The sequence below is a fragment of the Candidatus Chloroploca sp. Khr17 genome (assembly GCF_004138165.1).
Taxonomy (GTDB): Bacteria; Chloroflexota; Chloroflexia; order Chloroflexales; family Chloroflexaceae; genus Chloroploca.
This window is the reverse complement of sequence record NZ_RYFF01000009.1, coordinates 61,598-145,216: the sequence shown is the minus strand read 5'-3', so window position 1 is coordinate 145,216 and position 83,619 is coordinate 61,598. Positions and strand designations below refer to the sequence as shown.

General features: G+C 57.1%; 68 protein-coding genes, 2 tRNA genes and 1 pseudogene. 44 read left to right on the top strand and 27 right to left on the bottom strand.

The features are described 5' to 3' along the window. The first annotated feature begins 347 nt into the window (after window positions 1-347). From EKD05_RS08055 to EKD05_RS08035, 5 genes are all read left to right on the top strand, one after another. A complete protein-coding gene (locus EKD05_RS08055; RefSeq protein ID WP_129671922.1) occupies window positions 348-971 on the top strand; it encodes a TetR/AcrR family transcriptional regulator in 624 nt (207 codons plus the stop codon). 3 nt (window positions 972-974) lie between these two features. Continuing rightward, on the top strand, window positions 975-2,732 hold the full coding sequence (locus EKD05_RS08050) for an efflux RND transporter periplasmic adaptor subunit (RefSeq protein ID WP_129671921.1): 1,758 nt from the start codon (window positions 975-977) through the stop codon (window positions 2,730-2,732). Window positions 2,733-2,837: 105 nt separating this feature from the next. Next, window positions 2,838-3,632, top strand: a complete 795-nt coding sequence (locus EKD05_RS08045) for an ABC transporter ATP-binding protein (RefSeq protein WP_129671920.1) — start codon at window positions 2,838-2,840, stop codon at window positions 3,630-3,632. A gap of 168 nt (window positions 3,633-3,800) precedes the next feature. After that, the gene (locus tag EKD05_RS08040; protein ID WP_129671919.1) at window positions 3,801-5,051 is read left to right on the top strand and encodes an ABC transporter permease; all 1,251 of its coding nucleotides are present in this window, start codon (window positions 3,801-3,803) and stop codon (window positions 5,049-5,051) included. 529 nt (window positions 5,052-5,580) lie between these two features. Further along, window positions 5,581-7,734 carry a BTAD domain-containing putative transcriptional regulator gene (locus EKD05_RS08035; protein WP_129671918.1) on the top strand — a complete coding sequence of 718 codons (2,154 nt, stop codon included), beginning with the start codon at window positions 5,581-5,583 and terminating at the stop codon, window positions 7,732-7,734. A gap of 72 nt (window positions 7,735-7,806) precedes the next feature. On the opposite strand, the gene EKD05_RS08030 is transcribed toward EKD05_RS08035, so the two are convergent. The 7 genes from EKD05_RS08030 to EKD05_RS08000 form a co-directional block, all read right to left on the bottom strand. Continuing rightward, the gene (locus EKD05_RS08030; protein ID WP_129671917.1) at window positions 7,807-8,208 is read right to left on the bottom strand and encodes a VOC family protein; all 402 of its coding nucleotides are present in this window, start codon (window positions 8,206-8,208) and stop codon (window positions 7,807-7,809) included. Between the two features lie 125 nt (window positions 8,209-8,333). After that, window positions 8,334-8,903, bottom strand: coding sequence for a DJ-1/PfpI family protein (locus tag EKD05_RS08025; RefSeq protein WP_129671916.1), 570 nt, complete (start codon window positions 8,901-8,903; stop codon window positions 8,334-8,336). A gap of 159 nt (window positions 8,904-9,062) precedes the next feature. After that, the gene (locus tag EKD05_RS08020; protein WP_129671915.1) at window positions 9,063-9,911 is read right to left on the bottom strand and encodes an MBL fold metallo-hydrolase; all 849 of its coding nucleotides are present in this window, start codon (window positions 9,909-9,911) and stop codon (window positions 9,063-9,065) included. A gap of 87 nt (window positions 9,912-9,998) precedes the next feature. Next, the gene (locus tag EKD05_RS08015) at window positions 9,999-10,388 is read right to left on the bottom strand and encodes a nuclear transport factor 2 family protein (protein WP_129671914.1); all 390 of its coding nucleotides are present in this window, start codon (window positions 10,386-10,388) and stop codon (window positions 9,999-10,001) included. 155 nt (window positions 10,389-10,543) lie between these two features. Next, window positions 10,544-10,996: a nuclear transport factor 2 family protein gene (locus tag EKD05_RS08010; protein WP_165360641.1), complete on the bottom strand. Its 453-nt coding sequence runs from the start codon at window positions 10,994-10,996 to the stop codon at window positions 10,544-10,546. Between the two features lie 75 nt (window positions 10,997-11,071). Next, window positions 11,072-12,781 carry a thiamine pyrophosphate-binding protein gene (locus EKD05_RS08005; protein ID WP_129671912.1) on the bottom strand — a complete coding sequence of 570 codons (1,710 nt, stop codon included), beginning with the start codon at window positions 12,779-12,781 and terminating at the stop codon, window positions 11,072-11,074. Between the two features lie 58 nt (window positions 12,782-12,839). Beyond that, window positions 12,840-13,664, bottom strand: coding sequence for a type 1 glutamine amidotransferase domain-containing protein (locus EKD05_RS08000; protein ID WP_129671911.1), 825 nt, complete (start codon window positions 13,662-13,664; stop codon window positions 12,840-12,842). Between the two features lie 566 nt (window positions 13,665-14,230). On the opposite strand from EKD05_RS08000, the gene EKD05_RS07995 reads away from it, so the two are divergent. The 22 genes and pseudogenes from EKD05_RS07995 (at window position 14,231) to EKD05_RS07890 (ending at window position 37,882) form a co-directional block, all read left to right on the top strand. Then, entirely contained in the window at window positions 14,231-14,443 is a 213-nt protein-coding gene (locus EKD05_RS07995; RefSeq protein ID WP_129671910.1) for a hypothetical protein, read from the top strand. Between the two features lie 49 nt (window positions 14,444-14,492). Then, window positions 14,493-16,304, top strand: a complete 1,812-nt coding sequence (locus tag EKD05_RS07990; protein ID WP_240695684.1) for an AGE family epimerase/isomerase — start codon at window positions 14,493-14,495, stop codon at window positions 16,302-16,304. 141 nt (window positions 16,305-16,445) lie between these two features. Then, window positions 16,446-16,781 carry an STAS domain-containing protein gene (locus tag EKD05_RS07985; protein ID WP_129671908.1) on the top strand — a complete coding sequence of 112 codons (336 nt, stop codon included), beginning with the start codon at window positions 16,446-16,448 and terminating at the stop codon, window positions 16,779-16,781. Window positions 16,782-16,803: 22 nt separating this feature from the next. Beyond that, a complete protein-coding gene (gene glgX, locus EKD05_RS07980) occupies window positions 16,804-18,930 on the top strand; it encodes a glycogen debranching protein GlgX (protein ID WP_205703890.1) in 2,127 nt (708 codons plus the stop codon). Window positions 18,931-18,941: 11 nt separating this feature from the next. Beyond that, window positions 18,942-19,265: an STAS domain-containing protein gene (locus tag EKD05_RS07975; protein WP_097654175.1), complete on the top strand. Its 324-nt coding sequence runs from the start codon at window positions 18,942-18,944 to the stop codon at window positions 19,263-19,265. 94 nt (window positions 19,266-19,359) lie between these two features. Next, entirely contained in the window at window positions 19,360-19,782 is a 423-nt protein-coding gene (locus tag EKD05_RS07970) for an ATP-binding protein (protein WP_129671907.1), read from the top strand. A gap of 10 nt (window positions 19,783-19,792) precedes the next feature. Next, window positions 19,793-21,055, top strand: a complete 1,263-nt coding sequence (locus EKD05_RS07965; protein WP_129671906.1) for a PP2C family protein-serine/threonine phosphatase — start codon at window positions 19,793-19,795, stop codon at window positions 21,053-21,055. Window positions 21,056-21,096: 41 nt separating this feature from the next. Next, a complete protein-coding gene (locus EKD05_RS07960) occupies window positions 21,097-21,921 on the top strand; it encodes a P-loop NTPase (RefSeq protein WP_129671905.1) in 825 nt (274 codons plus the stop codon). Window positions 21,922-21,948: 27 nt separating this feature from the next. Continuing rightward, window positions 21,949-22,713: a MinD/ParA family protein gene (locus EKD05_RS07955; RefSeq protein WP_129671904.1), complete on the top strand. Its 765-nt coding sequence runs from the start codon at window positions 21,949-21,951 to the stop codon at window positions 22,711-22,713. A gap of 25 nt (window positions 22,714-22,738) precedes the next feature. After that, entirely contained in the window at window positions 22,739-23,893 is a 1,155-nt protein-coding gene (locus EKD05_RS07950) for an ECF transporter S component (RefSeq protein ID WP_129671903.1), read from the top strand. A 31-nt stretch (window positions 23,894-23,924) separates the two neighbouring features. Next, the gene (locus EKD05_RS07945) at window positions 23,925-25,271 is read left to right on the top strand and encodes an Npt1/Npt2 family nucleotide transporter (protein ID WP_129671902.1); all 1,347 of its coding nucleotides are present in this window, start codon (window positions 23,925-23,927) and stop codon (window positions 25,269-25,271) included. A 6-nt stretch (window positions 25,272-25,277) separates the two neighbouring features. Continuing rightward, the gene (locus EKD05_RS07940; protein WP_205703889.1) at window positions 25,278-26,651 is read left to right on the top strand and encodes a phenylacetate--CoA ligase family protein; all 1,374 of its coding nucleotides are present in this window, start codon (window positions 25,278-25,280) and stop codon (window positions 26,649-26,651) included. Further along, window positions 26,648-27,697 carry a glutaminase gene (locus EKD05_RS07935; RefSeq protein ID WP_205703888.1) on the top strand — a complete coding sequence of 350 codons (1,050 nt, stop codon included), beginning with the start codon at window positions 26,648-26,650 and terminating at the stop codon, window positions 27,695-27,697. Before EKD05_RS07940 ends, EKD05_RS07935 begins: the two co-directional genes overlap by 4 nt. Window positions 27,698-28,249: 552 nt before the next feature. After that, the gene (locus EKD05_RS07930; RefSeq protein WP_129671900.1) at window positions 28,250-28,486 is read left to right on the top strand and encodes a type II toxin-antitoxin system Phd/YefM family antitoxin; all 237 of its coding nucleotides are present in this window, start codon (window positions 28,250-28,252) and stop codon (window positions 28,484-28,486) included. Beyond that, window positions 28,483-28,638 (top strand): annotated as a pseudogene (locus EKD05_RS27155) (type II toxin-antitoxin system VapC family toxin); the annotation flags it as partial. The gene EKD05_RS07930 and the pseudogene EKD05_RS27155, both read left to right, overlap by 4 nt. A 687-nt stretch (window positions 28,639-29,325) precedes the next feature. Further along, window positions 29,326-30,096: a TIGR04255 family protein gene (locus EKD05_RS07920; RefSeq protein WP_129671899.1), complete on the top strand. Its 771-nt coding sequence runs from the start codon at window positions 29,326-29,328 to the stop codon at window positions 30,094-30,096. Then, window positions 30,096-30,491 carry a hypothetical protein gene (locus tag EKD05_RS07915; RefSeq protein ID WP_129671898.1) on the top strand — a complete coding sequence of 132 codons (396 nt, stop codon included), beginning with the start codon at window positions 30,096-30,098 and terminating at the stop codon, window positions 30,489-30,491. Before EKD05_RS07920 ends, EKD05_RS07915 begins: the two co-directional genes overlap by 1 nt. Then, on the top strand, window positions 30,484-31,014 hold the full coding sequence (locus tag EKD05_RS07910) for a hypothetical protein (protein WP_129671897.1): 531 nt from the start codon (window positions 30,484-30,486) through the stop codon (window positions 31,012-31,014). Before EKD05_RS07915 ends, EKD05_RS07910 begins: the two co-directional genes overlap by 8 nt. Before the next feature lie 70 nt (window positions 31,015-31,084). Further along, entirely contained in the window at window positions 31,085-31,522 is a 438-nt protein-coding gene (locus EKD05_RS07905; protein WP_129671896.1) for a hypothetical protein, read from the top strand. A gap of 529 nt (window positions 31,523-32,051) precedes the next feature. Next, window positions 32,052-33,611: a type I restriction-modification system subunit M gene (locus EKD05_RS07900; RefSeq protein WP_129671895.1), complete on the top strand. Its 1,560-nt coding sequence runs from the start codon at window positions 32,052-32,054 to the stop codon at window positions 33,609-33,611. A 1-nt stretch (window position 33,612) separates the two neighbouring features. Beyond that, on the top strand, window positions 33,613-34,842 hold the full coding sequence (locus EKD05_RS07895) for a restriction endonuclease subunit S (RefSeq protein WP_205703887.1): 1,230 nt from the start codon (window positions 33,613-33,615) through the stop codon (window positions 34,840-34,842). After that, window positions 34,829-37,882: a type I restriction endonuclease subunit R gene (locus EKD05_RS07890; RefSeq protein WP_129671894.1), complete on the top strand. Its 3,054-nt coding sequence runs from the start codon at window positions 34,829-34,831 to the stop codon at window positions 37,880-37,882. The genes EKD05_RS07895 and EKD05_RS07890 overlap by 14 nt, the downstream gene beginning before the upstream one ends. A gap of 237 nt (window positions 37,883-38,119) precedes the next feature. Here the strand turns inward: EKD05_RS07890 and EKD05_RS07880 are convergent, their stop codons facing one another. The 3 genes from EKD05_RS07880 to EKD05_RS07870 are packed head-to-tail and all read right to left on the bottom strand — an operon-like array spanning window position 38,120 to window position 40,644. After that, entirely contained in the window at window positions 38,120-38,941 is an 822-nt protein-coding gene (locus EKD05_RS07880) for a dihydroorotate dehydrogenase (protein ID WP_129671893.1), read from the bottom strand. Beyond that, window positions 38,941-39,576 (bottom strand): phosphoribosylglycinamide formyltransferase, encoded by a 636-nt coding sequence (purN, locus tag EKD05_RS07875; RefSeq protein WP_129671892.1) that lies wholly within the window; start codon window positions 39,574-39,576, stop codon window positions 38,941-38,943. The genes EKD05_RS07880 and purN overlap by 1 nt, the downstream gene beginning before the upstream one ends. A 6-nt stretch (window positions 39,577-39,582) precedes the next feature. Next, window positions 39,583-40,644: a deoxyhypusine synthase gene (locus EKD05_RS07870; RefSeq protein WP_129671891.1), complete on the bottom strand. Its 1,062-nt coding sequence runs from the start codon at window positions 40,642-40,644 to the stop codon at window positions 39,583-39,585. Window positions 40,645-40,927: 283 nt separating this feature from the next. On the opposite strand from EKD05_RS07870, the gene EKD05_RS07865 reads away from it, so the two are divergent. The 3 genes from EKD05_RS07865 (at window position 40,928) to EKD05_RS07855 (ending at window position 44,362) form a co-directional block, all read left to right on the top strand. Then, entirely contained in the window at window positions 40,928-42,316 is a 1,389-nt protein-coding gene (locus EKD05_RS07865) for a nodulation protein NfeD (protein WP_129671890.1), read from the top strand. A 22-nt stretch (window positions 42,317-42,338) separates the two neighbouring features. Beyond that, complete coding sequence (locus tag EKD05_RS07860; protein ID WP_129671889.1) at window positions 42,339-43,118, top strand: slipin family protein; 780 nt, start codon at window positions 42,339-42,341, stop codon at window positions 43,116-43,118. A gap of 356 nt (window positions 43,119-43,474) precedes the next feature. After that, window positions 43,475-44,362: a carotenoid biosynthesis protein gene (locus EKD05_RS07855; RefSeq protein ID WP_129671888.1), complete on the top strand. Its 888-nt coding sequence runs from the start codon at window positions 43,475-43,477 to the stop codon at window positions 44,360-44,362. Window positions 44,363-44,438: 76 nt separating this feature from the next. On the opposite strand, the gene EKD05_RS07850 is transcribed toward EKD05_RS07855, so the two are convergent. Genes EKD05_RS07850 through dusB form a run of 3 tightly spaced genes read right to left on the bottom strand, consistent with a single transcriptional unit; the run spans window position 44,439 to window position 46,775 of the window. Next, window positions 44,439-45,218, bottom strand: coding sequence for a lysophospholipid acyltransferase family protein (locus EKD05_RS07850; protein WP_129671887.1), 780 nt, complete (start codon window positions 45,216-45,218; stop codon window positions 44,439-44,441). Then, window positions 45,215-45,730, bottom strand: coding sequence for a hypothetical protein (locus EKD05_RS07845; RefSeq protein ID WP_129671886.1), 516 nt, complete (start codon window positions 45,728-45,730; stop codon window positions 45,215-45,217). The genes EKD05_RS07850 and EKD05_RS07845 overlap by 4 nt, the downstream gene beginning before the upstream one ends. A 4-nt stretch (window positions 45,731-45,734) precedes the next feature. Further along, window positions 45,735-46,775 carry a tRNA dihydrouridine synthase DusB gene (dusB, locus tag EKD05_RS07840; RefSeq protein WP_129671885.1) on the bottom strand — a complete coding sequence of 347 codons (1,041 nt, stop codon included), beginning with the start codon at window positions 46,773-46,775 and terminating at the stop codon, window positions 45,735-45,737. A 105-nt stretch (window positions 46,776-46,880) separates the two neighbouring features. On the opposite strand from dusB, the gene EKD05_RS07835 reads away from it, so the two are divergent. Then, window positions 46,881-47,195: a helix-turn-helix transcriptional regulator gene (locus EKD05_RS07835; RefSeq protein WP_129671884.1), complete on the top strand. Its 315-nt coding sequence runs from the start codon at window positions 46,881-46,883 to the stop codon at window positions 47,193-47,195. Here the strand turns inward: EKD05_RS07835 and EKD05_RS07830 are convergent. From EKD05_RS07830 to EKD05_RS07795, 8 genes are read right to left on the bottom strand one after another with little or no spacing between them, the layout of a single operon-like run. Continuing rightward, window positions 47,166-48,407, bottom strand: a complete 1,242-nt coding sequence (locus EKD05_RS07830) for an NAD(P)/FAD-dependent oxidoreductase (RefSeq protein WP_129671883.1) — start codon at window positions 48,405-48,407, stop codon at window positions 47,166-47,168. The two genes, EKD05_RS07835 and EKD05_RS07830, sit on opposite strands and share 30 nt — an antisense overlap. A 14-nt stretch (window positions 48,408-48,421) precedes the next feature. After that, a complete protein-coding gene (locus tag EKD05_RS07825) occupies window positions 48,422-49,168 on the bottom strand; it encodes a hypothetical protein (protein WP_129671882.1) in 747 nt (248 codons plus the stop codon). A gap of 33 nt (window positions 49,169-49,201) precedes the next feature. After that, complete coding sequence (locus EKD05_RS07820) at window positions 49,202-50,266, bottom strand: ABC transporter ATP-binding protein (RefSeq protein WP_240695681.1); 1,065 nt, start codon at window positions 50,264-50,266, stop codon at window positions 49,202-49,204. A gap of 15 nt (window positions 50,267-50,281) precedes the next feature. Continuing rightward, window positions 50,282-51,094, bottom strand: a complete 813-nt coding sequence (locus EKD05_RS07815) for a hypothetical protein (RefSeq protein WP_129671880.1) — start codon at window positions 51,092-51,094, stop codon at window positions 50,282-50,284. 4 nt (window positions 51,095-51,098) lie between these two features. Then, on the bottom strand, window positions 51,099-52,550 hold the full coding sequence (locus EKD05_RS07810; RefSeq protein WP_129671879.1) for a proton-conducting transporter membrane subunit: 1,452 nt from the start codon (window positions 52,548-52,550) through the stop codon (window positions 51,099-51,101). A 3-nt stretch (window positions 52,551-52,553) separates the two neighbouring features. Continuing rightward, a complete protein-coding gene (locus tag EKD05_RS07805) occupies window positions 52,554-53,279 on the bottom strand; it encodes a hypothetical protein (protein WP_129671878.1) in 726 nt (241 codons plus the stop codon). Then, window positions 53,276-55,015: a hypothetical protein gene (locus tag EKD05_RS07800; RefSeq protein WP_129671877.1), complete on the bottom strand. Its 1,740-nt coding sequence runs from the start codon at window positions 55,013-55,015 to the stop codon at window positions 53,276-53,278. The genes EKD05_RS07805 and EKD05_RS07800 overlap by 4 nt, the downstream gene beginning before the upstream one ends. Next, window positions 55,015-56,085, bottom strand: a complete 1,071-nt coding sequence (locus EKD05_RS07795) for a hypothetical protein (RefSeq protein WP_240695683.1) — start codon at window positions 56,083-56,085, stop codon at window positions 55,015-55,017. The genes EKD05_RS07800 and EKD05_RS07795 overlap by 1 nt, the downstream gene beginning before the upstream one ends. 132 nt (window positions 56,086-56,217) lie before the next feature. Between EKD05_RS07795 and EKD05_RS07790 the strand changes: the two genes are divergently transcribed. The 4 genes from EKD05_RS07790 to EKD05_RS07775 all read left to right on the top strand — a co-directional run bounded on the left by EKD05_RS07790 (window position 56,218) and on the right by EKD05_RS07775 (window position 60,878). Continuing rightward, complete coding sequence (locus EKD05_RS07790) at window positions 56,218-57,417, top strand: aspartate aminotransferase family protein (RefSeq protein WP_129671875.1); 1,200 nt, start codon at window positions 56,218-56,220, stop codon at window positions 57,415-57,417. A 62-nt stretch (window positions 57,418-57,479) separates the two neighbouring features. Further along, on the top strand, window positions 57,480-58,772 hold the full coding sequence (locus EKD05_RS07785) for an adenylosuccinate synthase (protein ID WP_129671874.1): 1,293 nt from the start codon (window positions 57,480-57,482) through the stop codon (window positions 58,770-58,772). Between the two features lie 539 nt (window positions 58,773-59,311). Next, window positions 59,312-60,454 carry an ADP-forming succinate--CoA ligase subunit beta gene (sucC, locus tag EKD05_RS07780; RefSeq protein WP_129671873.1) on the top strand — a complete coding sequence of 381 codons (1,143 nt, stop codon included), beginning with the start codon at window positions 59,312-59,314 and terminating at the stop codon, window positions 60,452-60,454. Window positions 60,455-60,668: 214 nt separating this feature from the next. Continuing rightward, on the top strand, window positions 60,669-60,878 hold the full coding sequence (locus EKD05_RS07775) for a hypothetical protein (protein ID WP_129671872.1): 210 nt from the start codon (window positions 60,669-60,671) through the stop codon (window positions 60,876-60,878). 46 nt (window positions 60,879-60,924) lie between these two features. Here EKD05_RS07775 and EKD05_RS07770 read toward each other — a convergent pair whose 3' ends face one another. The 4 genes from EKD05_RS07770 to EKD05_RS07755 all read right to left on the bottom strand — a co-directional run bounded on the left by EKD05_RS07770 (window position 60,925) and on the right by EKD05_RS07755 (window position 63,874). Continuing rightward, complete coding sequence (locus EKD05_RS07770; RefSeq protein ID WP_129671871.1) at window positions 60,925-61,971, bottom strand: glycosyltransferase family 2 protein; 1,047 nt, start codon at window positions 61,969-61,971, stop codon at window positions 60,925-60,927. A gap of 14 nt (window positions 61,972-61,985) precedes the next feature. After that, window positions 61,986-62,576, bottom strand: a complete 591-nt coding sequence (locus EKD05_RS07765; protein WP_129671870.1) for an SH3 domain-containing protein — start codon at window positions 62,574-62,576, stop codon at window positions 61,986-61,988. Between the two features lie 87 nt (window positions 62,577-62,663). Then, on the bottom strand, window positions 62,664-63,095 hold the full coding sequence (locus EKD05_RS07760) for a hypothetical protein (protein WP_129671869.1): 432 nt from the start codon (window positions 63,093-63,095) through the stop codon (window positions 62,664-62,666). Between the two features lie 80 nt (window positions 63,096-63,175). Then, complete coding sequence (locus EKD05_RS07755; RefSeq protein ID WP_129671868.1) at window positions 63,176-63,874, bottom strand: class I SAM-dependent methyltransferase; 699 nt, start codon at window positions 63,872-63,874, stop codon at window positions 63,176-63,178. 373 nt (window positions 63,875-64,247) lie between these two features. Here EKD05_RS07755 and EKD05_RS07750 point away from each other — a divergent pair, with 373 nt between their 5' ends. From EKD05_RS07750 to EKD05_RS07735, 4 genes are read left to right on the top strand one after another with little or no spacing between them, the layout of a single operon-like run. Further along, window positions 64,248-65,177: an ABC transporter ATP-binding protein gene (locus EKD05_RS07750; protein ID WP_205703886.1), complete on the top strand. Its 930-nt coding sequence runs from the start codon at window positions 64,248-64,250 to the stop codon at window positions 65,175-65,177. Continuing rightward, entirely contained in the window at window positions 65,174-66,385 is a 1,212-nt protein-coding gene (locus EKD05_RS07745) for an ABC transporter permease (protein ID WP_129671866.1), read from the top strand. Before EKD05_RS07750 ends, EKD05_RS07745 begins: the two co-directional genes overlap by 4 nt. A 29-nt stretch (window positions 66,386-66,414) precedes the next feature. Further along, window positions 66,415-67,623, top strand: a complete 1,209-nt coding sequence (locus EKD05_RS07740; protein WP_165360639.1) for an ABC transporter permease — start codon at window positions 66,415-66,417, stop codon at window positions 67,621-67,623. Next, window positions 67,620-69,107: a S41 family peptidase gene (locus EKD05_RS07735; RefSeq protein ID WP_129671864.1), complete on the top strand. Its 1,488-nt coding sequence runs from the start codon at window positions 67,620-67,622 to the stop codon at window positions 69,105-69,107. The genes EKD05_RS07740 and EKD05_RS07735 overlap by 4 nt, the downstream gene beginning before the upstream one ends. Window positions 69,108-69,182: 75 nt before the next feature. Here EKD05_RS07735 and EKD05_RS07730 read toward each other — a convergent pair whose 3' ends face one another. Next, entirely contained in the window at window positions 69,183-72,887 is a 3,705-nt protein-coding gene (locus EKD05_RS07730) for a helix-turn-helix domain-containing protein (RefSeq protein ID WP_129671863.1), read from the bottom strand. Window positions 72,888-73,432: 545 nt separating this feature from the next. Between EKD05_RS07730 and EKD05_RS07725 the strand changes: the two genes are divergently transcribed. The 5 genes from EKD05_RS07725 to EKD05_RS07705 all read left to right on the top strand — a co-directional run bounded on the left by EKD05_RS07725 (window position 73,433) and on the right by EKD05_RS07705 (window position 82,861). Continuing rightward, on the top strand, window positions 73,433-76,330 hold the full coding sequence (locus EKD05_RS07725; RefSeq protein WP_129671862.1) for a VWA domain-containing protein: 2,898 nt from the start codon (window positions 73,433-73,435) through the stop codon (window positions 76,328-76,330). Window positions 76,331-76,369: 39 nt separating this feature from the next. Continuing rightward, window positions 76,370-80,215: a pre-peptidase C-terminal domain-containing protein gene (locus tag EKD05_RS07720; RefSeq protein ID WP_129671861.1), complete on the top strand. Its 3,846-nt coding sequence runs from the start codon at window positions 76,370-76,372 to the stop codon at window positions 80,213-80,215. A 364-nt stretch (window positions 80,216-80,579) separates the two neighbouring features. Then, window positions 80,580-82,169, top strand: coding sequence for a right-handed parallel beta-helix repeat-containing protein (locus EKD05_RS07715; protein WP_129671860.1), 1,590 nt, complete (start codon window positions 80,580-80,582; stop codon window positions 82,167-82,169). A gap of 488 nt (window positions 82,170-82,657) precedes the next feature. After that, window positions 82,658-82,734: transfer RNA gene (locus EKD05_RS07710), tRNA-Ile, on the top strand. 51 nt (window positions 82,735-82,785) lie between these two features. Further along, a tRNA-Ala gene (locus EKD05_RS07705) sits at window positions 82,786-82,861 on the top strand. A 270-nt stretch (window positions 82,862-83,131) separates the two neighbouring features. On the opposite strand, the gene EKD05_RS25690 is transcribed toward EKD05_RS07705, so the two are convergent. Continuing rightward, on the bottom strand, window positions 83,132-83,619 hold a 488-nt coding region (locus tag EKD05_RS25690; protein WP_205703885.1), incomplete at its 5' end, for a hypothetical protein.

Genomic DNA, 83,619 nt, shown 5'->3' with positions numbered 1-83,619 from the left:
AAGAAGCTCACGCGAAGACGCGAAGACGCGAAGAAGCTCACGCGAAGACGCGAAGACGCGAAGAAGCTCACGCGAAGACGCGAAGACGCGAAGACGCGAAGACGCGAAGGGCTAAGCTCACCTACGTAAAAACCTTTGCGCCTTTGCGTCAAAAGAGCCGCCTTATTTGCAAGGTATTGGAGCTAAACCTGTGCAAAACCCGCGTAAATTACGCGGGTTTTGCTTTTTTTTGCCCCAGGGTATTGACAAAGCCTGTGCATCGCGGTATACTCTTCCTAACCGGTCGGTAAGATTTGTGAAACACACTGCTTTGAATGCTTACTTACCGGTCAGGAAGGTTTTGATCTATGCAAGACTTCGAGCCAGTGAGTAGCCCGACTGCGGTCAAGATTGTTGATGCTGCGAGCAACCTCTTCTTGCAGCGTGGCTACAAGGCTGTTTCGATCAATGACATTATCAGGGAGGCAGACGTTACCAAGCCGACGCTCTACTACTACTTTGTGGACAAAGAGGCGCTGTTTGTGCAGATGGGGTTGCGGGTGCTGGCCGAGATGGGTGAACGGTTGCGCTATGCGGCAGCACGGCCAGGGGGGTTGGCTGAGCGGCTCGTCGCGGTAGCGACTGTTTTGATGGCGAATCGGGATACCGATATGCGCCTGATGCGCCACGAAATGGCAGCGCACCTTGGGCCTGGTCACCGGGCGATCCTTGGCCGGGCCTTTTATGCGCAACTCTTTACCCCGATTGTAGAGGTGATGGAGGCTGGGCTTGCCGATGGTGAACTGGCGCGTTACAGCGCGTTGACGCTGGCCAAGATGTTTATGGGCATGGCCGAGGCGTTTCAAGAGTTTGCTTCCCGTACAGTTGAGGGTTGGGAACATCAGCCGGAAACACTTTTTGGAACATCGGATCTCGATCCGCATGCTCTCGTTGATCTTTTTATACATGGTGTTGGCATAACGAAGGAATAATACATGACCACGCTTCCTCAATCGCGTTCATCTAATCGCCGTCGTCTTTCAATTGCGGCCATTATTGCCGGTATACTTGTTGTGGCTCTGCTTGCTACGCTGGGTTTTCGTACCTTTGCGGGTGGTCAAGCTGATCCGCTCGCTTCAACGACGCTTGCGCCGGTGACCCGCAGTGATCTGCGGCTTGGCGTGAGTGCGACGGGCTCGGTCGAGCCGCGGGTGCAGGCCAATCTCGCGTTTGGCCTGGCGAGCGGGCGGGTGGTCGAGGTGCTGGTGTCAACCGGTGATCGGGTGGCCGCCGGCGATATGCTGGTGCGCCTTGATGATCGTCAGTTGACGGCGGCGCGTGATGCAAGTGCTGCTGCGCTGGCCCGTGCCGAGGCCGATCTGATTGCGGTGAAAGAGGGCGCGACCGAGGCGCAGATTGCCGAAGCGTCGGCCCAGATCCAGGCGGCCCAGGGTAGCCTTGTCCAGACTCAGGGTACGGTGACGGCTGCTGATGTTAGTGCAGCGCGTGCAGCGGTAGAGGAGGCCCGCGCACGGCTCGCGGTGATCGAGGCCGGCCCGCGCGACGATGCTCGTACTCGTGCAGCCTCGACGCTTGCCGAAGCCCAGGCCGACCTCGAGCGCCAGCGCAGTGCTCTGTCGGCTGCCAAAGAGCAGGCTGGCAAGAATGTCGAGACCCGGGCGAATGCGGTGCGTAATGCGCAGAGCGCCTATAGCACGGCCTACTGGGATCTTGAGCACGTCAAGACCTACGAGACTGATCCGCGCACCCTACGCTCTTTGACTGATGCGCAGACCCAGGATTATGTGGTTGCGCTTGAACGGGCGACGCTCGCGCTCGCCGACGCTGAAGCGGCGCTGCGTCAGGCCGATGTTGAATATCAGAATGCGATCCAGAACGAGATCAGTGGGCTTGCCAGTGCCGAAGCGCGGGTGCAGGCCGCCCAGACTGACCTTGACACCCTGTTGACCGGTGCCGAGGCCGATGTGCGAGCTTCGGCGCGTGCCCAGCTTGCGCGGGCCGAGGCTGAACTGGCCCGTTTGACGGGCGCGCAGCGCAGCGGGGCCATTGCCGCGCAGGCCGGGAATGTTGAAGCGGCCCGGGCGCGCCTTGAGCAACTGACCGCTGATCCGCAGGTGAGTGACCTGGCACGGGCCGAGGCTGGTGTGGCGCAGGCGCGTGCTCAGCTTGACCAGGCCCAGATCCAGCTTGACGATACGATCCTGCGGGCACCGTTTGATGGTGTGGTGGCCTCGCTCAATGTTGCCCCCGGCGAGACTGTCGGCAACACGGTTCCGCTGGTCTTGATTGATGTCAGCCGCTTTCTGGTCAAAGTGACCGTTGACGAAGTTGATATTGCCCGTGTCCAGCTTGGGCAGAGCGTGCAGGTGCTGCTTGACGCCCTGGGCGAGACCCTCCCAGGGACGGTAGTGAGCCTCGAGTCGCTCCCCCAGACTGGCAGCAGCGTCACCGCCTATCAGGTGACGGTCGAGATTGATCCTGACGACAGCGCGCTCAAGCCTGGGATGACGGCGAGTGCGACGATTGTGGCCGCCGAGCGGAGCGACGTGCTGACGATACCAACAAGTGCGGTGCGGAGCGAAGGCGGTCAGCAGGTGGTGCGCGTGGTGGTAACTGATGCCAATGGTGAGCGCACAATCGAAGAGCGCACCGTCGAGGTGGGCCTGCGCACGAGTGACCGGGTCGAGATTGTGGGTGGCCTGGTTGAGGGTGATGAGGTTGCCTTGCCGTAAGGTCGCGAACCTTCCGGGAAGGGGCCCCCAGTTATGGATGGTGCCGAACCTTCCCGGAAGATAGAGCAGTGCTGGAATACACAAACCTAGAAAGCATCAGGTCAAATGACTACCGATTATATAACACGACCAATTGTGCAGATCGAGCAGATGGTCAAAGACTTTCCGACGGGCGATGGCCTGTTCCGTGCCCTTGATGATGTCTCGGTTACGATCAACCAGGGCGAGATGGTGGCGATCATGGGGCCGTCAGGGAGCGGCAAGAGTACGCTAATGACCCTGATTGGGCTCCTTGACACCCCAACCTCGGGAAGCTACATCCTTGATAAGCAAGATGTAAGCAACCTGAGTCGGTTAGAGCAGGCGCGGGTGCGCAATCAGAAACTCGGGTTTGTCTTTCAGAACTTTAACCTGTTGCCGCGGTTGAGTGCGTTGCAGAACGTCGAATTGCCGATGGTCTATGGGCGGGTTGATGGGCGTGAGCGGCGTCGCAAAGCGCAGGCTGCGCTTGAGGCCGTCGGACTGGGGCACAAGGTTGACAATTTGCCCGGCACGCTCTCGGGTGGGCAGAAGCAACGGGTTGCCATTGCACGGGCACTTGTCCACAACCCGGCGATCATTCTGGCTGACGAGCCAACGGGCGCACTTGATACCCGCACCGGGGCCGAGATTATGGCGCTGTTTCGCGAACTCAACCGTGACGAAGGGCGCACGATTGTGGTTGTGACCCACGATCCTGAAATTGGGCGTCATATGGATCGCGTCATTGGCCTGCGTGATGGCCGCCTCGCCGAAAATATCCTGACCGAGTACTATGGCGTCGAGGTCTTCGAGCAGGTGGAGCGTGAGCATCACCTTGAGCCGGTGCCCGTGCCCGTGCCCGTCAAGAACAACGTGTAATACCATGTGCTGTTGAGCACCGCGTATAGTCACCCTGATTACCAAATGGCTGACGGGCCATGAGTGCCCGTCAGACCTCACAGGTCTTCAAGACCTGTGAGGTCTCAAGCAAGCCACCTCTGCCAGGTGAAAGAGCAGGGGTGGACACAGAAGAGGAAAAAAAGATCTATGCTCAAAGAGCAAATTGGTATGGCCTTTGATAGTTTGCGGGCCAATAAATTTCGTTCCTTGCTGACGATGCTCGGCATTATTATTGGCGCTGGGACATTGGTTGCCGTTTTATCACTTGGCAACGCCTTGCAGAGCAGCGTCTTCGAGCAGTTCATTGATCTTGGCACCCGGCGGGTTGCCGTGCAGCCTGGCGATCCCAATGCGAAGGGGGCGCGGAACGTTCCCGGCTATGGCTTGCTGTCGATCCAGGATTATCAGGTACTCGAAGAGATGGCGGCGCAGCGACCTGACCTCTTCCGCCTGGTCGTTCCTGAGGTCGCTGTCAGCACGAATGTCCGCGCTGGAACAACGGCGGTCCAGGCACTGCTGGTTGGCACGAACGAAGACTATAAATCAGTGCAGACGGTGCCAATGCTCGCCGGGCGTTTTTTGACGGCGGAAGACGAGGCCGCAGGGGCGCGGGTTGGCGTGGTTGGTTACGCCGTTGCCCGTGATCTCTTTGGGGCCGACGAAGAAATGTTGAAGGCTGCGCTTGGGCGTACGGTTGAGATTAACGGCCAGCCGATTACGGTGATCGGCATTGTTGATAGCAATGGTGGCCCTTTTTCGACCGATAGCCGAGTCTTTGCGCCGGTCAGCACGGTACGCCTGCGCTTGATTGGCAACCTTGACCTGCCCGGTCGGGGCCTAGAGATGAGCAGCATCCTGATTGGCATCACGAGCGAGCAGATCGTGGATGAGGCCGAGACGTTGATTGTGAGCGCCCTGCGGACATCACGTGAGGTGCCACCTGACGCGATTGATGATTTTAGCCTCAACCTGCCGACGCAGGCGCTTGGGGTGCTGGCGGGCATCAATGGCGCGATCACTGGTTTCATCGCGCTGGTTGCCGGGATCAGCCTGGTGGTGGGTGGCATTGGCATTATGAATATTATGCTCGTTGCCGTCACCGAACGCACCCGTGAGATCGGGGTACGCAAAGCGCTGGGGGCCTCGGATGGCGATGTGCTCGGGCAATTTGTGTTGGAAGCGCTGGCGCTGAGCCTGGTTGGCAGCTTGATTGGCATTGCTGGCGCGATCAGCATTGTGCTCTTGATTGGTGTGGCGACCGGCATTGCGGCAGCGATCTCGTGGACAGCCGTGGTCATCGCGCTCGTCTTCGCGGTCTTTGTTGGCCTCGGTTTTGGCTTGTATCCGGCACGCCGCGCCGCGATGCTTCAGCCGATTGAGGCGCTGCGTTACGAATAAGCGTGATTTTGCGCAGCACAAAAGCCCGCATAGCGGGCTTTTGTGCTGCGCGGAACACTAGGGCGCTTGCCTCTTGCGTTCGTGGGGCCGCTCTGCGCACGGATCACGCGCATCCGCCCCTCCCGTCGGCGTCAACGCCTCGGCTACGCTGGGCAAAGCCGGCCTGCGCCGGCTGGATCAGGCCACGCAGGTGGCCTTTGCAAACCAAAAGCCGAGCCGTTCACGGCGACGGAAGAAGATGCAATACTTTTCAAATAAGCTCACGCGAAGACGCGAAGACGCGAAGGGTTACGCTCACCTATGCAAAAACCTTTGCGCCTTTGCGCCTTTGCGTCAAAAGAGCCGCCTTATTTGCAAGGTATTGGCCCTAGATGACAATTCCTTCATGGTCGTCCCACGAGGGAATTTTGTGCTATACTGCGTTCTATCACTTGCAACTCCTGGCTTGTCCCCAATATATAGCGCATTCCCTTGCCGGGGAGTGTAGATACTCAATGGTGATCGAATCTACGCAGGAGGTCTGAGTACGATGACGGTCATGCTCAATCTTGAGTTGTTTGGGCACACTCGCATCACGTACGGCGGCAAGCGGATCACAGGTTTTGTTTCCAATAAAGCTGAAGCATTGCTCTGTTATCTGGCAATTACAGGCGAGACGCACTCGCGTGACGATCTGGCAGCACTGCTCTGGAGTGAGATGCCAGAAGCCGAGGCCAAGGCAAATTTGCGGGTCGTGCTGTGCAATTTGCGCCAACTTTTTCCCGAGCATATGCAGATCAATCGCAAGACAGTTGCGTTGCAGACTGACGAGGCTTGCTGGATTGACGCGGCGCTCTTTCAACGCTCGGTGCAACGGTACGATGCGACCCGCAGCGACGCGATTAGTCTGTTGCGCGATGCGGTCACACTTTATCATGGCGATCTGTTGCACGGGCTGCAACCGCGTGGTGCGTTGCTCTTCGAGGAGTGGCTGTTGCTGCAACGCGAGCATATGCGTCAGTTGATGATGCAGAGTTGTTATGCGTTAGCCCAATATCATATGCAGTGTGCTGAATATACCGAGGCACTGCACTATACGATGCGCTTGCTGAAGCTTGAACCCTGGCATGAAGAGGCGCACCGTTATGCGATGTTACTCTTGGCGTTGAGTGGGCAGCGTAGCGCGGCGCTTGCGCAGTATAAAACGTGTGAGCAGATTCTTGGGCGCGAACTTGGCATTGACCCGGAAGAAGAGACGAAAAGCCTCTACCACCGTATTCTTGCGGGGGAGGTTGCACCTGCACCAGCACGCAGGCCTCTCACCCTGACCGAAAGCGCCCCTCGTTTGCTGCCGCTCCCCTTTGTTGGGCGCGGCCCTGATTTTCTCTGGCTAAGAGAGCAGTACAACCTGGTGCAGCGCGGGTGTGGTCGTTTTACCTTGATCCACGGGGTGGCCGGGATTGGCAAGACTTGTCTGGTCGAGCAGTTCTTGCATTTTATCGCGGGCACCGGGGCGCTGGTGCTGCGGGCACGCTGTGAGCGTTTTCATCAGGCGGTACCTTTTCAGCCTGTGGTTGATGTGCTGCGGGTCGGCTTCCAGGCCAACCCGGAATTGTTCCAGCGCTTACCTGAGCACTGGCAGTTAGCTTTGCGTCAGTTGTTGCCCGAGATGCGTGCGTTGACGCCGGGTTTGCCTGAAGCATACGCGATGGTGCCGGTCTTTGAGCGACAACATCTCTTTGAAGCGGTATCGGTCTGTCTTGCTGAGTTCGACCGCCACTATGGTGAGGTTGTGCTCTGGTTTGATGATCTGCACTACGTTGATGGCGAAACGATTGATCTGCTCAACTACCTGACCCGTCATTGTCAGCAGGCCCGTATTTGGTATCTCGGGGCCTACCGTTCGGAGTTGCTCGATGTGGCGCATCCGCTGCAGCACCTTGCCTCGCGCCTGCGTCGTAGTGATGGTCTGGCGGTGCGCGAACTCGGCCGCCTGCACGAGGGGGCAATCAAGAAGATGGTGGAGAGCCTCCCCGGGCTTGATGCGACGGCGATGACGCTGCTGGCGGCGACGTTGGCTGAGGTGTCGGGGGGCAATCCATTTCTGCTCTCGCAGGTCGTGACCCAGCTTGTTGAGCACAAGATTCTCATACGCCACAATGAGGGTTGGTGCCTGCATCCCCAGCAACTTGCCCATGCGCAGGAGTATATTGCACCTGAGCTTCAGGCATTGTTGATGGAGCAGGTCGGTCGTTTGCCCAGTGAGGCGCAGATGCTGCTCCAGCTTGCAGCGGTCAGTGGTCAATCGTTTAGCTTGAGTTTGATGGCAAAAGCACTTGAAAGCGATCATCACGCGATTATGCGCATGATGCAACCGCTGCTTGCCTTCGATCTTGTGCGGGAAGTACCGACTGTGGCCTTGAGTCAGGAGGGGTTGACGCAAGGTGAGGTGGAGTGGATGGAATATGTGGGCAATGTGAGCTATACGTTTGCCTCGCCGCTGATCTGGCGCGCTGTTGTGCAGAGTTTGCCGCCCGGCGATCGTCGCCGCCTCGCCGAACAGGTCGCTCAGGCGCATCGCATTGCCCCTCGCTTTATACGAACACCGATCCTTGCCCATCAGCATCAAACCCTCAGAACAGCCAATCATAATCGCCGAACGATTATGGCGTTACCGAAAGATCTGAAGGTGTTTGGGGAATAAGGTTGAGAGCGGATCAACCAAAAAAGCCAGCTTTGCTGGCTTTTTTGGTGCCCTTGGATCCGCTGTTTTGGCCTAGGCGGCGTCGGTGTAGCCCTGCGAGATTTCGACGATGTTGCCTTCGGGGTCGGCGACCCAGACGGTGCGCCAGCCGGGGATGAAGGCGTCGAAGCTGAAGGGGCCAAGCGTCACCCTGGCTTCGTCGCCCATCGCGGCGAGCGTAGCATCAACATCGTCCACTTTGAAGGCAATATGGCGCCAGCCTGGGTACCCCGGGCCATCGTTGCCGGCTTTTTCCACCGGCGGCGCTTCTTTTGTTTCGAACAGTTCCAGATAGGCCTCGCCTGCGCGAAGAAAGACGATCTTGCTCTCGCCCAGGTCGATGACCCGGGCGCGCTGAAAACCGAAGTGCTTGACATAAAATGCTTCGACGGCTTCGGCATCATTGCAGGTGAGGGCCATGTGATGAAATTGCATGCAACCTCCTTGGTGCTAAGACTAGGAAATAGGAAATAGGAAATAGGAAATAGGAAATAGGAAATAGTCGGGCGCATGATGCCGTGATGGAGGCATCCGAACGGTAAAGTAACTTGAAGCCCTGGCTAACGGGCGGCGAGTTGATCAATGATCGAGCGTGCCAGCAAGTGGCAATGCCCGCCCGTGCGGGCCGTCGTCAGGTCGCCGTCAATGACGAGATCCTGATTGGTATAGAGTGCGCCCATATTTTTCGCGTCGCTGATCAGGTTGTTATGCACGGTGACTGGGCGCCCGCGTACCAGTTCCGGGGCCGGGGCAACGAGCCACATCCCGTGACAGATGATGCCCTTGATGATGCCCGGCTCGGCAAAGGCGCGTTTGAGAAACGTGGTGGCGGGCGGGATCTTCTCGGGATCCTCGGTATAACGCAGGCGATCCGAGACAATGCCCGATGGCACAATGATCGCCGCGTAACTGCGCAACTCCTCATCGCTCATACCCTCGAACGTCTCGTGGACCGTCAACGGCGCACGATACTCGTGCCCAAGGAAGCTCAACGACGGCTGCCCCCACAGACGGGTGAGGAAATGCAGTTCGATACCTTCTTCAACAAAACGATGCTTGTAATAGAAGATTTCGTCTTCGTAGAAATCGCTTTCGATCAAGACGCCGACCTTCTGACCCTGCAGCTTCATCCTTCGTCACCTTTCGCCCCGCTAACGGAGCCCACTGCTTGCTTGTTTTAAGACCCAGTACTTTGCAAAGAAGACCTCACAGGGCTGCTCGTTGGCATTGGGACACCATCATCAAGACCTGTGAGGTCGCTTCGCGTCCTTCTTTGCAAGGTATTGGTTTTAGACCTGCAGTTGCTTCCAGGTCTCGGGGATCGAGTGGTGCAGTTCGTAGTCAAGCAGGAAGAGCGTTACATCGTTGGGCAGATATTCTTTGACGGCAGCAATCATCTTCTCCTGGGTGGGGCGAGTTGCGGCCAGGGCTTCGAGGGACGTGAGTTGCTTGACGGCATCGAGGAAGGTGTGGATGTAGCCGCGCTGCCACTCAATGATCTCTTTCGACGAGGGCGTCGCGCCGTGACCGATGTACAGCAGCGCATTGTCGGGGAGTTCTTTTTCGAGCCGATCAAGGGCACGCAGCCAGTTGGGGGTATGCCCATCGCGGAAGAAGCAGTGGGTGTGATTGGCAACCGTGTCACCAACAAAGGCGTGCAAGACGCCGTCTTTCTCGAAGCTCCACATGCCGTCGCTGTCGGATTCAGCCGGGCCGAGGTCGGTGAAGGTGAAGGTGACGCCATCGAAGGTGATCGTAAAGCCGTCGCTGATGATCTGATCAGGGAAGACGCGCTCGTCGGGGAAGTCGTCGCCAAAGAGGTACTTGGCAATCGCGGCTTTGGCGACGTCTTCGCGGATGGCAAAATCGAGACAACCCTGCGAGCCGTAGCGGGGCAGGTCGGCAAATTTCGCCAGGCCAACGTAGTGATCGGGGTGGCCGTGGGTCATCAAGACCGCCTTGAGCGGCTTGCCAAGCGCCTCGGCTTTGGCCCGGAATTCACTGGCGCTCGAGAGGGCCAAGGTGGCATCAACCAGCACCACCGAGTTTTCTAACTCAACGATGTAGGCATGCACGTGATCGCGTGGGAGCTCGACAAATTTGCCGTCGAAGGTGTGAACAATGGGGTAGGTGGACATATGTGGTTACTCCTTGGTTACAGCTACGTTTTTTGCGCGGGACAAAAGCCCGCGTAGCGGGCTTTTCTCTCAATGAAGCAAACAGCCTCACCCTTCGCTGATCTGGCGGAGGAAAGGTTCAAATGGTTTCGAGTCGTGGAAGTTAGCCATGTACGCGATTTTGCCATCGCGGAATTTGAAGTAGTTCATCACTTCAGCCTCGATGGCTTCGTCGGGATATTTGGCGGCCAGGGCCGAGATATGTGAGACGGCGGCCCCTTCGTCGCCACTGACAAAGATCGTTTTGGGCACATTCTGGAATTTGGCGTAGGCCTGGCCCATGCCTGCCATCATGCCACGCAGGGTGGTGAGCCCCGAAATATGCCCGGCGAGTTGCTCGTCCATCTCTTGATCATCGGTGAAGAGATCACACCAGGCATCCCAGTTGCCTGCGTTGGCGTATTCGTAGTACTTTTCGAGAATCTCGCGATTGCTCATGCTGTCATTCTCCGTTTGAGGGCAATACTTTTCAAATAAGCTCACGCGAAGACGCGAAGACGCGAAGGGTTACGCTCACCTACGCAAAAACCTTTGCGCCTTTGCGCCTTTGCGTCAAAAGAGCCGCCTTATTTGCAAGGTATTGCGTCTAAGGGCTACAACCGGGCGAAGCCGGGTGCATACTTGAAGGGTTCGACCGTGGCGTTATAGCTTTCGATCACCATGCCAAAGGCATTCTTGTCGGAACTCCGTACCGTCCAGCGCTGCGTTGCGTCCATCGAGACGCGCTTGCTCTTGGCGGCGGGCGCTTCCCACCAGCTTGCCTGCCAGCCGACAATCACGTCGAGCACGGCGGTGTCGCCGTCGATCTGCATCTCGACCTGTTGCACGTAGTGGTTTTCGTCGAAGAAGAGGTTGGTGACACGGTCGTACCAGGTTTTGAAGCTGTTGTAGTCGCGAATGTCGCCGTCAGGGAATTGCATATTGAGACCCTCGTCGGCGAGCAGCGCATAGGCCTGTTCGATGGGCACATGAAAATCGAGGGCTTCGTACCAGGCTGCGACAAATCGCCTGATGGCGGCTTCGGTCAGGGTCGTTGAGTCACTCATTGGGATCATCTTCCTTTAGCTTGCTTCAGCCTGAGGTGGGGCACGGTTGTGCTAGACCTCACCTCACGCACAATCTTATTGGCCACACGTTGCGCCGACACGTTCGGGATGCACATCGCCTTCGAGGGCGAGATCAATCAGGAATGGCCCCGGATGCTCGAGCATCTGCTTGATCGCCCCGGCGACCTCTTCCGGTTGTTCGACCCGTACACCCGCAACCCCCATCCCTCGGGCTATGTCAACGAAGCCGAGCGGTGGGCTCGACAGGTCAAAACTGAGCGGGTAGTCACGTTTGGGCAGGCCCTGGTCTTTCCAGTATTGGTCAATATTGAGCTGGAGCAGACGGTAGGACGAGTTATTACAGACGATAAACTTGACGTCAAGGTTGTGCCGTGCGGCGCTCCAGAGCGACTGGATCGTATACATCGAGCCGCCATCGCCGCTAAAGCCAAGCACCGTTTTGGTGGGATTGGCGAGTTTGGCTCCGATGGCCCCGGGGAAACCGATGCCGAGTGAGCCACCGCGGGTCAGGAAGTATGCGCCGGTGCGTTGGGGCGGCCAGTAGCGTACAAGTGCCGGTGACGAAGTCAGCGCCTCATCGACGATGATCACATCTTCGCTGGGCAACTGGGCGACCAGTTCTTCCATAAAACGGCTCATCTTGAGCGGCGTGCTGTCGCGAACAGCCTGATCGGCCTCGAGCAGGCTGGCGCGTTTTTCGGCATTGCGCTGACCGATAGCGGCGGCGCGAGCCTGGGCGGCGGCGCGTTGTTCGCTTGAGAAGCTAGCATCAATGGCCTCGGCGAGCAGCCCAAGGGTAAGCTTGGGATCAGCGAGCACGCCGAGATCGACCGGGTGGTTTTTGGCGATCGCCCCTGGATCAAGGTCAATATGGATCACCTTCGCGCCCTCGGCGAAGATCGGGCCAAGCTCGGGAAAGACTTCGGGCAGCATATAGGTGCCGCAGACCAGATTGACATCGCCCTTCTGGGTGATGGGCTTGCTGGCAAAACCAAACATATGGCCGGTCATGCCCTGGTAGAGCGGATGATCGTAGGCCATATTGACCTCGCCCGAATCGGCCTCCCAGACTTCAGCGCCGAGCAATTCGGCGACTCGTGTCAGTTCGGCCTGCGCCCCCGAGTAGGCCACGCCGTCGCCAACAAAGATGATCGGCGTGGCAGCGGCAACCAGCATCTGGGCCATCGCGGCGATCATCTCGCCAGCTGGTGCCACCCGGGTCGAAAAGAGTGACGTAGGCATGACCGGCTCGACGGCGGGTGCATCGAGCACATCGGCGGGCACACAGACATAAACCGGCCCCATGGGAGGGGTTGCGGCGATCTTGATGGCCCGCCGAATCACGCGCAGCAAATTGGCTGGTTCGAGCACCATCGTTGACCATTTGGTGACCGGCTCGGCGAAGGCGACCAGATCGCCATACATCTGCGACTCGGTATTCATATAGCGCAGGCCCGCGTCGCCGCCGATCACCACGAGCGGCGAGTGACCGCGTTTGGCCTGATAGAGTGCGCCGATCGCATTGCCCAGCCCTGGCGAACTATGCATCTGTACCAGGGTTGGGCGCTGGGTGGCACGGGCATAGCCATCGGCGGCCATGACCGCGACTGACTCCTGGAGCGTCAGAATATACCGCATCTCGGGATAGTCCGCGACCGCATCAAGGAACCCCTGCTCAACGGTGCCGGGGTTGCCGAACATGAAGTTCATGCCATCGGCAAGAAACTGTTCAAGAATGGCTTGATTGCCAGTACGTTTGCGCATACGCTCGATCTCTCCCTGGGCTCGGGCTAGCGGGCCTGCCAACCCGAGCGTGAACTGGCTACCAACCGTAGCGGCGCAGACCATGTTCGAGCACCTGAACCATCAACTCGCCGACCAGGCGTGAATCCTGGGTCGAACGTCCACTCAGGAAGGGATAATCCAGGATGGTCGAAATCGTGCGGCCCACGCCACCGTGGAACTGCCCATCGGGGCCGGTGGCATCGCGGAGAATGAATTCGAGGGGATAGAAAGCCCACTTGAAGTTGTGGTCAATGCCCAGCACGCCGGTTCCATCGTGCCAGTCGTACTCAATCGCGTGGCCGGTGACATGCTTGCCCCAGATGATGCTCTTGCGCTCGGTGAAGTCGCGCGCAAAGGCGAGGGCGGTGACGGCATAACACTCGGCGGCAATCAGCTTGCCCTGGGCCAGGAAGCCAAGAATGACATCGTGCAGACGAATGTTGTTGCACATATCGATCATCGGGCCGCTGCCGCCCACCATCAAGAGGGCATCGTACTGCTCGAGTTCTTTCCAGCAGGCATCCCGTTTGGTGTGATACTCCTCGAGGGCATGCCCAAAGTTGGTCGAGTTGAAATAGGGCCGCTCGGGGAACCAGGCCTCAAGGTTGAGCGGATTGGCGAGACGACCCGAATCATCAACCTCGGCGGTCTTGCGGGCGTAATACTCGTCAACGACGACCTTATCGAGTGGCGGATCGAAAAAGCCTGGTTCTTTGCTGGGCGGCAGGGCATAGGGGCGCTTGCCCGTCGGCGTCAGAAAGGTCGCCTCGTAGCCATGCTCGTCAATGACATCAAGTGGGCCAATCAGTTCCTCGCCCCAATACCCGTACTCCGAAAGGACAACCAAGATCTTCCTGGTCACAATGAACCTCCTCGTAAAGTAAGCAGCGTCCCCTCATCAATCCTTGTCCCAATATCGACTGGAACGTTGACGTCAGCATTGTCGTTGGCTCAGCCGACCTTTCCGGAAAAGGTCTGTTACTCTATACTGGCGGGCTAGGGCATCTTGCCAACAGGTATCACGCCCTTCCGCGAAGACCGGCCAGAACACCCTGTAGGCGCTGGCGCACCCCTCGTGGAAACGGTTCGCAGCGACGCAATGCTCGGCCCGGCCAGGGCGCACACGAGCATTGCAGTCCATTGGGATACCAGGGCTACTATAGTTCGGTGAGCGTTAAACCAGCATTAATTGGTTGGCTATCCTTACGGCCAGATCGTTAAGAAAAAGCAAGGCTATCGCTTAACGCTTTTGGCCGATCGAGCGAGATTGTCTGAACGATCACTTAACGGCTTCGCGCCATACTAACTCTGATTGCTCGGCCAGGGCATCGTTTACGTTGCAGCAAGAACATGCAGCCTTCCTTGAGGGCTACGAGATGCGTTTGTGTCGTGTATACCGTACGTATGAACAGCCGCCAGATAGCGCCTATGGAAAAACTACCAGAGTACCGGGTCTATCTGCTCCGCTGCTGGCAAGAGCGCAGTCAGAAGGAGCCATCACAGGCAAAGTGGAACTTCACCATTGAAGATCCCAAGACCAGGCAGCGCCATGGCTTTCCTGACCTTGATAGCCTGACAGCCTTTCTCAAGACACAACTGGATTGTGGTTCTGACGGTGAAGAGAAGACCCCCGAGGTGTGAGGGGTAGCAACACCCGAGTCTAATGTGCAAGGAGCTTGATGTGGACAGTATGCGGTTTTCGTTTGCCGATACAATCTCAGGCTATGTCACGCAGTTCAACCGAAGCGAAAAGAGCTTTACGCTCAAGACGAGTGATGGACGTGAATTCAATGTCGTGCTCACTCCGGCGGCCTACGGGCGCATTATGCAGAATCTCGAAGAGTCGTACATGGATTGTACGGGTCGCTTTGGGAGCTTGATTGCCCCTGGTCAGTTTTTGCATGTCCACGGGATCTTCTATCCCAAGGGGGAGAGCTACACCTTCGAAGCCAAGTTCCTTGTCTTTCCGGGTGATAACCCCACCGCGTACCGCCAGGAAGAGCCAGACTGGTGGATCAATCAGATCCGTTCGATCGCCGATAGCTATGTGCGCTGGCAATTCAACTATCCCAACGAAGCGATTGACTACCGCAACTATCGTACCTTCTTGCACCTCGGGGGTACCAAAAAGGGTGACTTTTTGCAAGAGACCGATACCATCTCGCGGATGGTCTATGGTCTGGCTTCGGCCTATATGTTGACGGGCCAAGAGCATTTCCTTGAAGCTGCCGAGAAGGGTACCGTCTATTTGCGCGAGCATATGCGTTTCTATGATCCCGACGAGGATCTGGTCTACTGGTACCACGGCATTCAGGTGACCGGCAACCGCGAGCAGAAGTTGCTCACCTCGGAATTTGGCGACGATTATGACTCGCTGCCGATGTACGAGCAGATCTACGCGCTGGCCGGGCCTATTCAGACCTATCGCATCACAGGTGATCCGCGCATCCTCTATGATGCCGAAAAGACGATTGATCTCTTTGATAAATATTATATTGACCGCGAGCAGGGCGGATATTTCTCGCACATTGACCCGATTTCGCTTGACCCACGGGCCGAGACGCTCAACCACAACCGGGCGCGCAAGAATTGGAACTCGGTCGGCGATCACGCCCCCGCGTATCTGATCAATCTCTATCTGGCGACGGGTGAGCAGCGCTATGCTGATTTCCTCGAGAACACCTTTGATACGATTGCGCGCTACTTCCCCGACTACGAGCATAGCCCGTTTGTGCAAGAGAAGTTCTTTGAGGATTGGAGCCACGATACGACCTGGGGTTGGCAGCAGAACCGTGCGGTGGTCGGGCACAATCTGAAGATTGCCTGGAACCTGATGCGCATGCAGAGCCTCAAGCCCAAAGAGGAGTATGTCGCCCTGGCGCGCAAGATTGCCGAGTTGATGCCCGCGGCGGGCAGTGACCAGCAGCGTGGCGGGTGGTATGATGTGGTCGAGCGGATGCTTCGCCCAGGTGAAGAGCACTATCGCCATGTCTGGCACGACCGCAAAGCTTGGTGGCAGCAAGAGCAGGGCATTCTCGCGTATCTGATTCTGCACGGCATGCTGAAAGATGACGAATACCTGAAACTCGCCCGCGAGTCGGCCTCGTTCTACAATGCTTTCTTCCTCGATCACGACGATGGCGGCGTCTACTTCAATGTGCTTGCCAATGGCCTGCCGTACCTCACGGGAACCGAACGCCTCAAGGGAAGCCACTCGATGAGTGCGTACCACTCCACCGAATTGTGCTACCTCTCGGCGGTCTATACCAATCTGCTGATTACCAAACAGCCCTTGACGCTCTACTTCAAACCGCAACCGGGCGGCTTCAAAGATAATATCTTGCGTGTCCAGCCCGACATTCTGCCCCCTGGCAGCATTCGGATTGACCAGGTCTGGATTGATGATGCGCCCTACGCCAATTTTGATGCGGCTGCCCTGACAGTCACCTTGCCAGCTAGTGAGACCTCGCTGCGGGTGAAGGTGACGGTGGTACCTGTCTAAACCTCTGACCGGCTGGGGGTTTGGGGGCCTGCGGCCCTCAAGCATCTTCGGTTCACTGGTTGCCCACGCCAGCCACGCTGGCGTGGGCAACCAGTGAAGCACCGGATTGCAGGGCGTCAGCCCTCAATGTACAGGAGTCTCATGGAAATCACGATTACGACACGCAACCAGCTTACCCTTGCCACCCTTGTGGGCGAACTTGATGGCAAGACTGCGCCGACGGCTCAAGAGCACATCGTGCCGCTCTGCCAAGCTGGCAGCCGTGTGTTGCTCGATATGAGCCAGGTGACCTATATGTCGAGTGCCGGTCTGCGCCTGATGCTCTTGCTCTATCGTCAGGCCACCAGCACGGGGACGACCCTGGTTCTGGCGGGGCTTGCCGAGGATCTGCAAGATACGATGTCGGCCACCGGTTTTTTGACCTACTTTACGGTCTACGACACCGTCGAGGCGGCTGAGGCGGCGCTCGGTCAGTAACGCTTGAGGCAAAGGGACGCTTATGAGTAATGCAGATCTGCAACGCATTGATATTAATCCGACCCATAGTTACAACGGCTTCAAGTTGCGTCCCGGCAAGCCCTTGCCATTTGGCGCAACGCTGGTGCCAGGGGGCGTCAATTTTTCGATCTATTCGAGTCATGCAACGGCGTGTACTCTGGTGCTGTTTGTCAAGGGTCAGCCGCAACCCTATGCCGAGATCCCCTTTCCCGAGGAGTTTCGCATTGGCAATGTCTATGCGATGGTCGTCTTTGATCTCGATTATGAAAATATCGAGTATGGCTACCGCATGGATGGCCCGTTTGATCCGCCGGTCGGCCATCGCTTTGACCAGAGCAAGATTCTGCTCGATCCGTATGCCAAGGCGATTGGCGGGCGTGATGTCTGGGGTGTGCCTCCCGATTGGAACAATATCTACCATTATCGGGGACGGCTCACCTTTGATGATTTTGACTGGCAGGGCGACCGCCCGTTGCAGATCCCCAGCGAAGACCTGATTATCTACGAGATGCATGTGCGCGGGTTTACCCGTCACGCTTCATCGGGCGTCAAGCACCCTGGTACCTTCGCTGCCATTCGCGAGAAGATCCCCTACCTCAAAGCGCTGGGGGTCAACTGCGTCGAATTGCTGCCAATCTACGAGTTTGACGAATTCGACGGGAGTCGTCCGCATCCCTGGGAAGAGGACAAGCTCCTGATGAACTACTGGGGCTATAGCACGGTCGGCTTTTTTGCGCCCAAAGCGGCGTATGCGGCAACCGGGCGGTTGGGCATGCAAGTTGACGAGTTCAAAGCGCTTGTGCGTGAGTTGCACGCCAATGGCATTCAGGTGTTGCTTGATGTCGTCTTTAACCACACCGCCGAGGGCAACGAGATGGGGCCGATGATCTCGTTTCGGGGCATTGATAACAAAACCTACTATATGCTCACGCCCGATGGCTACTACTGGAACTTCAGTGGTACCGGCAATACCTTGAACTGCAACAACCCGCTGGTGCGCAACATGGTGCTCGACTGCCTGCGCTATTGGGCATCGGAATACCATATTGATGGGTTCCGCTTTGACCTGGCGGCCATTCTGGGGCGTGACCCGATTGGCATTCCACTTTCGAACCCGCCGTTGCTTGAGAGTCTGGCGTATGACCCGATCCTAGCCAAGTGTGAATTGATTGCTGAAGCCTGGGATGCCGGGGGTCTCTACCAAGTCGGCTCCTTCCCCGCATATGGGCGTTGGGCCGAGTGGAACGGCAAATACCGTGACGATATGCGCCGCTTTCTCAAGGGCGATATGGGGATCATCGGCGCAGTCGCCCAGCGCCTTCAGGGTTCACCTGACCTGTATGCGTGGCGTGGCCCGACGGCGTCAGTCAATTTCTTCTGCTGTCACGACGGCTTTACCCTTGCCGATCTGGTCTCGTATAACGACAAGCACAACGAGGCCAATGGGTGGGGCAATACCGATGGTGGCAACGACGACCATAGCTGGAACTGTGGGTTTGAGGGGCCAACTGATGACCCCGCGGTCAACGCCCTGCGCATGCGTCAGATGAAGAACGCCTTTGCGTTGCTGCTGGTGAGCCAAGGTGTGCCGATGTTCCTGATGGGTGACGAGGTTGGGCATAGTCAACAGGGCAACAATAACACCTATTGCCAGGACAACGAGCTAAACTGGCTTGACTGGGCGTTGGTCGAGCGCAATGCCGAACTGTTGCGCTTTGTTCAGCGGTGCATTGCCTTTCGGCATGCCCATCCGGTTCTGCGCAACCGCGAGCATCTGCGCAACTACGACTATGTTGGCAGCGGGTATGCCGACATTAGCTGGCACGGTACCCGCGCATGGCAGGCCGACTGGTCGGGGACGAGTCGCATCATCGCTTTTATGCTCTGCGGCAAACATGCGAAGAGCGGGACGGTCACGGACAGCTATCTCTATGTGGCGGCGAATATGTATTGGGATGCGTTGCCATTTGAGTTGCCCGGTCTGCCCGAGGGGATGCACTGGCATCTCTTTGCTAATACAGGGGCTGTCCCTGATGCGTATGAACCTGGCAGCGAACCACGGCTTGAGCCGCAGCATGAAGTGCTGATTGGTGGACGGAGTGTGGTCATTCTGGTTGGACACGAGTGAAAGGAAGAATCATGGCCTTTACCTGTACCCTCACGCTGAACAACGAGGTTGCGCATATCACGCTGGCGGGCGAACTGGATGCTGCGGTCGCCCCGCAATTTCGGGCGAAGATCGAAGAGGCTGCCGCTGCCAAGGTGACGCGCCTTGTGCTCTTTATGAGCGAGTTAGAATACATGGCGAGTGCGGGACTTCGTTCGCTTGCTTTTGCCAAGCAGAAAATGGGTGCGAATGTCGATATCTATATGGTTGGCGTGCAAGAGACGGTCGCCGAAACAATCACGATGACCGGCTTTCACAACAGCGTGATCATGGTCGAAAGCTACGATGAAGCGTAAGGGCGACGCAACGACGCTTGCTGCGTGAGCGATACCGAGGGGAGGCTGCGCCGGTGTGGTCACCTGGGGTAGCCTCCCCTCAAGAGAGCAACCTATGCATGTGCTCACTGTACCAGCCGATCTTGATTCACTGGATGATGTCGGCAAATATGTGGTTGAGGCAGCGTCTCAGGCCGGGCTTGACCGCAAAGCAGCCTATCGGCTGCGCCTGGCCGTTGATGAGATTATTACGAATATTATTAACTACGGTCACACCGAGGTTGGGCTTACGGGTGACGTGACCGTGCGGGCAGCGATTGAAGCTGACACATTGACGATTATCCTGGAAGATCGGGCGCGACCCTTTGACCCCCGTGAACGGCCCGACCCCGAAGATCTCGATCGCCCCCTCGAAGAACGCAACATTGGTGGTCTTGGAGTTTATCTGGCCCTCAAAGGGGTTGATTATTTCAACTACGAATATGTTGATCAGATGAACCGCAATATTTTTGTGATGTATCGACCTCTGCAAGCATAAGGGTGGAGCTATGGCGGCCCAGACGATCCTGATTATCGACGAACAAGCCGAGCGACGCAATCTGCTCCGCGACCAGCTTGAAGCCCTCGGCTATGTGGTGACGGCCCTCGACAATGGACGCGCAGCGCTTGATTTATTAAAGACCCAGCGTTTTGATCTGGCCCTGCTTGAACTTGGCTTATGGGGGGCAATCAATAGCTACCAGGTTCTGGAGCGGATGCGTGCCACTGGTGCGCTCATGATGACACCGGTGCTCATGATTGCGCCCGACGATCTTGACCCTGGCCTGGCCCGCTGTTTCGAGATGGGGGCCGTTGATTATATCCCGGCTTCGTGTTTGCCCCCGGTCGTCAAGGCGCGGGTGCAGGGCATGCTGGCGCAACGCACGTTGCTTGAACATCAACAGAATGATGATCAGCAAGAGACCTTGTTGAAGATCGAGCGTGATGTCCAGATTGCCCGCCAGATTCAACTGGGCTTTCTGCCGAGTCAGTTGCCGCAACTCCCTGGCTGGGAGATCGCCGCCCGGTTTCATCCGGCGCGTGAGGTCGCGGGCGATTTTTATGATGCGTTCATGCTGACCCAGAATCGGCGCGTTGGCTTTGTGATTGCCGATGTGTGTGACAAGGGGGTTGGGGCCGCCCTCTTTATGTCTTTGTCGCGTAGCCTGGTGCGGGCTTTTGCCCAGCAGCACTATAGCTTGAGTGACTGGACCAACGTGCTTGGCGGTTCGGGGGATGCCTTGACCCCTGTCGCGCGCCGCGAAAAGGGGCGGCAGGCTCTCCCGACGATTGGGGCGGCCTCGCTCAAGAATGCGATGGTGCTGACGAACAACTATATCACCGACAACCATCTGGATATGAATATGTTCGTCACGCTCTTTTTTGGCGTCTTTGATCCGGTGACTGGTGCGCTGATCTATGCAAATGGGGGCCATTGTCCGCCGTTGATCGTTGGTCCTGATGGTGTCCGCACAAAACTCGCGATGACTGGACCGGCGGTGGGCTTGATCCCTGGGGCCGATTTTAATATTGCCCATGCCCAGATCGATCCGGGCGAGATCCTCTTCTGTTATAGTGACGGGGTCACTGATGCGCGTAACCCCGAGCGCCAGTTCTTTGGCGAAAAGCGCCTGCTCCAACTCTTGGCCCAGCCAGCCGCGTCGGCGACCGAGGTACTCGATCGGTTCGAACGCAATCTCCAGGCCCATATTGCTAGTGCTGACCAGTTCGATGACATTACCATGCTGGCGATTCAACGGATCGCCGCCTGAGCCTTGATGATGTTCCATCTCCAAAGGGAGGCTGTGCGCTGATGGTTGAGTGTGTCGTCTTTCATTCGGCCCGTGCGGGCATCGGCAAATCGACGCTCGCCGCCAATACTGCCGCCCTGCTTGCTCGGCGTGGTCAACGGGTTGGCCTGCTTGATGCCAATGTGCAAGAGGGTGGACTGACCTCCTTTTTTGGCCTCGAGGTGACAGCAATTGGCGCCACGCTCAACGATTTCTTACTTGAGCGCTGTGAAGGTAAGGACGCCTGGTATGATGTCACCCCCAACTGGCAGCTTGCGCCTGGGTCTGTTATGATGCATCAGACTGGATCCATCTGGCTGATGCCGGCCAGTCCACGGTTGCGTGATCGTGCGGCCTTGCTGCAGAACGGCTTTCGGATCGAGCGCATTACCGATGATCTGATCGCGATGGCAGAGGCGTTGCAGCTTGATACGCTCTTGATTGATACGCATGCCGGCATTCAAGAAGAGAGCATGCTGGCGATCCATTCGCTGGCCGTCGCTCAGACGCTGGTACTGGTGCTTCAGCTCGATCAGCCTGATTATGCGGGGACAGCGGTGGCAGTTGATATTGCCGAGACGCTGCGGGTGCCGCAGATTGTGCAGGTGGCCAATCAGATCAGTACGCTTTTTGATCCGGTACGGGTCAGCCAAGAGTTAGCTCAGACCTACCGCCATCCTGTGTTGGCGTTGCTTCCTTATCATCCCGAGCTTGCTGCGCTGGGTAGTGCCGACCTCTTTGTGTTGCGCTATCCCGAGCATGCCATCACCCGTGTCTTTGCGCATGTGGCCGAGGCATTGCTGAGCCACCTTGATCCGTTCCCGGCCATCGAACAACCACCCGGTTGATCGTAGTGAAACAGAGAAGGGCAACCTATGTCAAAGATTATCTCGATCCACTCGTTTCGTGGTGGCACCGGTAAATCGAATACAACGGCGAATATCACCGCACTCTTGGCCCAGCGTGGCCTCCGGGTTGGGGTGGTCGATACTGATATTCAGTCGCCGGGCATCCATGTGCTCTTTGGTCTGGATGAAGAGCATATCAGCCGCTCGCTGAACGATTATCTCTGGGGCAAGTGCGAAATTAAAGACGCGGCGATGGATGTGACCTCGATTTTGCAACAGCTCAAGCCCGGTCTCACGGGGCAGGTCTTCTTGATCCCGTCGAGTATCAAGGCAGGTGAAATTGCCAAGATTCTCCGCGAGGGCTATGATGTGGGGTTGCTCAATGATGGGTTTCAACAATTGCTCGAAGACCTGCAGCTCGATGTGTTGATGATTGATACCCACCCTGGTCTCAATGAAGAGACGTTGCTTTCGATTGCGATTTCGGATGCGCTGGCGATCATTATGCGCCCCGATAACCAGGATTATCAGGGCACCAGTGTGACAGTCGAGGTCGCCCGCAAGCTTGAGGTACCCAATTTGCTCTTGGTGGTCAACAAGGTGCCGCCGGTCTTTGACTTTGACCATGTGCAGCAGAAGATCGAGCAGACCTATAACTGTCGTGTTGGCGCAATTCTGCCCCACTCTGACGAGATGATGGTCTTGTCGAGTTCAGGCATTTTTGTCTTGAAATATCCCGACCACCCGATGACGGCGCGGCTCGACCGGCTGGCATCGTTGCTCATCGCGTAGACAATGTTCAAGGGGACGTGACGTGATGGATCGCCCTGCAACACAACCTGGATGGGGGTTTCTGGTGCGGATGGCCCTTCTGGGGGCCGTCCTCTATGCTGCTACCTCGTGGGTGACTGTCTTTGCGACGACCAGTTCAAGTGCGATTGCAGGTAATCTGCGCCCCGGCGTGGCGATCCCGATCTTCTTCGGGTTTGCCTTTGGCCCGCTGGTTGGGTTTGTGGTGGGCTTTGGGGGCAATCTGCTGGCTGATATGCTCACCGGGTTTGTCCACTTTCCGCTTGATGCTTCCTCACCCCAGGCGCTTGCGGCGAGTTTGCAGATCAACTGGCAAGTCGCGAATGGGCTGCTGGGCCTCATCCCCGGTTTTGCCGTGCTGCGTCAGTGGTGTTATCAGACGCGGGAAGGCTTGCTGAAAGCGCTCGGGTTGACTTCGCTTGCTGTGGTGGCGGCGGGTCTCTTTGCGGCGGTGCTCGATCCATTTGTCTTTGTCTATGAGGATCAGACGACGATCTGGCAGACGGTGGCGCGTAACAATCTTCCTCTGGTGCTGATTAACTGGATCTATGCGGCGGTCATTGTGCCGATCTTGCTCTTTAACTATGCCTATCGTCACCTCTATGGGCCAGCAATGTTTCGCGCTGGTTTGATGCAGCGCGTCTTGCTGACCGTCGTGATCTCGGCGGCTGTGCCGATCATTATGCTCAGCCTCTTTCTCCTCGAGGCAAATGCGCGCCTCAATGGAGGTTGGGCAGGTGCCTTTGGGGGGGTCTTTTTTCAACTGGCCGTGACGATTTTGATGACGACGGTCTTTATTATTACCAATGCGGCGTTGATGGCGCAGAGTATGACGCGGCCGCTGATTGATTTGAGCGAGGCCGCCCGTGCGATGGAAAAGAATACGCTCACGGTGGCCCAGGCCGAGACGTTGAAAGCAGCCACAGGTGATGATGAGATCGCACAGTTAAGCCGGGTCTTTGGCACAATGGCCCAGGAAGTGATCCAGCGCGAGCAGGATCTGCGCAAGCATGTGCAGGATCTCCAGATCATGATTGATGAACATAAACGCAGCGATCAGGTCAAGGAGATTGTGGAGACTGACTTTTTTCGTGATCTGAAGCAAAAGGCACGCGAGATGCGTGAACGTGGCAAGGCGCAGCCTGCCTCGACCAACGAATAGCGCAACATGACATAACTAAAGCCAAGTGCCTATGTGGAAACGACAACTGCTCCTCCCTGGTGAATTCGGACGGGTGGGCTTGCTGGCTTTTTTGCTCTTTACGAATACGCTGGTGCTCGAGTCGAGCGAGGTGATTGCAACGAGTGGCTTTGTGAGCCAGGTGGGCGTTGATCAGATCCTGGTCGTTTGGGCAACGGTCATGCTCGTGGCGATGGTGACGTCGAGTCTCTATGCCCTCGTGGTTGATCGCATTGACCGTGTCTGGCTCGGTGTCGCCCTCTTTTGCGGGGCCAGCCTGGTCTATCTGGGGTTGTATGCGCTCTTTGTCGCTGGTGCGCCTTCGTTTTTTGCCTATGGCTTGCTGGCGATCTTTACCGAACAGCAGTGGACACTGCTGCCCTTGCTGATCTGGACGCTCGCGAATGACCTCTTTTCCGTCGCTGCTGCCAAGCGGCTCTTCCCGCTCCTCTCGGCGTCGGTGCTTATCGGTGGCGTGGTTGGCAATGCGCTTGTTGCTGCCCTTGGTCAGTGGCTTGGTGCGGCGACGCACCTGCTGTTGGTGCTCAATGGGGTGCTTCTGTTGCTCGGGGCAGTGGCGCTCGCGGTGATACGCCTCCGTGTGACGCTGAACCTACCCTCGGCTGAGGCCGGTGACCACTTGCGCGATATGGTCAAAGAGGGCTTCGAGTTTGTCCGCGAGGTGCCGGCGTATCGCTTTCTTGCGCTCATCATGATCTTGATGGGTTTTGCGCTCAATACGATCCAGTATCAATTTCTGGTTGACCTTGCGGCGCACTTTACCGGCCCAGGCCAGTTGCAGACCTTTTATGGGCTTTTCAAAATCGCCAGCGTGCCGGTTTTGCTGGTGATCCAGGCCTTCCTGACGCCCTGGTTGCTCAAGCAGCCCGGGTTCAAAGGGATTTTTGCTGTGATGCCCGGCAGTATGTTCCTGGCGTTGCTGCTGATGCTCTTCTGGCTTGCGCCTGTGGGTGGCTTGATGTTGACCGGCGCAATCATTGGCAACTATCTCATCCGTCTCGTGCTGACGGGCATTGATCAGCCGGCGCGCCAGGCCTTCCAGGGCATGATCCCTGATCAGCGCCGTGGTCGTGTCAGTACCTTTATGGAGGGCTATCTCTATCCGGCAGGTTCGATCCTGAGTTGTCTCGTGACCGGAGGGGTGGTGCTGCTGATGCAGCAGGGTTGGCTTGCGCCCCTGGTGGGGCGTAGTCTCTATCTCGCGGTTGCGACGATCAGTGCGCTGGTTGCCCTGATGCTGGCGCGCCAGCTCTATCTCAGTTATGACCAGAGTATGCTCAATTGGCGGCTCAAGCGTCGCCAGCATCGGCGGAGTGTGCTCGATCAACTGGAATTCTAAACGCCTATGCGCGCACTTTCATGGCGTGAACACCTTGCTTTGCTTGTTCAGTTTGCCCTGTTCGCTCCGAGTGTGGCACGCTTTCCTTTTCTTGATCAAGAGATAGTGAAAGCATATCAATTGAAACGACTTCAAAAATTGGTTACGCTTGCTTATGATCATACATGGTTTTATCATCAGAAGTATGCAGCCGCAGGTATGCATCCTTCGGATATCCAGAGCTTTGAGGATTTCAAGGCGTTGCCGACGGTGACCAAGGACGAGTTGATTGCCCATGGCGAGGCGATGATTGACCGGCGTATTCGGCGTGACCGGCTGATCGTCTCGCGAAGCTCGGGATCGTCGGGCAAGTTTGTGACGGTTTATCTCGATAGCCAGAATTTTATTACGCAAGCGTTGCAGGTTATGCGTATGCTCAAAGAGTTTTATCCTGCCTATCACCCAACCGATCGCGAGCTGCTTGTCTATACCTCGCCCTATCCGGTGCGCTCGCTGGCCGGCTTGTACCGGGTGCATTATATCCATAATCTGCGCCCAGCCGCCGAGATCTTCGCCGCGATGCGTCGCCTGCGCCCGGCGATCCTGGCGATCTATCCGTCGATCCTGCGCGAGCTCGTTATGCTCTATGGGGCGCAGTGTGCGACCTTGGGCCTCAAGGCCATTGTCACCAACTCGGAACATGCGACGCAAGAGGAACGCGATTATTTTGCCGCGGTCTTTGGCTGCCCGGTCTTCGATGAGTATTCGTCGGAAGAGCTCGCCAGCATTGCCCAGCAGTGTGTTCACAAACGCTATCATCTTGTCCAGGATTGTTCCTATATTGAGTTGCTGCATCCTGATTGCGATGGCCCGGTCGCCCCTGGTCACCTCGGCGAGATTGTGGGTACCTGTTTGATCAATGCGGCGATGCCGATCATTCGCTATCGTCAGGGCGATATGGCGATCGCGGCTGACCATGACGCCTGTTCGTGTGGCAAGACGGCTCCGGTGTTGGCTGAATTGTCGGGACGCAAAAATGCGGCCTTCAAGCAGGCCAATGCCCCCGATATTCCGTCGGGGCGCATTCTCGACTGGTCGTACGATCTGGTGCTCAAACTCGCGCTTGATATCCGCGAATTTCAGATTGTGCAAGAAGCGTTGCATACGGTCAGGGTGCGCCTCGTCACTGGCCCGCTCTACCAGGCTGAGCGTGACCATGCCTTGGTCGCTCAGCATTTTTGCCAGACGTTCGGCCACCATTTTCAGGTTCGCGTGGAATGTGTGCCGTCCCTTGCCCGGACCCGTTCGGGCAAACATATCCCGATACAGTCGCTGCTGGGCGCTGCCTCTGCGCCAGGCGAGGCGGCAGGATCGATGACCAGAGGAGAAACCACATCATGAGCAGCGAAACCGACTCTGATGATTTGACGGCTCTCGTTCGTGGGATGAAGACGGTCACGTCCCCGATGCGGGCGTTGCTTGCCGATCTGCACCGCTCGCTGGCCCCGTTGTCTGAAGGCCATCTTGCCGCGACGCTGCCCGAGTTGGCGCGGGCCGATCCAAACTGGTTTGCTATCTGCGTGGTTGATACCAAAGGGCGGATGTATGAAATTGGTGATAGCCAGCAGGCGTTTACCATTCAGGCGCTGGCGCATCCGTTTATGTATGCTCTGGCGTTGATGGAAGAGGGTTCCGAGCGAATTCTGGCGCATGTTGGCGTCGAACCAGTCCACGAGAGTTTTCTCTTGAGCGATAATGCCGTCTTCCCCTTGCCCAATCCATTAGTTCCCTCGGGGGCACTTGGCCTGCTGGCCCTGTTACGGGGTACCAGTGTGACCGAGCGCCTCGAGAAGAATCTCGCCTTTTTTCGCCGCCTCGCCAACCATGAGATGGTGTCTGATGCCACGATGTTTACGGCAGCCCGTGCCGCAGGCCATCGCCACCGTGCGCTGGCGCATTTGATGTGCGACCGTGGCATGCTCTCTGAGGGCATTGAACCGACGCTTGATCTCTTCTTTCAGCAGCAGGCGTTGCTGGTGAACTGCCGTGACCTGGCGATGATGGCGGCAACGCTGGCTCATCATGGGCGCAATCCGGTGAGCAATGACGAGGTGATCGAGCCGCGGTATGTGCGTGATATCCTCAGTGTGATGTATACCTGCGGGATGCGTACGATGGCCGGTATGTGGGCCTATCGGGTGGGCTTGCCCGCCGAGAGCAGTAGCACCGGGGCGATTATGCTGGTGGTACCGGGGCAACTGGGCCTGGCGGTCTTTTCGCCGCTACTGAATGACCAGGGCCACAGCCTGCGTGGGATCAGGGTCTGCGAGGCCTTCGCGGATCACTTCGGCCTCCACATGCTCGCTCCGCCCGAGCAGCGTACCAAGCTCCAGGAAGCACTCAGCATGCGTGGATCTGCCGCGTCAGCGCGTTCGTCAACGCCGTAGCCAGGCTTGACCGGTTTGGGCGATTGTATCTTCCGTAACGCCGTAGCCAGTCTTGACCGGCAGGGCGATTGCATCTTCCGTGTATGCACCCGCCAGGGCACCCGCAAGGGGTGCCCGTACACCGGGCCCGGCCCCCGCCGGGGTGCGCCGGGGCCGCGCACACCACCACGACGGCCCGGCCGACCTGTAGGGGCACCCCTTGCGGGTGCCCTGATAGCGCGTCTTGTTGTATCCGGTTTCGTATGATGCAATCGCCCTGGCTTGACCGGTTTGGGCTGGTGCAATTTACATAGCGATGTTCTATAACGAAGGTTAAGGCTTATCGTGGATAAGCGTGAATGATCCGGACGTTCTTGCGCAAGAGGAGCATAAAGATGAAGGCAGATCTACCTTCGCCGGCTGGATGAGGCCGCGCAGGCGGCCTTCGCTCCCCAGGAGCCGAGCCGTTCACGGCCACGGCAGGAAGATGCAATCGTCCTACAGTAGATGACCGACCGGCTTTACAGCACCTTGATCCTGGGCTACAATTTGTGCATATCGTTGGAGGAAGCTATGACGACAAAATCAGTTGCGATCCACGAAGCCCAGCAACACCTCGCGGAATTGGTCGCTCAGGTCGCAACGGGAACCGAAATTATCTTACTCGATGGGCAGACCCCACGTGCGCGTCTCGTACCCATCGCGTCGCAGGCTGGGCAGCGTGTCCCAGGATTACATGCGGGCAGTATGCGCATGCACCCCGATTTTGATCAACCTTTGCCCGATGATGTTTGGATCGGAACGCCGTGAAGCTGTTGCTCGATACGCATACGTTTATCTGGTGGGACAGCGATCCGGCCAAATTATCCGCCACAGCGTTGGCGTTATGCAGCGACCCCGCAAATGACCTCATCCTCGGCGTGACAAGCGTGTGGGAAATGCACATCAAGTACCAGCTTGGGAATCAGTGCCGATCCCATTTTCGCAGCCTATCCTGTTCGTACCGCTTGGTAACGCCATCAACCTGGTGGGCGCCTCGCTTCCGTTTTCAGGCAGCATGAGCGCGGCGAAGAAGCGCCTAGCCCTGGTGGTGGCAACCCTCACCGGGAACGACGTCATCCTGGGCCAGATCACGGGCCAAGCAGTGGCCGATCCCCAGGCCGGTTCGGCGGCTGCGAGCGGCTTGCCAAACGGTCACGTCATCTGGAAAAAACCGTCATACCACCAACGCCTTCCATCGAAACCCTTAACTGCGCAGGTTCGCGTTGACCCACCGTATCCTGCGCACTCAACGTAGGCAGCACGAGGGCGCGACAAGCGGCGGAACCCACGCAACGCCAGGGCAGGCGGCGCAACCACTGCGGCGCATCGTGCAGCGCAGGGCGAGACGCTATCCCATACAACGAAGCTCCCGCCAAGCCACGAAGGGTGAGCGAACCTCCGCGCAAAACCTTGCGCCTTTGCGCCTTTGCGTCAAAAAAACCGGCTTTTTGGCAAGGGATTGGAGCGAGGCAGTGTATGATTATGACAACAATCGCAACATCCGCTCTATTTCAACTCTCATTTGTAGGAAGGCGAAAGCATGGTATAGTACGCAAGTGTCAATCTACCGGAAGACAGGTGAGTAAGCAGAACAGGGAATAAAAGAGATGCGTAAGGTACTAAAAAACAAACCTCTAATAGAAGCCATTTTTGAAGCTCACTGGGCACTAAAAGAGCAAATAGGTGATTTCAAAGTAGATCCTCATTATACAATCCTTCTTGGCCGAATGTTTGATCGGGTTCAGGATAATTACCCATTTCATGAACAGTTAGCAACAGCGAATATCCCTATAGAAATTGCCGGAAGAGTCGTTCAGCAACGATTCCGGGCAAAAGAAGGAGGCTGGCCTTTAGTGCAATTCGGTCCTGGTGTATGCACTTTAAATGATACTGACAGTTATGATTGGGAAAAGAGTTTCCGTCCAGGTATTGCAGACTTGATTCAGAAGCTATTTGAAGCATACCCGCGACCCGAAGATTTACAAATCGAAAATCTAATTTTGCGCTATATAGATGCTATTATTGTCGATTTTGAGAAAGAGAACGTTTTCGATTTTCTAAGGACAAAAATGAAGGTCAATGTCGATATTCAGGAAAACGTTTTTGAAAAAACCGGAATTACGAGAAGACCAGAAGTGCTAGATCTAAGGTTTGCGTTTCATTCGCAAACACCTGCCGGATCATTGCAATTAAGGTTTGCCAAAGGCAACCGAGAAGGAAAGGACGCCTTGATTTGGGAAACGGTTTTCAGTTCATCAGGAGAAGATGCACCCAAAGACATTAAGAGTATTATCGCATGGGCTGACAATGCCCATCAGATTACAAGCAATTGCTTCTTCGAAATCATTGATGGAGAATTGTTACGGAGGTTTGAGTAATGCGTACTATACCGTGGAATAATCCAAACGAAGATATATTGCCAGCGTTTGGTTTATACAGCCCAAATGCATCTTTGGAACGTATCGATATAAGTATAATCTTACGGCGCATTATTCAACACCATTTAAAGGCTGTCTCACAGAAGCTTTCGCCCGGCACTATTATTGATCCTTTTATTGTTGACACTTCTTCTGTCTTTCCAAGGGTTGAAGTAGTTAGCACTAACAGTACTATTTCTTCAACAGCAACTGCGTTTGACGCCAGCGCATGGGATATTGAGTATGAACATTTTGCGCTCCTCCGACCAACCTATGAAGCGCAAATAACAGCTAGAATAACAGACATCGAACGAGCCCGACCTTCTCGAATTGATGAGCAGGAGTGGTATGGCTAGGGAATACCCATGGTACGAAACAGCAAATCCCGAGGAAGGCATTACTCAAGGTGAGATCATACGAAATTGTCCGGTGGTTATACCACCAGACACTATAGATCTTGCGCATAACAGTATTGACGTCAAAGTCCGTAGTTATGACGTGATCATAATGAGTCAGGCTTGTGATTTAGAAAATCAAAAGTTAGACGTAGTGGTCGTCTGCGGGCTGTGGAAGTTTAGCGATTTTGAAGGCACGAATCAATATTTCAAGAGTAAGGCTGGAAAAGAAGCCTTACGCCGTGGCAACGTTCCCGGATACAATTTATTGAACAAATGCGATCTAGAGGGCGCGGAATTTGAGTTCAGTGTAGTTGACTTTCGCAATATTTTCGGATTGCCCTTTAATTTTCTAACGCAATTTACCAAGACAAATCCGCCCCGAGTCAGACTTCTTCCCCCATATAGAGAACACCTTTCACAAGCGTTTGCTCGTTACTTTATGCGCGTGGGTTTACCTGTAGATATTCCCTCGTTTTCCTGAACTGATTTTTCAAATGGTATCATGCGGTAGAATGCTGCACCGGGAGAGAAGCGACACAGGAGCGCTTGCCATGCCATCGGTGACGATTGCCGACATTGACGAGCGCGTGCGGCACCTTCCACCCAACACGTTGATTGTCGTCGATGATGTTGTCTCGTATGTCCTGGAGCGCGATCTGGCGAAGATCCTGCTCGATGCCGATAGCGACGCACGTGCAACGATGCTGGCATCTGAAAGGGAGAGCGAGGCAGCGCGAGGCGATGCCGCAATCCCATGCCAAGAAGCTCCCGCCAAGCCACGAAGGGTGAGCGCACCGCCACGCAAAACCTTGCGCCTTTGCGCCTTTGCGTCAAAACAACCAGCTTTTTGGCAAGGTATGGGAGCGAGACGGCGGGAGCGACGTCTCCTTCATATTGGGCGGCACATCCATAAAATACGCATTGAAGCAATAAATAGCGAAGCAAAGATATATATATTAATGATCAGTTTGCAACTACACTTAATATAGGAGAGCGTATGACTGCTGGTAATATATGCCTTGCAACAGGTGTGTTGGGTAAAGACAGTATTCCTGGGAAAGAGACATTGTTTAGTGATTTTACAATATACGAACACAAGTAATTTTAAATTTCAAAATTACGGTATTCCTAAGTTTGCCGCCAAACATCGCTCTGCACACGGACACCACTGGCGCGCCCGCTAACCTGGGTACAACTGCGAGCCGCAAACTGCGCCGTTCTCGCGGCTTTCCCGCCGACTGGCGGCGGCGTCGCCTTCTACGCGATCATTCCGCCGCCCAACGGCGAATATGCGCAGTTTGCTAGGGGCGTCGCATGCAGATACTTGCCTCGCTCTCGACGCCTGCCATCGGCATCGGTGAAGACCAGCGGTGCGCGGTAGCAAGCGGCTTGCCAAGGTGAATAAATATGTGCTAGTATAAGGCGTTTCTTCTGAGAAGACGGAGCAAATTTTATAACAACCTCACCGCTCGTAGCGCGTATTGAAGAAGCAAAAGAAACGATACAGAGGATACATCCATGCTCAAAGAACAAGAACGCACCGAGTTGCACCGCGCCATTTGGCAGATCGCCAACGACTTGCGCGGGAGCGTGGACGGCTGGGACTTCAAACAGTATGTTCTGGGGATACTTTTTTACCGCTTCATCAGCGAGAATCTTACCAGTTATATCAATGAAGATGAGCGGCGCAGTGGCAATGCGGATTTTGACTATGCTGCCCTTACGGATGCCCAGGCGGAGTTTGGACGGGCTGATACCGTCAGGGAAAAGGGGTTTTATATTTTACCGAGCGAGCTTTTTGTCAATGTCCGTGCCAAAGCACGCCATGATGCTAATCTCAATGAAACGCTGGCCGCCGTCTTCCGCAATATTGAAAGTTCGGCCAAAGGGGCGGATAGCGAAGATGACCTCAAAGGCTTGTTTGATGATCTCGATGTGAATGCCAGCAAGCTCGGCAATACGGTAGAAAAACGAAACCAAAAGCTGGTGAAGCTGTTGGAGGCGATCGGCGACCTGCGGCTGGGCAACTATGCCGACAATACGATCGATGCCTTCGGCGATGCCTATGAGTTTCTGATGACCATGTATGCGGCAAATGCTGGCAAGTCTGGGGGTGAATTTTTTACCCCGCAGGAAGTCAGTGAGTTGCTTGCTGAGATTACTACCGTCGGCAAAAAAGAGGTGAACAAGGTCTATGATCCGGCCTGCGGTTCCGGCTCTTTGCTGCTCAAATTCGTCAAGGTTCTCGGAAAAGAAAATGTCCGCCAAGGGTTCTTTGGGCAGGAAATCAACCTGACTATCTATAACCTCTGTCGGATCAATATGTTTTTGCACGATATCAACTACAATCACTTTGATATTGCGCACGGCGACACGCTGACGGATCCCAAGCACTGGGATGATGAGCCCTTTGATGCGATCGTTTCCAATCCGCCCTATTCCATCAATTGGGAGGGCGACAGCAATCCGCTGCTGATCAACGACCCGCGCTTTTCACCGGCGGGCGTCCTGGCCCCCAAGAGCAAGGCCGACCTGGCCTTTACCATGCACATGCTCGCCTGGCTTTCCACCATCGGCACGGCGGCGATTGTTGAATTCCCCGGTGTGCTCTATCGCGGCGGCGCCGAGCAGAAGATCCGCAAATATCTGGTCGATAACAATTACATCGATACCGTGATCCAACTGCCGCCCGATCTATTCTTTGGCACAACCATCGCGACCTGCATTATCGTGCTAAAAAAGAGCAAGAAGGACAACAAAACCCTCTTTATCGACGCCTCTGCCGAGTTTGTGCGCGGAGGCAACAAAAACAAGTTGAGCGATGAAAACCGCACCAAAATACTGAAGGCGTTTATCAAACGCGCCGACATTGAGCATTTTGCCAGGCTGGTAGATAATAAAAGCCTTGCAGAAAACGACTACAACATCGCGGTATCCTCCTATGTGGGGCAAAAAGATACCCGCGAGGTCATTGATATTGCAACCCTGAACACCGAGATAGCGGGCATTGTTGCCCGGCAAAACGAACTGCGTGCGGCGATTGATGCCATCGTGGCTGATATTGAAGGTGGACAGTAAGATGGTTCAGAAAATGAATACGATAGAAAAACTGATCGCCGAGCTTTGCCCTGAGGGGGTGGAGTTTAAGGAGTTGGGGGAACTCGGTGCGTTTTATGGCGGGCTGTCTGGAAAAAGCAAAGAGGATTTCAATAATGGTAATGCAAAATTCGTCACCTACATAAATATTTATTCTAACATCAAGATCAATACTGATATTGATGTTTTTGTAAAAGTAAGTAAAGACGAAAAACAAAACAGAATTGAATACGGAGATGTATTGTTTACCGGCTCATCGGAAACACCAGATGAATGTGGAATGTCCTCTGTTTTAACAACGCAGATAGATGAACCATTGTATCTAAATAGTTTTTGTTTTGGTTTCCGTTTTCATAAAATTAATTTAATTATGCCGGAATTTTCAAAATATCTGTTTAGAGATGAACAGATGAGGAAACAAATTGCAAAAACTGCCAGCGGAGTAACACGATTTAATGTCTCAAAAAAGCGTTTTGCAAAAATCAAAATTCCCATCCCACCCCTCGCCATCCAACAAGAGATCGTGAAAATTCTAGATGCCTTTACTACGCTGGAGGCAGAACTGGAGGCGGAACTGGAGGCGGAACTGGAGGCGCGCAAGAAGCAGTATGCGTATTATCGGGATGAACTGCTGACCTTTGGGGAGGATGTGGCGTGGAAGACGCTGGGGGAGGTGGCTACAAATCTTGATTCAAAACGTAAGCCTGTCACAAAAAGTGATCGCCAAGAAGGTGAATACCCGTATTATGGAGCCTCTGGAATCGTTGACTATGTGAGTGATTATATCTTCGATGGTGATTATTTGCTGGTTTCTGAAGACGGTGCAAATCTTTTGGCAAGGGTAACCCCCATTGCTTTTTCGGCATCTGGGAAAATATGGGTAAATAATCATGCACATGTTTTGGAGTTTGAAACATATATAGAAAGAAAATTTATTGAGTATTACCTAAACATGATTAACTTGAGCCGTTTTATATCTACTGCGGCACAGCCAAAATTGACACAGGACAATCTTAACAAAATACCAATCCCCATCCCACCCCTCGCCGAACAAGAACGCATCGTCGCCATTCTCAACAAATTCGACGCGCTGGTGAACGATATTTCGGTCGGCTTGCCGGCGGAACTCAACGCCCGGCGCAAGCAATATGAATACTACCGGAACCAGCTGCTGACGTTTGAGCCATTGGAAAAAGACCATGCCAACCACTAGCCACTACAATCTGGTCGCCGAAAACCCGCAGAGCACGGTGGTGGCAGAATACCAAGCCGTGTACCGTACCGCCACCTCGTACCAGAGCGAGGCGGAACTGGAGCACGTCTTTCTTGAGCAGTTGGAGGCACAGGCGTATGAGGTTCTGCCGATTACGTCTGAGGCCGATCTGAAGCTCAATCTGCGTAAACAGCTTGAAAAGCTCAATGACTTCACCTTTTCCGATGCCGAATGGGAGCGGTTTTTTACCGGCGAGATTGCCAACCCCAACCAGAGCATTGCCGAAAAAACCTTGACCATTCAGGAAGACCACATCAAAAATCTCAAAAGAGATGATGGAACCGTCAAAAATGTCTATCTGCTCCGCAAAGACAAGATTCACGAAAACAGTGTGCAGGTGATCAACCAATATGCCACCGTAGCCGGCCAAAGAGCCAACCGCTACGATGTCACCGTGCTGGTCAACGGCCTGCCGCTGGTGCATATCGAGCTAAAACGGCGCGGGGTAGCGATTCAGGAAGCCTTTAATCAGATCAACCGCTACCAGCGCGAGAGTTTCTGGGCAGGCTCGGGGCTTTTTGAGTATGTGCAGATTTTTGTCATCTCCAACGGCACATACACCAAATACTACAGCAACACCACGCGCTCGCAGCATATCAAGGAATCAAGCGAAGGCGCTGTCAAAAAAGGCAAGCGCACCAGCAACAGCTTTGAGTTTACCAGTTGGTGGGCAGACGCAAAGAACAAGTCCATTACCGACCTGGTGGATTTCACCAAAACCTTTTTTGCCAAACATACGCTGCTCAATATCCTCACCCGCTACTGCGTCTTTACCACCGACCAACAGCTTTTGGTGCTGCGGCCTTATCAGATCGCAGCGACCGAGAAGATCTTACGTAAAATCGAGATCAGCACCAACTATAAAAAACTCGGCTCCCTAGAGGCGGGCGGGTACATCTGGCACACCACCGGCTCGGGGAAAACCCTGACCAGCTTCAAGACGGCCCAACTGGCGAGCAAATTACCCTCTGTTGATAAAGTGCTTTTTGTAGTTGACCGCAAAGACCTTGATTACCAGACCATGCGCGAATACGACAAGTTTGAAAAAGGCGCGGCCAACAGCAATACCAGTACGGCCATCTTAAAGCGCCAGCTTGAAGATCCCAATGCGCGCATCATTATCACCACGATTCAAAAACTCGACCGGTTCATCAGCCGTAACAAAGGGCATCCTGTTTTTGACCGCCATATTGTGCTGATCTTTGATGAATGCCACCGCTCACAGTTTGGCGAAATGCATACCGCCATTACCAAGGCGTTCAAAAAATACCATCTCTTCGGCTTTACCGGCACGCCGATCTTTGCCGTGAATGCTTCTTCCGGCGGTCGGCCCAATTTGAAGACCACCGCGCAGGCGTTTGGCGATAAGCTGCACACCTACACTATTGTGGACGCTATTGCCGATAAAAATGTCTTGCCATTTAAGGTTGATTATATCTCTACCGTGCGCGAAGCCGACATCATCGAAGACAAAAAAGTGCGCGACATTGACCGCGAGGCAGCGCTGGCCGCACCGGAACGGTTGGCGAATATCGTCCAGTATATCCGCGAGCATTTTGATCAGAAAACCAAACGAAACAGCTTTTACCAACTCAAAGACCGCAGACTGGCGGGGTTTAACTCCATCTTTGCCGTTTCTTCCATTGATGCAGCCAAAAAATACTACGCTGAATTCCAAAAACAGCTAGCAGGCGTGCCGAGCGATCAAAAACTCAAAATAGCCCTTATTTACAGCTTTGGCGTCAACGAGCAAGACCTCGACGGTGTGATGGACGAGAACTCTGAAGACACCAGCGGGCTTGATACAAGCTCACGGGATTTTCTAGAGAACGCCATCAAAGATTACAACGCCATGTTCGGGACATCCTTTGACACCTCTTCCGATAAATTTCAGAATTACTACAAAGATGTCAGCGAACGGGTCAAAAACCGTGAAGTGGATATGCTGCTCGTGGTCAATATGTTTTTAACCGGTTTTGACGCGACGACGCTCAATACCCTGTGGGTAGATAAAAACCTGCGCTTGCATGGTCTATTGCAGGCCTTTTCGCGCACCAACCGCATCTTGAACAGCGTCAAGACATTCGGCACGATTGTCTGCTTCCGCAATCTGGAAAAAGCAACCAATGAAGCCATTGCCCTCTTTGGCGACAAAGAAGCCAGCGGGCTCGTGCTGTTAAAAGCGTATAACGAGTACTACAACGGCTATAAAGACGGCGACAAGGAAGTCCGTGGCTATGCCAGCCTGATTGAAGAGCTTTTGGCAACATTCCCGCTTGGCGAGCCAATGATCGGGGAGCAACATCAAAAGGATTTCATCCGGCTCTACAGTGCGATCTTGCGCCTGAGAAATATCCTGGTCACGTTTGACGACTTCAGCGGCAACGAACTGCTAACCGAGCGAGACCTCCAAGATTATCACAGCGCCTACATTGATCTCTATAACGAGTTCCGCAAAACAGATGAAGGCGAGAAAGAAAACATCAACGATGATCTCGTGTTTGAAATGGAACTTATCAAACAGATCGAAATCAACATTGATTATATTTTAGAGCTTGTCAAAAAGTACCATGAAGGTCACATCAAAGATCGCGAACTGCTTCTCGACATTAACAAAGCCATTGACTCAAGCGTTGAACTCCGCAACAAAAGAGAGCTCATCAACCAGTTTATCACCTCGCTGGATATCCATTCGGTCGTGGAAGAAGACTGGCGAAAGTACGTGGAAAAGAAAAGAATCGAGGAACTGGAAGAGATTATCAAACTCGAAAATCTTAATCACGACGAAACCTATAAATTTGTGCGCAACGCCTTTCGTAACGGCACGATCGCAACAACAGGCACCGCTCTCTCCAACGTATTGCCTCCCGTATCACGCTTTTCGCCTGGAGGCGAGCGTTCCAAAAAACGCGAGCGTGTTTTGGACACATTGACGCACTTCTTTGAGCGCTTCTTCGATATTTCTGGTGGGGTGTTGTAGCAAAAACGGCGCACATTACTATCAGCAAGGTAATCACAAATGGCTTTCGACCATTTCGCTGAATCAGCCGCTAAGTAGACTCCTCACCATTCTATGACCTCGCCAGAACAATGATTAGCGCCTATGAGCAGGCGGGAACACCGCTTTGGATTAGCCGCCAGGTGTTACGTGAATACCTTGCAACGCTTAGTATCGTTCACTGCTCAACAAGCTGGGAGTGGGTAACGAAAATTGCCCTTACCCACAGGCCCCCCACTGCTCCGGCGCCCGTAAATCGGTAAGCAGCACGGTGTCGAGGCTGACGGCGGTGGCCCCGGCCTCGAGCAGGGCGCGTGCGGCGGCAAGGCTTGTGACGCCGCCGCCGGCAATGATGGGCACTGTTACGGCTGCGGCGAGCGCGGTGAGCTGGCGTAGGACGATGGGGTGCAGCGCTGGCCCGTAGAGCAAGCCTTCGCGATAGCCTGTGGCGCTGGCGACGGCAGCGGGCAGACCGTCAGTCAGGGCCAGGCAGTCCGCCCCGGCCGCAACGACGGCCTCGGCGACGGCAAGCATCGTTGGCATAGCGCCCGACAATCTGGCGATCAATGGCAACGGTGTTGTGGCGCGCGCTGCTTTCACCAGGTGTTGGGCTGCGTGGGGCGTGACGGCATCAGAGTCAGCGAGCGCGATTTCGATCCCACGAACCGCGTCACTTGTCTCGAGTTCGGTGAGCAGGCGTTCAAGGTCAGGCGGATGCGTGGCGGCGACACTCACGATGACGGGCAGATTCCAGTTCCGCCACACTGGGGCAAAACGCTCACGCACCGTACGGATCCCGGGGTTGGCCTGATGATCACAAACCACCAGACCCGCCGGGGTTTCGTGGATCTGCGGGCGTGTACGGATTGGGCGCAGCGTCGTGGTGCGGGTGAACAGCGCGCCGAGTCCGTGGGTCGGTGGTTGACTGGTCAACCCGAGTTGGCGGGCGACTTCAACGCCATAGCCGACGCTGCCTGCCCCCGCGACGAGCGGCGTTGCCAGGCTGAGGGTATACGGATTGTGGGGCGCAAGATCATACATCAGCGTTGAGCCAGACTTCGCACCACCTCGACAATCAGGCGGCGCTCTTCAACCTTGATCCGTTCGTGCAGCGTTGTCGGTGTATCATCAGGATGCAGGGGCACTTCGGCGCGGGCGAGCACCGGCCCATCGTCCACCCGGGGCGTCACCCGATGAATCGTACAGCCACTGACCGGCAACCCACGTTGCACCGCCTCATCAACCACGTGGGCGCCACGCAGGGCGGGTATGACCAAGCCCGTGCTTGTGGTCACGGTATCGCTGCCATCATCAGGCAAGAGCGCAGGATGCTGATTGATCACCCGCTGGGGGAACCAGTTCAAAAAAGCGGGCGAAAGAATCCGCATAAAACCCGCGAGCACCACCAAGTCGGGGGTAAAGGCCGCCGTCACCGCAGCGAGGCGTTGTTCCCACGCGGCGCGCACCAGCGCCCGTTGCGGGCCACGCGGCGCAGCGGGCAACGGCACGTGGGCCGTTGCCACCCCGCGCTGCAGCGCACGTTGCAGCCCATATGCGGTAGCCTGGTCACTTACGACCAGGCTCACCTGCGCCCCCAGTTGCCCGGCATCCTCGGCCTCGAAGAGTGCCTGAAGATTCGAGCCTGTGCCACTCAGCAAGACCGCAACCTGATACATAAAGAATTACTTCTGAGCGTGTGCCGCCGCAGCATAGTCCAGCAGCTGCCCGCTAGCGAGTGCCCGTGCCCATGAACGAGGCTGGCGCTCGCGCCAATTGCCCTTGTGGTACACATACCCGGCGAGCAACGGGAAGGTCACCGTCGCCTCACCAAAGACCATCTGCTCTTGCGCAAGGCTCACCTTGCCCCACGAGTTGGCCTCTTTGAGGGTTGACCCCGAGAGCGCCCCATCACGTTCATCGGCCACGGTCAATTGTACCGCATACTGGTGCATTGCGGCCTCATAGCCAAGGAACTCGGCGGACACGACAATATCCTGGACAAAATTCTTGGGCACACCGCCGCCGATCATCAGCAACCCGGTGGTCCCAGCCCAGACCTTGATCGCCGTGAGTTCGCGGAAATCCTTGACACTATCAATGCTGACATGGCGGTCGGGATGGGCAACCTGGTGGGCAACGAGCCCGAAGCCAGCCGAGCAATCCGAGAACGCCGGTACAAAGATCGGCACGTCGCGGCGATACGCTTCGAGCACAATGCTCTCGGCGTCGGGATGGTGCTCGGCGAGGTACGCGCCCATGGCCTGAATGAACTCGCGGCTCGAATAGGCACGCGGTTCCAGCGTTTCCGCGATCACACGGATCGTCTCATCGCAAACACGCAGTTCTTCTTCATCAATATAGGTATCGTAGATGCGGTCAATCATCTGCTCGCGCAGCGCATTATCATCGGCGAAGGGGTTGCCCTGGTAATGCCGGAAGCCGAGCGCCTCGAAGAAATCTTGGTCAACAATATTTGCGCCGGTCGAAACAATTGCATCAACCGCATTGCAGCGCAACAGATCGAGGATCACACCCTTTTGCCCGGCTGAAATCAGGCTCCCGGCGAGGGTCAAGATCACGGTCGCCTGCGGATCGGCAACCATTGCATCGGCAATCTGCGCCGCACGCGCCAGATTGCGCGCCTGAAATGCCGTTTGCCCCATCATCTCGATCAGCGGAACCACATTCACCCGCTTGATATCAAGATGCTCGACCATCGTATGCAGCAGTTCTTCTTTTGCCATCACAACCCTCCTTCTGGTATCTCAAGGCGATAAAAAAAGCCCCGGCTAAGGAATCTACGGTACGCCTGCGCGCCCGCCATCAATTCCCAACGTGGCTGATATACATATTATATCACATTCGTACGCGCAAAGCACCGCTCTTGCCGCACCCTCTAGGGCTGATGCAACGTCATGCTGATCGTCCGCAGATTACGCAGATTACGCAGATTTGATATTTTTTGTCCAAAAACGTATTATACTGAAGTTGGTCTGTACATTTGAGGCAACAGCATCAATGATTCGTATGAAACGTATTCTTCGTCAAGGGAGGCTTGGGCGTCTTGGGCGCCTCTGTTTTTTTGGTCTCCTCCTCCTCCATTTTGTTAGTACCCTTGTACAGCCTGTCGCCGCACAGGCTCGTGGGCCACTCTTTACGGTCGAGTTGAGTGGTGTCGTCAGTACCCACACGGTTGATTATCTCCGGCGCACGTTGCGTGAAGCCGAAGCGAATGACGCTGAGCTCTTGCTTATTGAGTTGGGTGTGACGGGTGCGGTGTTACGTGATGTACGTCTGGTTGCCGCCGATCTTGCGAATGCCAGTGTGCCCGTCGTGGTTTTTGTTCCGCCCGGGATCGCGAGCGGCGCCGCAGGTTCGTGGTTGTTAGCGGCCTCGCATGTTGCTGCCATGGCCCCGAATACCTCCTTTGGGGTTCCGGTGCCTCTGATCGAAGCCAATGCCAACCTCGGCGAGCAGGCGCGTGAGTTGTTGCTCAACGAGGCGATCCTCCAGCTTGGCTCCTGGAGCCGCGACCGGGGACGGAACGATGGCTGGGTTGAACCGGCTGTCCGTGAGGGCATTGTGCTTAGCAATGCTCAGGCCATTGAACTTACGCCACCGGCAATCAATTTGGTTGCACGCGACCGCGAAGAGTTGTTGACCCTGCTGGAAGGGCAGGTTGTTGTGCTTGCTGATGGCGAGACCCGTACGTTGCGTACGCTTGGGCAACCTACAAAGCCCCTTGAGCCGACGCTGTGGGAAATGCTCTTGATGCTGCTCGCCAATCCTACCGTGGCCTTTCTGTTGCTGATCATGGCAGGCTTTGCCGCCTATGCCGAACTCGTGACACCGACGCTCGGTGTGCTGGCCGGGTTGGCCTTGATCTTGCTCATGATGGCTCTGGTTGGCCTTTTTGCCTTGCCCGTACGCTGGTTGGCCGTGATGGGCCTCTTTCTTGCGTTCGGGCTCGTTGCCGCTGATCTCTTTTTGCCTTCCCAGGGCACTGTTACGGTGCTTGGCTTGGTCTTACTGGTGGTGAGCGCCATGATGATGTTTGACAATGCGCAGGCTCCGGGTGTGGCGGTAGCGTTCTGGGCGATTGTGCTGGTGGCGGTCTTGATTGCCGCGTTTGCGACGGTGGGTGTGTTGCTGGCCGTGCGGGCACGCAATGCACCGGTGACAACTGGCCAGGAGGGCCTGGTCGGACGCCTGGCTGAAGTCCGTAAACGCCTCGAACCCGAGGGAATGGTGTTTGTTGAGGGGGCGCTTTGGCGTGCGCTCAGCGAAGATGGTGAGATTGAAATTGGTGAGTGGGTGAGGGTTACCGGGGTTTATGACCTGCGCTTGATGGTGAAACGTCTTGCGCCGACGGCGACCACGGGTGAGCGCCCGCACGAACCAAACCCAACCAAGTAGTTTAGTCTGAAGGAGTGCGATAATGACTGGTGGAAGTGGTCTTTTTTTGCTTGCCTGTCTGGGCGTCCTAGGCTTTGTGGCCCTGATGGTCTTGCTTTCGTCGATCAAGATTGTGCCTGAATATGAGCGCGGGGTGATCTTTCGCCTTGGACGCCTGGTTGGTGCCCGTGGTCCAGGCCTCTTTTTTGTGGTTCCGGTCTTCGAGCGTATGGTGCGCGTGGATACCCGTGTCATTACGATGGACGTGCCAGCGCAAGAAGTTATTACCCTGGATAACGTCACCATCAAGGTCAATGCGGTGCTCTATTTTCAGGTGATCAATCCCAACTGGGCGGTCACCAAAGTGATGGACTATATTCGTGCGACGATGCAGATTGCCCAGACAACCCTGCGCTCGGTTGTTGGTCAGGGTGAGCTTGACGAGTTGCTGGCCAAGCGTGAAGTGATCAATCAGAAGCTCCAGCAGATCATTGATGAACAGACTGAACCCTGGGGCATCAAAGTGACGATCGTTGAGGTCAAGGATGTCGAGTTGCCTCAGAATATGCAACGGGCGATGGCCAAGCAGGCTGAGGCTGAGCGTGAGAAGCGCGCCAAGCTGATCCACGCCGAGGGTGAATTGCAGGCGAGTCGGGCTCTCGCCGATGCTGCCGCCATCATTGCCAGTGAGCCGGTTACCCTCCAGTTGCGTTATCTCCAGACGCTCACTGAGATCGCCGTCGAGAAGAATAGTACGATTATCTTCCCGTTGCCGATCGAGACGATCAAGCAGTTTATGCCTACCGAGGAAAAGCTGCGGTAGCAACGGGCGATCTCTGGTCGCCCGTCGCTAGCGCAAGGTGGGTACGTCAGTAAGTTCGCTTGGGCTAGCGGAAACGACCAGCACAGCTGGTCGTTTCCGCTATAGCAGTCCTAACAGGTTTGTGTCTACGGAGTGCCGGCTTTAGCCGGCTAAAGCCGGCACTCCTGTTTACAATCCAAACAGGACTGCTATAGCCCAAGGATGGGCTTTAGGGGGTTAACTCTAAACGTAGTAAAGACTCAATAAAATCACAAAACAGGAATAGAATTATGGGGCTTTGACAAGCAAAAAACACGAATTTATAATAATTCAGGTGCTTGCGATGTTTTCATTCTGTCGATAGGAAGTTATCACGTATGTTACACCAGACCACGCGCCTCCGTAAGGGAGTAGCCGCGCTTTTCGCCTCGTACCTTTTTATCTATCCCTGGTCGATTGCCCTTATCGCGCTTGATCGGGTGCCTGTCTGGGGCACATGGATGGGTGGGGTGCTGCTCTTGCTGCAGGGTTCGTTGGTGGGGCTCTGGCTCATTGTCAATTTTGGGCGGTGGGGTGCGTTCGCTTCGCTCTGGATCCTCTTTCTTTCGTGGCTGGTTGAACATACCGGGGCTACAACGGGCTTTCCCTTTGGGGCATTTTCGTATACCGAGGTGCTGCAGCCCCAGATTTTCGGCGTGGTGCCGCTCGCGATTCCCTTTGCGTGGTTGCTGGTGGTGACGACCGCAATGGGTGTCGGTGAATTGATCCTGGGTCGTGAAAATCGCCCGATGGCCGAGGATCAGCAGGTGAGCAGTACCAAGGTCTTGATGGCGGCGGTCTTTGCCCTTTTGCTCGATGTGACGATCGAGCCGTTTGCGGTGAATATCAATGGGTACTGGGTCTGGAGTGGGACGCCAGATGACATCTATTATGGCATTCCGCTTTCGAATTTTGTGGCCTGGTTTGTGACTAGTCTGCTGCTGAGTTGGGTCTTGTTGCGCTATCGTGCCCAGGCCGCCCGCCAACGTGAGGCGGCCTATGCGCTCGCTGATGTGCAACGCGATGCGGCGCAGTTCTTCTGGCCCTGGTTGCCGGTGACCCTCTATTTGACCAATTTGACGATGTTTGTGCTCGTTAATCTGTCGCGTGGGCAAGAGGTCGCGGCGTTGATCGGTGGCTTGATCATGCTGGCACTTGCTTTTCATTGGGGCTTGCCACGGTTGGCCCGCCGTATGCGTGATGCCGAGCAGGAGTCGGGGGCGTAAAGCCCCCGGCTGGGGCTTGGGGGCCTTATAAGACCTCACAGGTCTTCAAGACCTGTGAGATCTGCGCGCCGATCCCTCACCCTCGGGTGCGTCGGAAGAGGCGGAGAAACCTGTCGAATTGCTGGTCAATGCCGCGTTGCCCACGCAAGATGACGGCAAAGCGGTCGCGCTGCTCACCCACAACGTCGTCGCGCAAGGCGTCACACGCCTGCGTTAGGCGCTTGTTGAGGTCGCGCATCGTTGCGCGGGCCGAGTCTGGCTCAGTGACGCGATGCACTGGCCCGATGCGGATAAAGGCGTGTGGGCGCTGTTCGCCTAAAAATTCATAGCGCAAGGCGACCGGGCACAGGTTCACGTCACCGTTGAGTTGCGTAATGATGCGCGCAATCCCCGGATATGTCACGAGGGGGCGCTGATCCTGCGGTACGATCCGCCCCTGCGGGAAGATAAAGACTGATCGCGCTTGCGATCCCTTGCGTTCGCGCAATAGCTTGACCGTGTAGGCCAGCGCACGCTCGGTCGCTTCGGGGTTGCTTCGGTCAAGCCCGAAGGCTCCTGACCAGGTGAAAAAGCGGTATGCACGCAGTTGCTTCTCTTCCATCAACAGGTGCGCGTCGAAACGTCCCCGCAAGACGACGCGGTGGATGGCATACATCAGATAGCCATCCCACCAGGCACTGTGGTTGAGATAGAGGATAAGCGGCCCGTCGTCAGGGTCGGGAAGAGGGCCGTGACTCTGCAGCCAGACCCGGTCAAAACTGCTCCAGAGCGACCAGCGCGCAAAGAACCAGTAGAGCAGTTCGTCGCCGAGCCAGTTTTTGGCGGCTGGAAACCTGGGGCGGGGCGCATCGCTCACGTCAGAGCCTCGGGGTGCAAGGCGTGCGCACGTCCATAGACCATGTGCGCCAGGCTGATGAGCTCAGGGGCTAGCTCGTCGAGGTCGGCCTCGGCGGGCGCATAGAGCTCGCTGAGCACCTCGATTGCCGCCGCATCCAAGGCATGGCGCAGCGGCCACAGCCCTTCTGTCGTGCCGTCGGTGAAAGCGATGATCACTGCAAAACGCCGTCGCTGGACCGGGGCGGCATGCTCGATCAGCCGCACGAGCGAATGTAGGCGTGCTGGCAATTTTCCTCCCGGCAAGGGCGTTGTAATGAGCAAGACATCGGCGTCGGCGATGTCGTTGACCACCGGCGTAGTCAGCGGGTCGTCGAGCGAAGGCAGGTCAGTGCTGATCAGGACTTCACCGAAATAGGCCGCCCGTTTGACGGGGGCAAGGGCCGCAAGCATCAGATCGAGGCTGGCGGGGGCCGGGCCACTTGCCATTGTGCTGCCACAGATGCCGAGGGTAAAGATGTAGCCGTCGTGCATGCCCTTACCTTATGCTTACCTGGTCAACCCAGTGCTCTGGGGTGGTTACGTGCTGAAAGAAAGTCTGGATATGGTTGCGCGCTTCGTCGAGGGTGCTTGCGTGATGCACGGCGACGCGCAGGTGGCTGCTGTTGGGCATGCCCAGGGCAAACTGGCCGATCAATTGCTTGATTTTGTTGAGCGCCAGGCGGTCGGGCATCTCTTCTTCACACATCCCCATATAGCGCAACAGAAAATCGAGTTTATCGTTCGGCCCTGGCTCGAAGACCGCTTCGCCCCGGCGCAACTGCCCGATTTGCACAAAGATCCAGGGGTTTTCCATGGCACCGCGCCCGATCATCACCCCGTCTGCGCCACTCTCATAGAGACGAACCAGCGCGTCTTCAGCGGTTTTTACGTCGCCACTGCCAATGACCGGAATGGTCACGACCTGCTTGACGGCGGCGATCCGACTCCAATCGGCACTCCCTTTGTAGCCTTGCTCGCGGGTCCGTGGGTGCAAAGCGAGTGCGGCAATGCCCGCAGCCTCGGCAAGCCGGGCTGTCTCAAGAAAATTGAGATTGTGCTCGTCCCACCCGGCGCGAAATTTGAGCGTCACCGGGATCGTGACGGCTGCCGTCACCGCCCGCAAGACCCGTTCCATCTTGGGCAGGTCGCGCAGCAACGAGGCCCCGTGACCGCCACCGGTGACCTTGGGCGAGGGACAGCCGCAGTTGATATCGAGAATATCGGCCCCCAACCCTGCGACGGTACGGGCCGCTTCGGCAATCAAATCAGGATCATTGCCCGAAATCTGCATCGTCAGTGGGCGCTCTTCGGGGTAAAAATCGAGCAGTTTATGGCGTTTCAAGGCCTTGGGCGTGACACTAGCTGCATTGGTCATCTCGGTGCTGACCAGGCCGCACCCACCGAGGCGCAGGATCATCCGGCGAAAGATGCTATCAGTCACCCCTGCCATTGGGGCAAGGGTGATATTTGGGGCAATCTTGATGTCGCGAATAGCGTAACTCGAGGGCAGTGCCTCGATGATGGTTGACGTGAGCATAGCTAGATTATAGCGCAGCCTGAACGGAATTGTAAAGAATCGTCTTGACAGCGTGCGTTGCACGGCGTAGCATTACACCATGCAACCTCAGCGAGGAGGTAGGGTATGGGGAACAGTAATGGCTCCGATCCGTTGCACGGCCCGGATCTGCGGCTCTCACAGACGTGCAAGGCCATTGGCAATCCGGTTCGTCTGGCGATCTTGCGGTATGTGTTGCGGCATCCCGATTGCATTGGGAACGAGATCCTGCTTCATCTCCCCGATGGTGGCCCTCACGCACAGTCAACGTTGTCACAGCATCTGCGGGTCTTGCGTGATGCCGAGTTGCTCGAAGCCTATTCAGATGGCCCCGCCGTCTGCTACCGGGTCAATGCAAGCCAGATCGCCTGGCTACGCGATCAGTTCGGTGCCATGGTTTGATAAGATCGCCTGCGCTGCCTGATGTCCACTCTCGATGGCCCCATGCACGGTTGCCAGATGGCCGTTCGTCGCGCACGCCTCGCCCGCAAAGTAGAGCACCTCGCCAACCGGTGCGGCGAGCATGGCGCGGGCCGAACCCATGCCAACCGGACTGTAACTATAGGCCCCGTTGCTCCACGGATCGTGGGACCATGCGCTCATCCGGCCTCCTCGCCATGCCTGGCGTACTTCGGAGCCAAAAAGGATCGTCAGTTCATTCAGGGCTAGGGTGAGGGCTTGATCTTCACTCATATGCGCGAGCGCGAGCGCCGCCGCCCCACCCTGATAGCCCATGAGCGCTGGCGTGGTGGTGCTCACCACCGGCCACCAGGTGACGATGTTGCCATCGGTGCTCATGATGGTGAAGGGGTCCCAGTACTGCCGGTCGAACCAGAGCACAAGCTTGGTCACGTGGCCCATGGCGATGCGCTCGAGGGCGGCCTGTTTGGTGGCGGGCAGCTCAGGGCTAAAGGTGATTGCTCCCGCCTGAAGCACCCCCAATGGCACGGTGATGAGCACGTGGGGGGCGGTGTGCTGAGTGCCATCCATCAGGGTCACGACGGCTTCGCCGGGTTGCCAGGCGATCTTGGTGACCGGAGCGCCGGTCTTGATGGTCAACCCAGCGGCCATAGCTGCTACCAGGGTCGCGTAGCCATCGAGCAGGTGGAAATTGCCCTGCCCGTTGGTGCTGGTGCGCCGTTCGTGGGCCAGGGCGGTCGCGCTCAAGCGTGCAGGGTCAGCCCCTTCGAGGTTTGCCAGCCAGCGCAGGGTCATCTGGGCCGCTGGCTCGTCAGGGTCAGCGAGGTTGGCAATCACGTCGGCCACACTTCGCTCGGGGCCAGCATAGGTGGTGATGGCCTCGTAGAATTGATACGTCAGGGCGATGCACGGATCGTCGGTGGCAAGCAGGGTTCCCCGGCGGGCAAAACGGCGATCACTTCCCCAGGCTTGGGTCCGTAGCCCGGCAGCCTGCACATACTGCCAGGTTGCCGCCTGCGCACCATGAATAAACTCGGCCCCGAGTTCAACCGGCCCATAGCGGTGATCCGTCCAGATCCTGCCCCCGATGCGTTCACGTGCTTCGAGCAGCACCACCTTCCAACCGGCCTGGTGGAGGCGCTGACCTGCGGCGAGCCCAGCGGCTCCTGCGCCAATAATGATCACCTCGTTCATGGTCGCACCTACGCTTATTGGGTACTAAAGATCAGATCACGTCGGGCAAACGCATAGATCGCAAGCCCGAGCAGTGAAACGAGGAGTGACGTTTGGGCGAAGAGATTCGCCAGGGCTGTGGCGGAACTATAATCGCGGGTGACCGCGAGTTGAAAGCCATAAAATGCGGGCACCAGGGGGCCCCCGAGCAGCGCCTGCAGGGCGCGGAGCAGCGACCGCATTGCTTCGGGAAGCGCATTGAGCAGTTGCCCCCCGATGAAATTCCCTGAAAAAGCGAGTGCGATCAGGCTCAAAATAAAGAGTCGCCAGCCGGTTGGCAAGACCAGCGGTGAAAGCAAAAGCATCAAGGCGGCGAGCAGGCCAATATTAAGGAGCAACGGCAGGGTGCCGAGCAGCCAGTTGAGCAGATCAAGCTCGGCGGGAGGATTGAGCAAGGCGACGATGAGTGAGACAAGCCCATATGTCCCAAAAACAAGCGTCCACGCCGTAAAAAAGAGCCCGAGGAGAAACGTGGCTCGTCCGATGCCCCGTGAGACGACGACATAACCCTGGGGGCGATCGCCGAGGCTGATCACGATTGCCATCGTATAGAGCGTCAGCAGCGGCGTAAAGATGCCGACGACATTGAAAAAGTAGGTCGCGTCCATTGGGCGACGCAAAAAGATCGCATAGATCAGCAGGGCGGCAATGATCTCGATGGCAACCCTTCCCGAGCGTAGATATTCGAGTAGTGAAAAGCCGATAAATCGTAGCAGCCGCATAGCTCTGTTCGTCTCCTGTGGCTCAACGGTGCCTTATTTGTCTTCGGTCTTTCCGGTTTGCAACAGTTCATGCAAAAGAGGATCGCGCTCACCCTGGCGCTCGGGTGACGCCACCTGCTCGTGAGGCGTGCGGGTGAGGATGGGGCGCTGTGAGTCATTGAATATGCCCAAGGACGTGTGCAGGCCGCTCGGTAGCTTGGTGGCTTGAATGGTTTCAAGGTAGAGGCGTTCAATGGGGTTTTCCAGCGGCTCGAGCATCAGGATGACCACATTCGCATCTAGCAGGGTTCGCAAAACCGCCGCTTGCAAGCGTGGTGAATTCTGGCTGATGCGCACACTCTGCCCTTCGCAATGGATGCCTGGCCCAAGGGCGTGCAGTGCTTCATGGACATGTGCGGTCATCCCTTGCACCTTGATCCGTACGCTACTCACGATGCCCTGCAGGTCAGCGACCTTTCGTTCGACCGCAATGCGCCCGTTCGCCATAATCCCGACGCGATCACAGAGTTGATCAATCTCGTGCATATAATGCGTACACAGAAAGAGCGTGTGGTTGCGCTGGCGCACCTCGTTGAGCAGGTCGATCACCTCACGCTGTCCCGCAGGATCGAGGCCACTGGTAGGCTCATCAATCACCAAGAGATCGGGATCCATCAGCAACGCCTGGGCAATGCCAAGGCGTTGCAGCATGCCCTTCGAGAAGGTTGCCAGGCGGCGGTCGGCTACCTCGGTGAGGCCCACCAGGGCTAATTCACGGTCAACCCGCTCGTGCATAACTGCCCCGGTCAACCCGCTGAAACTTCCGAGAAAGCGCAGGTACTCACGGGCACTGTAGGCCATATGGTAACGCTGCCGTTCGGGCAGATAACCCACCCGTAGCCGGATCTGCTCAAGCCTGGTGGTGCCGAGCAGTGCGATCCGCCCTCGGTCAGGTCGCAAAAAGCCCAGCATCAGATGGATCAACGTCGATTTGCCTGCCCCGTTGGGTCCCAGCAAGCCGAAGGACTCGCCTGTTCCGACCCGCAGATTGAGCCCTTGCAACACTGACACATCGCCATAGGCCTTGTACAGATTAGCGATTTCAATAACGGCTGTCACTGAAGCTCCAAGCATTTAGCGTACCACACTTAGGACTACCGTTGCGACTAGGGTCAACGGTAGGGGCCAAATCAAACAGAAGCGCAGGGCATCGGGCAGGGTCAGGCGGGCCTGGCGACCATCAAAGTTACGCAAGAGCAGTGCCCCGATCACGATCCCACCAACGATCAGCGGCAAGCTGATGAAGGCTGGAACCAGGCCGACTGGTAACACGGCCACGAGCACTGCTGCGAGCAACATTCCGGCCCGCAGATCACGGGCTAGTTTGTCCAAAGCCTGTCCATCGGCAGCGAGCCCGGCCGCCACCCCCCCTGGGGTGATAAACTCTTCAGGGCCAAAGGGCCCCCACCCGATCGCGATTGGGAAGGCGATCAGAGCCCCGAGCAGGGCGAGCAGATGGGCAAGTAGAGCGATTGTATCCCAGCGTTGATGCAAGGTCAAGGCCACCGCGAGGGAACACCACAACAAGGCCCGCGCAAAAGTACCAAGCTGGGCTTCGCGGATTGCCGCCCGCCCGAGCGCCGGTCTTCCGGTGAGCAAAGCTGGCACAAGGGGCACCAGAAAGGCTAGTTCAAAGACGATCCATGCCCAGAGCCAGCTTGCCATAGGCCCACTCGGATGCAGCGGCCAAGGCAACAACGCCAACCCCAGGCTCGCCAGCACCAGTCCAGCCAGATGTGCCCGTCCCTCCTGGCTTTGGAGTGCTGCCATGCCCTCGACACCAGGCTTGCCCCGGCGTACCACACGGTAGAGCATCCCCGCGACAAGGGCGGTCAACACCCCGGGATACAGTAGCGCCGAGCCAATGATTAATAGAAGATCATTCATACGTCTACAAAGCCTGGATAAAGGCGAGCCCACGGATCGCCTCATCAATCACCGCGAGCAATGGTTGGGGATAGAGGCCCACGCCGAGCGTGATGAGCATCAAGAGCAACGTCAACACAGCGGCACTCGGCGGTTCGGGTTCGAGGCGACGCTGGGGCGGGCGGTCGAGTTCGGTTTCACCGAGCATCAGCGGTTCGACCACGAGCGTCTCTTCGCCGGGGCCAAGCAACCGTTCCGCCGCAATCCGGGCCAAGCCAAGCCCGGCGAGCAGTGTGCCGAGCAACAAAACCGACAGTTCCAGCCAACCCTTTTCGGCCGCCGCCTGATAGATCAACAGATGGCTCATCGCCCCACCGAGCGGCGGTAGCCCAAGCAGCGAGAGCCCACTGACGATCAAGCCGGTCGCCGCGACCGGCCAGCGCCGCAAGAGATCCCGTCTGAGCACCCCTGGTGTGCGGCCATCGGGGCGTTCGAGCAACCCGAGGCTCACAAAGAGCAGCATCACCGCCAGAGTCTGATTAAAAGCCCCAAAGATCGCCCCGGCGAGCCCGAGTTGCGAGACGGCGGCCAAGCCGTAGAAGACGATCCCGCAATGGTAGAGGATCAGGTACGCGCTTGCCCGGCGCAACGATGTCGGTGCCAGGGCAAGGACGCCCGCGACGATCACGCTGACCAGCGCCCCGAGGCGCATCACAAAGAGGACTTCGGCACTCTCGACGAGCAGCATCGGATAGCTTTGAAACACAAGAATCAGCACGAGCAAACTCGTCGTATTGAGCAGCGTAATCGTCACTGCGGAAACAAGCGTCTCGGCGTAATCAACGAGATCGGTGAGCCACGTATGAAACGGGATCAGCGCCAGGCGCAGGGCGAAACTCGTCGCAAGCAGGGCCAGGATGAAACGGGCAAGTGAAATTCGCCCGGGTAGTTCCCCAGGTCGAAAGACATCAGTCAGGACAAACGCAATATACATCAAGACCATAGCCACGACCATCAAGACGAGATACTTGAGCGCTGCGGCAATGACCCGTGTACTGACGAGCGCACTCGCGCCTACAGGCAGATCAACGACCGTCAGGACGGTTGTCAAGCTGGTGGAGGCAAGCAAAAGCGTGGTAATAAAGGGATCTTGCAACAAGAGCACGCCACTAATCTGGGCGAGCGTCAGCAGCGTAATCGGTACAAAATTCTCGCCATGCGGCAAATGGCGGGCCGCCACAAAGGCAAACACCCCGATCCCGAGAAAGATCAGCAAAAAGACCTGCCCCAGTGTACTGAGCGTCAGCGTCACCCCGAGAAAGCGGGTTGGCTGGTCAATCGGCAATTGCAGCGCGATCCAGACCTGCGTCAGGACTGTGCCGAGCGCCGCAAAAATAACCAGTTCGCTTCTCCGTCGCAGGATAAACGTACTGATCGCCATCGTGATCGGAAAAAAGATCAAAAGCAAATAGAGCATGGCCTACCGATAGAGCTCACTCAGATCGAGAGTCTTGAGTCGTCCATAGAGGAGCCCGCTCAAATACGCTACGGCCAGGGCCAGCAGCAGATGGAACAGGCTCAAGAGCGCAAGTGGAATCACATTCAGCCCACTCGCATCAGGTGTACTAACGACCGCCATATAGAGCAGGTCAACCGCACTCACACAGAGCAGCAACCCGAGGCCGATCTTCAGCACATCGACCGCCGTAGCGATCGTCAGAATGCCGGTCAGCACCAGCCAGTACCAGACAAAATCACTAGCTACCGTCGGTGCAATCGCATAGACTCGTGGCAGGATCAGGCTGGCCAGCAGGGCCAGGACGCCAGCCCAGAAGGGCAACACATACTCACCGAACTGAAACGGTTGATTGGCGCGCTGGCGTTGAGCGGCGCGAGCGGCCCGGCGCAACTCGGCCATCCCAAACTCATCGAGATTCTCGAGGCCATACTCACGTGAGAAGGTGAGTGCCGTAATGCCCAAGATCAGCGCGACACTGATCCCGGTAATAAGCTTGATCACGAGCAGGGTACTCACCGCGAACCCAAAGATCGGCAGATCCCCGCTGATAAACTGCTGCTCGACGAGGAAGAAGGCCTGGGCCACATAGTTGAGCAACAGGGCAGTGACGGTAATGCGCCAATCCCGAAAGAGCAGGATGATTGCCGCTGTAATCCCAATTCCAAGCAGAAGCCAGTTGATACTCATTGTGCCATCAACAACATAATCGTAAGCAGCGCTGCCAGCACACCCAGCAGATAGTAACGCTGTTCAAAGAATCCAAGCAAAAAGCGTAGTCCCTGACTGATTCTTTGCAACCCTTGCCAGATAGCCTGCCAGCCCTGGGTCGGGTTAGTCAGATGTGCCAGAGGTTGCAATAACGTTCCTAGCCCTTCGGCAGTCAAGAAGACGGGTTCTTCATCAGGATCGCGTTCAAGTGTTCGTACAACGGGGCGACGAGCGATCATAAGCATCAGCACGACCAAGACGCCCCCGGCGATCCCTGTCGCAAGCTGTGCCCCGAAGCTGACTGGAAAGTCCACGGGGGCAAAGGTAAGCGTGGCGAGCCAGGGTTCCCACACGAGGGTAGGGACCAACCCGAGCAGTACCAATGGCGCACCCGCCACCGCAAGCAGCATCTGCTCAACCCAACTCATCCTCAACCCGGTGCGTTCCTTGCCCTGCCCCCAGAGTCGGGCGAGCGGCAGAATGAGGGCCAGGACTATCAGCACCATGCTTGCAAGCACCAGGGTAAGGAGCCAGGGGTACTGCTCTTGGATCGCTTGGAAAAGCCACAGACGTGGCCAGAACCCCCACAGCGGCGGCAAGCCGAGGGTGAGGGCACCTGTAACGAGCCACATCACCCCGACGAGCCGGGGCAACGCGAGGCCTGGCACCGTAACGTCGTCGCTTCCCGTCATGCGTTCAAAGCTCGCCACGGCTGCCGCCCCGATGACCCCACTCAACATCAGGCTGACCAGTTGCCCTGGCACCGCCAGGGCGGCGAGCGGCCCGGCCAGGCCGATACTAACCACAACCGCGGCCACCTGAAACGTCAGCATCAACGCAAGCAAGGGACGCAGACGCGGGGTGGCAAGTGCTGCTGCGGCACATCCGAGCATGCCGAATGTGCCGAGCAACGCAATTGCCATCGCCCAGCGATTGGGTAAAATCGGCAAAGCACTGATGACCTGCATAAACCAGTTGAGGCCCGCCACCGGCATAGCGAGCCCATAGACCAGGGTTGCGAGGGGCGCAGGAAAGGCAAAGGCCTCGTTGCGTCCACCCGCCAGGGGGGGGCTTCCGGCAAAGGCAAACGCCGCGACAAGCAGCAAAACGAGGGCCGGCCACATCGAGAGGGTTCCATCTTCAATCAGCGTACCAGGGGCAAGGATGGCGGCGGCTACCAGCAGACTCGCCAGCAGACCTGTGATCAAGCCGTGAGGCAACAAGACAGGAGCCTCGGGTGCAGCCGCCGTGCCAGTGGTGACCCCACTGGCCTGAAGCATCGCATAGCCACTGAGCGTCACCACGGTCCAGGCGAACGGATGGACAAGCGAAAACGGGGGGGCGGCCAGGCTCGTCACGGCTGCCGTCAAACAGATCAGCGCCCACCCAAAAATTGCCCCAAACCCACGCACCCCTGGGGCGATGGCAGCGGCGAGCGTGAGGATCGTCAGCCCCCCGCCCCCCAGGAGGGTCAGTGCAAGCGCACGTTCATTTGCTAGCAACCCGGGCGTGAGGCTTGCCTGCACGGTACCCAGCAGCAACAGCACGATAGGTGGTTCCTCAGGGGTTGCCAACGGTGCTATCACAAGGATACCAAGGGTGATCAGCATCGTGAGCGCCGTGCCAAACCCGATCTGTCGTGCAGGCACAAGCTGTCCAAGCCCAAAGCTGAGTGCTGCGGCAAGCAGCAGAATAGTTGGTACAAGGAAAAACATCAGTAGCCTGTCTCCAGACAGGTATCACATGGATCGGTTGAAACAAAGACCAGCGCAGCATCATCAATTCGTGCATTCACCAAGAGACTACGGGTCAACAACCGTTCAACCTGTGGAGCGAGTTTATAGCTGACACTCGTCAAACGGCGGCCATCACTCTCGACATGATATGTAATGGGGCCACGGGCACCTTCGACGGTTGCATTGGTGGTACTTGCCGGCAAGCGTTCGGGCAATTCCCCACAGATCTCGCCGCCGGGCAGTTCACGCGAAGCGCGTCCAACCAACTTGAGGCTCTCGAGCAACTCAAGCACCAACACGACTAGCCGCGCATACACATCGCCACTTGGCTGGGTCACAAGTTCTGGTGGCAGGCTCGGATACGCTGCATAGGGCTTGTCGATCCGGCGATCGTTGGTGAGCCCCGAGGCCCGCCCGAGGGGGCCTTCGAGCCGAAACTGCGTTGCGGCGTGGGTGGTAATGATCCCGACATCCACCGTACGGGCGAGCAACGAACGCTGGTTCAGCACACGCTCAACGAGAGGGAAGAGGGTCGCAATGAGCTCAGCCGAGGTCTGCTCGATCACTTCGCGCACCGAGGCATCGCTATCATAGCCCACGCCACCGGGGATGAGCCAGTCACCTGGTTCAGTTGCTGTCAGCGTGATCAAAGTTGCCTGGAGGCGTGCTGCCGTGGTGGTGAAGGGTTCGGCGAAATTAGCGAGGCCCAGCGTCGTCAGGATCGCGGCGACGGCGGCTCCATGCGAACTAGCCCGTTCAAGTTCTGCTGCGGCAACCCGTAAAAAGGCCGCCCGTGGGGGGACTTCAATGCCCGCCAGCAGTTCGATCGCCTGACAGAGCGCCAGCCCATGGGCGACCCCACAGCCCGGGGCTGATTGGGCCGCAGCCGCAATGAGTTGGGCCGGGGCAAACTGGGCAGCATGGGTCAGCGCTGTTTCGGTCGCGGTATCGGGACGATATTCGACATCCACAATCCGCTCGCCATCGATTTTGAGCAAGATGCGCTGAGGACGGGTCAAGCCCGGGGCTTGCGGTTTGAGCGTCAGCACATAGGTCAAGCAGAGCCTCCTGCGCCCGTCGGTGCGGGACGGCACATGGTACATATTGCTGGCGCATTATACCATGACAGAGTGCTATAATCGTCGTCATACATTATCCTGCCTTATTGCGAGGAGTAGCGTATGTCAACTGATGGGACAGCGGGGGTCATTCAGGCCGATCATGAGTACATCTTGCAGACCTATGTGAAGCCTGATTTTGTCCTCGAGCGTGGTGAAGGGGTCTATCTTTTTGATACCGCAGGGCGGCGCTATCTTGATTTTGTAGCCGGCATTGCCGTCAATGCGCTCGGCTATGGTGATCCCGAGGTAACCCGTGCGATCGCCGATCAGGCGACCAAGTTGATCCATGTCTCGAATCTCTATCATACCGCCCCGGCAGGCGAGTTGGCCCGGTTGCTGGTGGAGCATAGCCCGGGTCTTGACCGGGTCTTTTTTGGCAATAGTGGGGCCGAGGTGATCGAGGGTTCGCTCAAATTTGCCCGTCGTTATGCGCGTGAGCATTATGGCGAAGGTAAAACAGCGATTGTTGCCTTTGATGGCTCGTTTCATGGACGTACGATGGGTGCGCTTGCGGTGACAGCCCGCGAGAAGTATCGTGAACCCTTTATGCCAGTGATGCCCGGGGCGCGCTTTGCCACCTACAATGACCTTGCCTCGGTTGAAGCGGTGATGGGCGACGATGTCTGTGCCGTGATCCTCGAGCCGGTCCAGGGCGAAGGCGGCCTGCGGGTTGCCGATCCTGCGTTTCTCCAGGGGGTACGCGAACTCTGTGACCGTTATCAAGCCCTCCTGATCTTTGACGAGATCCAGTGTGGCATGGGTCGTACCGGGACGCTCTGGGCGCATGAACCTTCGGGCGTACGACCTGATCTGATGACGCTTGCCAAGCCGCTTGCCGGTGGCTTGCCGATCGGGGCTATCTTGCTTGGGCAGCATGTCGCTGATACGATCCATGTTGGCGATCATGGCACCACCTTCGGCGGCAATCCTCTGGCGACTGCTGTTGGCAGTGTCGTCTTCAAGCGCATTAACGATCCCGCCTTTCTGAGCCATGTCCGCGAGGTGTCAAGCTACCTTGACGAGTCGCTGCAGGATCTCGCGGCCGATCTGCCTGGCCGGATACGTGAACTGCGTGGACGTGGCCTGATGCGCGGTGTCGCACTCAATGTTCCTGCTGCGCCGGTACGGGAAATAGCCCAGCAACAGGGTTTGCTCGTTGCCACAGCGGGCGACGACATTCTCCGTCTCGTACCCCCGTTAATTACCGAAACAGGCCATATTGACGAGGCCCTGACCATCCTGCGACGTGCGCTCGTGTAAGCCGGTAAAGCACCATATGGTACAATCTACCCAACGCTAGCTCAGCTTGAAAGGGAACGCATATGCCCGTTGTAGCGCTCATTGGTGCCCAGTGGGGCGATGAAGGTAAAGGCCACCTGGTCGATCTCCTGGCCAACAAAGCGCGCCTGGTGATCCGTTATGGTGGAGGAAATAACGCCGGCCATACGGTCGTCAATCATCTGGGTACCTTCAAGCTCCATCTCGTGCCTTCGGGTATCTTTGATCATGGCATTGTCAATGTCATTGCCTCGGGGGTTGTCATTGACCCCGAAGCGTTGATCAAAGAGATCGCCGGTCTGGAGGCATCGGGGGTGAGTACCACCAAGCTTTTTGTGAGCGAGCGCGCCCATGTGGTGATGCCGTACCATATGTTGCTTGATCAGTTGCAGGAAGATGCTCGTGGTATCGGCAAGATTGGGACAACCGGGCGTGGAATTGGCCCGGCCTATGCTGATAAAATGAGTCGTACCGGGATCCGCATCGGTGATCTGTTGCACGAAGAGACGCTGCTCAACCGTTTGACGGTGGTGCTTGAAGAGAAGAACCGGATCTTGACCCGGCTCTACAATGCCAAGCCCATCTCGCTGCACGATACCTATCTGCGCTACCTCGAGTTTGGTCGTCAACTCGCCGAGCATATTACCGACGTGCATCCGATTATCCACCGTGCGCTCGAAAAAGATCTGCCGGTCTTGCTTGAAGGTGCGCAGGGAACTTTGCTCGATATTGATCACGGCACCTATCCCTATGTCACCTCTTCGCCCCCAGGGGCTGCCGGGGCCTGCCAGGGCGCTGGTATTGGCCCAACCCAACTCGACTCGGTGATCGGAGTCTTTAAGGCCTATACGACACGGGTTGGCGAGGGCCCCTTCCCAACCGAAATTGATGGCCCTGACGCCGATATGCTGCGTCAGATTGGCACGCCCTGGGCTGAAGTTGGCGTCACCACCGGTCGGTTGCGTCGCGTCGGTTGGTTTGATGCGGTGCTGGCGCGCTATGCCACCCAGATCAATGGCATTGATACGGTCGCGATTACCAAGCTTGATGTGCTCGATACCGCACCGACCATCAAAATCTGTACGGGCTATCAATTGCACGAGACGCAACTCGATTATCCACCGGCGACCGTGGCCGTGTTGGGCCAGGTCGAGCCGATCTATGAAGAGATGCCGGGTTGGATGACGCCGACGACGCACGTACGTCACTTCCACGACCTCCCCGATGCCGCACAAGCCTATGTGTCCCGGCTCTGCCAGTTGATTGGTGCCCGTCTTGGGATTGTGTCGGTTGGCCCCGACCGCGAACAGACGATCATTGCCGCCGAGGTCTTTTAGCGCCAATACCTTGCAAAGAAGGCGGCTCTTTTGACGCAAAGGCGCAAAGGCGCAAAGGTTTTTGCGTAGGTGAGCTTATTTGAAAAGGATTGCTTTTAGCCCTTGATGGGGGTTGACGCCAGCGATCAGGGCACCCGCAAGGGGTGCCCCTACCGGCCGGGGGCCGGATCCGGTGGAGGGGCACCCCTTGCGGGTGCCCTGGCCCTAGGTGTGTACACACCTAGGGCGATTGCATCATACGAAACCGGAGACAACAAGACGCGCGATCAGGGCACCCGCAAGGGGTGCCCCTACCGGCCGGGGGCCGGATCCGGTGGAGGGGCACCCCTTGCGGGTGCCCTGGCCTGGTGCATCCACGGAAGATGCAATCGCCCTATGTACACACCGGCAAAAGATTGACATCGCTTTGTGGTATATGCTACGATAGCAGGTGCAAGCGGTCAATCTGGAATGCATATCATAAATAAGCGGTATCTATCTATACGCTAACCGCAAGCACGTGCTTCCGATGGTCTCGCTCAGTGTCGTGGAGAATTCGTATGAAATTGCACGAGTACCAGGCCCGAGCCCTGCTGGCGCAGCATGGCATTCCCGTTACCGGAGGTGGTGTCGCGACGACGGCGGCTGAGGCGCGTACGATCGCCGAAGAACTGGGTCGTCGCGTGGTGATCAAGGCCCAGGTCTTTGTGGGTGGCCGTGGCAAGGCCGGGGGCGTGAAGCTCGCTGATACGCCTGCCGAGGCCGAACAGGTTGCCAGCCAGATTCTTGGTATGGATATTAAAGGTTTGACCGTCGAGAAGGTGCTGGTCGCTGAGGCGATTAGTTATCAGAAAGAGATCTATCTTAGTGCGATCCTTGATCGTGCCACCAAGCGGGTGGTGATGATTGCCTCGGCTGAGGGTGGGGTAGAGATCGAGGAAGTCGCCCGTACGAACCCTGAGGCGATTATCAAGCTTCCGGCGCATCCCATGCTTGGCTTGCAAGAGTATCAGGCGCGTGAATTGGCGTTTGCGATTGGCCTGACTGATGGCAAGCAGGCGCGTCAGTTTGCCCAGATCGCGACCGCGCTCTATCAGACGTTTATCAAGAGTGATGCGTCGCTGGTCGAGATCAACCCTCTGGTGATTCGTGATGATGGTAGTCTGCTCGCGCTTGACTCAAAAGTGTTGGTTGACGATAGCGCGCTCTTTCGGCATCCTGAGCTTGAAGCGATGCGTGATACCTCTGATGAGCCGGAAGCCGAACAGCGAGCCCGGGCTGCCGACATTACCTTTATCAAGCTTGATGGTTCGATCGGGTGCATGGTCAATGGGGCTGGTCTCGCGATGGCGACGATGGATGTGGTCAAGCTCTATGGTGGTGAACCGGCGAATTTTCTTGATATCGGTGGTGGTGCCGATAAAAACAAAGTCCGCACGGCGCTCGAGATCATTCTTGCCGATCCCAATGTCAAGGCGGTGATGTTCAATATCTTTGGTGGCATTACCCGTGTTGACGAAGTGGCCCGGGGCATTATTGCCGCCCTCGAAGAAGTTCCTACCTCGATTCCGCTGATTGCCCGCCTGACTGGTACCAACGAAAAAGAGGGGCTTCGCCTCTTGGCCGAGTCGCAGTTGATCCCGGCCACGTCGCTTGCCGAAGCAGCCCAGAAAGCCGTTGCCGCTGCACAGGCTACCGCGTAGATCGTTTTGTCAAACAAAAGACCAGTGAAACTGGTCTTTTGTTTGACAAAAGCAATGTCTTGGCAAGCTGATCTGTCCCACCTTGCTGGCATAGTATGGCAGCTTTTGTGGTACAATCGTCGGTGTTAGTTTGCATGCTTTAGCATTGTTGCCTGTGAAACCACTACGCTGTGTGGTTGTGCAGGTTGTTTTGTGTTTGAAGGAGTCTCTACGTATGACCCATGGCGAACAGCGGTTGGTAGAAGAGGGCTGGGACGCACTGGTTGAGCGACTCGGGTTGGCAGAGGCGACGCGCTTTGTCATGTTGCTCGATCGGCGTACCGGGGGCGCTCTTCAGCATCTACGGATCATCTGGTCCTCGACACCCCATCAGGCACGCCAGTCAACCACCCATCCATCAATGTTGCAACAGGTTGATCGGTAATAAAGCGGTAATTGAGCGGGAATGACCGGCGTACACACGCCGGTCATTATGTTTTTGGCGTGGTCGGGGCGCTCTCTTCGGTCAGTGCCGTTTCGAGGGCATCCAGGCGGGCACTGGCGTTCCGCCGCCATGCTTCATCATCCACCTGAATCGTACGCACACGATAGAGCACCTCTTGCTGAATCCGGCGGACGCCCCCAACGAGATCGGCCAGCAGGCCAATCAGGAAAACAAAGAGCGCCATTAAGATGAGAATGCTGCCAACGAGCAGCGACTGGTCGTTGGAGCGCGACTGGACGAACCACTCCATCCGGCGGCCAAGGAAGATATAGAAGGCCCAGATCAGCAGCAGGGCACCGGGGGTAAAGAGAAAAGCGGCCAGGTAACTAAAGACCTTGAGCGGCTCGTGCGTGGCATAGGTACGGGCAATGATCGCGGCCTGGCGCTTGATGAAATTCCAATTGCCGCGATGCAAACGCGAGGGGCGCTCGACATAATTGGTCGTGATCGGCACGGCGACAATCGTCAGACGGCGTTTGCCCGCCTGAATCAGCGCTTCGATGGTGTAAGAGAAGTCAGTCGTGACAAACGTCCGCAGGGCGGCCTCACGGGTCAGCGCCCGGAAACCACTAACCGTATCGGGCACATCCGTCTCCGAGGCCCAACGCACCACCGAACTACCGAGGTGCTGCAAGGTCTTCTTGAGTGGCGAAAAATGTTCGATATGCTGCACCTGGCGGTCGCCGACGACAATATCAGCTTTCCCTTGAATAATCGGTTGCACAAGGGTGGCGATCTCGCGGCCCGGGTATTGATGATCGGCATCCGTATTGACAATAAGATCAGCCCCGAGGCGGAGGGCCGTATCAATGCCCGTCTGATAGGCATTGGCAAGCCCCTTATTGGCCGTATGGCGCACCACATGGTCGGCCCCGGCGCGCAGCGCCACCGTGACCGTATCATCAGTACAGCCATCATCAATGACGAGCACCTCGACCGCACTGATCCCGGGGATTGTACGCGGCACATCGGCAATGACTGCGGCGATGGTCTCACGCTCATTCAGCGCAGGAATTTGCACAATCAACTTCATAGACCCACTCGTGATCAATTGAGCGGCAAGGGCTCGAGGAAGACGGTTCCTTCCGGCGAACCCTGGGCGACCCATCCGGTGCCGGCGGCGGCTTCCACGCGCCACCAGACATACCCATCAGCCTCAACCGGGCCTTCGACCAGCGTAACTTCGCTTGCATCAGGGAGTCGTGCGACCACTTCGGTCAACCCGGGGCTGGCGCGTGCGCGCAAAACCGTGCCATTGAGATTGACGATGCGTGCCGTACGTCCGACGGCCAGCACCAGTTCAGGTTCGAGGACTGGTGCAGCAGGAGGGATGGCCGTTGGTTGGAGGATGGGGCGGCTGGTAGGACGTTCAACAACTGTTGTGGGAGGAATGAGGGTTGCTTCAACGGCAGCCTGACCAGGGCGAGCGCTGCGTTCTGCAAACCACCAGACACCGCCAGCCACGAGACTAAGCGTGAGCACCACAACAAACACTACTACCATCGCAGGGGGAACAGTGCCCCGCGTCGTACTCTGCTTGCGGGCCTGGTTATACCCCTGGCGATAGTAGTAGTAGTGTTGGTAATAAAAGAGATCTAGTTCATCAAACTCGGCGTCGCGGGCGCCGCGTTCATACATCTCGCTATTGCTCGGCATATGCCCGAAAGGTCGCCCGCACTGCACCGATGTGTCAGCCCCGGGACGTAAAGAAGGATTGACGCTCGCCTACTTGAGCGCGATATCCTCACGGCCGATCTCGCGCAGCATCTTGGGATACATCTTGTAGACGGGTTCAACTGCTGGGAGCAACTTCAGAATCTTGGGAATCGGCCCTTTGGCAATGATCTGCTTGCGGGTGAGGGCGGCCATCAAATTGATCTTGCCGTGCCAGAACTGGTGGGCAATATCCGCTTTCATCGACATCGTCACATCAGGCTTGAGATCAACCTCGCCCCAGTGAACATCACAGTAGGCCCCTGGTTGGGTTGGCGGATGGGCTGCATCAATCGTCGCTATGCCAAACGGTTCTTCATAGCGGAACTGAATAACGATTTTTCCTTCGCAGATTCGTGGCGCAACGCGGGCATCGGTCTTGACCAGATCGTACAGTTGGCCGAGAATCTGCTGCAACTCGGCTTCGTCTTTGAAGTATGTCATCAGCCTCTCCATGGGGTAAAGATAGATAGGCTGAATCATAGCAGGAAATCGGCGCTTACGCAAGTAACGCGTTGCGTCAGTCAGGTGATCGTTTTGATCCATATGCCGGTGTACTCTTTGATGATGGCTTGGCGGGTGGTGCGGATGTGTTCGCCCATCGCTTCGCCAAAAAAGAAGCCCATGATCTTGGCGGCCTCTTCAGCATCAGCAAAGGCATAATCGGTGCGGATCACGTGTTCGGCAAAGCCGTGCTGGTCACGGAGCCTGGCATAGAAGTGGGCGAGTTCGGCGAGCGGGGGGGCCGGGGCGTCGACCATGGTACCCATTGTTTCGATCAGGATAACCGCACCACCTGGGCGCGCAAGCGATATGCACCCCGCCACGAGGTGATCAATCACGTCGTCCATCGTCTCAGGATGATCAAGCACCGTATGCCCAAAGCTCCACCCCTCGATCACGCAATCAACCTGGCATTCAACCTGGTTCAGTTCCAGGTTATCGCGTTGCACAAACGCGAGTTTGTCGGCATAGGCCTGCAACTTCTGCTGGGCATAGGCCAGCATATGGGGCGAACGATCAAAACAGGTAATGTGCCTGGCTTGTTCGACCAGCATAGCCGTCACCCTGCCAGTGCCAACGCCAAACTCAGCCACATCTTTGTTCGTCACATCATAGAGGCGCTGTAACGTCTGGGCCAACTGGCCTTGATAATCTTCATGCGTCACCAGCGCATCGTACTCGGGGGCGTACTGGGCATAGATCTCATACATCGTCGGCATCACTTGGCCTCTGGTTCAACGGTAAGACAAGAATTTAGGAGCTAGAAAATAGGAAATAGCCGAGCGCATCAGTACCCGATAGAGGCCTCTGAGCGGTAAAGTAACCTGAAACATGTCTAAGCATTGATATGCGCCAGGATAGCATATGTCTGGGCCTTGGGGCAAGGGATTGGGTCTAGCCGCCGCCAGTCCTAGCCAGATGACTGATCTTTTGACCTAGACGGCATCCTTCACCTGGCCGATGCATTCTGCCGATAGCTAGACTACAATGTGGCTACATGCTTACAAGCTGCGCTTGCTGCATTGCCAAGGAGGTTCGGCAAGGTACGCATGCAATCTAGGTCTTGGAGGTGGATTGCATGAGGAAAGAGCAATGATTATGGATCCACTTGTCATTGACAAGATTGCGAAGTCGTTTGCTACGCAGGTTGCGGTGCGTGAAGTGAGTTTTCGCGTTGGCCCTGGCGAAATCTTTGCGCTGCTTGGCCCGAATGGGGCTGGCAAGACGACGACGATCCGTATGGCGCTAGATATTTTTAAGCCTGATCGTGGCACGATTGCGCTTTTTGGGCAGGCTCCTAGTCTCGATACCCTTGATCGCATCGGGTATCTCCCCGAGGAACGAGGCCTCTATCGTAATCTGAATCTGCTGGATTGTCTGATCTATCTGGCCGGGCTCAAGGGCGTGCGTACAAGCGAAGCGCGTCGTCGGTTGATGTTCTGGCTCGAGCGTTTTGATCTTGCGACCCATACGCAGAAGAAGATCAATGATTTGAGTCGTGGCATGCAGCAAAAGGCGCAGTTTATTGCGGCACTGATCCACGAACCGGACTTATTAATCGTTGATGAGCCGTTTGCCGCCCTTGATCCGGTCAATACGCGCCTTATCAAAGAAGTTTTGCGTGAATTTGCTGCCCAGGGGCGTACAGTGATCATGTCAACCCATCAGATGCACCTGGTAGAAGAATTGGCCGAGCGCATGGTGATGATCAACCGCGGTGAGGTGGTTCTCTATGGCACAGTTGACGAGGTACGTCGCCAATTTGCCGCCAATGCCGTGTTGCTTGATGGTCACGGCACCCTGGCTGATCTCCCTGGTGTGATCGCGGTAGAACCACTTGGTGATACTGGCAGGCTTCAGTTGCACCTGGATGAAACCACGACGCCCCGTGAGATTTTTCAGGCTCTGGCGGCGCAGCCTGCGTATACAGTAGACCGTTTTGCGGTAGCGTTGCCGTCTCTTGATGAGATCTTTGTGCGCGTGGTAGAGGGCACGCATCCTGCCGAGGAGGTGATGGCATGAACAGGTTGCTGCACGTTGCGCATCACGAATATTTGCTCCATGTGCGCCGGCGAGGTTTTGTGTTGGCAACCTTGGGATTGCCGCTTCTTGTGCTCGTTGGGATGGCGTTGATTGTGATCGTCAATCTTGTTCGTCCGGAAACGGCGATCGGGTATGTCGATCAGTCTGGTCTTTTCAGCGGAGCGGCCTTGACTGCTCTATCGGATCATGATGAGCCGGCGATGCAACTGGTTCGCTTTGCCGATCCCGAGGCAGCCAGGGCGGCTCTTGCCACAGGTGCTATTGAGAGCTATGTGGTGATCGCGCCTGACTATGCGGCGACTGGTGCGCTTGTGCTGTATGGGGCTGAGCGGCTTTCGCCACCTGGACAACGTAGTTTGCGGGGCGCTCTCAATCAGGGTTTGCTGGCTCGTGCTGACCTTGCTGCCGACGTGGCTATGGTGGCTCTAGATCCCCTGGCTAAGCTTGAGTCGCGCCAGGTTGATGGGACATCCCTTGATCCCTCTGCGCTGGGTCAGCGCATCCTTGCCGCAATGCTCGGTAGCCTGCTCTTTATGGTGACGATCTTTTCTTCGGCGAGTTATTTGCTGCAGGCACTCGTGGAGGAGAAGGAGAACCGCACGATTGAGATTGTCACGACTTCAATCAGCCCTGGACAATTGATTGGCGGCAAGGTTCTAGGATTGGGCTTGCTTGGCTTTACGATTGCGCTGGTCTGGTTGAGCGGCGTGGCGCTTGCCTGGGGCATCGGGGCGGTTTTTGTGGATCCATTGCGCGAGGTACGCCTCAGCCTGGGCGCCTTTGTGCCGGTTCTGCTCTTTTTCATTCCGGGCTACTTGCTCTTTGCCGGGCTGATGGTGGCCATCAGTGCGATTGTGCCAACAGCGCAAGAGGCGCAGCAGTTTGCTGGCTTGATGACCGTTGTGGCGGTTTTGCCCTTGATGCTCAGCGTGATCTTTTTTACCAACCCCGATGGCCTGATTGCCGTTACCCTTAGCCTCTTTCCCCTTTCAGCGCCCATAGGGATGTTGCTTCGCCTTGTGCTGGGCAATGTGCCTGGATGGCAGATTGGGCTGAGCTTCAGCCTCCTGGTTGTCTCGGCATGGCTCGCCATTGGGATGGCAACGCGGATCTTTCGGGTGGGAATGCTACGCTATGGTCAACGCTTGCGAGTCCGGGAGATCGTGCGCGCTCTACGCGTCGGTTGATCCGCGCGATCTTGCTTGAGGAGGATCCTATGCAACGAACTTTTCTGGTGGCAAGACACGAGTTTCGGCGTCATGTCTTGCGGCCCAGTTTTTTGATCACGACCCTGCTCTTCCCTCTTGTGCTTGGGGTCGTGATGCTCTTTATGCGTGCGAATGCGACCGCGTCTCCCGATGACCTCGCGGCTTTGACTGGCAAGCCGTTTGGCTATGTGGATGAGGCGGGAGTCTTCACGTTGCCGGTGCCTGAAGCGCTCGCGGCTCAGGTACAGGCTTTGCCTGATGTGGCGAGTGGTGTTGAGGCCATCCAGACGGGGGCGTTGCAGGGTTTCTACCACTTCCCAGAAGATTATTTGCGCGGAGGCACGGTTGCCTGGGTGAGTGAAGACATGACTGGCCCACAGGGTCAGGCTTTGATTGTTATGCTCCTTCGGGCCAGCCTGCTTGCCGATCATCCGGAACTCGTTACTCAACTTGGGCGTCCATTGGCGCTGCAACTTCCGACCGAAGACGATCAGGTTGAACCTGCCACGGCAATGGCTGCTGAGCGTGGTATGCTGACCTTTGTGCTACCGTATGCTTTTGCAATGGTGCTCTATATTACGATCTTTTCAGCGGCAAGTTTTTTACTCCAGAGTGTGACCGAAGAGAAGGAAAATCGCACCATCGAGCTTGTGCTCACGACCGTTCGCCCTCTTGCATTGTTGACCGGCAAAGTGCTGGGGCTCGGGTTGCTTGGCTTCGTACAGGTGAGCATCTGGCTTGCGGCTGGTATGCTCTTGCTCAAGACCAGTACGGACGCACTTGAGCAAGCGGGATTGGCTGTGTCGTGGACAGCAGTCGTTCTAGCGTTGGTCTATTATCTGCTTGGCTATCTGGTGTACGGCAGTTTGTTGGCTGGTGTTGGGGCTACGGTAACCCACATGCGTGAAGGTTCCCAACTGGTCGCAATCTTGATCATCCCGTGCATTGTGCCACTCTGGTTTATGACGACCATTATTGATCAGCCTGATAGCGTGCTGGCAAGAGGGCTGAGTTTCTTCCCCATGACTGCACCAGTTACCATGATGATCCGCGTACCCTTGACGACGATCCCGCTGTGGGAAATTATGCTCAGTGTCGGTGTTCTGGTCGTTTCGGCCATGGCGTGTCTTTGGATAGCGGCAAGATTGTTTCGTGCCGGGACTCTGCTCGCGGGCCAGCGACTTGATGCACGGGCGATTATTAAGAGTCTAGGATGAAAGAGCTACGATCGTTCGAACGGATTGCTTTGGTCGCTCATCCTCTATGTGCAGGGCTCGGGAGCGGGTTGCTGGTCTGGGGCCCGTTTGCTGCTCGTTGGCCGCTAGCGGTGCTGGTTGGGGTGGTGGTCGGACTGATCTTCGGCTGGTTGCGCTGGCGGCAACAAGCGAAGCCACCTGAGGCTCGTCGGCGGCAACGGTGGGTCTTGTGGCTGCTGCACGGGTTGTTGGTGCTTGGATGGGTGGCCGCTGTGCTGCTCCCCCTCTATCGGCTGAATATCGTGCTCCCCGCCACGCGTGATCGTCAGGCCAATTTTGACCGGCTCTGGCGAGCGATGGATGTGTACTACCCCTATTTTGGCCTGAAAGGCGTCGCCTGGGACGAAGTCTATCAGCGTTATGCGCCGCAGGTTGCGGCTGCTTCTGATGACGCAGCCTATTGGAAATTGGTGGCTGCCATGCTGGCCGAGTTGCAAGACGGTCATACGAATCTGCAATCGCCAGCGCGCCAGCAGGGGCGGATCTTTTTTGGTACGGCTCGGGTGATGGGCGCAGAGGTTGTGGTTGATCAGGTGAGCCAGGCGGCCCGGCAAGCTGGTCTGGCGCCGTGCGCCGTGCTGGTGGCCGTTGATGGCCGCCCGCTTGAAGAGGCGCTGGACGCAGTGCCGGCTATGCTGACCGCCAGTGGTACCCCGCACAACCGTCGTGCGCTGGCGGCGTTCAATCTGTTGAGCAGCACGGCACCGCAGATGGAGGTGACCATGCTTGATGCCAACGGTCAACCGCAGACGGTCATGCTGATCCATCAACCCGAGACGGCAGCCTCAGCCCCGTCGAGTTCACGTGAGCGCCCACCTGCCATTCAGGCCGAGCGCTTGCCTTCAGGCTTTGGCCTGATCAAGATCAACGCTTTTTGGAGTGACGATGATCTGGTCGCGGCCTTTGATGCAGCGCTGAACGAGCTTTTTGATGCTCCTGGGTTGATCATTGATGTACGGGGCAATGGCGGGGGCAACCAGTTGCTCGCCGACCAGATGGCGGCGCGTTTGCTCGCTGCGCCATTCACCTATGGGCGTGACCATTTTGCCGGGCGCATGCCACAGCGCGGCTGGCTTCCTGGAATCAGCTTTCGCCTGACGCCGCGGGCACCGATCTATCGTGGGCCAGTTGTCCTGCTCATTGATGAACGAAGTTTTAGCACGACCGAGCAATTTGTGGTGGCACTGGTTGACGCAGGGCGCGTCACGACCGTCGGTCGTCCGACCGGGGGTGGATCAGGCAACCCGATCCGCTTTGATCTGACTGGCGGGGCGTTTGTACGCTTCTCGACGGCTGACTTTCGTCGCAATGATGGCCGCCCGCTTGAAGGGCTTGGTGTTGCCCCGGATCTGCCGGTGATCCTGCAGGCGCGTGATTGCAACGGCCCCGATCGCGACCGCGAGGCGGCTGAAGCCTTATTGCTGGGTACGGCCCCTGCGCCGTAACGCACGAGCATGGCCTGCCGCTACGGGGGACACAACGCGAGCATGGTGTCCCCCGTAGTGGCAGACACTTCAACCCTATGCCTCGTCGCGTGCGCCGAGCGCGATCAATGACGCACGCTGGGCTGTGGTCAGGCCGGTGGCTCCGGTGAGGTTGAGCCCGTCGTATGGCCGCGGTGTTGCCAGTCGCTTGAGACAGGTGCCGGTGTTGGTTTGCCAGATGAGCACGGTGCCGTCTTCGCTGCCGCTGATGAGCCGCTCACCATCAGGGTGAAAGGCGACCCCAATGACCGACCGGGTGTGCCCGCTGAGCGTGTGACGACAGCTGCCTGTCGCGAGATCCCAGATGCGTACGGTGCGGTCGTCGCTGCCGCTGGCGATCAGGCGATCCTGCGGGCAGACGGCAACGGCCACGACGCGGTTGTCGTGGCCGCTGAGGGTGGCGCATAACCGGGCTTGATCGAGCGCCCAGACCCTGATGCACTGATCCTGGCCGCTGCTGACGAGGCGGTTTGAGTCGCCAGCAAAGGCAAGCGACCAGACTCCCCCACGGTGCCCGGTGAAGGTTTGCACCCACTGCCCCGAGGCGATGTCCCAGATCCGGATGGCCTCGTCAACCCCACCACTCGCCAGCCAGCGCCCATCCGGGCTGATCGCCACTGCCCAGATATAGTGCTGGTGCCCGGTGAGGATCTGGAGGCACGCGCCCGTGGCGACCTCCCAGAGCCGAATCGTTCGGTCAATGCTGCCTGTGGCAAGGAGGCGTCCATCAGGTGTAAAGGCGGACGTTTGAACCCACGCATCGTGGCCGTAGAGGGTGTTGTGCTCAGTGAAGGTCGCTAGATTCCAGAGGCGGATCGTATGGTCGTCGCTGCTGCTGGCGAGCAGGTTGCCCTGTGGGCTAAAGGCAAGCGACTGTACCCACTCGCTATGTCCACACAATTGGTGGATCATCTCGCCCTGGCTCTGGTCAACCACGTAAATGCATTCGGCTACGCCAAAGGCAAGCCGTTGCCCGTCGGGGCTCTGTGCGAGGGCACGCAACTGGTTGACATAACCTTGCCAGCGCATGATGCACTGCCTGCTCTTGACATGCCAGAGGCGTACGTTCTGGTCGTGGCTGCCGCTTGCCAGCAAATGCCCGTCAGGGCTAAAGGCGAGCGCACGTACCCGGTTGGCCGGAGCATAGAAGCTGCTGTGTAGGCTGCCGTCGTGGCTATGCCAGAGCCGAATGTGCTCGTCTTCACTGCCAGTTGCTAGCAGGCTGCCGTCAGGACTGAAGGCGACGGCGCGGACTGGCCCCTGATGACTGGTGATCGTGTCCCGGCAGGTTGCCTCGGTGAAAGACCAGAGCTTTGCCTTGCCGTCGTAGCTTCCGCTGGCAACTAGGCTGCCGGTCGGGTGCATGGCAACCGTCATGACGGCTGCGGCATGTTCCTGGATCTGTCGCGTAGCTGTGCCTGTCGTGAGATCCCACCAGATCAGGCCATCTGAACCTGCGCTGATCAGGTAGGGTGCCGTCGGATGCAGCGCGATGCTCCAGACGGTGCCCTGATGGGCGGCTAGTACGGTGATGTCCTGCTCTTGATCTGCGCGAGGCTCCCATGGCATCGGCCAGAGGCGTACCGTTGCATCATCGCTCCCACTGGCGAGCAGGGTTCCGTCACGGCTAAAACTGAGGCACCGGACGGTTGTGGTATGCCCCGCCAGTTGATCAAGGCAGGTGCCCGTTGCAAGATCCCAGATCAGCAACGCTGGCTCGTGGCCCCCACTCGCGAGCATCCGGCTGTCGGGACTAAAGGTCAGTGCTTCGACCCAGGCTTTTCCGTCGAGGGTATAGATGTGTTTGTGGCTGGGAAGCGCCCAGACATGGATCTCGCCGTTGCTTGAACCCGCAGCGAGCCATGCTCCATTGGGACTGAAGGCAACGGTGCGAATGCTGCCGAAGGTTTCATTAAAGGCCGACCTGCTCAGGTCTGCGTCGGCAAAGTTGACCTGCTTGAGTTCTACCCCCTGGCAATAGGCCTGCCAGACAGCGAGATGCGCGAAATCTTTGCCGGTCAGATCGGCCCCCAGATGGATCAGCAGATTGAGCAGATTCCCGCCTGCATACCCTGGGCGGCCACGATAGTCCGTTTGCAAGGTTGCGCGCAGAGCGTCAAGATGCGCAATGAGTGCGCTCTGGCTCATTGTGCTTTTCAAGTGTTCAACGAGCGGTTCAAGCACAACACGTACCTGACTCGTGCGTACGTAGTCTTTTGCATGTGCCTGCAAGAGCGCCACGCGCTGCACCAGATCAAAGGAACCACGCACCAGTTCAGCCTGCAATTGCTTGACGAGCATGTCAGTCACAAATTCGGCGACCGCATGCTGGAGATAGACTGTCTTGGCCCCGGTCTCGATCAGCGAGCGGCGTTGCAAGGTGCGGATCGTAGGCAAGAGCTCCCTGGCTCGTTTGGGAACGACGACGTGTTCGCGCAATTGGGCGATCGTGACTGGTTCACGCAGCACTGCCAGCCAGAACAGCACCTCTTGCTCGGCCTCTGAGAGGTGCTCGAATTGCGTGTGCAGCATTGCCTGCACATCATCAAAAAGGATCGTTTCATGGGCAAGAAAGCTTGCCACTGAACCATCAAAGAGATCGCGAATCGTTGCGCCGACCAACTCGAGGATCTTTGGATTGCCGGAAGAGCGTTGCAAGAGCGTTGCTAGCGCTGGCTCATCGAGGTCAAGGTCAAGGTCCCGTAGAAACTCAAACGCATCGGCGGCCTTCAGCCCAGGGATCTGGTAGGCATAGACGCGGGAGGCCGTTTTGCGGGCATGCTCAAGCATATGCAGGTCGCGTGGCTTTTCGCGGCTCGTCAGGATCAGGCAACTCTGATGGCGTGCTTCACCAAAAAGACGCAGCAGTTGCCCGTACTGCGCATAGCCTTCACGATATTCGTCGGGTTGTTCACCAGCGTTGAGGATCGTCTCGAAATTGTCGAGGATCAGCAGGCAACGCTGGTGTTGCAACAACGGCAACAACTCGTGAACCTGAAGGGGACTCGTTGGCGGGATAAGCTCTGGACGTGCCACCGCAAGCCAGAACTCGCGCAAGATCTGGTCGGGTGGTGGCGCATTGATCAAGGAACGCCAGAAAACATGGGTAAATTGGTCGGCAACGGTCTCGACCAGGCGCACCGTCAGGATCGTTTTGCCGGCCCCACCCATGCCAAAAACACCGAGCAGGCGACAAGTGCCCCTGGTGAACATCTGCTGCAAGAATGCTAGTTCAGCCTGTCGGCCATAAAAGGTCGCTACATCAGGGGCGTCACCCCAATCAATTTGGACAGATGATGCAGTGTGAAGCGCCGGTGTGGGGGGCGGGGAGGCTCTGGCCTGATCGGTCTGTTGTCGTGCTGGCATCCGTCGTCGTGCTGGCTGAAATGCCGCCCCCGCCTCTTCGAGTTCCTCCCAGGCTGCAAATGGTTCTGCATCGGGATAGTAAATGACAATCGCCTGATTGATCTCGTGAAGCAGGCGAGCCTTGTGCTGCTCGATGGGTTCATCGTGGTCGCCAAGCCTGGCGACCACGAGACTGGTGAGGGCTGCCAGATATGCGAGCGGCGGCGGATGGCGACCTTCCTCGTAACGCCAGATGGTGCTGCGGTCAACCCCGAAATGCTGGGCTGCCCGAGCCTGTGAACTAAAGATCCATGTGCGGAGATCGGCGGCGAAAATGGCAAGAGGATGTTCGACCAGGGTTATCTGTAACGCGGGAAGCTTTTGGAAATCGCTCAAGGTGGTCTTCCTGGCTTTCACGCTTGTAGGTCCGTGTAACCTGGCCTACACGCGTGAAATGGTTAACTCCCGGGAGTTTTCAAGCTTTGGTTTAGGTATTTCATCACGATGCTCAGCAACAGCAACGTTTCCGCAACAGCAGTGCAACATCTCTGCAACACTGATGTATACTCAAAGGTTGCTCTGTTGCCGCGATGCATCGCTTGCGGCCTTCTTCTCCTCGTTCTAGCGTACTCTCCTGCCTATGATAGCAGACGATCCTGCTGGTGAAGATATATATTTGGGGTTTCTTGCGTTGCATTTTTTTATCTTCTGTGCGATCTTCTTTACCCCAATGGAAGGCGTCCGCCGTCCATTGGGGTTTACGGACTTCAAGGACAGCACGTTGGTGCGCGCAAGCCAGCGTCGTTGGCTTTTTCGCGCACCAATGTGTTGCCAGTGCAACAGGTTGTCTTTTATGCAACATCACTGCAACAGCACGGTATGCTGAGCTAGAACGGAGCGGTGTGCAATGCGGGCTATCTAGGCGAAAGGACAGTGCTGTTATGCTGCGACGATGGAAGAGTCGGACGTTATTGGTGCTGGTGTTGCTGGCGAGTCTGCTCAGTGTGGGCCTCGCTTCGCAGCGCCCAGCGCTGGCTGCCACGGGTGACGGTGATTTCACATCAACTGCGGGTGGTGGCGAGCTTGCGTCAACCGCTGGATCGATCACGGTTGCCTCGACGATCCAGGGGTATGAGGCCCCACAGGTTTTTGGGACGGCGACGTATGTGTATGAAGATCTGAGTTTGCAAGATAGCATGACGTTTCGGTTTTCGGCGTCCACGAGTCTGCAATTTGCGAGCGTTCCCCCTTCGGCCTGTACTAAAGTGTCTGAGACCGAACTGAGTTGTTCGGCGGACACGACGAGGCTCGAGGTCGTGACGGCGTATCGCTTTGATGTGGCTGCGACAAGCAGCGGCTTTGTGCATGTGCTCAATTCTAGCGGTGATCTGGTGGCCGCGACGCGCCTGGTCGAGCTGATCTATCCGACGACGCTTACCTATGTCAGCGCCGATGTGGCGCCTGATAGCCACGACAATGCGACGCTGCGTTGGCAGCAAACGCAGAGCAATGCGTTTCGCGTTGAGGTTACGTTCGATACCGGCAAATGCACCGAACCACTCGATCTGATGCTGGTGCTTGATGGCTCAGGCAGCATCTCTTCGACGAATTTCCGGCAGATGCGCGATTTTGTGCGCAATCTGGTCAATAGCTATACGGTTAGCCCCGATGATGCCAGGGTTGGCATTGCGCAATTTGGCACGCAGGGCCGGGGCCGCTACGAGTTGCGCCTTGCTGATGATCCGAGCGTGGTCCTGGCTCGCGTCAATGCGATGACGCAACTGGATGGGTACACCGATATTCAAGAAGGCCTCCAGCTCGGGCGGGAAGAACTGGCCGCCAATGGGCGTGCCGGGGTGCCCCAGGTGATGATTCTGCTGACCGATGGGGCGCACAACCAGGGCGGCGATCCGGTCGAAGAGGCGCAGTTGGTGCGTGATGCCGGGATGCATCTCTTTGCGATCGCCGTTGGCAGTGGCCCTAATTTGCCGCAACTGAATGCGCTCACCGCCGATCCCGACCGGGTCTTTAGCGTCAGCAATTTTGCCAGTCTCTCGACGATTTTGTCCCAGATCGTTGGGGTTTCCTGCGAACCGATCCCTCCTCCCCCCGATCCTCCCATCCCTCCACAGCTCCAGCCAGAGGTTCGTTCGATTGAGCCTGAGGAGGGTTATAACGATGTGGCGACCGATGTGACGATCCTCGGCGGTGGCTTTTCCACGGCGACGATACCATCGGTGCAGTTGAGTAATGGCGGCGGTACCTTCGCGCTGACCAATGTGGTGACCGAGAGTGCGACGTTGACCACGACGCTGTTGCGGGCCGTGGTGCCCGCGGGCTTGCCCGTTGGCATCTATGATCTCACCGTGCTCCCTGGTGATGGCAGCAGTCTGACGCTCTCCAATGCCTTTACGGTGTTGGCCCGTGCGCCAGTGCTCAGCAGTGTGTTGCCCTCGCTTGGCTACAATGATCAGGATGTCGAGGTGACGGTTGCGGGCTTCAATTTTGCCGATGGCATCACGCTGACCCTCGGCACGACCGAACTGGTGACGCAGCGGATCAATGGCACGACGTTGCAGGCGGTGGTGCCGGCGCTGATGCCGGTTGGTACCTACGCGGTGACGGTCACCAATCCTGATGGACAGCAGGCGACCTTGCCCGATGCGTATACCGTGCTTGATGCCAGCAGCAATAACGATCTGCTTGGCTATGATCACGAGATCTGGCTCAATCCGGTCACGCCACGCGCCGGCGAGACCACGGAGATCGGGGTGCTTGTTCATCGCCTTGGTGGCAAGGCGGTGTTGCAGGATGTGGTGGTCGAGTTCCGGCGCGATGCGGTGGATGGCCCGGTGCTCGGGCGCAGCACGGTGCCGTTCCTCGATCCGCCCAATAGTGTCGAGAGCACGACGCCACTTGCGGTGACCTTCACGCAGACCGAGACCTTTGATCTCTACGCGCTCATCGATCCCGACGATCTCGTGCCTGAAGATACCGAAATTAACAATGTCGTCAGTCGTACGGTGACGGTGTTGGCCGCCAGTCCTGATCGCACGGTGCCGGTAGTGCAACGCATTACGGTCGGTGATGGTTCGAGCACGTCGGTGAATACCCCGCAGGCCCGGATCGCAGTTGAGGCGACCGATCCCTCGCCCAACCCCAGTGGCGTCCGCTCGATCCATGTGATCGAGTATGTCTACAACGTCGGGGCCGGCCAGTGGGTGCCCGTGGTGCAATCGGGGTGGATGCCCTACAGCGCGACCCCGAGCGACGTGAACTGGACGATGCTACCGGTTTCCGGGATGCACTATCTGCAGGTGCGGGCGCTTGACGAGGCGGGCAATATCTCGATTGGTCGGTCGCAGCAACTCGTCAACTACGAACCAACCGCTGAAGAGATTGGCCGCCGCCAGACCCATACCTATCGCTACACCGCCGAGGCCGGCCAGCAACTGACGGCCAACCTGGAGGTTTTGAGTGGCGATGCCGATCTCTACGTCTGGTCATCGCGTGCCGACCAATCGGCGCGGGTGAGCAACCTTGATGGCGGGGCCAACGAGCAAGTGATCATCCCGGCCAGCGAAATCGTGCCCGGCGTCTACCAGGTCGAAGTCTACGGCTTCACCGCTGCCCGTTACCGGCTGAGTGTGGTGATTGAGGCGCCCACAACGGCGGCCCTGCAAGCCACGACCGCCGGCGGCCTCTCGGCCACCAAGAGCGAGCCGCTCGAGCCAATTGTGCCCGTCAACAGCCTGCCCGACGAGCGTGCCGGCCTGACCCCTGGGCCAACGCTGACCGCCGCCACGCATCGTGTCTATCTGCCGTTGCTCACGCGGTAAGACAAGGATTTAGAAGATAGCAAAGAGGAAATAGCCGATATGAAGAAATTCCTCCGTATCTGGATCGCCCTGGGGACGGCGCTCATCGTGGCGTTGGCCGTGCTGCCGATGGCGCTGCCGGGGCCGGTGTACGCCAATCCGGTTGACGAAGTCGAGCCGAACGATACCCGTACGACGGCGCAGCAACTCTCTAGCCTTGGTCTCACCAGTCCTGTCAATGCTCAGATTGACGCGCCTGGCGACCAGGACTATTTTGCCTTTACCGCGATTGCGGGCCGCACGTACACCATTGAAGTCTTTGATGTCGCCAATGTCTTGGGCGTCAATGGCTCGGCCTGCGATGGCTACTCGCGTTCTGGTCTTGGCATGTATCTCTACGATCCTTCAGGCAATCAACTGGGTCGTTCGTGCAATGCCGCCGATGTCTCGTCAGGCAATACGCACAACCTGATGACCTTTACGGCCAGTGTGACCGGGCTCTTCTCGGTGCGTGTGCTTGCGAATAGCCCAACGGTTTCCGGCTTTTATGGCCTGCGGGTCTTGCTCCGGTATGGTCAACCCGGGGCAATGTGGGATGACACAACGTTTGAGCCAAACAACAGCTGGGCCAATGCGTATGCCCTGCCTGCTGGCTATGCGAATGCGCTGACCAGTGACATCGAGGTGCGCAATGCTGACTATGCGACCTATCGGCCCGATAGCGATTGGTATCGCTTTGAAGCAGTGAGCGGGCGATCCTATGTCGTTGAACTCTTCGATGTCACGAGCAGCCTTGCCGCGAGTGGGAACTTTTGTGATGGTAATAGCCGTGCAGGAGTCGGATTGCTTGCCTATGATCCGCAACGTACACTGGTGACCCGTGCGTGCATTCCTGATACGAGAGACAGTTCGTCTGGCAATGCCCATCACGTGCTTGTGATCAATGCGACGACGACAGGCACCTTTTATCTTCAGGTGCAGCCCAATAATGGCAATGCCAGTGGCAGCTACAGCATCCGCCTCTTGCCGCAGCATGGTCAGCCGGATGCCGCCTGGGATGCCACGACCTTTGAGCCGAATAATGCCCGGCGGAACGCCTATGCGCTTGAGCCAGGCTATACCAAGGCTCTGACCAGCACGATTGAAGCACGTAATCCGGCGTATGCCACCTTCCAACCAGATCAAGATTGGTATCGCTTTGAAGCGGTGAATGGGCGCACCTATGCGATCGAGCTCTTTGATGTTGCCACTGGCCTTGGAGGAAGTGGCAACTTTTGTGATGGCAACAGTCGCACTGGGCTCAGCCTCTTCATCTACAATACCCAGGGAACAGGTGTCGCCGGCCAGTGCAACGCCAACGACCTTGGTATCTCGGCAGGCAATGTGCATCAATATGCGCATGTAACCGCGACCGCCGATGGCACCTACTATATTCGGGTCAAGCCGAATAATGGCACCGCCAGTGGCAATTATAGCCTGCGTGTCTTGCCAAAGTATGGCGAACCCGATGCCGCCTGGGATGGTGCGACCCTGGAACCCAACAATTCGATCTGGAATAGCTACCTGCTGAACGAAGGTTTCACCAACGCGATCAGCAGCCAGATCGAAGGGCGTGGCACCTCGTTCAGTACGTTCTATACCGAGCAGGACTGGTATCGCGTTGAGGTTGCCGCCAGTCAAACCTATGTTGTGCAACTCTTTGATGTCGCCACAGCCCTCGGTGCTAGTGGCACGTCGTGTGATGGGTATACCCGTTCGGGCACAGCGGTACAGGTCTATCGCCCCAATGGCACGGTCTTTGTCGGAAACTGTGTGGCTACTGGGCCGACAGGCCTTGGCAATGTCCATCACCAATTTCAATTTACTGCCGAACAGGATGGCATCTACCACCTCAGGGTGCGCCCCAATGGCAACAATGTCGCTGGTACCTACAGCCTGCGGATCTGTGCTGATGAGTGTCGCGAGCCGGCCACGCCGACGCCAACCCCAACCGAGACCGCAACGCCGACTGAAACGCCAACCGTAACCAATACGCCGACGGCGACTTCGACGCAGACGCCGGAACCGACGGCGACTTCGACGCAGACGCCGGAACCAACGGCGACTTCGACGCAGACGCCGGAACCGACGGCGACTTCGACGCAGACGCCGGAACCGACGGCGACTTCGACGCAGACGCCGGAACCAACCGCCACGCCAACCAATACCCCGGTTCCGATCGACCTCAGGGTCGAGTCGCTCACTCCAGGCGAGGGTGTCAACGACAGCGCCACCAGTGTCACCGTGCGTGGTAGTGGCTTCAGTGCGCCGACGGCGTTGCTGCGGCGGGGCAACGCCTCCTTTGCACTCACTGATGTCAGCGGGGCCAGTGCGACCGTGTTTGCGGCGACGGTTCCGGCGGGCTTGCCGGCAGGTATCTATGATCTGATCGTCACCAATGTCGATGGCAAGTCCAGTACGTTGCCCAATGCCTTCACGGTGCTCGAACGCAACCCCTTGATCATCCAGGTCTTGCCGTCGGTTGGCTACAACGATCAGGATGTCGAGCTGACGGTACTCGGCCTCAATTTTGCCGAGGGTGTGAGTCTGACGCTTGGCACAACCGATCTGGTGACCCGGCGGATCAACGGCACGACGCTTCAGGCGGTCGTGCCGTCCCAGATGCCGGTAGGCACCTATGATCTGACGGCGGCCAACCCCAACAATGCTCAGACGGCGACGCTGCGCAATGCCTACACGGTGCTCGATGCCGACAGCAATAATGATCTGGTTGGCTACAGTCACGAGTTGTGGGTCAACCCGGTTAGTCCACGCGCAGGATCGCCCGCCGACATCGGCCTGCTGGTGCATCGCCTCGGCGGCAAGGCCGTGCTTCGCGATGTGACCGTTGAGTTCCGGCGCGATGCGGTGGATGGCCCGGTGCTGGGGCGCAGCACGGTGCCGTTCCTTGATCCGCCCGATAGCGTTGAGAGCACCGCGCCCCTTGCCGTGACCTTCACGCAGACCGAGACGTTCGATCTCTACGCGATCATTGATCCTGACGATCTGATCGCCGAAGACACCGAAACCAACAATGTGATCAGCCGCACCTTGACGGTGCTCGCGCCAAGCCCGGATCGCACGGTGCCGGTGGTGCAACGCATTGACGTCGAGGGTGGCAACGGTGCCACGCTGCGCGAGCCGCGCGTGCGGGTCGAGGTCGAGGCGATCGATCCACCGCCCGATGCGAGTGGCGTGCAAGCGCTGCACGTGATCGAGTATGTCTACAACCTCGGGGCCGGCCAGTGGGTGCCCGTGGTGCAATCGGGTTGGATGCCCTATAGCGAGACTCCCACTGGCTTCAACTGGACGCTGCTGCCTGTGCCGGGCATGCACTATCTGCAGGTGCGCGCCATTGACCGGGCCGGCAACATCTCGATTGGCCGTTCGCAGCAGCTCGCCAACTATCAACCGGATACCGAGCAGATCGGGCGACGCCAGACTCATGTCTACCGGTATCTCGCCGAAGCCGGCCAGCAACTCACCGCCAACCTGGAGGTCTTGAGTGGCGACGCCGACCTCTACGTCTGGTCATCGCGTGCCGACCAATCGGCGCGGGTGAGCAACCTCGAAGGCGATGCCAACGAGCAAGTGACCATCCCAGTCAGCGAGATCGTCCCTGGCGTCTACCAAGTCGAAGTCTACGGCTTCACCGCCGCGCGCTACCGACTCAGCGTTGCGCTCGCTGCGCCAGCCTCAACCCGGCTGCGAATGCGCACGGGAGGCGGGCTAGCCGAGAGCAAACCGCTGCCGACCGAGCCAGTTGCGCCTGTCACCAGCCTGCCCGACGAACGCTCGGGCAGCGTGCCACCTCCAGTCGTCAACGCAACCAACAGCAATGTCTACCTGCCGTTGATCAAGCGGTAAGCAACGGGTGAACGAAGTTTGCAGGCGTCCTCAGCCGTCCACGAATGGGGGTCACGAATAAACGAATAACGCACCGCACCGCTCATATTCGTGGTCGGCGGCGCGACCGGGACATGTAGTTCACAGACTAGTAAGGCGTGTGGTGTGAACGAAGTATTCGGTGTTTTGCGAGCCTGTTGTCCCCCTCCCCAGCCCTCCCCCGCTGGGGGAGGGAGCCGGACTCCTCCCCCCAGCGGGGGGAGGTTGGGAGGGGGGCGAAAACCTCGTTCACCCACCACCACATCGGATCTGGAAGGCGCCACGCCGATGGCAGGTCAGCGTAGCGCCACATTTTGCAAGCACATGTTTGGGGAGAATAGTGATCATGTTCAAAGCGAACATCCAGCGTACGCTGCTGAAGACCTTCCGTCGAGCGATCCTGATCGGCCTGCTTCTTGTTGCGGTCGTTGTGGCAACCGGATGGCACCTGACGGGGCTGACGCGGTCGGCGTATGCGCAGCAGTGCGACATTTCCGGCATCATTGCCAGTGATCGTACCCTGGGCGTAACCGCAGAAAGCTGTAGTACCTACAACTCCACCGTGGGCTTCGGCGTGGCTCAGGGGGTGACCCTCACGATCGAGCCAGGCACGATCTTGCGCCTTGGGACCAACTTTGCGCTGACCGTGAGCGGCACCCTGATTGCGCAGGGTACCGCCAGTAGCCCGATCGTTTTCACGAAACTGGGCGGCAACTGGGCCTTCATCGACTTTGCAGCGACAAGCGTGCCGGGCAGTTTTGATGCCGATGGGGCCTATACGGGTGGCAGCATCTTGCAGCACGTGATCATCGAACATGCTGGAGGCAGATCCGGCTACAGTAATAACGGCGCGTTGCGGGCCGAGAATGGTGTGCCGTACCTTGACCACCTGACCGTTCGCGACAGCGGGTGGCATGGCATCAGCATCTTTAACCTCAGTCGGCAGAACTACGCCTACCGCATTACCAATAGCACGATCAGCAATAATGTCGGGCGCGGCATAGCGATTGAAGGCACTGCAACCAATCTCACCTATCGCATCAGCGATAACCTGATCCATACGAATAATGGCGGCCTCGAACTGCGCAACTCAGGAGCAAATAGCCAGGGCGTGGTGAGCAACAATACCATTCGTGATCATGTTTACAACAGCGCGATGTACGTGAATATCAGTGGGGCAGGCTCGCGGGTGACGATTGACAACAATACCGTAACCCGCAACAACAGTGGCGGCATCTATCTCTCTGATTCAACGAACGTTGTGCTCGAAGACAATCTTATCACGCACAACAGTAACAGTGCCTCTTATGGGGGTGGGCTTCGCCTTTCTGGTACCGATGCGACCATCCAGGACAATATCATTGATCACAACAATAGCACTGATGGCGGCGGCATCTATCTCTCTAATTCAACGAACGTTGTGCTCGAAGGCAATCTTATCACGCACAACAGTGCCTCTGTTGGGGGTGGGCTCTACCTTTCTAGTGCCGATGCGACCATCCAGGGCAATACCATTGACAACAACAATAGCCTTTACACTGGTGCCGCTATTTACCTTGACTCTAACTCAAAGCCGCTGATTACCTTCAACGAGATCATCAGCAATACCGCGACGAATCGCACTACCGGTGGCATCTACATCTGCAATGGATGTGCGCCAGTGATCAACGATAATGACATCTATGGCAATGCTGGTAGCCCCAATAGCTATGATCTCTACAACGCAAATGACAGTACAGCCTCCGACATTGATGCAACCAACAACTATTGGCGTACCACCATTTCCTATGACATTGAAACGCGCATCTTCCACAACTTTGACGATGCGGACCTGGGCCTGGTGAATTATCAACCCTTCCGCGAGCAGTCGGTGGCGACGGATCCTGGCTTGATCCCGACCCCGCGCTCTGTCTACCTGCCGCTGATCAGGCGGTAAGCAACGGGTTGTAGGGCGCAAAACCTGATCTTGACGCAAACTGAGGCAACGGCACGTTGCCTCAGTTTGCGTCAAACACAGCATCAACCGACAGAGCCAACCTCTCTAGCAAGGCCGACGTAACCGTGGTGCCGCGGGCAAACAGACCGTACTTCTGCCAGATCATATGTCCCCCTGCACGATAGACGCGGGACGCCCACTCTGGTCTGGATGCGGGCGAGCCGCCCGCGCTTCCAGGGGAGCTACCCACCAAGGGCGATTGCATCTTCCGTGTATGCATCCCACCAGGGCACCCGCAAGGGGTGCCCCTACACCGGGTTCGGCCCCCGGCCCTGTAGGGGCACCCCTCGCGGGTGCCCCACCCCGGTACGGGTACCCCTTGCGGGTGCCCCATTGTATCCGGTTTCGTATGATGCAATCGCCCTAGCTACCCACCCAGTCCGATTTGACATGGGTAAGTGGTCATGTTACAATAGCCAGCGTTGTACGGGCGTATAGCTCAGCTGGTTAGAGCGCGATCCTGATAAGATCGAGGTCGGTGGTTCGAGTCCACCTACGCCCACCAACAAAAAAATGCAAAGCGCATTGAGGTGCGTTTTGCATTTTCTATTGATCTGGGGCGGTAGCTTAGTTGGGAGAGCGCCTGCTTTGCAAGCAGGAGGTCAGGGGTTCGAATCCCCTCCGCTCCACCAGATTGGAACGCGGTATGCTCAAACGAGCATACCGCGTTTTTGTGTGTCACCAGGTATCCCTGGCAGGCGTGGCCAAACACGGTCAACTACCCAGACCGTCGGCGGCGTCTGGGCAAGCATGTCGGCCTCAGCGGGATGTGCGATAAAAAAGCGTACCGTCCTCGGATACGCTGTTTGTGCTCAACGGCAGCACCGGCAGCGCGTTCTCCCCACGGGCCACTGGTACGATCCAGTGGCCCGTGGGGTGGTCAGGTCATGATTGCCTGAGGCTTACAGGGAAAATGAAGGGCACGTAGACTGCATAAGCCTTCTGCTCGTTGGGCAAAACGGTGAAGTGAACGAAGTTGGCGCATCAGCGTTGTTCGATCGGCACCAGGGACACTTGATATTGTCCGGCTCGGCGGTGAAGGGAAGGAAGATGGAGAAGGTGCGCTGGCTTTGGGTATTGGCGAAGGTGCAGGTGACCGTGCTGCCCGCGCTCAGGTTGATGGTGGCTGGCGTATCACCGTTGTCACAGGTGGCACTGGTCAATTGCCAGGTGCCCGTCACAACTTCGCTCACGTCGTAGGCACCGGGAATCAGGTCAGCAAAGACTTGCTGCCCCGTGCCGCCGGTGGTGGTGATGGCAAAGCTGCCGAAGACCTGACTGGTGAAGGTGAAGGTGTCGTCACCCCCGGTGGCCTGCTTGAGTACGGTGAGGCTGGCGCGTTGGGTGGCTTCGAAGGCGCAGGTCACGGTCTCACCGGGACTGAGCACCA

Bases quoted from the DNA above. Each gene is read 5' to 3' on its own strand.
- EKD05_RS08055 (WP_129671922.1), top strand. From the start codon at position 348: ATGCAAGACTTCGAGCCAGTGAGTAGCCCGACTGCGGTCAAGATTGTT.
- EKD05_RS08050 (WP_129671921.1), top strand. From the start codon at position 975: ATGACCACGCTTCCTCAATCGCGTTCATCTAATCGCCGTCGTCTTTCA.
- EKD05_RS08045 (WP_129671920.1), top strand. From the start codon at position 2,838: ATGACTACCGATTATATAACACGACCAATTGTGCAGATCGAGCAGATG.
- EKD05_RS08040 (WP_129671919.1), top strand. From the start codon at position 3,801: ATGCTCAAAGAGCAAATTGGTATGGCCTTTGATAGTTTGCGGGCCAAT.
- EKD05_RS08035 (WP_129671918.1), top strand. From the start codon at position 5,581: ATGACGGTCATGCTCAATCTTGAGTTGTTTGGGCACACTCGCATCACG.
- EKD05_RS08030 (WP_129671917.1), bottom strand. From the start codon at position 8,208: ATGCAATTTCATCACATGGCCCTCACCTGCAATGATGCCGAAGCCGTC.
- EKD05_RS08025 (WP_129671916.1), bottom strand. From the start codon at position 8,903: ATGAAGCTGCAGGGTCAGAAGGTCGGCGTCTTGATCGAAAGCGATTTC.
- EKD05_RS08020 (WP_129671915.1), bottom strand. From the start codon at position 9,911: ATGTCCACCTACCCCATTGTTCACACCTTCGACGGCAAATTTGTCGAG.
- EKD05_RS08015 (WP_129671914.1), bottom strand. From the start codon at position 10,388: ATGAGCAATCGCGAGATTCTCGAAAAGTACTACGAATACGCCAACGCA.
- EKD05_RS08010 (WP_165360641.1), bottom strand. From the start codon at position 10,996: ATGAGTGACTCAACGACCCTGACCGAAGCCGCCATCAGGCGATTTGTC.
- EKD05_RS08005 (WP_129671912.1), bottom strand. From the start codon at position 12,781: ATGCGCAAACGTACTGGCAATCAAGCCATTCTTGAACAGTTTCTTGCC.
- EKD05_RS07995 (WP_129671910.1), top strand. From the start codon at position 14,231: ATGGAAAAACTACCAGAGTACCGGGTCTATCTGCTCCGCTGCTGGCAA.
- EKD05_RS07990 (WP_240695684.1), top strand. From the start codon at position 14,493: ATGCGGTTTTCGTTTGCCGATACAATCTCAGGCTATGTCACGCAGTTC.
- EKD05_RS07985 (WP_129671908.1), top strand. From the start codon at position 16,446: ATGGAAATCACGATTACGACACGCAACCAGCTTACCCTTGCCACCCTT.
- glgX (WP_205703890.1), top strand. From the start codon at position 16,804: ATGAGTAATGCAGATCTGCAACGCATTGATATTAATCCGACCCATAGT.
- EKD05_RS07975 (WP_097654175.1), top strand. From the start codon at position 18,942: ATGGCCTTTACCTGTACCCTCACGCTGAACAACGAGGTTGCGCATATC.
- EKD05_RS07970 (WP_129671907.1), top strand. From the start codon at position 19,360: ATGCATGTGCTCACTGTACCAGCCGATCTTGATTCACTGGATGATGTC.
- EKD05_RS07965 (WP_129671906.1), top strand. From the start codon at position 19,793: ATGGCGGCCCAGACGATCCTGATTATCGACGAACAAGCCGAGCGACGC.
- EKD05_RS07960 (WP_129671905.1), top strand. From the start codon at position 21,097: ATGGTTGAGTGTGTCGTCTTTCATTCGGCCCGTGCGGGCATCGGCAAA.
- EKD05_RS07955 (WP_129671904.1), top strand. From the start codon at position 21,949: ATGTCAAAGATTATCTCGATCCACTCGTTTCGTGGTGGCACCGGTAAA.
- EKD05_RS07950 (WP_129671903.1), top strand. From the start codon at position 22,739: ATGGATCGCCCTGCAACACAACCTGGATGGGGGTTTCTGGTGCGGATG.
- EKD05_RS07945 (WP_129671902.1), top strand. From the start codon at position 23,925: ATGTGGAAACGACAACTGCTCCTCCCTGGTGAATTCGGACGGGTGGGC.
- EKD05_RS07940 (WP_205703889.1), top strand. From the start codon at position 25,278: ATGCGCGCACTTTCATGGCGTGAACACCTTGCTTTGCTTGTTCAGTTT.
- EKD05_RS07935 (WP_205703888.1), top strand. From the start codon at position 26,648: ATGAGCAGCGAAACCGACTCTGATGATTTGACGGCTCTCGTTCGTGGG.
- EKD05_RS07930 (WP_129671900.1), top strand. From the start codon at position 28,250: ATGACGACAAAATCAGTTGCGATCCACGAAGCCCAGCAACACCTCGCG.
- EKD05_RS07920 (WP_129671899.1), top strand. From the start codon at position 29,326: ATGCGTAAGGTACTAAAAAACAAACCTCTAATAGAAGCCATTTTTGAA.
- EKD05_RS07915 (WP_129671898.1), top strand. From the start codon at position 30,096: ATGCGTACTATACCGTGGAATAATCCAAACGAAGATATATTGCCAGCG.
- EKD05_RS07910 (WP_129671897.1), top strand. From the start codon at position 30,484: ATGGCTAGGGAATACCCATGGTACGAAACAGCAAATCCCGAGGAAGGC.
- EKD05_RS07905 (WP_129671896.1), top strand. From the start codon at position 31,085: ATGCCATCGGTGACGATTGCCGACATTGACGAGCGCGTGCGGCACCTT.
- EKD05_RS07900 (WP_129671895.1), top strand. From the start codon at position 32,052: ATGCTCAAAGAACAAGAACGCACCGAGTTGCACCGCGCCATTTGGCAG.
- EKD05_RS07895 (WP_205703887.1), top strand. From the start codon at position 33,613: ATGGTTCAGAAAATGAATACGATAGAAAAACTGATCGCCGAGCTTTGC.
- EKD05_RS07890 (WP_129671894.1), top strand. From the start codon at position 34,829: ATGCCAACCACTAGCCACTACAATCTGGTCGCCGAAAACCCGCAGAGC.
- EKD05_RS07880 (WP_129671893.1), bottom strand. From the start codon at position 38,941: ATGTATGATCTTGCGCCCCACAATCCGTATACCCTCAGCCTGGCAACG.
- purN (WP_129671892.1), bottom strand. From the start codon at position 39,576: ATGTATCAGGTTGCGGTCTTGCTGAGTGGCACAGGCTCGAATCTTCAG.
- EKD05_RS07870 (WP_129671891.1), bottom strand. From the start codon at position 40,644: ATGGCAAAAGAAGAACTGCTGCATACGATGGTCGAGCATCTTGATATC.
- EKD05_RS07865 (WP_129671890.1), top strand. From the start codon at position 40,928: ATGAAACGTATTCTTCGTCAAGGGAGGCTTGGGCGTCTTGGGCGCCTC.
- EKD05_RS07860 (WP_129671889.1), top strand. From the start codon at position 42,339: ATGACTGGTGGAAGTGGTCTTTTTTTGCTTGCCTGTCTGGGCGTCCTA.
- EKD05_RS07855 (WP_129671888.1), top strand. From the start codon at position 43,475: ATGTTACACCAGACCACGCGCCTCCGTAAGGGAGTAGCCGCGCTTTTC.
- EKD05_RS07845 (WP_129671886.1), bottom strand. From the start codon at position 45,730: ATGCACGACGGCTACATCTTTACCCTCGGCATCTGTGGCAGCACAATG.
- dusB (WP_129671885.1), bottom strand. From the start codon at position 46,775: ATGCTCACGTCAACCATCATCGAGGCACTGCCCTCGAGTTACGCTATT.
- EKD05_RS07835 (WP_129671884.1), top strand. From the start codon at position 46,881: ATGGGGAACAGTAATGGCTCCGATCCGTTGCACGGCCCGGATCTGCGG.
- EKD05_RS07830 (WP_129671883.1), bottom strand. From the start codon at position 48,407: ATGAACGAGGTGATCATTATTGGCGCAGGAGCCGCTGGGCTCGCCGCA.
- EKD05_RS07825 (WP_129671882.1), bottom strand. From the start codon at position 49,168: ATGCGGCTGCTACGATTTATCGGCTTTTCACTACTCGAATATCTACGC.
- EKD05_RS07815 (WP_129671880.1), bottom strand. From the start codon at position 51,094: ATGAATGATCTTCTATTAATCATTGGCTCGGCGCTACTGTATCCCGGG.
- EKD05_RS07810 (WP_129671879.1), bottom strand. From the start codon at position 52,550: ATGCTCTATTTGCTTTTGATCTTTTTTCCGATCACGATGGCGATCAGT.
- EKD05_RS07805 (WP_129671878.1), bottom strand. From the start codon at position 53,279: ATGAGTATCAACTGGCTTCTGCTTGGAATTGGGATTACAGCGGCAATC.
- EKD05_RS07800 (WP_129671877.1), bottom strand. From the start codon at position 55,015: ATGTTTTTCCTTGTACCAACTATTCTGCTGCTTGCCGCAGCACTCAGC.
- EKD05_RS07790 (WP_129671875.1), top strand. From the start codon at position 56,218: ATGTCAACTGATGGGACAGCGGGGGTCATTCAGGCCGATCATGAGTAC.
- EKD05_RS07785 (WP_129671874.1), top strand. From the start codon at position 57,480: ATGCCCGTTGTAGCGCTCATTGGTGCCCAGTGGGGCGATGAAGGTAAA.
- sucC (WP_129671873.1), top strand. From the start codon at position 59,312: ATGAAATTGCACGAGTACCAGGCCCGAGCCCTGCTGGCGCAGCATGGC.
- EKD05_RS07775 (WP_129671872.1), top strand. From the start codon at position 60,669: ATGACCCATGGCGAACAGCGGTTGGTAGAAGAGGGCTGGGACGCACTG.
- EKD05_RS07770 (WP_129671871.1), bottom strand. From the start codon at position 61,971: ATGAAGTTGATTGTGCAAATTCCTGCGCTGAATGAGCGTGAGACCATC.
- EKD05_RS07765 (WP_129671870.1), bottom strand. From the start codon at position 62,576: ATGTATGAACGCGGCGCCCGCGACGCCGAGTTTGATGAACTAGATCTC.
- EKD05_RS07760 (WP_129671869.1), bottom strand. From the start codon at position 63,095: ATGACATACTTCAAAGACGAAGCCGAGTTGCAGCAGATTCTCGGCCAA.
- EKD05_RS07755 (WP_129671868.1), bottom strand. From the start codon at position 63,874: ATGCCGACGATGTATGAGATCTATGCCCAGTACGCCCCCGAGTACGAT.
- EKD05_RS07750 (WP_205703886.1), top strand. From the start codon at position 64,248: ATGATTATGGATCCACTTGTCATTGACAAGATTGCGAAGTCGTTTGCT.
- EKD05_RS07745 (WP_129671866.1), top strand. From the start codon at position 65,174: ATGAACAGGTTGCTGCACGTTGCGCATCACGAATATTTGCTCCATGTG.
- EKD05_RS07740 (WP_165360639.1), top strand. From the start codon at position 66,415: ATGCAACGAACTTTTCTGGTGGCAAGACACGAGTTTCGGCGTCATGTC.
- EKD05_RS07735 (WP_129671864.1), top strand. From the start codon at position 67,620: ATGAAAGAGCTACGATCGTTCGAACGGATTGCTTTGGTCGCTCATCCT.
- EKD05_RS07725 (WP_129671862.1), top strand. From the start codon at position 73,433: ATGCTGCGACGATGGAAGAGTCGGACGTTATTGGTGCTGGTGTTGCTG.
- EKD05_RS07720 (WP_129671861.1), top strand. From the start codon at position 76,370: ATGAAGAAATTCCTCCGTATCTGGATCGCCCTGGGGACGGCGCTCATC.
- EKD05_RS07715 (WP_129671860.1), top strand. From the start codon at position 80,580: ATGTTCAAAGCGAACATCCAGCGTACGCTGCTGAAGACCTTCCGTCGA.